Raw genomic sequence first — 115,343 nt, forward strand, 5'->3', positions numbered from 1 at the left:
GCATAGTCTCCGAATATGTCAGCTACGAACATCAGATCACCCCAACAAGTATGTCGACATAGGGGTCGATGAAGCTAAGTGCGGCATCGGGCCAGACTCCGAAGGCTGCGACGAGGATCGCCAGGATGGCGAGCGCCGCGAACTCAGGCTTGCTGATGTCGTGCACGTGCTCGAGGTCGATCTTGGTGGTCTCGGGCCCGAAGAGAGTCCTCTGCATGGACCACAGGTAGTATCCTGCGGTGAGCATGAGGGTCAGCAGGCAGAAGATCAGCAGCCAGAGGACGCCGTTGGCCTGGACGAACTCGTAGAATCCGTAGACGAGAGGGAACTCTCCCCAGAATCCGACAAGTCCGGGCAGTCCGAGGGACGCCATGAACGAGATCATCATGAAGGTCGCGAAGATCGGCATCTTCCCGGCAAGTCCTCCCAGCAGGGGGATCTCCCTGGTTCCGAGGGCGTGACCGGTGAATCCGCACACCATGAACAGCATTGCACTGATCAGTCCGTGGGCGAACATCTGGAAGATTGCGAAGGTTATTCCGATGTCGGACAGGCATCCGATTCCGAGCATGACCATTCCCATGTGGCTGATGGACGAGAATGCGACCATCTTCTTGAGATCGGTCTGCGCGATGCAGGCGTAGGCGCCGTAGACCATGGACAGGATACCGATGGCGATGATCACCCACTGCCAGTAGGCGGCCCCCTCGGGGAAGCACTGCAGGCAGATCCTGATGATACCGTAGGATCCCATCTTGAGCATGACACCGGCCAGGATGACGGATCCTGCGGTGGGCGCCTCGACGTGTGCGTCGGGAAGCCATGTGTGGAAGGGCACGGAAGGCATCTTGACCATGAATCCGAAGAACAGCAGTGCGAACACTGCGACCTGGAACACCTGGGACGTCTGAGGCATGAGGATGGCCATCGAGGAGAAGCTGAAGTCAGCGACTCCGACCATGTCCATGGCCTGCCAGCCCATCGCGAAGATTCCGATGAGCATGACGAGGGATGCCACGTGGGTGTAGATGAAGAACTTGATGGCGGCATAGTGCCTCCTGGGTCCTCCATACCAGCTGATCAGGAAGTACATGGGGATCAGTGTGATCTCCCACATGACGTAGAACAGGAAGTAGTCCGCCGCCATGAAGACTCCCATGAGTCCGACCTCCATCGCGAGGAGGAGGGTGTGGAAGTAGTTCGCCCTGTCGCTCTCCGCTGCGGAGAACAGGATGACCAGAGGTGTCAGCAGAGCGCTGAGGAACACCATCAGGATGCTGAGTCCGTCCACTGCAAGGGCGAACTGGATCTGGATGGAGTCCGTCACGATCCAGTCGAAGCTGAAGTCGTACGCGGACCAGTCGCCGCTTCCGGCGAACATCAGGTAGAGCGTCACGATCAGGGTTATTCCGGAGAAGACTCCGGCCACGATTTTTGCGAATTTCTGCCTCTCGCCGCCCATGAAGAGGGTAGCGACCGCTCCGATGAGCGGGAGGATGACCAGCAGAGGCAGGATCATTGAGTTGAAATCCATTTCAGATGCCTCCAAGGATCACTGCGATCACGACGAAGAACACGGACAGGATCGCAACACCCAGCAGGACCACGGACGTGTAGTCGTGGACGTTACCGGTCTGCATCTTGCTGATGGAGTCTCCACTGCCAACTACGGCCGCGGAAAGTCCGTTGACGGTGCCGTCGATGATCTGTCTGTCAACATAGTTGACCCCCTTCGCGACTCCGTATCCGAGCTTCCAGGAGATCTTGTTGTACAGGTCGGGGAACCACCATCTCTTGGTGAGAGCCTTGTAGAGCCAGGACTCTCCGTTCTTGTTGAACTTGCCGGGGCAGATCGACTTCTTGACGTACATGAGGTACGCGATGCCGATACCCACGAGGGCGAGGACGATGGTCAGATAGGTGTAGGGGTTGGTGAACAGCTCTCCGAAGTATGCGAAGCCCTCCTTGTGACCGCCGCCCACGACGAACGTGTTGGGGTCGAACGAGATCATTCCGTCGAGTCCGAACATGAGGAAGAATCCGCTCACGACGGCGAACACGGACAGGATGACGAGGGGCATGGTCATGGTCTTCGGGGACTCGCCGTGGCAGTGCTGGGTGGCGTGACCCTCCTCGCCCATGAACGTCATGAACCACATGCGGAACATGTAGAACGCGGTCATGAACGCGGTGATGACTGCGAGGAGCCAGAGGACAGTGAACCAGACGGTTCCGTCGTGTCCGGCCTCCAGGGCGATCTCGAGCACGAGATCCTTGGACCAGAATCCGCTGAACAGCGGGAATCCTGCGATGGACAGGGATCCGAGAAGCATTGTGATCGAGGTGATCTTCATGTGCTTTCCGAGTCCGCCCATCTCGCGCATATCTTCGGTTCCGACCGCATGGATGACGGATCCGGAACACATGAACAGCAGGGCCTTGAAGAACGCGTGGTTCATCATGTGGAAGCATCCGGCGGTGAATCCGGCGGCTCCCGCAAGGGCGAGCGTGGTGCTTCCGGTCTCGAGACCGAGCGCGACGAGGTATCCTCCGGCTCCGAGAGCGAGGATCATGTATCCGAGCTGGGAGATGGTGGAGTACGCCAGGACCTTCTTGATGTTCATGTTGTTGAGAGCCATCGTGGCCGCGAGGAACGCGGTTACACCACCGATGATTCCGACGAAGAGCATGACCTCGGCGTTCTGGACGAACAGGGGCCAGGCCCTCGCAGTGAGGTAGACTCCAGCCTTGACCATGGTCGCGGCGTGGATAAGCGAGGACACGGTGGTGGGACCGGCCATCGCATCGGGAAGCCAGTCGTGCAGGGGGAACTGAGCGGACTTACCGATCACTCCTCCGAAGACGAGCAGCATTCCGAGCATGAGCATGTTGGAATCGACCGCGGCGATGGCCTCGGGATCGAGCAGCGTGCCGTAGTCGAGGGTCTGGAACTCCCCGAGGAGGACGAACAGACCTGCCATGAGACAGACGTCTCCCATCCTCGTGACGAGGAAGGCCTTCTTGGCGGCGGATGCGGCGTTGGCAGAGGCCTCGTCGCCGTTGTCGTGCCTGAAGGACCAGAATCCGATGAGCAGGTAGGAACAAAGTCCCATGACCTCCCAGAAGATGAACATCTCGAGGAAGTTGCTGGAGACGATGAGTCCGAGCATTCCGGTGAGGAACAGGGAGACCTCGGCGTAGTACCTGGTCTTCCTGGGTCCCTGATCTCCCATGTACCCGATGGAGTAGATGAAGATCAGCGTGGATATGAACGACGAGAACAGCATCATCATGCAGGTGAGGCCGTCCACGTAGTATCCGAGGTGCATCTCGATGGATCCGATGTGGAACCAGGCGATCTCCTCGGAGACAGCTGCGGGATACACATCGCCGGTCAGATACTCGTAGGAGATCAGGACCGCGATGATGAACGAGAGCAGCGCTCCCGCTACAGCGATGTAGCCGCCCTTCTCGGGGGTCTTCCTTCCAACGAGACCGATGATAAGGAAGCACAGCATCGGGATGAGGGGCACGAGCCAAGTGTACTCTATGAACATGCTTACCACCTCATGGATGTGAGACCGGCATCATCGAGCTCGGTCGTCTTCCTCATCTTGTATGCGTTGAGCAGGATAGCGATACCGACCGCGACCTCGGCCGCGGCGATAGTGATCGTCACGATGACGAATGCCTGCCCCATTATGTCGGGGTGGAACGCTCCGAACGCGACGAAGTTGATGTTGGCCGCATTGAGCATGAGCTCGATGCACATCAGGACGATGATCGCATTGCTCTTGGTAACGACCCCGTACGCTCCGATGGCGAACAGGATGGCCGCCAGGATCAGGAAGTATTCAATCGGTATCATCGATCTCAGCCTCCTCTCTCGAAATGACGACTCCTCCGACCATTGCACCGAACATGAGCAGTGCCAAGGGGATCATGATCAGGCCGTACTTCTCGAAGATGGTGTAGGCCAGGCTGTTCTCCTTGAGGTCCCCGTTCTCGTCCCAGATGCTGTCTTCGTCATCGGTGGGGAACGTGGGCTGCTCCTGAGGGGTGTCGGTTCCCATGTAGTTGTCCCAGTTCGTGGAAACGATGCCTGCGACAAGAACGGCGAGCAGAGCGATACCGACCGTCAGTCCGACGATCTTCTTCTTACCGGGGCTGCTCATTCGTCTCCCTCCTTTTTCATAATATACCTTCTAGTCAGCATGATGCTGAACGCGAACAGGATGGTGATGGCTCCGACGTAAACGAGGATCTGGATGACGCCTACAAACTCCGCTTCGAGGAAGAAGTAGACGAATCCGACGCACAGGAATACCAGGGCCAGATAGAAGGCGCTGTGAACGACCTCTTTGTCCGAGACGACGAAGAGCGCCGCCAAGACCATGATGGCTGCCAGGATCAGGAATGCGACCAGGTCCAGGTTGCCCAAGAGGTAGTTGGTGAAGTCGCCCACGCCTCCGCAGAACGCGTTCCAAATGTCTCCAATGAATCCCATCAGAGCACCTCCTTCATTTCAAGCGCATCCTTGGGACAGTCGTCCACGCAGTTGTTGCAGCAGATGCACTTGGATTCATCGATGACCGGACGAAGGATAGGCTTGCCGGTCTTCTCGTTGGTTCCCTTCTCGACCATCTCGACCGCGTTGACAGGGCAGACCTTCGCACATTTCTTGCATCCGATGCACTTGGCATCGAGCAGTACGGGCCTGTCCAGACTGGCCAGCGAGACGCGCCTCTCGGAGTTTCCGTTGTCGATGTCGGACTGAAGGGTGACCTCCAGCTTGACCTTCATGCCCTCGGTGGTCTTGTCGTAGGCAAGCCTGCGGGGGCCGTAGATCAGATCGAATCTGGTGTACTCGGCGAGCTCGTACTCGGGCGTGACGGTCATGGCGTCGACGGGACAGTATTCGGCGCAGTATCCGCACATGGCGCATCTGCCCATGTTGACCTGCGGCCTCTTCACGGTCTGGCCGTTGTCATCCTCCACGTCGACGAGCTTTATGCACGCGGTGGGGCACATGCGGACGCACATGCCGCAACCTACGCACTCGTCGAAGATGAGTCCGGGACGTCCGCGATAGTTGTCAGGGATCCATTCCTTCTCATAGGGATAGAGGATGGTCATGGGCCTGTGGACGACGGTCTTGCAGAACAGTTTGAAGACGGTCCACATGGGCTTTCCGACCCACAGTCCCCTTGCAGGATTCCTGGGGTATTTCTCGAGATATTTCATCGTCATCAGAAGAACCCTCCGGTCTTAAGCAGAAGCACAACTGCCAGGTTCAGGACGGACAGGGGCATGAAGACCTTCCATCCGATATTGACGATCTGGTCGGGCCTGACACGTCCGAGAGCCGCCCTGATGAGAATCATCAGGAAGAACACGAACCAGGCCTTGAGCAGGAACACGATCTCAGGCACAGGGCCGTCTCCGATGAACGGAAGAGCCCATCCGCCGAGGTACATGATGGCGACCATTGCACAGGCGACGTATCCCCTGAAGTAATCGGCCAGCATGATGAGACCCCATTTCATTCCAGCGTACTCGGTCTGCCATCCCTCGACCAGCTCGGCCTCTGCCTCCGCGATATCGAAGGGCACACGCTCGGACTCCGCGGTTGCGCAGAACAGGAACGTGATGAATCCGATGGCCTGGGGAATGATGTACCAGACGCCCTCGAACTGGGCGTTGACGATGTCGCCGATGTTGAAGCTGCCGGCCATGAGCGCGGTGGTGGCGATCATGATGAGCATAGGGACCTCGTATGAGATCATGAGCTCGGCGGCACGCATTCCTCCGATCATGGCGTACTTGTTGTTCTGGGACCATCCGGACACAAGGATGAAGAACGGCGCCAGAGCGAAGAATGCCATGATGATCAGGAGTCCGGAGTCGTAGTTGACGACGAACCATCTTCCCGACAGGGGGATCATGCAGGCGAGGAGAACGGAGACACCGATCACAAGGGACACGGTCCACATGTAGGTCATGTTGTCGACCTTCTTGGGGATGGTGTTCTCCTTCATGAAGGTCTTCAGACCGTCGGCGACGCACTGAAGGAATCCCTTCATTCCGATCATGGTTCCCCTTCTGTCCATCATCCTACCGAGGACCTTACGCTCCATCCACAACGATATGAGCGTACAGACGAAGACCACGATGAAGATGATCAGCATGAACACGATGAGCGAGAACAGCACGCAGACGGGCTCGCTCATCAGCCATGTGGAGACGCAGTTGCCGGGGAAGATCAGGTTGATGAGCCAGGCTATGGTCCCGCCGATGATCTCCCACAGCTTGTAGGAGATGTCGAACGGCAGGTTGTAGATCCCCTCGAACGGATAGTACGAGTTGGCCATCGGGTCGGCGAAGAAGTCGACCCAGTTCAGTAGTCCATTGTACTCAACTACCATCGGGATCACCTGTCTGTCTCACCAAGGCACATGTCGATCTGTGCCAGAACGGCAGGGACATCTGCGATCCTGGCGCCAACGCACTGCAGCTTGGCGGATGATACGTTCGTAAAGATCGGACTGCGCACCTTGAGCCTGTAGGGCTTGTCGGACCCGTCGGACACCAGATACATGAGGGACTCCCCACGGGGGTCCTCCATCCTGGTGAAGTGGGTGCCTGCGGGAACCCTGGAGGGTACCTTGAGCCTGTACGGGGCGTTCTTGCCCAGTGCCTGGATCTTCTGCACCGCCTGCCTGATGATGTTGCAGGACTGGAACATCTCCTCGGTACGGATCATGTACCTCGCGTAGGAGTCTCCCTCGGTGAGGACGGGCACCTCGAAGTCGACCTGGTCGTAGGCGTCGTAGGGGTCGTCCCTGCGTATGTCGAAGTCGACGCCGCATCCCCTCATTGCGGGACCGGTGAGACCGACATTGGCCGCCTGCTCCCTGGTGATGTAGCTGACCCCTTTCATCCTGGAGACGATGATGGAGCTGTCATCCATGAGGGCGATGATCTCCCAGAGTGCCTTCTCGAACCTGTCGATGGTGCGGATGATGTCCCTGTCGAAGAGCTCGGTGGTGTCGTTGCGGACCCCTCCGATCCTCGGGTAGTTGGTGGTCATCCTGGCTCCGCACAGCTTGACGTTGAGGTCGAGGAAGAACTCCCTCTCCCTCATGCACCAGAGGAACACGGTCAGGTTACCGAGGTCGGTACCGACGGCCGCGAGCCACATGAGGTGGGACTGGATGCGGCAAACCTCGTCAGCCACGATCCTGATGTACTTCGCCTTCTCGGGAATGTCTATCCCAAGGGCCTTCTCCACCGTCATGCAGTAGAGGTGGGTGTACGTCATGGAGGCCGCGTAGCAGAGACGGTCGGCCATGGGGATGATCTTGGGGTAGGTCCTGTTCTCGGTCTCCTTCTCCCATCCCCTGTGGAGGTATCCCACGATGGGCTCCGCATCGACACAGATCTCTCCGTCGACCTTGACCTTGAGGGTCCAGAGTCCGTGAGAGAACGGGTGCTGCGGACCCATGATGATCCACATCTTGTCTGTATCCATCTTCTCGGCCTGTTTCTGGAGGTTCTCCTCCGCCGCGACGATGGGCGCTATTGAGTCTGCCATCACTCCTGCCCCCTAAGCTTGTACGATTTTCTGAACGGGAAGAACTCATAGGTCTGCGGGGTGAGCAGCCTCTCGAGCTTGGGGTGGTTGTCGAAGACGATTCCGAACAGCTCCCAGGTCTCCCTCTCGTGCCAGTTCGCTCCCTCCCAGATGGGTGTGACGGAATCCACATGGGGATCCTCGCTGGGGAGGTCGGCGGAGAGCTCGATCATGGCTCCGGTCCAGTAGTTGGTCAGATGATAGACGACGGTGAGGTGGTCCACGTAGTCGACACCGATGACGGTCGAGCAGTGCTCGAACGAGAGGTTGTCGTGGATGTACGTGCAGACCTCGAAGACCTTCTCGCTGGGGATCTTGGCGTAGACCCTGCGGGCCTCGCAACCGGTGATCTCCACTTCGGAGAATTTCTCGGTGAGGAGAGCTTTGATCTCGTCCTCGGAGGATTTCTGATAGACGGCGTTGGTATCCATCTTCAGTCCTCCATGAACACGCCTCTCTTGAAGTAGTTCTCAATCTTCTTCTGGAGGAGCATGAATCCGTCGATCATCGCGTCGGGACGGGCAGGGCATCCGGGGATGTAGATATCCACGGGGACGATCTGGTCGAGTCCCTGAACAGTGTTGTACGAGTCGTACCAGGGTCCGCCGGAAATGGCGCACTCTCCCATGGCGACGACCCATTTGGGATTGGGTATCTGCTCGTACAGACGCCTGAGGTCGGGACGGATCTTCTTGGAGATCCATCCGTTGACGAGCAGGATGTCGGTCTGCCTGGGCGAGGAACGGTAGATCATTCCGTAACGCTCGGCATCGTATCTGGGAGCGGACGAGGCCGCCATCTCCAGGGCGCAGCATGCGAGACCCCAGTGCAGCGGGTGCATGGAGTTCTTCATCGCCCAGGACCAGATAGGACCGGTCAGGTTGTCTATGGTCTTCTTGGTACCAGAGCTCAGGAGGTCATTGATCATTGCATCAGACCACGACATGAACTCATCGGCACTCATGGCCACAGCATGGGGGTAAAGGCTCATATCCATACGCTTTCCTCCTTTTTGAGGGAATAGCAGACCCCAAGAATCAGAATCGCGAAGAAGCCGATCATCATGAACTGTGCCGTAGCAGACAGTCCCGAAAACGCGACTGCCCAGATCATGAGGAACGTTGCGACCAGGTCGAATACCACAAAGATCAGTGCGAACGTGTAGTACTGGAACCTGAACTGAACGTGTGCCTCTCCGATAGGTTCTGAACCGCACTCATAGGTTGTTTCCATCCACTGAGTGGGTTTCTTGGGCCTCAGGAACCTCGATGCCCACCATGCCAGCGGGGCGAAGCCGAGCGCAATGACTGCGACAATCGCCAATGGCATGTAAAATGCTACTAGAGACATTGGACGCGCGCACGGTTTGGAAGTATAATAAGCTAAGGGGTGGCCCGCCCTTACCATATATATAATAGGCACAACGATACCACGCGACAAACCGAAACGGTATGCCAGGTGTCACACTTTTTGAATGAAACCGCCATATGCCCACGCATGGAAGAACACAGCATCGGATTCATCGGAGCGGGCAAGATGGCGGAGGCTCTGATCGCCGGGCTCATCGCCAAGGACGTCTTCTCGAAGGACGAGATCATCGCCTGCGCACCGAGCGAATCCACCAGAAAACACATGTCCGAGACCTACGGGATCAAGATGTGTCAGACTGCCGCGGAGGTGACTGCCGAAACATCAATGGTCGTTGTTGCGGTCAAACCCAAGCAGGTACCTGCGGTGTTCGTCGACGAGGGCACGGTCACGAAACGTGGGTCCATCGTCCTCAGCGTGGTCGCTGGACTCACCGTGGAGAAGATGAAATCATATGTGCCAGACAGCAAAGTTGTCAGGGTTATGCCCAACCATTGCGTCACCGTCCTGGAAGGGGCCATGGGATACACGACAGACGGTTCGCTCACACCCGCAGAGATGACAGAGGTCAGATCCATCCTGGAGGCCGTCGGACTGGCCGTCGAGGTCTCCGAGGATCAGATGGATGCCATAACCGGTCTGTCGGGAAGCTCCCCCGCGTTCCTGTACATGGTCATCGATGCCATGGCCGACGCGGGAGTCCTGAACGGTATCCCCCGCAAGGATGCGATCCGCCTTGCTGCGCAGTCCATGCTCGGCTCGGCGAAGATGGTGCTCGAGACCGGAAGGCACCCGGACCAGCTCAAGGATGAGGTCTGTTCCCCTGCGGGGACCACCATAGAGGGCGTGCGCACAGCGGAGGACATGGGTCTGCGTTCCGCCATGATCGCCGCGGTGGACGCGACCATCGCCAAATCTAGAAGCATGACGAAGTGAGCTCATTTCCTGATGAACGACCTGACCAGGCCGCAGACCACCCTGGGACCGTTGGACCATATGGATCCGGCGTCCCAGTCCAGGTCCTTCTTGTTGGCGATGGTAGAATTCATCATCCTCATGCCCTCGTCCTTCGTCTCCCAGAGCTTCGATTCGCGCTCCTCCGGGTCCTCGATGAGCATGATCTCGTCCACCCTGTGCATGAGGTCGCGGGCGAACTCCGTGCGCTCGACCCTCTGATCGAACGTCTCCTTGGATATCCTGCCGGCACCGTGCTCGCAGGATGCCAGCTCTATCGCCGCATCGTACGATATCTCGGCAACGTCGTCGCGCGTCATCCATTTGGTCTCGTAGGAGAGGACATGCTTCCAGGACGGGTTGTCCAAAAGCCTCCTGTGGTCCTCGAGGGTGCGGGCCCTGAGCGTGTAGCCCCATTCCTCGGGATTCTCGAATATCCTGCTGCCTGGGTCCACGAAGGGGGCGAAGGGCGCGTTATAGATGAAGAGACCATCGTCCCTCTTCACGGACGCCCAGAGCTTCTTAGCCGCTCTGGCACTGTTCATCGCGGACTCGCGGTCCTGGAACGGGAGACCGTTCATGTAGAACAGGTCGAACCGACTGCACCCGCATTCGAAGGCCGTCGGGATCGTACGTTCGATGGCCTCGTTCGTATATCCCTTCCCCAATGCGGAACGGACGCTCTCGTCGTGCGAGTCGGGGGAGAACTCTATCGACCAGCCGCCCTCGATGGAGCGGTCGATCTCGGTGAAGTAGTCCGGCCCCGCCCCATTGAACAGTTCCACGACCACATGGTTCTTTATGCGCCTCTCGCGACATTCCTTGAGGAACCTCTGGGCGTAGCCGTTGCCCGCCTGCCTCAGGTCCCCGACTATGAATATCGGGGTGTCCAGATAGGATTGGATGATGTCCACGTCCTCGGCGAGCTTCTCCGGACTGCGGAACGCGGGCCTCTTCCTGCAGACCACGGAACCGTTGGCATGATGCGACCCTCCGCATTCGGCGCAGTTGATCGAGCATCCGCGCACCGTGAACACGGAGGTCAGGGGAAGCTTGTCCCATCCGTACCACGGAAGGGCCCCCTTGATGTCCATGTTCCTGAGAACGTTCTTGATCATGCTGCCGTAATCGAATCTGATCGAATCGAGCGACTCCAGCGAGTATGTGAGACCGTTGTCGTGGACCTTCCCCTCCGAGTCCTTCCACACGAGGTTCGGGACCTGTGAGAGGTCTCCTCCCCTCTGAAGGGCCTCCATCATCCGGACGGTGGGCTCCTCAGTCGTGTCCCCGCGCATGACCAGGTCTATCTCGGGACGGCGTATCAGCTCGTCATAGAAGTAAGAGGATGTCAGCCCCCCGAACTCCACCTTCGCGTCGGGATGGTGTTTCTTGACTATCTTCGCCAGCTCTATCGCACCATGGGCATGGGGCATCCAATGCAGGTCTATGGCATAGACGTCCGAGTCCAGTTTCCTGATGAGCTCCTCCGCGTCGAACCTGTCGCTCTGGAGCATCCTGACCGCGACGTTCACGATGCGGGTGCGGAACCCGGCCGCGTTCAGATGGGACGAGATGGTCATGAACCCCACGGGGTACATCTCGAACACCGGGGACGAGGGTATGACATCGGATACCGGCCCGTAGAAGATCGGCTTCTTTCTGAAATCGTATACACTGGGTGCGTGCAGGAAGACGATGTCTGTTCTCATTGGTCTCACTTCCCGAAGCGCCTTATGCGCTGCTGGTACGTGCGTATCGCACGAAGGAAATCTATGTGCCTGAACCCTGGCCAGTACACGTCAGTGAAGTACAGCTCGGAGTAGGCCAGCTGCCACAGGAGGAAATTGGACACCCTCACCTCGCCGGAGGTCCTCAGCACCAGGTCCGGGTCGGGCATTCCTGTGGTGGATATGTATCTCGACACTGTGTCCTCGTCGATGAAGTTCACGTCCACCTTCCCGTCCAGCACATCCTGGGCTATCGCACGGACCGCGCAGGCTATGTCCTGACGGCCGCCGTACGCTATCGCCATGTTCAGGACATGGTCGGAGTAGTCCCCGGTCCTCTCGTACGCATACTCCATGGCCTTGACGACCCTGTCCGGAAGGACCGACCTCTCCCCGATCACCTTTATGGCCACCTTCCTCTCGTGGACATCGGGGTCGTCCGCGAACTCGTAGAGGGACTGCTCGAGGAGGTCCATGAGATAGTCCACCTCGTCGGTGTCGCGGTTGAAGTTCTCCATCGAGAACGCGTAGACCGTGAGGATCTTGATATCGAGGTCCAGGCACCAGTGGAGCACTTCCTCCAGCTTCTTGCGGCCCAGGCGATGGCCCTCGACGGGTGCCTCGCCGAGGACCTCCTCGGCATAGCGGCGGTTGCCATCCATTATGATGGCTATGTGTCCGGGCATGTCGCCGGACCTCACCTCCTTCTCCAGCTGGGACTCGTACGTGGAGTACGCACGGTCCGTGATCATGCCCTTTATGTCCATGGGATTCACTCGAAATCCTCGGGAATGCCCGCGGACCTTTCCCCGAGGTCGAAGCACCCTATGGCTGCGACGGCCCCGATGACACCCTTCATCCCGGTGACGCTGATTATCTCCACACCGGTCTCCTCCGCGACCTTGACGGCATCGTCGGTCGTGTAGAGCACGGATTTGCAGGACCATCCGTAGTCCCTGAGCTTCTGGGGGATCTCCAGTCCCTGGAACACGGTGAGCACCGCATCCTCGGAGTAGCTCTCCTTCCGGACGAAGTCCACGGCGTATTCGATGAGTGCCGGGATCTCCTCCTCGCGGACCGCGAACGAGACCGCAGTGGAGCAGCAGTTGGTGGTCTTGTTCGGGACCTTCGGGTTGAGCTGGATGATCTTATGGTCGAGGAACTTCCCGATAGGGCACGTGGTCCCCAGCTTCAGGGACACGACCCAGGACGCTCCCGCCTCCTTGGTGTCTGTGTCGTCTATGCCGATGATGACCCTGACCATCTTCGGCGTGATTATGTCCACATGGGTGCGGTGGGCGCCCCCCATCCTGAAATCGTCGGGATACTCGGTGCGGATGACATCGGGACACTGCGGTATGCATGCCCCGATCCCGACCGTGGCACCGGCGATGCCGTACCAGGTCGTGCGGACCTCGTCCCCCTCGACCTTCAATGCGCTGAGGCCCTGGCCCCCGACGTCCGCGGACACAGGACCGAAGCTGAGCTCCTTCTCCCCGATCCCGACGTCCATTATGATGCAGTCCGCCTCCTGACGGATGGTGTCGATGACACCCCCGGTGCGACGCCTGTTGACTATGTCCCACTCACCGGGACCTTTGGACACGCATTTCTCGACGATCACCGCCCTTCCGGCCTTCTCGTCGACCATCGTGTAGAACCCGCGACAGAACATGGGGCCGTAGCGCTCCCTGACCTGGTCGGGCCTGAGGACCTCCATCAGTCCGCCTCCTCTTCATCATCGGCACCGGTGTCCCAGTCCTCGGGGTCCGCGATGGTTATCGCGTCCGAGGGGACGTGCCTGCAAAGGAACACGGTCTTCGCCGCCTTACCTATGTCCGAACCCATCTCGACGCACATGCCGGTGTCGATGACGACCACCAGAGGGTCGTCCATCCTGACGGACCCGGCCCTGAGCGCGTCCCTGTACGTCAGGGACAGGTGCACCATGTTGCGGTCCGTCGGCGATATGCCGTCGCACAGTATGTCCTCGGCCTCCTCCGGGGAGACCGGATAGAACAGCTCGGGAGGGACGTCGCTGTTGTCGAGACGCAGGTCCAGCGGGATGGTGTGCCCGTACGTGGCGCGGACCTTCCCGTTGGAGAACTGGTAGCGCCCCTTGGGGTCCGTCTCGGCCAGCGCCTCGATGTGCCTCGGCCTCAGCCAGTTCATGTATGTGTGCCTCGCCCTGATCAGTGAGACGACCTCCTGGATCGGAACGAATCCCTGGTCGTCCATGTCGGGCTCGAACTTCCCGTGCCTGAGGATGGCGGCGAGCGTGCGTCCGATCCTCTCTATCTCCTTGTCGGACACTATGAACTTGCCCTCCTCCCCGCAGATCGGGCAGATGTCAGCACGGAAGTATCCGTGGTCCTCGCATTCCCTTATCATTGTGAATCCCCCGCAGACCTCTCGGCCGCGCGGACGGCGTTCGCCATCAGCATGCATATCGTCATCGGCCCCACGCCTCCCGGGACGGGGGTTATGGCCGATGCCTTCTCCTTGACCGCGTCGAAGTCCACATCCCCGACGAGCCTGCTGCCCTTGGGATGCGTCGGGTCGTCCACCCTGTTGGTGCCGACATCGATCACGACGGCCCCGTCCTTGACCATGTCCGCAGTGATGAAGCGCGGCCTCCCCATGGCCACCACGAGTATGTCCGCCTGCCTGGTGATCGAGGGCAGGTCCCTGGTCCTGGAGTGGACGACGGTGACTGTGGCGTCCGCACCCGGACCCTTCTGCATCATCAGCGCGGCCATGGGCTTACCGACGATGTTGCTCCTTCCCACGACGACGACGTGCTTCCCGCTGGTCTCGACACCGGAACGGACGATCATCTGCTGGACGCCCGCGGGGGTGGCGGGCATGAAGTCCGGGTCCCCGGTCAGGAGCCTCCCCACATTGGCGGGATGGAAGCAGTCCACGTCCTTCTCCGGGGCTATCGCGTTGATCACCGCGGTCTCATCCATCTGTGGAGGCAACGGAAGCTGGACCAGGAACCCGTTGATCCTCGGGTCCGCGTTCAGCTCTGCGATCTTGGACATCAGCTGATCCTGCGTGGAATCGCCGGACATACGGATGATCTCCGAGTGCATTCCGAGCTGCTCGCACATCTCGCCCTTCTTGCGGACGTAGACCTGCGATGCGGGGTCGTCCCCCACGAGAATGACCGCGAGACCAGGTGTGATGCCCCTGGCCTTCAGAGAGTCTATCCTCTGACGAAGCTCAGAGTAGATTTCCTCGGAAACGTCCTTGCCCAGTATCAGCTTGGCTGTCATGATGCCCCCTCTATTGCAACGACCAACGCGCACGCAATATTAAACGTACGTGCCACACACGATACCGCGGAGCGAAACATACCGAGCATCTTGAATAAATACTGGCACGTATCAGTCCCTATGCGCGCGACGCATGGACTACGACCCGTTGGCCGTGTGACGTGACATTGCAGCCATAGGAGACAGATGATGAGGAGCATCAGCCTGACGAAGACCGAAAAATCCTGGATCATGTACGACATAGGGAACTCGGCATTCATCCTGATGCTGTCCACCATCATACCCATCTACTTCAATTCCCTGGCAGGGGAGGACCTCTCGTCCGTGGACTATCTGGCATATTGGGGATATGCCGCATCCATCGCGACCGTCGCATGTGCGGTGCTGGGGCCGATCCTGGGGACCTACTCCGACAGGAAGGGCATGAAGATCAAGATGTTCGTCGGTGTCCTGGGAGTCGGCATCATCGGATGCGCCGCACTGGGATTCGTGAACGCGTGGGTGTCGTTCCTAGCCGTGCTGATCGTAACCAGGCTGGCCTATTCCCTGAGCCTCATCTTCTACGATTCGATGATCGTCGACGTGACCAAGGCGGAGAGGGCGGACAATATCTCATCGGCGGGATACGCCTGGGGATACATCGGCAGCTGCATCCCCTTCGTCGTGTGCCTGGTCCTGATACTGTGGTGCGACTCCTTCGGGCTGACGATGGGGGAAGCGACCACGATCTCCATGATCATCATCGCGGCATGGTGGCTGATGGCGAGCATACCTCTGATCAGGGTCTACAAGCAGTCGCACTACATCTCCAAGGAGGAGTCCGAGGGAGCCCTCCGCGTACTGGCCAAGACCATAGGCAACGCCAGGTCAGAGAGGAAGGCGTTCCTCTTCCTCATCGCGTTCTTCTTCTTCATCGATGGGGTGTACACCATCATCGAGATGGCAACCGCCTACGGAGAGGCCATAGGCCTGGATTCCACGATGCTGCTGATCGCCCTCCTCATCACCCAGATCGTGGCATTCCCGTGCACGATAGCGTTCGGGAGGTTCTCGTCCAGATTCGACGCCTCGCACCTCATATGCGCATGCATCATCGCATACATCGGGATCACGCTCTATGCGGTGTTCCTGGACAACATAACGGAGTTCTTCATCCTGGCGTGCCTGGTCGGGATGTTCCAGGGAGGGATACAGGCCCTGTCGAGGTCATACTTCGCGAAGATCATCCCGCCGGACAGGTCTGGGGAATTCTTCGGGCTCATGGACATATTCGGGAAGGGAGCGTCCTTCATGGGGACCATGATGGTCTCATTCGTGAGTCAGGCGACCGGGCACATGTCCCTGGGCATAATGTCGATCGTCGTGCTGTTCGTGGTCGGGCTCGTACTGTTCATCAAGGCGGCCTCCATCCCGTCCAACGAAGAAAGGGATCCTGTGACAGACGCGTCATGAGGGTCGCAACGGTCCTGAAGGTGAGTAGATGCCATCCACATACGCACATCTAAGATTCGGAAACGATGTCTACGAAAGGCTCGAAGGCAGAGCGAAGGGGATCTGCGACAGGTTCAGAGGTCTCTACTCGATAGGGCTCCACGGACCCGACATCCTGTTCTATTACGATGCCTTGCACAGGAATCCCGTCAACCAGGCAGGATTGGATATCCATGGCAGGCCAGGGAGGGACTTCTTCGGCCCCGTCAAGGAGCTGCTGAAGGAGGACACGGAGCGTGCGACCGCGTACATGTACGGGTTCGCGTGCCATTTCGCCCTCGACAGCGAGGCACACCCGTACATAGAGGAGTACATCCACAGCAAAGGCGTCGCACACACCGCCATAGAGGGGGATTTCGACCGCGAACTCCTGCAGAGGGATGGGAAGAGTCCCAGAAGGACGTACCTTGCAGGCCATATCGAGGCCGATGACGGGGACATCGGGATCATGTCCCGTTTCTTCCCGGGGATAACCGCGGAGCAGATCAGGAGATCGCTGGAGGAGATGAGGGCCTACAACAGGCTTCTCGTCGCGCCCGGGCCGATCAAGAGGATGGCCATAACCCGCATCCTGAAGAGGACCGGGAACTACGAGAGCATGATAGGGCTCGTACTCAAAAACTCCCCGGACCGCAGGTGCCTCGAGAGCAACAGGGAGCTCATGCGCATCTATTCGGACTCGGTGGAACTCGCGGTGAGGCTCATCGGAGACCTGGAGATGTATGTGGACGGGACCCTCCGCGAACTTCCGTCCAGGTTCGACAGGACGTTCTCCGTCGTCCGATGACGCAAGGCTCGTACCCCAGGTCCAGTATCCCCTGGATGATGTCCAGGGTGTCACGGGCGTTCTCCCTGATCCTGTCCTCGGACATCATGCCCTGGGCCCGGGACTCCACGAAGTGCCAGGAATGGTCCGCGAGGACCAGGGGGCCGTCCATGCCTGCGGCCATGTCCATGTAATCGGCCGGGTCGCGCTTGCCCTCGTGCATCGGCCAGAGATATGCCGCGATGGTCCTTCCACCTGGATCCCTCGCCTTTGGGACGGGGTACTCCCTGATGGTCCCGATTGAATACTCCGCCGTGGGACCGCCCACATCCGTGTAGAACGAGGAATCCGCACGTATCCCGACCCTCTCGAACGCCGCGAGGACCCTGCGGTCCGCGGACATGTACGGGGCGCGGGAACATGTGGGGCCGCCCACATTGTCGGACACGGCCTCGAACGAGGCCCTGACGACATCGTCGAGACATCCGTCCGCGAGTTGGGTCAGGTCCTCGTGGTCATACCCGTGGATTCCTATGCGATGGCCTTCTGCACGGGCGCAGTCCAGGACCTCTGCGGTCCTCCCCTCGAAGAACAGCGTCCCGCGGATGCCCGCCTCGTCCAGTATGTCCAGGACTATGCCGAGCCCCCTGTCCGAGGAGGAGAAGCGCGGGGCGGTCCCGGCCCCCCTGTCGAGGGAGCCGGCCGCGGACCCGCCGGGGACCTGGACGTTGACGTCCCGGTCCACGTCCACCGTGAAGTAGAACCTTCTCATTTCCGCACGTTCACGGCGGAGACCCTCTTGATCAGCATGCCCTCGATGTCCACGGGAGGATACTTTATGGCCGTCTCCCTGGCGCGTCTGAGCTTCGCCTCGTTGTCGGCATAGATGGTGAACAGGACCTCTCCCGCCTCGACCCTCTGGCCCTTCTTCTTGTTGATCATGAGTCCGGCGCCCTTGTCGTTGGGCGCCCCGGACGCCTTGGCGATGGCGACGATGTCCTTGTTGTGGATCGTGTGGACGTATCCGGACTTGGATGCGACGATGTCCTCGCTGAACTTCCCGGGCACGAGGTCCGTGGACTTCAGGTCGGGCCTTCCGCCCTGGGCGACCACGATCTCCATGAACTTCCTGTACGCGGCCCCGGACTCCAGGATCTCCTTGGCCTTGGCGGTGCCTCCGGGGATGCCGGCCATGTCGAGGATGATCCCCGCGCAGTCGCAGGCCTTCTCGATGACGCTGGACGGGTGCTTGGAGCCTTCCAGGATGGATATGCACTCCCTCGCCTCCAGGATCGGTCCCACGGCCGACCCGACAGGCTGGTCCGCATACGTGATCGCACATTCGATGTGCATGTCCAGCCTCTCGCCCAGGTCCATGAGGTCACGGGCGTACGACCTGGCGACCTCTATCGTCGGGACCTTGGTCCCGGTCCCCGTCGGGATGTCGACCAGCAGGTAGTTCGCACCGATCGCGACCTTCTTGCTCATTATGGACGCGAGCATCTGGGCCCTCGGGTTTATCCCCAGGGGGTGCTCGATCTTGATCACCAGGTCGTCCACCGGGGCGATGTTCATCCCTCCGCCCCATGCGAACAGCCCTCCCGTCTCCTCCGAGATGCGCTTGACGGAGTCCGCGTCGATCTCCACGTCGCAGAACGTCTCCACGAAGTCCGACGTCCCGCACGCGCTGCTGATGGCACGGGAGGACATCTTGGGGATCATGACCCCCGCCGCCGCGACTATGGAGACGACGATCGGCGTGATCTTGTTGCCCGGTACGCCCCCGAAGCTGTGGAAATCGAACACGGGCTGCCTGTCGAACTTGATTATGTCCCCTGTGTGGGCCATCGCCTTCGTGAAATCGGCGATCTCGTCGATGTCCATCCCGTTTATGTACAGAGCGGTCAGCCATGCGGATATCTCGATCTTGGACAGCTTGTTGTCCAATATATCGACGACCACGGACTCGATCTCCTCGCGGGCCAGCCTCTCGCCGTCCATCTTCCTCCTTATGGAGCGGACGGAGTCGGGCTTGTTGGAGTAGATCACATCGACCTCCTCGCCCTCCCTGGCACCGGCACGCTCCAGCACGGGCGCGGGCATCAGGATTATTCCCTTGTCCACGAGGGTGTCCGACTGCGTGACCAGGGCCACGGTGCTCTTCATCCCCGAGATGGAGACGCGGTCGTTCTCCTTCACGCCGATGGCGGCGCAGTCGTCCTCGTGCATGAGGACGACGAACTCCGAGGCGTCGAGGTCGTAGTACTTGACAGTCAGCTTCATCTGGATCCCCACCTCTCGAGAGCGGCCGCGAGTTCCGCATGCGTCTTGGCGTACTCCTCCGCAGGGATGCCCTTGTATGCGGCCTCGACCGCCTGGCTCATGGCCATTCCACCAGCGCGTATCCCGCCTGGATGTCCGGCGACGCCCCCTCCCGCCTGGATCTGCACGTCCATTCCCGAGCGGGCGATGATGTCGCCGACGATCCCGGGATAGACCCCTCCGGAACAGACCGGCATGACCCTCTTGTAGGGGAGCTCGTCCCCGAGGCAGGCCGCGAGGTTCTTGTCGTCATGGGCGTCAGCGGCCATCTTGCCCACGCCCAGGGTCCCGATGTGCAGCGCGTCCCCTCCGACCATGCGGACGAGCTTGGTCAGCGGGAGCATGTTGATCCCGTGGAACGGGTCCTTCGTGAATGCGCCGTGCATGGTCCTGTGGACGTGTATGGGGACCTTGATCGAAGGGTCCTCCGCCAGCGCCTGGAGGCATCCGAACCCGCACGTGATCACGTCAATCATGATCTCCCTGGCACCCCATCCCTGCACCTTCTCCGCCAGTTCGACGATCCTGTCCGCCCTGGTGCTGACGTTGATGGCGTGCATCATGTAATGGCCCTCCTCCTCGAGACGGTCCAGCGCCTCTGAGACGCGGATGGTCCTGTCCTCGATGGGACAGAACCTCTGGTCCACCAGGGTCTCGTCGTCCTTCGAGTTGGTAAGCCCTCCGGCCCCGGCCTCGTAGACGTACTCCGCGGTCTTCTCCGGGGACAGCCCGATCTTGGGCTTCACGATGGTCCCGACCAGAGGCTCCTCCGGCCTGTGGAGCGCCTTGCGGATCCCGTCGGCCCCGAACTTGGGACCCTTGAACTGCTCGAGGATGCTCTTGGGGAACGTCACGTCCTCCAGCCTGACCGCCTTGAGCGCGCCCAGTCCGAAGAGGTTGCCCGCGATCACACTGAGTATCTGGGGGACGGAGCCCGTCTCGATGCTGAAGTCGGCCGCGGGGAACTCGCATGTCACCATGTCCCCCTCGATGGACGTTATCCTTGCTCCGAGGTCGTCGAATATGGAGTGGTCAAGCGTCGAGATGCCCGTCCATGTCCCGGTGGACTGCTCCGCCGCGATCGCCTCGGCGGCCTTCTCCATCGGGAGGTCCGTGGTGACCCGGTATTTGCACACGACGTTCCTGTCGGGGTCCTCAGGCTCCCCGAGATGCAGATAAGAATAGTTCTCCATTTGATTCACTCCCTGTTGAAGATGCCGTCTCCCAGCTGTTTTACCATCACACCGTAGACCGCCCCGGGGCCCATCATGCCCAGCTCGGTCACTATCGCATCGATGTACGCCGCAGGCGTACTGTCGAAGACGGGATTGAAGATCTTGACGTTGTCGCGGACCTCCCCCGGCCTGACGACCTCCGAGATCTCGCGCTCCTCTATCGTCACCGTGTCGCCGAAGAGCGTCATCGGCGAGAACTTGTAGGTCTCCGCACAGACGTAGAAGTTCACGCGGGCCTCATGGGCGGCGAGTGCCAGATGGGACGTCCCCACCTTGTTGACCAGCGCACCCTGCGATGTTATCGTGTCGGCACCGACGAACACCTTGTCCGTCCTCTTCATGACCGAACGCACCGCGCTGTCTATGATCAGGGTTATGTCGACGCCCGCGTCGGCGAGGTCGTTGACGGTGAGGATGCCCTGCCTCCAGGGACGGGACTCGGTGGCGTACACCTTGATGTCCTTCCCCTGCCTATGGGCCTCTTTTATCACCCCGAGCGCCGCACTGCTGTTGCAGTGGGTCATTATGACATCCCCGTCCTGGATCCTGCGTGCCCCGATCCTGGCGATCTCTTCCACCGCCATCTCTGACCTGGTGCAGAAATCCTTCGCATTGCCCGAGACGAGGGCCCTGGCCTCCTCGAACGATGAGGCGCCGTCCACCCCGCGCATGGTCGCATGCACCCCGTTCCACAGCGACACCGCGGTGGGGCGGGATGCCAGAAGCACGTCGGCCGCCTCGGACAGGTCCCTGACGAAGTCCTCGAGGGATGCCCCTGTGTACGAATCTGCGAAATCCCCCATGGCGGAGGCTCCGGCCCTTGCAATCCTTCCTGCTCCGCGTATCTCCATGCTGCGGATCTTCTGTGCGGTGTCTTCGACGGGTGTCACGCATCCCGTATCTCCGAGCTACCCTATAAGTGAGCGCTCCGAACCGCTGCCGTCGTGCGAAGAATCGCCCGTCGGCCGCCGGGTCCACGTGACGGTCGGAGAGGATGACCTCCGACGCGATCCTGCGTGCCTCCTCCATCCCGCGGGTGAGGTACACGGCCGCGAGGAGCGCCTCGAAGCAGTCCGCCCTCATGCCCTCGCTGATGACATGCCTGCCGGACTGGTCCATGTGGCCGCCTCCCACCCTCAGGGTGTCGTCTATCGCGATCCCGTACGCCAGGACCCTCTCGGAGATCCTGTGGTTGGCGACCCAGTCCTGCTTGACCGCGGTCATGCCCCCTTCCGTCAGGGTCTCATCGCGGAAGGCCTCCTCACATGCCAGGAGCTCCAGGACGGCGTCCCCCAAAAACTCGAGACGCTCGTATGAGTCCACAGGCTGCCCGTCGCCCGCGCTGTCATGGGTCAGAGCGGCGCAGAAGACCTTCAGGTCCTCCGGGGAGACCGACCTCAGGCCGAACGGAGGACGTGCGAGGAACACGCGGACGGACATCTCGAACTGGGACTCCATATGATGGGCGGGATGCATCACACGTATAATGCTGTTACAACGGCCTGTCCCGCACACATCCTGAAAAGCCCCTGCAAATGTATTACTAAGGCGATGGCAATCGCCAAGGCATGGCACAGAAGAAGCGCATAAGGATGAGAGGCGTCAAGCACACATCCAAGAGGCTCGAGGACGACCTGCTCGAGAAATCTAGGGCCCTTGCCGCGAATCCGGGCATCCTGAGGCCCCAATGCGCCGGGAACTGCAGGAAATGCGCGTTCGACAAGCCGTTCAAACAGATCGACGCCCTCCAGAAGATCAGGGACAACCCCGATGCGCTGGTCAAGGAGGCGTCCAAGTTCGGTGGCGACGACATCGTCAAGGCGTACGCGGGGACCATATCCCTGGCGGCGTCAGGGACCGTCCCGCTCCTCGCATCGGGGAAGCTGGGCGGGGAGACGGTGTCCTATGCTGTCCGCGGGACCGTCAATGCTACGAAGATCATCGGCTGCCAGTACTACGACGACCCCAAGAAGAGGCTCCTGCTGTACACCGACCCTGTCAAGAAGAACAAGCTCCACCTGTACTCGTTCGGGGAGGACCTGGTATGCTCCGACATCCCGAACATGCCCGAGGACTACCTCTACGACACGTTCTGGGAGACCCCCTACGAGTTCGCCGATGACGGACTGAGATGCGGTCACGACACGTCCGCCGTCCTGGAGATCCATGTCAAGTCCCTGGACGAGACGATCTCGATATGCGAGAACTGTGCCAAGGACGTTTCCACCCTCATGTACATCGTCTCAAGGCTGGGCGCGGTCGATCCCGCCGACGACATAGAGGTCCGCGTGAGGCACAAGTACCACTCCGCGGGCGAGAGCGATGCCGAAACGATCACAGGGGACAGGCTCAAGGAGTACATGGTCGGGAAGGTCACGGACGCCAACATAATATCCGCCGTCAAGAGGTCCAAGCTCGGAAGCCTGAAGGAGGGTGACTCGTCGGCATACATCATCGGGACCAAGAACTACGGAGGTTCCCTCGATGCCTTCCTCGCGGACATCGACGGGAACGAGAGGGAGAAGGAGACCCTGAGAAGGTTCCTGTCGGAGAACAACAGGGCCGTGGTCCTTAAATCCGGCAAGATCACCGAAGCCCTCGCAGCGTTATGGGACTCCGATTGGAAGACCATAGTCACGATGCACACGGACGCCAAGACCGCGGACATCCTCGGTGATGTCTCCAAGGGGCAGCCCCTGCAGGTCCTCGCGAACGCCCATAACATCTACATATCCGCGGACGTCGTCGCATCCCTCCCGGTGTTCAGGAAACCCGGTCCGATCACGCAGCTCGCGGACTCGTTCGCGAAGGCGGCCAAGGTCGGGGGGGCACCGATGGTGTCCGAGGCGGTCGAGAGGTCGTCCCTGAAGGACAACAGGTCCCGCTCCATCGCCGCCGCATTCCTGATGGCCGCCGGAGGGGATGTTCATATCAAGCTGTCCAAGGAGGAGAAGGAGATCGCGGATTACCTCGTGCCGTTCGCCAAGAGCGTGATAGCCGCCGACGGCAAGAGATATGCGGACTCCATGGGAACGCTTCTCACCGCCTGCGGGGCGAGCGAGAAACTATCCTGATGTCGGCCACGTAATGGGATACCGAGGGTGCGAACGACTTCACCTCGCGTATCCCCAAAACCTCATACTCGCAGAGAGGTCCGAAGAACTCGTCGACCTTCCTCTCCTGCTCCCCGACGTAGAATGTGTCGTGATAGTGGATCGTGCCCCCTTCGCGTATCATCCTGAGCGCGACGGGGATGAACTCCGACGTAGTCTGGACGTATCCCATCAGGATCCGGTCCGCGAAGTTGCTCCCGGGGATCGAACGGTTGTCGCCGAGCATCGGCAGGACCACGTCCCCGACACCGTTGTCCCGTACGTTCCTCACCAGATAGTGATAGGACTCCGGGTTCTTCTCGCAGGCGAACACCCTGCGGGCACCGGAGAACTTCGCCAGTGGAAGCGTGAAGTAGCCGATCCCGGCGAACATGTCGACCACCGTCTCCCCGGCACAGTCCAGACGGCGCATCCTCATCCGCTCGTCGGTGTTGCCGGACGCGAACATCACCTTGGTCACGTCGAACCTGTAGCGGATCCCGTTCTCCAACCTCACCGATTCCGTCTCGGAACCGTGGATAACCCTCATGCTGGGTCTTCTGAACTCGCCGGACACCCCGTGGACGTCCGCGCACACCGTCCTTGCACCCAGGACCTTGGCGTACGCCTCGCCGATCTCATCCAGGTACCGCTCGCAGGATGCATCGAGCTTCAGTATCACGATGTCCCCGACGAACTCCCAGCGGTCCGGCAGCGACCCCTCCAGCTCAGGGATGTGCGACAGTGCGTGGGCTATCCTCTCCTGGGGGCTCCTGCGGTCCAGGGTGTGGGCGTCCCCCTCTCCGACCTCGTATCCCATCGAGCGGACCTCGTCGACGAAATCTGGAAGGATCGGGACGTAGCGGAACTCCCGATCCCTGGATATCTTCGCATGGACGTCCACGCGCCCGAGGTCCATCAGGCGACATATGACCGGACCCGCCTCATCGGCGGGAACCTTGGCTATCGGAACCCTCCTCAGATCAAACACCTCAGCAACGTCCAAAGGCCCTTCGCGGCCACCACCGGATGCCTCATGAGCCTGGAGATCACCTCTGTGGGGCGGTCTATCTCCAGCTCGTTGACTATCGACATGACCCTCTCATCCCTGGCATATCTCCCCGCACGATCCAGGTCCGCATCGTCCATGCCCTGGTACACCTTCCTGAGGCGGTAGCCTCTCAACAGCTCCCGTCCCATCGCGCTGTAGAAGCGCGCCTCGTACTCGGACAGACGCTTCGACGAGAGGTCGTCCTCCCCCAGCGCCGCTCTGGCCACGCCAGCGAGCATGGGCGCCGCGACCATGGACGGGTATATGCCCCCTCCGGAGACCGGCTTCACCTGCGAGGCCGCATCGCCTATGAGCATCACCCTGTCGCCGACCAGCGTGCGGACCCTTCCGATCGGGATCTTCCCGCAGTGCATCCCGGCGACCTTGCCCTCATACCCGAGATCGGATATCAGGCGCTTCAGGTATTGGTGCGGAGGTCCGGCGGACCATTCGGTGCACAGTCCAACGCGCGTGAAATCGCCGCACGGGATCTCCCAGGTGAAGAACCCGGGGGCGTACCTGGAACCGAGATGCATCCTGAACAGGTCCTGATGCTCCATCCTGACGCCGACGTCCGCCTGGATTCCGCGGAGGAACTGCGGCGCACCGTTGTTCCCTATGCACCCGGACACCGCCGAGGTATGGCCGTCCGCTCCGACCAGCAGGCGGAAGCCGTGATCCCCCTTAGATGTCCTGACCGTGACGCCATCCCCGACCGAGAAGGAGTCCACATGCTCGCACATCCGATACTCCGCACCGGCCGCCAGGGCGCGGTCGGCCAGCTTGGAATCGAAGTCCGAACGGTCCACTGAACGGGCCTTCTCCCGTTTGGAGCGGATCGTGAGGGAGGTGCCGTCGGGGAACACCACCTCGGCACCGTAGAATACGGATAACACGTCCGGGGATACCCCGGACAGTTTGATGGCCTCATCCGAGATGAGACCGGCGCACTGCATCGGTCTCCCGATGCAGGCGTGCTCTTCGAACACCGTCACGTCATGATCACGGGCGAGGAGGGCGGCGCATGCGCTTCCCGCGGGGCCGCCCCCCGCTATCGCGATGTCACGCATGATCAGTTCTTCTTGGACTTCTCGTAGTCCGCGACGAACTTGGCGATGCCCTCGTCCGTCTTCGGGTGTCCGATCATCTTCTTGAGCGTGTCGTAGGGGATGGTGGCGATGTCGCATCCGCACAGCGTGGCGTCCAGGACGTGGTTGGGTCCGCGGATCGAGGCTGCGATGACCTCGGTCCCGATGCCGTAGTTGTTGAAGATCGCCATGATCTCCTCCACGAGGTCGGATCCGTACTGCCCGATGTCGTCCAGGCGTCCCACGAACGGGGAGACGAACGCCGCTCCCGCCTTTGCCGCGAGAAGCGCCTGCAGGGGCGAGAAGATCAGGGTGACGTTGACCTTGATGCCCTCGGAGGACAGGATCTTCGTCGCCTTCAGGGTCTCGACGCACATGGGCAGCTTGACGTTGATGTTGGGGTGGATGGAGGCGAGCTCCCTTCCCTCCTTCACCATCTCCTCGGCGGTAGTGGACATGGCCTCGGCCGAGATGGGCCCGTCCACAATCTCCGCGATCTCCCTGACCCTGGTCCTGACGTCGACGCCCTCCTTGGCGATGAGGCTGGGATTGGTGGTGACCCCGTCGAGGATTCCCCAGCTGTTGATCTCCTTGATCATGTCCAGATTTGCGGTGTCTATGAAAATCTTCATTTCCTCACTTCCTTGCGATTGCCTTGCGGGCCGCATCGACTATGTGCTCGGTGGTGAGCCCGTATTTGACCATGAGTTCGTCCGGCTTCCCGGACTCGCCGAAGGTGTCCATCGTGCCGACCCTCTCGAGGGGCACTGGGCAAGATTCCGCGAGGGCCTCGGCCACTGCGGACCCGAGCCCTCCGACGATACTGTGCTCTTCGGCGGTGACACAGCACCCGGTCTTGGATGCCGAACCCGTCAGGGTCTCGGAGTCCAACGGCTTGATGGTGGACATGTTGACCACCTCGGCGGATATGCCGTCCTTGGCGAGGACCTCGGCGGCCTCGATGCAGAACGCGGTCATCTGACCGCATCCGACGAGGGTCACGTCGCATCCCTCCCTGAGGACCTTGGCCTTCCCGATCTGGAACGGCTCGTCCTGGTCCGTTATCACGGGGAAGTCGGCACGGCCCATGCGCATGTATGCGGGACCGTCGTACTCCGCGAGGGCCTTCGTGGCCTGGAACACCTCGTACGCGTCGGCCGGGCAGAGGACCACCATGTTCGGCAGGGTGCGCATTATGGCGATGTCCTCCAACGCCTGATGGGACGCCCCGTCCTCTCCCACGGTTATGCCGCAGTGGGTGGCGCATATCTTCACGTTGAGCCTCGGATATGCGACGGCGAGCCTGATCTGCTCCCAGCACCTGCCGGTCGCGAATATGCCGAATGTGGATGCGAAGACGACCTTGCCGGACGCTGCCAGACCGGACGCGATGCCGATCATGTTCTGTTCCGCTATGCCGACCTCGACGAACCTCTCAGGACATGCCTTCTGGAAGTCGGAGGTCTTCGTCGAACCTGCGAGGTCCGCATCCATGACGACCACGCGCGGGTCGTCCCTGGCGAGCTCCGCCAGTGCCTTTCCGTAGTAGTTGCGCTGTGGGATCCTGTCGGTCATTCCATCCCCTCCTGGAGCTCCCTGACGGCCTGCTCGTGCTCGTCGCGGTTGGCGGCCTTCCCGTGGAAGGACGCGTTGTTCTCCATGAAGGAGACGCCCTTCCCCTTGACCGTGTTCATGATTATGGCCGTGGGCCTCTCGGATGACTCGGAAGCCTTCGAGACCGCCTCCAGGATCATCGGGATGTCGTGACCGTCTATGACGATGACGTTCCATCCGAAGGACTGCCACTTCTCGGGCAACGGGTCCAGTCCGACCGCGTCCTCGGTGTCCCCCGTGATCTGGAGACGGTTCCTGTCCACGATGGCGATGAGCCTGGAGAGTCCGTACTGGCGCGCGAACATCGCGGCCTCCCAGTTCTGGCCCTCCTGCAGCTCCCCGTCCCCTAGGAGACAGAACGTACGGTAATCCTTGCAGTCCATCTTCCCGGCGAGGGCGATGCCGCACGCCATGCTCAGCCCCTGGCCGAGCGACCCGGTGGACATCTCCACCCCGGGGACCTTCCCGCGGACAGGATGGCCCTGGAGCCTCGTCCCGAGCTTGCGCAGGGACAGGAGCTCCTCGCGGGGGAAGTACCCCGACTCCGCGAGCGCGGCGTACAGGATGGGTGCGACGTGCCCCTTGGAGAGCACGAAGCGGTCCCTGTCCTCCCACGCGGGGTTCGAGGGGTCGTGGTTCATCCCGCCCCCGAAGTACAGCGCCGCCATGAGGTCTGCGGACGACAGGGAGCCTCCGGGGTGTCCGGATCCTGCGGCCGAGGTCATGTCGATGACGTCGAGCCTTAGGTGGTTGGCTATGCGCCTGAGTTCGTTCACGTCGGTGACGGTCATGTTCAATCGCTCTCTATCCTGGGTGCGAGGAGGTAATTGACCTTCGCCTTGCCGTCGGCAAGGGCGAAGACGAGCTTCACGGGATAATCGCTGTCCAGCTCGACCCTCACGACGGTCCCGGATGGGATGGCCTTGGTGATGTTCGAGAAGTAGTCCAGAGGGAACATGCTCTGGACCTCCGCGTCCGCATTGATCGAGACGATGGACTCGCCCTCGAGCCTGAGGGACACGGAGTCCGTGTCCCCCTCGCAGGACAGCTCGAAATAGTCGGATCCCGCCCTTAGCGTGATGTGGTCTGATATGGACTCCGCGGCGCGGATCCCTTTCTGCAGCTCGTCCACCATGAGGCTGATGTCGGTGGCCAGAGAGAGCTGCGGTACCTTGGGGTCGTTCATGCTCGCGGTGTCGACCAGGTTCATGCGCCTGGTGATGTTTCCGACCTTGAACACGAGCCTGCCGTGGGTGTCGTCCTGCTCCATCCTGATGATGTCGCCGGAGGATGCGAGCTTCAGGACGCTCTTGACCTTGTCCAGGTCGAGGCCGATCTCGCAGGCCTCCGCCTCATATGACTCGAAGGCATCCTTGCCGATCTCCATCTCGATCATCGCCACGTGAGCGGCGTCCACGGCCTTGAGGGTCATCCCCTCGGGCGTGATCGTGAACTTCACTTCGTCGATCAGGGTGGAGATGATGTTGACGAGACCCTTCAGGGTGTCGGATTTGAGGTCCGCCTTGAACATCCTCAGTACTCCCTCCAGGTGTGGTTGCACTTGCAGCAGCGGTAGATCCTGGTCTCAGGTTCATCCGCGGCCCTGGTCTGTCTGATGACGAAGAAAGCCTCGGTGTGTCCGCACTCGGAGCAGAGGACGCGGGTCTTGGGCAGGGTGGCGGTGTCCTCCTCTATCACCGTGGTGATCTTGTCCTTCGAATCGGTCTTTATGACCTCGGCCTTCTTTCCCAGCTCCTTCTCGGAGCCGCACTTGTCGCAGACGTACTTGCCCCCGCGGGGGAACATCATCGAACCACATGACGGGCAAAACATATTTTCAGCCTCTATGGCACAGGCATCGAATGGCGGTATTAAAGTTGTCCGCCCTTCGCTTATAAGGACGCGTTAGTAAAATGGCCGAAGGGTGTTTGGAAAAGGGTTGGGACGGGGTCGTGCCCCGTCCTTTTCACTTCTTGGACTTCTTCTTGGTGGTCTTGGTCCTGGGCTTGACGACCGCGCAGATCTTCTCGCACTCGTCCTTCCCGTCCGTGACGTCCGCGGCGTTGAACCTGAGGACCTCCCATCCCTCCGCACGAAGCTCTTCGTCGACGGACGTGTCCGCTCCGGGCTCGTCCACGTAGACGGCGACCTTCGCCTTGACGAAGGCGACGGGGATGTTGTGGGGGCCGTAGCCCCTCCTGCACCTGAGGTTCTTGTTCCACGCAGCCCTCCTGACACGGGCCTCGGGGGAGTTGTCCGTGTAGAGATCGTCCTCTCCCTCCTCGGGATCGGAGGATGCCATGGAGTCCTCGGTGACCTTTCCCCAGTCGGGCTCTGGCTCTGCGGGCTTCTCCTCATCGTCCCTGGTCTGGATCTGCTCGGAGATCACGGACTCGTAGGGCTCGTCGGGCACCGACACGGGGGTCGCGACGGGTGCCACGGGGACATCCTCTGCGACCGGCTCCTCGACCTTGGGCTCCTCTGCGGGAGCCTCGGCAGGTTCCTCCACGGGGGCCTTGGGCTCCTCTGCGGGGGTCTCCTCCTTCTTGGGCTCCTCTGCCTTCTCGACCAGCGCATCCTTGCGGGCCTCCTTCGGGGAGACGGAGGAGTCCTTCGACACCAGGCCCCAGTCGGGCTCGGCCGTGTGGAACTCGCTGATCTCCTTCTTGGGCTCGACGGGTGCCGCGATCACGGACTCGTAGGGCTCGTCCGGAACGGTGACCTCGGGGACCTCGGGAACGTCCTCTGCGGGAGCCTCGGCAGGTTCCTCCACGGGGGCCTTGGGCTCCTCTGCGGGGGTCTCCTCCTTCTTGGGCTCCTCTGCCTTCTCGACCAGCGCATCCTTGCGGGCCTCCTTCGGGGAGACGGAGGAGTCCTTCGACACCAGGCCCCAGTCGGGCTCGGCCGTGTGGAACTCGCTGATCTCCTTCTTGGGCTCGACGGGTGCCGCGATCACGGACTCGTAGGGCTCGTCCGGAACGGTGACCTCGGGGACCTCGGGAACGTCCTCTGCGGGAGCCTCGGCAGGTTCCTCCACGGGGGCCTTGGGCTCCTCTGCGGGGGTATCCTCCTTCTTGGGCTCCTCGACCTTCACCACGGGGGTCTCGACCTGCTTTGGCGAATCGGTCTGCTTGGTCACCTCGTTGGCATCCTTGGAGTTCATGAGTTTGCTCATGAAGTCTCCCATCGCCTTGGAGGGGGCCTTCTGCTCCTGCTTGGGCGCAGACTCCTCCCTCTTGGGCTCCTGGGTCTTCTGGATGGCCTCCTGGGTCTTGGGGGTCTTCGGGAGCTCGACGGTCCTGACCTTCTTGGGCTCCTCCTTCATCTCCTCCACGGGGGCCTTGGGCTCCTCTGCGGGGGTATCCTCCTTCTTGGGCTCGACCTTCTTCGCCTTGGGAGTGGCCTTCTTGTTCTGGGCCTGGGGCTTCTCCTTCTTGCTGGAGGTGGCAGCCTCGATGACCTCGCGGGTCTTGGGCGCGGAATCGGTCTTCACGAAGAGTGCGATCCAGGTGCCGATGGCGAGCCACGCGGCGAACGCCACGAGGAGTCCGAGGACGAACGTGCCGTCGTATCCCTTGATGAGACACATGACGCCCATGACGAGGTCGACGGCCGCAAGGATGGCGGAGACATACATGGCCCCGTAGATGCGACTGACCCAGAGGGCCAGCATGTCCGCGACCAGCGCGAGACCGGCCACGATGCCTGCAGCTGCAATCACAGTGGGAGCGCTGCTGCCGGAGAACGCGGTTGCTATGAAAAGGACGCCGGTGATGGCGACAAGTATGCTCGAGATCTTCCTGACGAAGCTCTCGCCATTTATGATGGTGGGTGCGGAATAGACGATAGCCAGTATTCCTGCGACAGTCAAAATGTACAATGCGGTGGAATTGTCATCGGCGGTCAGCTCTGCGTCGCTGATGAAGAGCATGACGGCCGACACGACGAACAGCAGCGCGGCTACGATAGCCACACCGCTGAATATTCTTTTGTCGAGCGCTCCCATGAGTCAGGGAACGTAAGCTTTCCATTTAATGGTGTTGGCACTTCCGAAATGACACAATAGCCAGCCTCCGAAGCACTGGCTACCCCGAAAGGCCTCAGAAATGCAGTTCAGACAATTTATTGTCGTATGACCATCTGTCTCTGCCACGGTTTTAAAGCTCACGTTAAAATAATAGCGCGTGTTATTCCCTTCTTATCCTTATAATACGGGACGTGAGGTCCTGTGTCACATCACGGTCGACGGGGGCGTGCCCCCTTCACATATCGGCCTTCCCGACCAGGGAAGGCAGCACGAAAAGGAGCCTAAGCAATGAAAATGAAATTCAAGTTTCTGGGCGGCGCTGACATGGTCGGCCGCATGGGAATGACCATGGAAGGGGACGGGATGAGGATACTCGTCGAGTATGGACTCAGCCCCACCAAACCTCCTGAGTTCCCCCTGCCTGCACCCAAGATCGATCACCTGTTCCTCACCCACTGCCACCTGGACCACTGCGGGATGGTCCCCCAGGTCGTCGGGAGGGACAGATGCGAGGTGTTCACCACCCCCCTCTCCGCCGAGGTCGCGGAGCTGATGATGAAGGACACCCTCAAGATCGCGAAGGCCGAGGACTACGTCCAGCCGTACTCCGGTGACGACATCGAGAGGACCATGCAGTGCGTGGTCCCCATGACCTACGGCGACGAGATCACCATCAACCACGTGGACGTCGGGATGCTCGATGCGGGACATGTCCCCGGAGCGGCGATGTTCGAATTCAGCCGCGACGTCAACACGATCTACTCCGGAGACATCCACACGGAGGCCCAGAGGCTGGTCAAGGGCGCCAAGCCCAAGGACTGCCACAACCTCTTCATCGAGGGGACGTACTGCGACCGCAACCACCCTCCTAGGAAGAACACCGAGAGGGATTTCCTCGCGAAGGTGGAGGAGGTCATCGACCGCGGAGGCACCGTGCTCGTCCCCTGTTTCGCGGTCGGAAGGACCCAGGAGATCATGATGCTCCTGAAGGACCTGGACTACGAGATGTGGGTCGACGGCATGGGAAGGTCCGTCACCCGCCTGTTCCTCGACTACCCCGAGTACCTCAGGGACGAGAGGCAGCTCAGGAGCGCCAGGAAGAAGTTCAACGAGGTCAGGAGACCCGGCAGCAGAGAGGCGGCCATGAAGGGCCAGATCATCGTGACCACCGGCGGCATGCTCGACGGAGGCCCCGTGATCAGGTACCTCAACAAGATAAAGAACGACCCCAAGAGCGCGATCCTCCTCGTGGGATACCAGGCAGAGGACACCAACGGCAGGATGCTCATGGACCAGGGCTGCGTCACCATCGACGGCGAGGTCTGCAAGGTCGCATGCGAGCTCCAGAAGTACGACTTCTCCGCCCACGCCGACCACGACCAGATCCTCGACTTCATCAAGGCCTGCGACCCCGACAACGTCATCTTCATGCACTCGGACGGCAGGGAGAAGTTCCTCCCCGACCTGACGGACTACAACGTCATCCTCCCGATGACCGGCGAGGAGTTCGAGCTGGACGTGTGACCATGAGGGCCGACGGATTCCTGAAGGCCGACATCGGGCGCGGTGACATCACCACCGAGCTGACCGTCCCGGACACCGACGGCTCCGCGTACATCACGTGCGAGCAGGACACGGTGATCGCCGGGATCTCGGTCATAGACGACCTGTTGGACTCCGTCGGCATATCCATGACCGCCCTGGTGAAGGACGGCGACCGCGCGAGGGCGGGGACGAGGGTGGCCTCGATATCCGGGCCCCTCCCCGCGATAATCTCCTCCGAACGCACCGTGCTGAACATACTCATGAGGATGAGCGGCATAGCCACGCTCACCGCGGAGGCGATCGAGAGGGTCGGCGGGAGGATCACGGTGGCCGCCACCAGGAAGACGACCCCGGGGTTCGGGGACTTCGAGAAGGAGGCCGTGAGGATAGCCGGCGGCGACACCCACCGCATGGCGCTGGACTCCATGATAATGATCAAGGACAACCACATCAAGGCCTGCGGAGGGGTCCGTCCGGCAATGGAGAAGGTCAGGAAGGCCTCGTTCTCCGTGAAGGTGGAGATCGAGGTCGAGAACATGGAAGATGCGGTCCTGGCGGCGGAGATGGGCGCGGACATAATCATGGCCGACAACTGCGGACCGCAGCTCACGGGGGAGATCCGGGACGCCGTCAAGAGGATAAACGACAGGACCCTCGTCGAGGCATCCGGCGGAGTCACGGTGGACACCATCGCGGACTACGTCGGAAAGGCGGACATCGTATCCCTGGGAAGCCTCACGCATTCTGCGAAGGCGTCCATGTTCAGCATGGACGTGAACTGACCCGCCTGAGAGAGCGGCAACAACACGTGACCGGCAGTCCGAGGAGGGATCGATGGTCAGACAAAGACCATCGTCTGATTCAAAGTTCCTTTCCTATTCTTGACTATATGTACGATTTGGTAAACTGACAGGTGTCCAAGCCATCACTGAGGATCTTTCTTCGCAGCATAAACCCTGCGAACATCGTCTGCTGGGACCGATATTCCTGCCTACCACTATGCTCCAATATAGCACCCCTCTGTGCGAACGTTTCTAGATCAGCAATAGCTTCGGGCGTGCCTATGACCAGATCCTCAAAGAATGACTCTGTTGCCATCATCTTCACCTTCGAAAGAGAAGCCGCACAACCGTTGATAAGGATTCCATGAAGTGCTATCAGACATGATACCTTGAACCATTATTGGATTTATCGACACCTATTGTTAAATTGAAGTTCTGATGGATCATGGTATTGCATCGCAGTCAAACTGTACTCCCCGTCCAATAGTCGGATCCTGCATCGCATCCCTGTCAGAGAAAACAAAGTTCAGCTCGATATCAAGATCCCCTGTGTAAGCAGGATATGGTGCTAATGTTCTGACTCTCCCGAGATTATTGACTTTGGTACATCGTTACAATCCATATTATTGCTATAGGACCCTAACTCTAAAATCAGATAAACGGGATTTCGGACTCATGGCATTGAACATGGAGGACTACACCTGCGAGTTCTGCGGCAAGCCCTGCAAGAACATCGTCTACGCCGCATTCGTATGCGACGACATCGAGTGCCTCGAAAAGGCCCGTGTCGCACGCGGAGGCCCCGGAGGCCACATGACCAGAAAGGCCGCAGGACAGCCCATCATCCCCGTCGAGCTCGAAGAGACCGCGAAAGAGCTCAACAAGGAATGAAACACTGATCGTGCCGATATGAGGCTGTATATCGGCACGACTCGTAAACCAATCAGACATCTTTGATTTCGTAAAAGTCATTCAGATTGGCACTCGATTGTAATCTTCTCGAAGACAGGACGATCACCGTATCCGAAGTTGGAGGATGGTCCGCAATCATACAGAGATCCCCAACCATACGGATTGAATCGATAATCTATAAACAATCATAACTCCATATAACATTTTATAATGACTATGAACTGTATATATGAAGGTCTTTATAACCATCATTCGTTTATGTATGATATTATAGGACAATTCACTGTACCCAGCATAGCCGACAGCGGACCGTCGGAACAGTTAAGTCGGAATTTTATTATCGACTATCATGAAGGGCGACCTCCACACACTGAAGAAGGTATGCTTCTACGCCTCCAAGGTCATGCTCGTGGGCGAGATCGTACTCGCTGCCATGATACTCGTGAGCGTGGCGTTCGGGATCGGGTCGTTCCTCTCAGACAGCGTCCAGGATCAGCTGAACGTATGGACCGAGACGATCACCGGCGACCCTGCGATGACCGCCCCGCTGTTCATCCAGCTCATGGTCCTCCTGGTGCTCGGATTCCTGACCGTCGCGATCGTAAGAAGGTTGATGAACTCGATCCAGAAGGAGCACAGCCCCTTCGTGGACTCCAACGTCCAGCTCCTGAAGGCCATGTCCTGGTGCTACCTCGCAGGAGCCGTCGTCATGCCCGCCATACAGATCGTCTCAGGAGGGGAGATCTCAGCGGTCCTGTTCCTTTTCTTCGGATCGCTGCTGATAAGCGTCGTGATGTACTGCCTCGCACTGGTGTTCCGCTACGGTGCGATCCTTCAGACGGATGCGGACCATACGCTGTGAGGTAACATGACGATCATCCTTCGTTTGGACAGGGTAATGGCCGACCGCAAGATGAAGCTCAACGAGCTCGCGGAGAAGGTCGGCATATCCAACGTGAACCTGTCCAACATCAAGACGGGGAAGATCGCCGCCATAAGGTTCTCCACCCTGAACGGGATCTGCAAGGCGCTGGACTGCCAGCCCGGGGACATCCTCGAGTACATCGAGGATGATGAAAGATCGGAAGAGGTTTGATGCGGGGCATCCCCCGCAAAGGATTCACTGCCGTTCCGCGGACAGCTCGCGCTCCATCCTCTTCCTGCTGAACAGGACGGAGTCCATGAACGCCACCCAGCTGATCTCCACGATGATGGATGTGGCTATCGCGACCATCGCCAGAGGGGCGAGCCCCGTGGGCCCGAGGACGGCCATGCATGTCGCGATGGCGATGCCCTTGTTCTTGTACGAGGTCATCAGGATGTCGGTGACCCTCTGGGACCAGTGGATCTCCGCCTTCTTCTCGACGACCTCCAGAACGTTCCCGAGGAAGAACGAGCGCAGTGCCGCGATGATGAGGAACGCCACGAAGATCCAGACATCCCCTGCGAAATTGGTCGACCCCACGGAGAGCCAGACGAGTATGAAGATGCAGCAGTTCAGGAAGATCGCCATCATGTCCTTGTCGAACTTGAAGCGGGTCAGGAGCCTGGAGAGCACCAGCGGGATCCCGATGATCTCGATCACGGTGATGAAGACGGACTTCATGTCCACGATCTCGCCGAGAGTGAGCCAGACGATGAACGGGATCCATGCGAGGGACAGGACGTAGACCAGGATGGTCCCCCTGGCAGCGTGCTCCATGTCCCCGTTCAGGACGTACGAGAGAGGCACGACGGACGCGGCGAACGGCGTGGCGGCTATGAAGATGAGCCCCATGGCCTGGGCCCCGAACTCCGTGTCCTTGAGCAGATAGTACCCGATCAGCGGGATCAGCGACGAGATCACCATGCCGAGGAACACCGCCCTGAGGACGGACCTCCAGTTGGTGACGGGGTTGAGGTTCTTGAAGGGCACCCGGGACAGGGAGACCGTCAGCATTATCGCGAGGAACAGCACCGTGAGGTTGGAGCGGGCATCGGCATCCAGGACCTCGCCGGGAAACGCCCCGGCGAAGTTCGTGATGAGCGCGACGACCAGTGCCATCATCATCATGAAGGCGCTGCTCTTCAGCAGGTCTTTCGCATTCATATGAGGGGTGTCAGACCCGGGACTGTTATAAAATTATCGACTATCAATAAATTGTTAATCTTTATCAAGGTATAGAGGGCCCCGAAGGGCCCTCTTGGAGTTTCATCCGTGCCTGAACACGCGGCATCCGGTGAAGACCATCGCCATGCCGTGCTCGTTGGCCGAATCGATGACCTCCTGGTCCCTTATGCTTCCTCCGGGCTGTATGATGGCGGTCACTCCGGCCTTGGCGGCCTCGTCGACCCCATCCCTGAACGGGAAGAACGCATCGGAGGCCATGACGCAGCCCTCGGTGGGCTCGTTGGCCTTCATCGTGGCGATCTTTGCGGAGTCCACGCGGCTCATCTGCCCTGCCCCGATACCGACGGCGCGCTCGCCCCTCACGTACACGACGGCATTGGATGTCACGTGCTTCGCGAGCTTCCATGCGAACAGGAGCGAGTGGATCTCGTCCTCCGTCGGCGCACGCTCGGTGACGACCTTGAGGTTCTTGGGGTCTATGGGAACGTCCTCGTCGGTCTGGACGAGCATTCCGCCCTGGACCTTCTTGACCTTCATCTCCCTGACCCTATTGGAGGGTCCGATGGGGCAGTTGGTCCTCAGGAGACGGATGTTCTTCTTGACCTCCATGATCTCCACGGCGCCTTCCTCGTAGTCGGGGCAGATGACCGCCTCGACGAAGTGCTGGGATATCTCCGTCGCGGTGGCGACGGTGCACGGCCTGTTGAGGCAGATGACGCATCCGAACGCGGATAGCGGGTCCACGTTGTACGCGGTCAGGAAAGCCTCGTCGATGGTGTCGGCGGACGCGAGACCGCAGGGGTTGGTGTGCTTCATGACGACCGCGGTGGGCCTCTCGAAGTCCATGCAGATGTCCATGGCCTTGTCCAGGTCCAGGATGTTGTTGTAGGACAGCTGCTTCCCGTGCTGGAGGAGCTCCGCACGAGCGACGGTGACGCCGGGGGTGAACGGGTCCCTGTAGAACGCGGCCTTCTGGTTGGGGTTCTCCCCGTACCTGAGGTCCTCGACCTTCTCGGAGGGGATGGGGAACGAATCGGGGAATCCGTCGACGAAGCGCTCGCTCATCTGGGCGGCGATCATGCTGTCATAGTTGGCGGTGAGTACGAACGCCTCCGCCATGAGCCTCTGGTGCGTCTCCAGGGAGAGCTCGCCGCCCTCCTGGAGCTGCCTCACGATGTCCTCGTACTGGCAGGGCTTGGTGACGACCGCGACGTCCTTGTAGTTCTTGGCGGCGGCGCGGATCATGCTGGGCCCACCGATGTCTATGTTCTCCACGATCTCATCGAAGGAGACGCCCTCCTTGAGGACGGTCTGCTTGAACGGATAGAGGTTGATGACGACCATGTCGATGGTCTGGATGCCCTTGTCCGCGATTGCGTCCATGTGCTCCTTGACGTCCCTGCGAGCGAGGATGCCCGCATGGATCTTCGGATGGAGGGTCTTCACGCGCCCCTCGAGCATCTCGGGGAATCCGGTGACCTCGGACACCTCCGTGACGGGGATCCCCGCCTCTTTCAGGACCTTGAACGTGCCACCCGTGGAGATCAGCTCCACGCCCATAGAAGACAGCGCCTTCGCAAAATCGACGATTCCGGTCTTGTCGGAGACGCTCATGATTGCTCTTTTGATCTTGGCCAAAGTATACCCCCTCTCGCGAGGTGCATACCCATGTATGCGTGCCATCAATCCGATGCCTCTAGTTAAATTATCCCTGGTTCCGCTGTGATATTCGTTGATATTCTACGGAAATCGTAGCAGGTTTCAGACGTGTGCATTCCCCGGCACAGGACCCTATGCTGTTGACATGCGCGCCAGATAATGCCATCCTGAACGACCTGTTCCAAACCCGGTCTGTTCTCTGCCAATTTAGGCTATTGATTAAATAAAATGAAATGCTATATCGTAACATCCTGATAAGGCCCGCAAGTTTGGTTGCCATCGGGTGGCCATCACGGCTTGCGGGCAACGGATGCTCTCGAGGGGATCCCCGACATGCGGATCGGACGGTGACGAACGCGTGTGATAAATCCAAGGGTGCCCTTACGGTGGACGATGAGAAAGAGGGAGCTAGAGATGCGCCTCCAGTCGGTGCTTCCGTTCAGCGATCCGGACGCCTCGATGGAACAGTACATGACCCCGGCGGTCATGGCCGCGGACATACTGTTCGAGGCGTACCGCAACGGCGACATCGAGGGGTTGAAGGTCATGGACCTCGGATGCGGCACGGGGATGCTCTCGATAGGCGCCTGGCTCATGGATGCGGGGATGGTCGTCGGATACGATGTGTCCGAGAAGGCGCTGGCCATCGCACGGGTCAACGCGGAGGCGCAGGGCGCGGACATCTCGTTCAACCTGTCGGACATACGCGACGTCGACGAGGGCGCCGACACCGTGGTCATGAACCCCCCGTTCGGATGTCAGAAAGGCCACGCGGACCGCCCCTTCCTCGAGAAGGCCCTGACGCTGTCGGACTGTGTCTACTCCATACACATGGCCAACACCCTCGGCTTCGTGGAGGACTTCTGCAACAAGCACGGAAGGTCCGTGTTCTGGCATAGAACCTATAAGTACGAAATCCCGCATCTATTCTCGTTCCATACCAAGATGAAACAGACCGTCGAAGTCGTGGCGGTCGGCATCAGGTGATTCCCAATGACTTCATCGATATTCGTTATGCCCGGCGACGAGGTCGCCATAGAGGAGGAGTATGCCGCAGGCGAGGGGACTTTTGCCGAGAACGGCACCGTCTACGCGTCCCAGGTCGGATACCTGACCCTGGACGACAACGACTGCACCGCATCCGTGCAGTCCCCCAACCCCCCCAACATCCTGAAGAAAGGGGATGTCGTGTACGCTGTGGTGGCCGACATCAGGAAGACCATGGCCACCGCGGACGTCATCGCCAAGGAAGGGTCCGACAAGACCGTCGGCGGGGAGACGTATGCGACCATACACGTCTCCAAGATATCCCCCAAGTACACCGACGACGTGGACAGGGAGCTCCGCAAGGGAGACTTCATACGCGCGGTCGTCACCGAGACCAAGCCCTCGCTCCAGCTGACCACCAAGGACCAGCACCTCGGATGCATCAGGGCGCTGTGCTCGAAGTGCAAGACCGAGATGGTCGTCTCCAAGAACGGCGACGGGCTGTTCTGCCCCGAGTGCAGGTACGCCATGCCCAGGAAGCTGGCGGACGACTACGGCGACGTGAAGCTCCAATGAAGCTGATCGCACTGCTGTCCGGCGGGATAGACTCCCCCGTTGCGGCGTATCGCATGTGCCAGGCAGGCGCGGAGGTGGTCCTTCTCCACATGGACAACACGCCCTATTCCGACGAGGTCCAGAGGAAGGACGTCATGGAGATAGCCAGGATCCTTCGTGAAGCGACCGGGCAGGAGCTGCCCCTCTGGTTCGCCCCCCATGGGGACTCGCAGACCGCCATACACGACAGGTGCGATTACAACTACCAGTGCGTCATGTGCAAACGCGTCATGCAGAGGACCGCGAGGGAGCTCGGGAAGAAACTGGGCTGCTCCGGGATCGTCATGGGAGACTCCCTCGGACAGGTGGCGTCCCAGACGCTCAGGAACATCCGCTCCGAGAACATAGGCCTGGACTTCCCCGTGGCCAGACCCCTGATCGGGTATGACAAGATCGAGATCGAGGCCATAGCGAAGGAGATCGAGACGTACGATGTCTCGATCCGCCCCGGCCACGGCTGTTCAATCGTCCCCGTGAGGCCCATAACGGAGGCCAAGCCGGAGAAGGTCGTCTCCATGTCGGAGACGGTGGACATCGACGCTCTCGCGAGAGCCTCCGCCGACGCCGCCTATCTGGTTCAGTAACGGCGTCTGACGTAGAATGCAGGACAGGCGTCTATCTCGTCGCTGTCGTACAGCATGTCCATGGTCACACGGCCTATGTACGGTGCCTGGACGCGGGATATGTAGAGCGTGTTATCGCCTACAGGAATCTTTATGTCCGACTGTTTCGGCCCTTTTATCGTGATCGGAACGAGCGCGGGTCCGGCGCACGCGGTGCAGACCCTGTAATCACGTCCCTGGGATGTGATCATCTGCCTGACATCCTCGTCGACCTGAATTTCCATGAGCGACGGATTCTGAGTCATCGTTATAATGGTTGAGGTCGGAATCGACGGTCCGTCGGATCGTCCAGGAGCCAATCCACGATGTTCCTATGGTTCAATCCGTTACCGAGAGGCCTGACGAACGGGTCGAGGGAGAGGATCGTCTTCGGGAAGTTGTCCCCCATCTCCAGGAGAGAGCGGGTCTCGCGTTCGTACGTCTCCTCCGACAGCATCGTCTGCGTGACCTGGAAGTACTCCACGCTGCCATCCCTCCATGCGGTGAAATCCACCTCGCGATCCCTGTAGCATCCTATGTCCACCCTATAGCCCCTCCGCTTCAGCTCCAGATACACTAGGTTCTCGATCTGGCGGCTCAGATCATCACCAGCGGCGGACCCCAGGACGGTGTTCCTGATGCCCGTGTCAGTGACGTAGTACTTCTCCTGGGTCTTCATGAGCCTCTTGCCACGGATGTCGTAACGGTACACCTTGTGTATCAGGAACGCATCCTCCAGTCCCCTGAGGTATCTCCTGACCGTGGCAGTGGATGTCCCCGTCGCCTTCGATATGCTGTTGCTGCTGGTGGTGTTCCCTATGTTGGACATCACGAACCGGACTATGCTCTCGAAGCGTACCTGGTCCTTCACGTTGAGATGCGTCTGGAGGTCCTTGTTCACAACGGTGGAATACACCCCGAACAGGAGATCGGTCGTATATTCCGAATCACGGTCCAGATCAACCATCGGAAGGGAACCCGTCCAGATGTACTGGATCAGCCTCCCGTAACGGTCCGTGTCCTCGTCCGCCGGATTCAGTTCGAGGAACTCGCGGAAGGAGAGCGGGAGCATCGGGACCTCCACATAACGTCCGGACAGGTATGTCGACAAGTCAGAGGAGAGCAGGTATGCATTGGAGCCTGTGATGTATATGTCCACGTCCCTGTCCACAAGGAGCGCATTGATCGAGCGTTCCCAGCCTCTCACGGCCTGGATCTCGTCCAGAAGGACATACGTCCTTCCGACCCGAGGGATGATATCGGAGAGCCAGCTGTCCAGGTCATCGCTGTCTTCGATGCTCCTGAATGCTGCGGACTCGAAGTTCGCGTAGACGATGTTCTCGTCCGGAACACCATCATTGTGAAGGACGTCCATATACTGCCTCATAAGGGTCGACTTACCGCAACGGCGCATACCGGTCACAATCTTCACCACATCGGTATCGTCCCTGCCCATGGCCAGCCTTCTGAGATAGCCCCTGCGTATGACCTCCCTTCTCTCCATGACCCCTAAATAGAATGAAGATATAAAATTGTAAGTTAACTTACAAAACTTTTAGAAATCAATAGTTTTGTAAGTTTGATTACAAAATATTTACAAATTCTCACATATCTCGTCGTATGCGACATGATTCCAGCGTTTGAATCGAACATGCTTCAATGACGATTACTCAAAGACGGCATCCATCCTGGCGATATTCACTGCCATCATAGTTGCGCTTTCCGGAGGCATGGACATGCTGAGAGGATGCGCCCACCGGTATCGGACAGAATGAGATGCGGAATCTGGCTCATGGTGATCCTGTACGAAATGATACCGTTCAACACGGTAACGTTCCTGATGCATATGGTGTTCTGGACAATACACAGAATGCGTTATTCGGAAAACGAAACAGATCGGCCGGATCGCTCCGCGATATCGAAGAACGCCCTGACCGCCGCAGGGATGTCGTAGCACAGCATCGCACCCAGCCTCAGGTTGGACACCCTGCGGTCCAGGAGAACCGCCACCCCGCGGTCGGTCTCCGAACGTATGAGGCGCCCTATCGACTGCCTCATCTTCCTCGTGGCGGGGATGGTCGCGACGTACGCCCTCCCGTCCCCGAACCTCATGTCGTAGTAGCGGGTCATCGCCCTCAGCTTCGCGGTGGGCTTCGGATACGGGATCCCGATGAGGACAGCCATCTCGAGGGCCTTGTCGGGGAAGTCCAGCCCCTCGGATATCCTCCCGCCGGTGACGCAGAACAGGACGCTGCCCTCGGACGTCTTGAAACGGTCGAAGGTCTCCATGAGCTCGCTCTGGGGCATGTCCCTGCGCTCGTGGTAGACATCGCGTCCCAGACGGGACTCCAGGCCGTCACCTATCATCCGGTCCATCACGTCGAACGACGGGAAGAATACCGCCGTGTTCACCCTGACGGCGTTCACCGAGTCGCATACCAGTGACATTAGGCTCCGGTAATTCTCCTCCAGGAACCTCTCCTCGTACCTCATGGACACCCTGTCCGAGTAAAGCGTGAGGAGGTTGTCCGGCGGGAACCCGCCGTCGAAGTGCCTCGGGACCGCCCTCTCCAGGCCGAGCTCCTTGACGAACGCGTCGATCGGGTCGAGCGTCCCGGACATGAGGACGGACGAATAGCACTCGTTCAGCGGCGTCGCGGCCGGTGCGGGATCCATGCAGTACGACTGGAAGCACGGGTTGTCGCCCCCGAGTACAAGGGACACCGAGCAGTTCTCCGACCCGGAGCTCCACAGCTCCAGGAACCTTCCCATGGAGCCTATGTACGAGCGGGGGAGCTTCCTCCTCTGCTTCCTCCTCTCCTCTATGATGTCGCCCAGGTCCTGAAGGCCCCTGGCCATCCTGTCGATGGCCACGGACGTCACCCCCAGGCGGGACATCAGCTCCTCCTCCACGAAGTGCGGGGGGAGGATGCCGTCATCGTCGATCAGGTACTCCTTCACGGCGTATGTCAGGACCTCCTTCAGGACGGCGGATATGTCGGTGACCGTGAGGCCCTCGTGTATCTCGTGGTCGCCCTGCTCCTTGGCCTCCCTGTCCACGAGCTCCATCGCCCTGAGCGAGTACTCGTAGGTCTGGGTGTCGCGGAGGTAGTCGGACAGGTTGTGGGCCTCGTCCGCGATGAGGATCATCCTGTCCCTCGTGATGCCGAGCCACTCCTCCATCCTGGAGAGTATCGGGGGGATGAACGCGAACGGGTACGAGGCGGCTATGACGTCCGCATGGGGGAGGAGCTGCTTCATCAGCTCGTAGGGGCAGACGGTCGCCTCCTCGCATATCTCCGCGAAGGACGCGGGGTCCGGATGATCCCTCAGGACGGAGAGCCAGTGCTCCTTGTCGGCGCCCTCCAGGTTGGCGTAGTACGGACAGTGGCACCCGGTCTCGGTCTTCCTCTTGAACTCCGAACAGAGCTTGGAGATCTCCTCCGGGGTGCCGGACCTGAGGTCAGGGTCGTCGCGCATCATCGGGCACGATGACGCGGACCTGCCCTGGAGGGCTATGCAGATCACGTCGCCTATCGCCCCGCACTCGCGGATGACCTGGGCCTGCTGGGACTTGGTCCTCGTGAGGTAGAGTATCCTGAGGTCCCTCGCCCTGGCCGTTGGGATCGTCCCCGCCAGGGCGGATATGGTTTTGCCCATCCCGGTGCCCGCCTCGACGACGGGGCACATCCCGTCCGCAGTGGCATCCGACATGAAGGAGACGAGCTCCCTCTGCCCGGGACGGTACTCGTACGGGAATACGTCCATCAGTTCTCTGATCCGCGCTGCCAGATGTCATCGGGCAGCTCGTCGTAGTTGAACTCGGCGGTGGTGACCGCCTCGGCCGTCCTCGGGCCCTGGAGCAGGAGCTCATTGATCCTCTCCCTGCGGAACAGCCAGTAGTGGATCCTCCACTCCCTCCCGTCGTACAGGGTGGTCTCCTCCCTCTCGGTGGTCAGGATGCCGGCGTCCTCCAGCATGTAGAACGCGTCCCTGTCCTCGGGCTCCAGGATGTTGTCGATGATCCTGTCCGCGTACCCGAAGAAGTTCAGGACCCTGTGGGCGAGGTCGTACGCCTCCTCCTCCTCCATCGCGCGGGAGCTGCTGTCGATGCTGTTCTTTATCGCCATCGTCAGGTTGTGGATGGTGATCACCGTCATGGTATCACTCCGCCAGGTCCAGGAACTTAACGTCCTCGGTGCCGACCGCCTCGGCGACCTTGGCGACGACGTCCTCGGGGATGTTGCTGTCCACGGTGAGGAACATCATGGCGCACTTCCCGCTCCTCCCGACGGTCATCTGGGCGATGTTGACGCCGGCGTCGCCGATGATGTTGCCGACGATGCCGATGACCCCGGGCTCGTCCTTGTAGCGGACGTACATCATGTCCCCGCTCATGGGTATGTCGAAGGAGAATGCGTCCACCCCGACCAGCCTGGGTATGCCCCCGATGACGGTACCGCGGATCGCACGGGTCTTCCCGGCGTAGGTGAACTTGACCTCGATGATGCTGGAGTAGTCCTTTGCGGTGTCGTTGCTGGTCTCGGCGATCTCGATGCCCTTCTGCTTCGCGACGGGGAGGGCGTTGATGATGTTGGCGGACCCGATTATGTTCCTGAGGTACCCAATGATCGTGGTGACGGTCAGGAGCTTGGTCTGCTTGCCCGCGAGGCCTCCGCAGTACGCGATCTCGATCTTGTCCAGGGGGTTGTTGCCAACCATCTGCTGGACGAGCGACCCCATCCTCTCGGCCAGGGGCATGAACGGCTCGGTCTGTGCGTCCAGCTTGCCGCGGGGCGCGTTGATGGCGTTGGAGACCACGTCGTCCTTCAGGTACATCGCCACGTGCTCGGCGATCTCGATGGCGACCCTCTCCTGGGCCTCCACGGTGGACGCCCCGAGGTGGGGCGTGGTGACCAGGTTCTCGAGCTCGAGGAGCTTCTTCTCGTCGTCGTTCAGGGGCTCGTCGCACCAAACGTCGAACGCGGCGCCCGCGATGATCTTCTCCTTCAGCGCGGTGTAGAGGTCGTCCTCATTGACGATGCCGCCGCGCGCCACGTTGGCGATGCGCGCGTTGGGCCTCATCATCTTGAACTGCGGGAGGGAGATCATGTTCCTGGTCTCCGGCAGCAGCGGGGTGTGGATGGTCATGAAGTCGGACTTGGAGATCACTTCCTCCAGCGTGGTGAGCCTCACCCCGAGGGAGTCCGCGACGTCCTTCGGGAGGAACGGGTCGTACCCGATCATGGTCATGTTGAACGCCTTCATGCGCTTGGCGACCTCGCCTCCGACGCGCCCGACGCCGATGATCCCCAGGACCTTCCCGTTGAGCTCGACGCCGGTGTACTTGGACCTCTTCCACTCGCCCCTGTGCATGGACTCGTGGGCGAAGGGGATGTTCCTGGCAAGTGCCAGCAGCATCGCGCAGGAGTGCTCGGCGGCGGACAGGATGTTCGCCGACGGCGTGTTCATGACGAGTATGCCCTTGTCCGTAGCGTAGGGCACGTCGATGTTGTCCACGCCGACCCCTGCGCGTCCGATGACCCTCAGGTTCTTCCCGGCGTCGATGACCTTCTTCGTGGCCTTCGTGCCAGACCTGATAATGAGGCAGTCGTAATCGCCGATGATGCCGCAGAGCTCGTCCTCGGAGAGCCCGGGCCTCTCATCAACCTGGAATCCTGCGTCCTTGAGGATCCTGACCCCGTCCTCGGAGAGCGGGTCTGAAATCAGTACTTTTGCAACCATGTTCACTCCTCCAAAATCTCATCGAAAGCGGCCAGGAGCTCCCTGATGCCCGCAGGCGTCACGTCTCCCATGTGGCCGATCCTGAACGTCTTCTCCTTGACCTCCCCGTATCCGTTGGAGATCTCGTAGCCCTTGGCCTTCAGCTTCTTGTGGAACGCATCGAAGTCGAGCTCCCCCCTGTTGAGGACGGAGAGCGCCTTGGAACGGTACCCCTCCTCGGGGAACACGCCTGCCAGCCTCCTGTCGGCCCAGTCCTCGATGAGGGCGGCCATCTCGGCGTGCCTGGCATAGCGGTTGGACATGCCCTCCTTGAGCATCTTGTCCAGCTGGTAGTCCAGCCCGTACATGAGGGACACGGGCGGCGTGGTCAGGGCGTAGTTGGTGTCGCTCTGCTTCTTGATCTTGAGCAGGTCGGTGTAGAAACCGCGGTTCTTCACGGTCTTGGCCTTCTCGAGCATCCTCTCGCCGCAGAGCATGATGGCGAGTCCCGGGGGCAGCCCCAGGTCCTTCTGCGTGCCGAATATGATGGCGTCGGCATCCATGTCCCTGACCTTCATGTCCATGGCGAACGCGGCCGTGACGGCGTCGACGATCTTCAGGGCGTCGGGGTTCTGCTCGGACACCGCCTTGGAGAGTGCCACGCTGTCGCTGAACACCCCCGTGGAGGACTCGTTGGCCGCCCAGTGGACCGCCTCTATGTCCTTGCCGACCTTCCCGGCTATGTCCTCGGGCTTCATGGCCTTGCCCCAGGGGACCTGGACCTTGTCCACGGCCTTCCCGTTGAGCTCGGCGATCTCGATGAGCCTGTTGCCGAAGGAACCGTTGGTGATCCCGAGGCACCTCTCGTTCACGGCGTTCCTGATGGCACCCTCGTTGAACACGGTGGCGGACCCGGCGACCAGGAAGACGTCCATGTCGGTGTCGAGGGCCTTGCGGATCTTCTCCACGATGTTCGCGTGGAGCTCCTTGTACTCGCCGGAGCGATGCGTAATCATAGGCTTGGTCATCGATTCGAGAGTGTCGGGCGCGACGTGAACGGGGCCCACTGTGTACAGCATTCTGCTCAAGATAATCCCTCATGCCCTGAGGCTGATGCATTGTGTATCGGAGCCTCCTAATTAAAGGTCACGCGTGTGCGAGAGGGGTGAAAGAAGGAACGTGTGAGGATAGATGATGTATTTTGTTCATAATTGTATAAAAACATGAAAATTTAGATCATGTGTGATGGTGAAAAATGGATGTTCCGAATGTTCTGGTGAAAAAACAATATCATCTTGATTTTGGACCATTTTTCATGAGTGTAGTCTATTCAGCAAATTCTTTAAATTGAATTTGCTATTTAGACTACATGTATTCTGCAGGCGAGCTGAGGTTCGTCCATGCCGTCGGAACGGGCCGCGACACCGTCGGGAAGGTCGCATCGGAGCTCGGGATGACCGGGAACGGGGCGTACAGGATCGCCAGGTCCCTCAGGGAGAAGGGCGTGGTGTCCGTGTCCCGCGGGAGGGTGTCGCTCGAGAGGAGGGCACATGTCGGGAAGCTCGCGGAGGTCCTGACCGGTGACGCGGGGCTCGTGGACCTGCTGTCGGGGTGCGGCATACCGGTCCTGATGGGATTCCTCGCGCCATCCACGGTGACGGACGTCGCGAGGGCGCTGGAGCTCAACCGCGTGACGGTGTCACGGAAGGCGTCCGAGGCATCCGGACGGGGGATCCTCGTCCGCACGGACGGCGGACTGACCGTGAACCGCAGGGCATGGGCCGACCTGGCGGTGTTCCTGGAGGAGCAGCAGAGGTACGACTCGGTGACCGTGGACGGGATAGACCATCCGGTGACCGTCTACCGCCGCGGGAGGGACTTCGTCGTGTACTCGTCCCCTACGGACGAGGGCGACCCGAGGACGGGGTTCTCGGTTTACGGGGACCATGGGGTGGAGCTCGTCACCCGCAGGACGTACTACTGCAGGACGGACAGGGAGCTCACCATGGCGGACGCGTTCGTCCATTCCCTATATATCATAGAAATAGAGGAGGATTGGAACGACAGGCTCCTCGCGGTGATATTCTATCTGAAGCACAGGGACGTCCTGAGGAGGTTCGACCACCCGCTGATAAGGAGGATGGAGTCGGTCATCGCGGGAAGGTCCCCCAAGGGATGGCCGCTGAGGTCCGAGGTCAGGGACGTGATGGAGGCGTACGGAGTGGAGATGCCAGGGGAGGACCGAGGGATAATCTCTGGAGGATGTCAGAGAGGTCTGTATCCCCCGGTCATCGGTTCAGAGGATTGACACGAACCCGTCGAACGACGCGTTCGAACCCAACATGACGTTGCCCTCGAGATCCACGATCTTCGTCACCTGCACCTCCCTGAACAGGTCCCCCTCCCTGGCGAACACCTGCACCGTGCCGGGAGAGGCGATCCCGTGCTTCCTGCGCGGTATCGTGAGGACATAACCGGAACCGTCGACGGCCCAATCCCCTATGGTGAAGTTCCGTCTATACGGGCCGATGACGACGTCCGTCAGCACATCCTGTCCGCCGATGGCCTCAATACCGCAGTACGTCGGTATCATCACGGAACAGTACAACGGCACCAGACGATATGCGTCCCCTCCTCCGCGCCTCATGGACACCACGAACGCACGGTCGGGATTGTAATCGGAGATGTACCTCATCAGGCTCTTGGCATCGATCTTGATCTCGGCCTTCACCTCCACCGGGACCGGTCCATCCCTTCCGTCGATCAGGAAGTCCACCTCCAATTCGTTCTTCTTCCAGTAGAATGCCCTCTCGGCACCCCCGGACAACATCTGGCACAGGACATGGTTCTCCGCCAGCGCACCCCTGAACAGATGGTCGTCCCCGGTGCCTCCTGACATGACCTCCCCTCCCTTCCCGGACATGACCCTGAGGATGCCCACATCGGCCATGTACAGTTTGAAGTTCGTCGGCATGCACACGCCGCTCAACGGGACCGCGGGGGACTGCACACGACACACCTTGTAGACCAGGCCAGCGTCAATCAGCCATGTCAGTGCCTTCTCCAGGTCCTTTGCCCTGGCCCCCGGCTTCGCGTGGCCGAAGACGAACTTCTTGCTCTCGCTGGCTATCTGCGAGGGTATGGAGTCCCAGATGTGGGTCACGTTCTGGAGTTCGTCACCCGCATGCTTGGAGAAGTCATCCCTGTAGTCCATGACGATGTTCTTCAGGATCCTGGTCACGGCGGAGATATTGTGGTTTTTGACCCACGACGATACCGCGCCAGGCATGCCCCCTACCAGATAATACTCCCGGAAGTACGGCTCCAACCGGTCATGGATCGGCTGGGGGACGATGTCGTCCTCCCCCTTGTCCATGATGTATCTCGCAAGGTCCCCCTCGCCGTTGGCATGGAGGAACTCTGGGAAGTCCATTGGGTACAGGCGTATGCGGTCCACCTTCCCGACCGGGAACGAGTCGGGTTTCGATGTTATCAGCCCGAGGAGGGACCCGGCACATGCCACGTGCAGCTCCGGCATCTCCTCGGCGAAATACTTCAGCGAGGTCAGCGCGGACGGGACGCTCTGGATCTCGTCCAGGATCAGCAGGGTCCTCCCCGGCACTATCCTCCTGCCCTGGACGATCTCCAGGTTGCGCACGATCGCCTCGGGATCCAGGTCACCCTCAAACAGGGCTCCGACGGAGCCGGTCCTCTCGAAGTTCACGTACACCATGGAATCGAACTCCTTCCTGCCGAACTCCTTCAGCAGGAACGTCTTCCCGCACTGACGGACACCCTCCAACAGGAGAGGCTTCCTGTCAGGACTGGCCTTCCATCCCATGAGCTCCCCGTACGCTCTTCTGTACATATGCCTCAGAGTGTGATTCGGTTATAAAATAACATGCTGAATTTATGCATTTTTACATAAAAATATGGTCTGAATCTTGCATTTTCATAGAAATTTTTAACGCCGTTTATCATTCAGAAAGTCTGCTAATGGTGTGTTTTATGCATAGAAATATACGTGAAAATCCACGATTTCGATGATTATCCACGGAATATGTGATGATTCTACGATGATTGTAGGCATATCCTCCGAATTCAAAGACACTCCATAGGATGCTAATGGCAATATGTGATGATAATATCTTAATCGGTAGGTGTGATCGGTCACCGGAGGGCCGCATGCCACAGCTGTCACAGGACCCTAGGGCAGAGTCGTCCCTGCATGATGGCACGCTGTTGCTTCTGCATGCAGACATGTGTATGCATGGAGACATCGCAAACATGCAGTCCCTTCCTTTGACGGAGGCATCCGCAGGAGGCCTTACGAAGTGTGCGATCCCGCTATGGCGGAAGTCCCCCGACGTGAGAACAGGGTGTTTTCCTGATACGCGCACCGAGGAACCGCCACGCAAGGGTTTATATCGATGGACCGTTGGGCGGTGACAGGCATTGTGTATACCTGAGTACGGAGAGGATGAGAGTTCAGGTGCCTGACCGGAGAAATCCGGAGGAATACACATGAAAACAACCAAATTGGAAGTCACGGGGGGGGGCTATGCCGCTCAAAACTCCTCGCGGCTATCGCCGTTCTGGCGATCGCGTTCGCGGTCTTCGCAGCTGTACCTGCAGTTGCCGATGACAGCGATGCGAATACAACACCAGTTGATGTCGATACTGCGTCAGATATCACTGATGGTGCCAGCAATGGAATTCTCAAACTGACTGCTAACACAACTTGGAATCTGAAAGCAGATGTATCTGTCACAACACTGAAACAGATTAATCTTGCTGGATACACACTCACGATTCAGAGCGATCCTGACGCCAAGGCCAACTACACGCTCACGCTGACCTCGGCCGCCACCGACGTCTCGTTCATCATCAACTCTGGCAACACTCAGTCCAGTGTTATTGTTGATAAAGCCGATGTCGAGCTTACTGGCAACACCACCACTGCCACATTCATCAACATGAATGCCGAAAGCCCCCAAGGGGTAGTCTTCGACATCAAGAATGCCTCCAACGTCACCGTCGAAGCGAACGGTGCACACTCCGCAGTCCAGACCGCGAACAACACTGTGTTCAAGGTTTCTGGAGCCTCCGCACTCGACTTCATCGGGAACAGTGGGGTACAGTGCGCATACTTCGATATCAGCGGAAAATCCGTTGTCAATGCGGATATCGGGAACGCTTCCGTCGCTGGATACTTCAACATGAACGATGCCAATGTTAACGTCGAGAACATCAACATCTATGGAGCGAAACTTGTCGCTTCCGACATCAACGCCACCGGCTTTGTCGGAGTATATGCAAAACAGAGTACTACTTCCAACATCGCTGGGCAGACTGCCGCCATCAATGCTTCGGAGATCACACTCTTCACCGACTCGGAAATCGTTTCTCCTGAGCTGTACAACGGACTCTACAATGCAGTCAGTGGGACCTCTACTGCAAATGGGACTGCTGCCAAGTTCACCGACGGAACCGTCGAGTTCCAGAACATCAATGCTGACAGTAAGGCCGCTACCGGATGGACCTTCAACGGGACCACCGTTCGCGGTGCGACCACTGTCGAGGCCGCAAAGGACGCGAATGTTACCATCACCGGTGGAGACAACGGCCTTATTCTCGGAGAGAATGCCTCTCTCACACTCGTCGAAGGTAACAAGTTCGTCGGAAAGATCGGATACATCGCAGACGATGGGAAGGCGAAGCTGACCACTGTTTCTGAGAACGGCCTCGTTGCCGGGACTGACGGACTGACCTTCTCCGAGGGATCCGTTGTTCTCTCCGGTACTATCAACGCTACTACCGCGGTCACCATCACTGCGAATGGGGATGTCGAGATCGACGGTGCGACTATCACCGGGACCACGACCACTGCTGGAGGCCTCACCGTTACCATCGACAACGGCGCTGGGAACAGTGTTTCTGTAGTTGGAAAACTCACTGTTGCTGAGGGTGGATCTCTGACGGTCACTCAAGGTAGCAAGCTCACTGTCGATCCTAAGGCCACCCTCGCAGTCGGAGGAACCGTCTCCGGAGCCATCGACAACAAGGGAACCATCGCATTGATCAGTCAGAAGGCAAACGTCGCTGATGCGGACGTCACCGGGACTGGGACCGTCGACTCCTCCGCCATCGCATCCGAGGGTACCATCAGCGGATCCTTCGACACCACTACAACATTCACCAAGAACCAGGTGATCACTGCGACAGGGGACGTCACCCTCGTCAAGGGGACCGTGTTCACATTCGAGGGAACCCTGATCATCCCCGAGGGGATAAAGTTCGTCGTCGAGGACGGAGCCCAACTCATCGTCAGCGGGATCGCCGGGAAGATCGAGAACAACGGGGCCATAATCATCGAGTCCAAATCCCAGTCCAGCATCACTCCTACTGGAGCTTCTGAGGCTGTCGATCGCAACGGCGGATTCGTCATCATGGGAGGATCCGAGGTCACCAACAACGGAACCATCACCCTCGACTACACCCTCCCTGAGGTCCCGAGCACATACTACTCCATGAACATCGCTTCGAAATTCACCAACAACGGGAACGTCGTCGTTGGAGAGGATTCCGAACTCGTCATTTCTGCAACCAATGCAGTCAACGGTGTCGACGGAACCTTCAGCATCGCAGGGGCCTTCAGCATCGACGCACTCGCCAACGCGGGTCTCGTCACTATCAACGGAGAGGTCACCAAAGCCTCTAACATCTCCCTCACATCTGTGGATGCGAAGGTAGACATCGTCTCCATCGCTGGATCATTCCTGCTCTCTGTCAACAACACCGGATTCAACTCCGATGAGAAGCTCAACATCGTCAATGATGAGGCGCAGAAAATCAATATCAAAGCTGGAACCGGAACAGACGCCAGCAGTAGCAAGCAGGTCATTGAGGGAATCTCGATTACCCTGAAGACCGAGAAGACCGAGGACTATACACAGAGCGACGAGAAGCCCCTCTACCAGCAGTTCGTCGTGAGCGGTAAAATCACCACCTCGTTCGTCGATACCACTGTTGACTCTGAGAAACTCGGAATCTCATATGTCTCCGCCTACGGACGTGCCGTGGTCTCTGAAGCAGTATCCGTTGGAGAGAAGATCACTTTCACCGTGAAGAATGACTCCGACCTCATCGTCAGGGGAACCTTCGATGTGGTCAAGGGTGGAGTTTTCAACATCGGTGCAGCTGACTCGAACATAACCGGTTCCGCTGCAGGAGAGGTCACCGTCACTGGGAAACTGACCCTCATCGCAGCGGATCTCGATGCGACCGAGAAAAGTCGCATCAACGCCGCATCATACACCGTCGCGAGTACCACCGAGACCGACAAGAAGTACGTCTACACCGCTTTCGCAACAGCCGTTGCGGATGGTGCGAAAGTCATCAACATCCTCGGAGAGAATGATGTCGATGTCGATGTGACAATTCCTGCAGATGTCTCTGTCATATTCAGCAACACCGGCGACATGGCGATCGATGAGGATGCGGAAGTCTCCTTCGAGACCGGCTCCATCCTGAAGAACGCTGGAAGCGGAATCGATGTCGACGGAGTCCTCTACATCGCGGATGTCAAGGGAACCCTGAAATCCGGTGCGGACAAGATCGTCAGCGATGTCACCATAAACGGCGAGAAGGACAGGACCTACTGCGGACTCGCATACGCCCTCGGTAACGCTAAGGAAGGCGACGTCGTGAAGCTCAGCAATGACCTGACCGGTGACAACGCCATCTCGAAGAACCTCATCATCCCCGCCGGAGTCACCCTCGACACCAACGGATACGATGTAGTGGTCGAGAAGAACGTGACCGTCACTGTGAACGGGACCCTCTTCATCGACAACGACCGCGAGAACTCCATCATCACCCTCAACCCTGGAACCTCTGCAGCCGACAAGGATGCGAAGATCGTCGCCAACGGAGTCGTCAAGTCCGACAACAGGTCCATCCTCGAGATGGGCCTCGACATCACCGGTGCATACTACGTGATCGAGACCAACACCGACGACACGTACTACGTGGAACCTGTCGAGAACGCCGTCGGGAAGATCGCCGATGCTGGTGCGCTCTCCTATGGAGCCGACTCTGTGAACATGGTCGTGATGAACTATGATGCTGACGCGGCCCTGAAGGTCTCGGACATCACCGTCACCGGGAAGTCCGCCGACGAGCCCGCGGTCATCCTCTTCGCCCTGAACGATGTGGAGATCAAGAGCATCACCCTCGACAACGCGGCAGCGGCATTCGCTGACATCGATGTCAACGCCGTCATCACCAACAGTGTCGGAACCGTCACTGTGAACGGAAACTCCTCGATTTTCACCGTGGGATCGACGAACATCGATGATGTGAAGACTCTCGTCATCGCCGGTGGATTCGAGGAGTTCGCCGACACCGACGACAGGACCTACGCGTTCACCGTCGCCGGAGTCGCATCCCTCAGCACCTGCGACATCGACAAGATCGTTGTCGATGGAACCCTCAACGTCCTGGCTGACTCTGATGCAGACAAAGCCGTCATCGGAACGCTCGTCGTCAACGGAACCTTCAACGTTCCCAGCGACACCTACGCCTCCATAACCGAAGCCGAGGTCTACGGAACGTTCTCCGTCGCCGAACTGACAACCGAGCAGAATGCAGGCACCGCCACTGTGGATGAGATGTACGTCGGCATCTCTATGAAGGACGCCGAGAATGACACCTCTGGAGCCGCAGGAACCGTCACCGGACCTGTCGATGTCACCAAGTACGTCGTCGTTGCACCCGGATCTACCGTCCCCGAGGCTATCACCGAGGAGAACTCCACCCAGTTCTATGTCGAGGACACCCTGTACATCACAGTCTACACTGTCGATGGAAATGCGAAGATCGGAGAATTCAAGACCAAGGTCGAGAACGCCGACTTCCAGTACTGGTCGAAGGGAACTGAGAATGCAAACGACAAGAAGGTCGGAGATGTTGGATACGAGAAGGTCACTGCAAAGATCGTCTACGAGGTATACAACGTCGTTATCCTCGCCGATGTCGGAGTCAACGATGTCTCCATCGATGGAAACCTCATGCTTGCCAACGGAGCCAACAGCTACTATGCCATCGTCGCTGCTGGAAAGCACACGATCACCTACAACCTCGCCAATGGATACACCGGAGAGGCCAAGCTGGCTGTCAATGGATCCGTATTCGATGGTGCGACCTGCACCCTCGACGGAATGAACTTCGACATCTCCGGAAAGTTCAACGAGACCACCAATGGATACGACACTGTCGTCACCCTCCAGCTCACCGGCATCGAGAAGTCCGGGTTCGTCCCCGACGCACCCGACTCCAGCGACAACGGCGGAATGACCATCACAGACTACCTGCTGATCATCCTCGTCGTCCTCATCGTCGTCATGGCCATCATCGTCGCCATGAGGCTCATGAGAAGCTGATCATAAACGCACGGATGAGCGAAGGCTATCGACCAATCACCTGAAGAGCAAACACAGGGGCCCGGAAGGGCCCCGAGACCCACATAGATCCTGAAGAGCAAACACCTTCCCCGTGCCCTCCGGGGCACGGGACGTCACCATCACGCTCACACCTCACATGCTCGCGCAATGACGCTAAACCGGACTGCGGTTTCAAAAATGCGTATTCCTCCGCAGACCTCCTTACGCCCTGCAAAAAACAGGGCGGTCAACACGACGGCATGTGAGGTCTCATGCGAAAGTACCGCGTTTCCCGCACACGGCGCTCGAATCAACGGGGATCCGGGGTTTATATCCGACGGGACTTAGGCGGGATTAGGCATTGTGTATACCTGAGAACGGAGATGGATGAGACATCAGGTGCCTGAAACCGGAGAGATCCGGAGGAATACACATGAAAACAACCAAAATGGATGCTGTGGGGGGGGGGGCTATCCCGCTCGAAACTCCTCGCGGCCGTCGCCGTTCTGGCGATCGCGTTCGCTGTGTTCGCGGCTGTACCTGCAGTCGCCGAGGACAGCGACGCTGCGCCCGCATACAGTACCGACGAGAAAACGGCGTCTGTCGCGAACGCTGAAGATTTTACCACAGCAATAAGCAATACCAAAGTTGAGACGATCAACATCACGGCTGATTTTAAAACGAGTAGTGCGATAAGCATCAACCGTGCCGTGACGATTAACGGAGGCAACCATACAATTACAGCCACCGGATCGGAGTGGGCCAACAGCCAAGGAAGCGGCTATGTCCTCAACATCACTGCCGCTGCCGATATCAACGACCTCAACATCGACAGCAATGAAATCGCTGGCGGAGTCAACGTCTCTTACGCAGATACGACAGTTCTCACAATCGACCTGAACGATGTCGATGTCACCAACTACATCAGAGCAGGGTTCGCTGTCGGCCAGCACACGGTCAACATGACCGCATGTAGCGCGACCAACCCTGCCGAAAAGGCATGGGGAGGACTCAATGTCGGAAACGAGACCGTTGCAGGGTCTGTCACTCTGGACACCCTGGACGGGATAGGGTCCGCGTACACCGAGAACACTAGTGCAACGATCGGAATAACGGATAACGATGGTGTGATCGAGGTCACCGTGAACCAGTGCAAGGTCTACGGAACCTCCTCCAACAGTGCATGGGTCGCAAAATCCATCTCTAGTGCCACCGACATCACGGTCCACTCCGGAGCCGTGTTCACTGTTCCCTCCGGCGTCAATGCCGACGTCAGTAAGTGCAATATAATCATCGAGAACGGTGCGACCTTCAGCGGAAATGTCATCAACGATGCTGCGGGAGCGTACGTCTCCGTCACCGCGGACTCGAAGACCAATTCCAAAGTGAAGATCTCGAACGAGACCGTGCAGACTGCAAGGGCCCTCACCACTGGAGCGACACCTGCGACACCCGTCGTGATCACCGGAGAGATGTCTGCCGGTGAGATCAAAGGGAAGATCGAAGGTGCCGATAACATCGTCCTGAAGGATGTCACGATCACCGATGGAAAGCTCGAGATCGGAGAAGACGTAAAAGTCTCCATAGCAGAAGGTAGCACCGTCAAAATCGAAGAGGGTGCCGCACTGTCCATCGCCAGTGCCAGCGACCTGAGCAAAGGAACGATCGAGAACGACGGAACCCTGTTCGTCAACAACAAGGACATCGTTCTCCCCAGCATCACCGGAACCGGATCCGTGGACACCTCCGGGATCGCATCCGACGGAACGATCAGCGGAGACTGGAAGACGTCCACCAAATACGGAGCATACCAGACCATCACCCTCACTGGCGACACCACTCTTGTTGAGGGGACCCTCATCATCATCGAAGGAAAGATGATCATTCCCGAAGGAGTGACCCTGACCATCGAGGACGGAGCGAGGCTCGTCCTCTACAACGGGACCGCGGAACTCGAGAACGATGGGACCATCATCGTGGAATCGAAGATGGCTAAGGTCGCTGCAGATAAGATCGACAGCGACTATTTCGGGATCGAAGCTCTGAAAGAGAAATCTGGAGGGTTCATCATCCTTGCAGGAGCATCCGCCGTGAACGACGGATCGATCATCCTGGACTACACCGCTGTCGAGGGTGATGGGAAGACCGAGTTTACATCCATGAACCTGGATGGGGCCAACTTCGAGAACAACGGGACCATCACCGTTGGAGAGGACTCCTACTTCGCCAACTATCAGAAGTCTGCCTTCAAGAACACCGCTGACGGAGTCGTCGACATCAACGGGATGTTCGCGTTCGGCTCCAGCGGAAAGTTCCAAAATGCCGGAACTGTCACCATCAACGGAGCCCTGATGGATAACACCACGATCTCCCTCACATCCGCCGATGCAAAGGTCGATGTCGTGAGCATCAGCGGAAACGGAAAGAAACTGACGATCAACGACACCGGTTTCAATCCCGCGAAGACCGTTCTGAGCAACGATACTGACACACTTAGCGTCGTCTTCGCGCCCGCTCAGAATAGGACAATCGAGGGAATGACCGTCACCCTCGCCCTCGAGAAGAACACCGAGGTAACCACAGGCACAGAGTACTACAAGCAGTTCTCTGTCGCTGGTGCGGTTGCATCCTCGTACATTGGAGTTGCAGATGAGCCTCCGAAAGATACACTTACTGGAACGATCAACCTTTCCGGAAGGACCGCTGTCGCAGATGCCCTCTCCATCGGAGAGTTCGTCGAGGTCAATAACGCCAGCAGCATGTACGTCTCCGGAACCATCACCGTCGTGTCCGATGCCAAGATGACGACCACCGGCGCCATATACGTCACCGGAAAGATCACCGTTGCCAAGATCGATCTGACCGTCAGCACTGATGGAAGCATCAATGCCGCGAAATACGAGGTCGCGAAGACCACCACTACCGAGAAGCAGACCATCTACACCTCCTTCGAGACCGCGGTCGCCGACGGAGCCAAGAAGATCACTCTGCTCAACAAGAACACCGTCACCAAGGACATCACCGTCCCAACCGGCGTTGCAGTGACCAACAGCGGCGAGCTCGTCGTCAAGACGGACGCGAAGGTCACGTTCGATGCTGGATCGACCTTCAAGAACGCGAAGACTACCGCCGATGGAGTCGTATACATCGCGGATGTCAAGGGCACCCTCAAGACCACCGGAGATTTCGTCAGCGACGTCATCATGAACGGTGAGAAGGACAGGACCTACTGCGGAGTGGCCTATGCGCTCGGCAATGCAAACCCCGGCGACACCGTGAAACTGTCCAAGGACACTGTGACCATCAAGAACAGCGTCGAGATCCCCGCCGAGGTCACACTCGATACCGACGACAAGGCCGTCGTCATAGGGAACAATGTGACCCTGACCGTGAACGGAGTGTTCTACATCAACAAATCAGATGTCAGCTATGCACCCGTGGAAGGCGTGAAGGAGAAGGGAGAGATCGTCCTCAACGGGATGATCAAGTCCGACGACGATGTGTTCGTGAATGCTCTCAAAGTCTCTGCGGCATACTACTACAAGACCGAGAAGGGAATCACCTACACCTATGCCGAGCCCGTATCTGCTGCGGCCCTGAAGATCGCCGAGGTCGACGATCAGAGTCTGGGCATCCACAACTTCGATTCCGAGGCGGCCCTGAAGATCGATGATGTCACGTTCGCGGGAAAGCCCGACATGAATGTTGATTGCGCTACGATCGTTGTCTACGGAGATGTGGTCGCATCCAGCATCACCCTGTCCGACGCAGGAATCATATTCACTGGAAGCGAGTTCACTGGAACCATCACCGATGGTACCGGCACTCTGGACCTGGCAGGTGTGGCAGGATACTACACCAGTGTAGATGCATACATCCTGTTCAGTGTCGTTTCCACTGTAGATGACGATGAGAAGAAGATCTTCGAAGTGGCAGGGGGATTCTACTCCTTCAACGACAAGGACAAGAAGGACGTGTTCACTGTTTCCGGAGAGGCCGCCCTCGGACCTTCGGACATCGATGCGATCACCGTCGATGGAATCCTGAACATAGATAACGAGAACGCGCGTTCCGTGATCGACAAGCTTGTCATCAACGGAACTGTCAACGTTCTGAACAACTCCACACTCGATTCCGATGTTATCGAGGTCTATGGAACGCTCGCCGTGTCCGAGGCCACCGCTACCGAAGGAAAGGGTGTATTCGATGTCGATGAGCTGTATCTCGGTGTGTCCGAGAAGACCATCGAAGGAAATACTGGAGCTGTCGCGACAGTGACCGGCCCCGTCATCCCCGAGTTCATCAACATCCTTGCAGTCGTAGCTGCGGGATCCAGCATCCCCGAGAGCGCTGTCAAGAACATCGACCCCACCGAGTTCTTCGTCGAGGACGAACTGTACGTCACCGCGTATGACTTCGATGGCACCAAGACGTCCGTCCAGGATATCAAGACCACCATCTCCAATGCGGAGTTCAAGTACTGGCTGAATGACAAGGGCGAGGAGGCGACCGAGAACATCGGAGACATCGACAAGGTCACCGCCAAGATCGACTACGAGGTCTATGAGGTCGTCATCGTCGGAGCCGAAGGCGTCATCGACATCAGCATCGACGGAAACCTCGTCTCTGAGGACACCCCCATAAAGCTCACTGCAGGAGAGCACAAGATCACCTATAATGTGGCCATAGGATACTCTGGCGAGGCCAAGCTGGCATTCAACGGAGCTGTCAACGATGGAACCGTCTGTACGATCGACGGCATGTCATTCAACATCTCCGGCGACCACAGCCCCGAAACTGGAAAGGACAGGCTTGTCACATTCCAGCTCACCGGCATCGAGAAGACCGGATACGTCCCCGACGCACCCGACAACAACGACTCCGGAATGACCATCACCGACTACCTGCTGATCATCCTCGTCGTCCTCATCGTCGTCATGGCCATCATCGTCGCCATGAGGCTCATGAGGAGCTGATCGCGAACACACGGATGAGCGAAGGCTATCCCCACTGACCTGAAGAGCAAACACAGGGGCCCGTAAGGGCCCCGGCACCAGCCCAATCCTGAACAGCAAACACCCTTCCCCGTGCCTCTCTGGGCACGGGACGTCACACATCACGCTCACAACATCACAGCATCACTAAATGCCGCTAAACCGGTCCCCGGTGTCGGAAAAATGCGTATTCCTCCGTCGGACCTACTTACGCCCTGCGAAAAACAGGGCGGTCAATTCTGATGATCGAAAAAAAGAAGTCGCGGCCCGCCCCCCGATCACGGAGGGACGGGACCGCATCGATAAGTCGGACTCAGAGTCCGGACAGGGTCTTCCTGATCCTGTCGAACCCCTCGCGGATCTGGTCCTCGGACGTCGCGTAGGACACCCTGAAGAATCCCTCCCCTCCGGGCCCGAACGCGGTACCGGGGGTGACGGCGACGTGCCCCTCCTTCAGGAGGATCTCCGCGAGCTTCGCGGACGGCATGTCCACCGAGTACCTCGGGAACACGTAGAACGCCCCCTTGGGGACGTTGCATTCGAGCTGGGGGATCTCCGCGATCAGGTCCAGCGCGAGGTCGCGCCTCTTCCTGAACTCCCTGACCATGTCGTCCTTCGCACCCTGGGGGCCCCTGATGGCCTCCACGGCCGCCTTCTGTGCGAAGGAGACCGCACAGGATATGGAATGGGACTGCAGCTTGTTGATCGCCTTTATGTTCTCCTCGGACGCGATCGCCCATCCGAGCCTCCACCCGGTCATCGCGTACGTCTTGGAGAGACCCGACACCAGCAGGGTGCGGTCGAACATCCCCGGGAGGGACGCCATGGACACGTGCTTCCCCTCGTAGATGATGCTCTCGTAGATCTCGTCGGACATCACCAGGATGTCGTGCGCGATCGCGATGTCGGCGATCTGTCTCAGCACGTCCCCGGGTATGACGCACCCGGTCGGGTTGGACGGGGTGTTGAGGATGATCATCCTCGTCCTAGGGGTGATCGCCGCCTCGATGAGCGCGGGGTCCACGACGAACTCGTCCTCGAACCTCGTCGGAACGTACACGGGGACACCGCCGCACAGGCGGATGCACGCCTCGTAGGAGACCCACGAGGGGTCCGGGAGGATGACCTCGTCCCCGGGGTCGATGAACGCCAGGGCGATCATGAATATCGCCTGCTTGGTGGGGGTGACCAGAACGTTGGACGCCTGGCAGGGAACGTTGTCCACGGTCCTCTCCATGTCGGCGACCGCCTGCCTGAGCTCCGGTATGCCCATCGACGGGGTGTAGTGGGTGAAGCCGTCCTGGAGAGCCTCGCAGCACGAGTCTATTATGTTCGCAGGAGTGGTGAAGTCGGGCTCACCCATGGAGAAGGACACTACGTCCACCCCATCCGCCCTCATCTGGCTAACCAGATTCGAGATGGCGATCGTCCCCGACGCGGGGATCTCCTGAAGTCTCTTGGAAACCATGGTCGTTCCTCTTGATGCGCGTGCATGAGAGTAGCTCATTAAAAGCCTTCCATGGGAGCGCTCCCCGGAGGGGTGCGGACGGTGCGCCCGACGCATCGCCGCCTGTCATGACAGGGACGGAGGTTCCCTCATGATTGTTGCAATAAGCACCTCAAGTTCCCTCATAAAAGATGCATATTTATCTTACCAGGCATATCCGAGATCATGGAGCGCAAGGCGTACGCCATGATGATGTCCTGGAAGGAGGACCCCAACAGGAAGGCCCTGCTCGTCAGGGGATGCCGTCAGACCGGTAAGACCCATCTCGTGAGGGAGTTCGCCGAAGCCAATTACGAAAGCCACATCTACATAGACCTGGAGGACCGCGCCGATATCCGCGCAGTGTTCGAGACAGAGGACATATCCGCATCCGCGATCATCGACCGCATCTCATTCGACGAGCCTGTCCGGCTCGTACCCGGGAGATCGGCCATAATCCTGGATGAGATCCAGTCCTGCATATCGGCATACTCGTCGCTGAAATCCCTTGTGATCGACGGCAGGTACGACATCATAGCATCCGGGTCGCTCCTCGGCGTCAAGATCGACGACCTCCAGCGCAGGACCCCGATGGGATACGTCAACATCCTGGATATGGGGCCTATGGACTTCGAGGAGTTCCTCTGGGCCATGGGCGTGAAGAAGAGCGGTACGGACATGCTCCACAGGTGCATAGATAACAAGGAGCACATCGACGACTACATATGCAAGAGGACCAACGACCTGTTCAGGAGATACATGGTCGTAGGCGGGATGCCGGCGGCCGTACTCGAATACTCTGTCAAGCAGAACTACGCAGCGGTACGTAAGATCCTGAACGACATCCTGGAGGTCGTCGGAGAGGATGCGGAGAGATACTCCAAGGGCTCACAGAGACTGAGGATCGAATCCTGCCTCAGGTCCATCCCGGAGCAGCTCGCCGACGAGAACGACAAGTTCGAGTACTTCCGCATAGAGAAGCGGAAGGGAGGGGCGCGCCTGTACGGCACCGCCCTGCTCTGGTTGAAGAGGGCGGGGCTCATAGAGTACTGCTACAACCTCGAGGAGCCTGTCGCCCCTCTGACGGGAAGGACGAGGAGATCGTCGTTCAAACTCTACATGGCGGACACAGGGATGCTGACGGCCATGATGGAGGATGGGGCCGCAGGGAACATAGTCAATCGCGACCCGTACTCGAACAACGGTGCGGTGATGAGGAACGCGATAGGCTGTGCGCTCAGGAGCAACGGATACGAACTGAGGTTCTATGGGAAGAGGGACAGCACCCTGGAGGTCGATTTCGTGATAAGCATAGGGGGCAAGGTCTCTGCCATAGAGGTCAAATCCGGCAGGGACAAGAGGGCGAAGTCCCTGCGCTCGCTGTCCAGGACCCGTTCCGTGTCACGTCTGATCAAGGTCTCGGACGGGAACGTCTTCGTCGACGAGAACGGTATCGAGAACTATCCGTTGTTCGGGCCATCGTTCTTCCCGAGGTCCGACGGATCGGACATAGAGGAGATGGGAAGCATGGACGACCTGAACGCCAGGTTCGATGAGGTCCGCGGGGATGATGCGCCCTCGGATCGTTGTCATGAGGACAAGGTCGCTGGCGCTTGACGTCCCGTCCATGTCAGATCGGCAGGTCCTCATTGTATTATCCGCAGACTTCAAGAACGGTACCATCTGAATCGAAGAGGCCGTAGACATGACCTGTTATCCGGGAACGATCGAACACACCATGGCTATCGCCAGAAATGACCGATGAACGGCCCGAAGACTGTCACGAGTGATAGTGGATCGGCTTTCGATAGCTTCCCGGTGTTGTCCTGCACGCCTTCAAATGGATACAGAAAAAGTATGATGCAGATGATAACGGGTTTGAACACTTCATACTAAATTATTAGTTGGTTTATGTTATTTTAGAGAATTAACCAGTTAAAAGTCTGAAATTACAGAGTTTTAACTAGTTAAAAATCTATTAATACTTAATAATAAGTACTTATCCTCAGGACCCACATGCTGAGAAGAAAATTGATGGACAAACTGGTGGAATGGAAAGACGACCCGAACAAGAAGGGATTGATCGTCACAGGGGCCAGACAGGTGGGGAAGTCATACCTTGTGGAACACTTCGGAAAGGAGCATTACGACAACTACCTCTGCATAAACTTCTCAGACGAAAACACCACGGACATATTCAAAGACAACACGGATGCTGCCACGATCGTTCGTGAGATCCGGTTGCGTTACAAGGATTTCATCATCGAGAAGAACAAGTCCCTCCTATTCCTCGACGAAATCCAACTCTGCCCAAACGCCAGATCTGCGATCAAAGCCCTGGTGAACAACAGCGACCTGGACATCATAGCCTCAGGGTCGCTCCTGGGTACCATGGGCCTGAAGCGTACGGACGGGAAGGGATCATATTGGGACCCTCTGGAATGGCTGTCGGTCACAGTGAAGAAAATGGATGATGTCGGTGAACCGGACGAGTTTGAAGTGAGCGCGAAAGACCCTACGGAATACGTCAAGAAGTCCCTGACCGAAGGTTCCGTAAAGCTCAAACCGGTCGGTTACGAGCAAGTCATCGAGATGTACCCCATGGATTTCGAGGAATATCTGTGGGCGATCAACGTGAGCGAGGAGGATACGGATCGCATCCGTGAGAACATAAGGAACAAAAAAGGATTCACGGAAGCCACATTGAACACTCTTAACCGCTATTTCGACCAATACCTGACCGTTGGCGGTATGCCCCTCGCTGTGTTGGACAGCATATCATCACCACGGTCAGGAGCGTCGCTTATCGACATTCAAACGAACATCATGAACTGGTACAGGTCGGACGTCATCGACTATGCACCCATCGAGATCAAGGAAAAAGTACGCATGTGCCTCCTATCCATCCCCAAACAACTGGGGAAGAGAAGGAAGAAATTCTCATACACGGACGTGGACGGACAACCGAACAACGGATGGCGCGACTACCTCGAACCCATATCCTGGCTCGAATCGATGGGTATTGCCCAGGTCTGCGAATGTCTTTCAGAGCCCGTCATGCCGCTGAAGAATCACATAAACAGACACTTCAAGATCTACCTGTCAGACACAGGACTGCTCATGTGCGGAATGGAGGTCGGCGTCAGAGTCGCGATATCCGGGGGCGATTATTCCATCAACAAGGGTGGAATAATCGAGAACGCTGTGGCCAACATGATCGAACGCTGTGGCCTGGAACTGTTCTACTTTGAGAGGAACAAACGCTACGAGAAAAAGGACGGATCGATGGCCGTAGACCGCATAGAGATCGATTTCATCGCAAACTTCGACGGGAGGATTGCAGCGATCGAAGTGAAATCCGGAAACAACAGGAGGGCCAGCTCCCTTAGGAAACTCATGACCGATGAGAGGTATTCGATGTACAGGATCTCCAGATTCATAAAATTAGAGAAATCCAACATCTTTGTCGATGAGAATGGGGTGGAACACTATCCGATATTTGCAGCCGCATTCATGGATTCCATGTTCGAGAAGAACACCATAGCATACGTGAAATCCGAAGGACCGCTTGAATTCTGAGTTCGGAAGTGGCTATCGTTTCCGAACGGTAACTATTCAGGACGTGCGACATGAAGCAGTTAAGGAAAAAGCGCGGATCGGCACGTTTCCCCTCCACAACGAAGAGTGTCTTCCTGTCACTCATTGAACTCCCCGCCACGATACAGCTTCTCGAGATTGTGTCCCTCCCTGAGCTCCCTCTCGGTCAGATCCGAGAATGCCCCGATCCTGTTGCCCTCCATCAGGAAATAGCAGTCCGGCCTGAGTATGTCGTTCGGCCCACGCACCGTCCACGGACTCGGATAAGAGATCGGCCGCCTCCGACGGGAGACGGCCGTTAAAATGTGCCTCAGGACATTATGTCCTTGAGATGGCCCTGCTGGATGGAATCCCTGATCTCCATCGCGAGCCTGGCACCGGTGCTCAGGCCGGGATAGATCAGGTCCGCATACGGTGAACCGGATATGAACGGGTTCGTCCCAGCCACGATCCTCGTGGAGATCTCGAACACCTTGAAGTCCAGCTTGTCGGAGACGACCGTCTCGAGACAGAACGGGCCCCACATGCCGCCGAACAGCTCATAGGACTTGTTGACGATGGCCTCCGCCATCTCGAACGCCTTGGGAAGGAGCGACTCCCTGATGACCACGGACGTGTTCCCGGTCACGACGAAGGACGGGTACAGACCGTGTCTCCTGGACTCCTCGATCGATCCGAGCTTGTACATCTCGTCGATGTTGGACTCGTCGCGCCTGTCTATGGACATGAGCTCCAGGGACCCTCCCTGCTCGCACCTGTACCCGTCGGTCTTGTACGGGTCGTAGAAGAAGTGCAGATAGTACCTGGTCCCGAGGCAGTACTCCTGGATGGTGTACGGCTGGCTCTGGTCGATGGCCATCTTGAAGTCCGGGTAGTCCATGGCGATGAAGTATCCCCTCCCGCCCTTCGCCCCGTGGTACTTGACCATGACCGGCTCGTTGATCTCCCTGGCATCGGTGATGAGCTTCGGCATCGGGACGCCGGACGAGGTGATCCACTGCCTCTGCCTGTCCCTGTCGGACTCCCACCCGAGGACCGCGCGGTTCCCGTACGAGGGGATGGGGAGCTCCGCGAACCTGCGGGGCCCCATGTACTCGACGAACGAGCCGTGGGGGATGATTATGGTGTTCCTGTCCTGAAGCTCTCCGATGCGCTCCTCGAAATCGTCGAAGTCCTTGTAGCGGAAGATCTCGTCGGGCTTCGCCAGGGGGAACGCGTCGTAGTACTTGGTACTGTGAGAGATGGTGAGTCCTAGAGTCTTGAAGCCCATCTTCCTAGCACCGTGGAAGATCTGGAGCGATGAATGGGAGCAGAGCGTCGCGATCGTTATGTCGCTCGTATCGTACCCGTCCAGAATCTCATCGATCTTACTCTTGGGAACCATATTGGTCAATTGCGTTCAATGATAAAAATATCTCCATACATACTGTCTGGGATACCGTTCCGGGATCGGCGTAAACCCCTGTCCCTCCCTCGGACGTGCCGGCCGGTGCGTCGGTTGTTACGGTGAATGGTGTCCGTGCGATTGTCACGATCGGGGCTTCACGGTGAGTCGTGTCCCGCGCCCTGGGACGTGCAATATGGCAGACGCCATGGGTCGCACCCGCTCCGGCAGGTCCTACCTGCCGACCCTCAGACGAGGTCCGTGGTCCAGTTGAGCTCCTGTATCCTCACGTCGATGGAGCGGGCCTCCTCCGCCACCGAGTCCACGACCTTGCGGAGGTCCCTCACGTTCACGGTGCTCTGGACCCTGATCTCGGTCGAGCTGTACCTGTTGACCAGCGATCCGGCCTCGTTCAGGAACGCCCTGAGGATCTCCGACTTCCTGATCAGGATGTCGCGCCTGGCTATGAGCTCCGTGAGGGTCCTGCCGTCATCCGCCCTGGTGACGCTGTTGGTCAGGTTTATCCTGGTGATGAGGTCCTGCATCTGATCCGACACCGAATCGAGTTCCGCCAGGAGGTCCCCGGGGTCCTCCGCGGGGCTCTCGCCCTCCTGCACCTTGGCGTTGCTGTTGAGCCTCCCGCCAAGTTCCAAGAGCCTGGTGTTCAGGTCCGCCCTGAGCTTCAATGCCTCGGCCAATCTCATGCACCGGACATCCGCGACCCGCGATTTAAACAGCGCGAGAACATCGTCCTTCGGACCCGATTATGAGCGGGGGACGCTTCTCTAAATACCGCCTCGTGCTCTACCGATTATCCCCGCACGGGGAGGGAGTCGATCCCATGAACAACACAGAACTGACGCCTCACTTTGAAGAACTAAAAAAGGCGCTTGAAGGAAGTATCGACGACGATGAGCTCATGGCCGAGCTCAACAAGTACCTCAACGACTACCACGTGGACATAGCGGCCGCCAAGCGCGGGATCCTCAGGAAGTACGGGAAGAGCGACAGCTCGTTCGCCACCTCGTCCACGCCCGTGAAGAAGGTCGCGGACCTCAACGGCACGGAACCGAACGTGGACATCGTCGCCAAGATCGTCTACGTGGAGACGAAGAACATCACCGTCAAGGGCCTCAACAAGACCATCGTCTCCGGCATCCTGGGGGATGACACTGGAACGGCATCGTTCACCGTCTGGGAACCTGGAGCGGTCCAGATGGAGAAGGGCTCGGTGTACAACTTCAGGAACTGCTACTGCAAGCTCTGGAACGAGCGCGTGCAGATCAACATCGGGAACCGCGGGAAGGTCGAGCCCGCCGTCGGGATCGAGTTCGAGGTCCCCAACAGCACCGCGTCCCTCGCATCCACCGATGTGAAGATCGGGGACATCCGCGAGGGGATGGGCAACGTGTCCGTGGAGGGACGCATCATGTCCGTGGAATCCAGGAAGATCGTCAGCCGCGGCGAGGAGAAGATCGTCTACTCCGGCATAATCGCGGACGAGACCGGGAAGATACAGTACTCCGCATGGCACGACTTCGACCTCAAGGCCGGGGAGTCCATCTCCGTCAAGAACTGCTACATACGCGCATGGAAGGGCATACCCCAGCTGAACATCGGCGACCGCGCCGTCGTGGACAGGCTCGGCACGCCCATCGAGGTCGAGGCCGGGGATTCCCTGAAGACCGTCTGCGAGATCAACAGGATCGGCGGCGGGCTCGACATCACCGTCGAGGGCGTCGTCGTGGACATGAAGAACGGGAGCGGCCTGATCAAGAGGTGCCCCCAGTGCAACCGCTCCGTCATGAACGGCATGTGCACCGCCCACGGCTCCGTGGACGGCATACCCGACATGAGGATGAAGCTCGTCGTGGACGACGGCACCGGTGCGATCGGCGCCATCGTGAACCGCGTCGATACCGAGAGGCTCACCGGGGTGACGATGAGCATGGCCACCCAGCTCGCCAACATCCAGGGCGAGGGCGTGATCGTGAGGGAGCTCATGGGGAGGATACTGCTCAAGAAGGTCCGCCTCACCGGCAACGTCATGAGCGACGACTACGGACCCAGCATGATCGTGAGGTCCGCGGAGGCCGTGGAGACCGACATCCAGGAGGAGGCCGAGAAACTCCTTTCCGAAGTGGAGGCGGCGATATGAACCCCAACGGAAAGATCAGCCCCAGGGAGACCGCCTGGAGGATCTTCGCCAACGAGCTGAACAGCTCCGTCCTGGAGATCAAGGCCACCGAGGAGAAGATGCCCTCGTACATCGTCACCCCCCTGGGCGCCAAGGTCAACAGGATCCTCATCGCGGGGACCATCACGGAGAAGGCCAACAGCGGCACCGAGGACGAGCCCATGTGGAGGGCCCGCGTCCAGGACGTCAACGGCGTCTACTACCTGAGCATCGGAAGGTTCCAGCCGGATGCCCTCGCGGCCATGGCGGACCTCGAGGTGCCCTGCCATGTCGCAGCGGTCGGAAGGGTCCGCACGTACAACAACGGCGACGGCAGGACGTTCATATCGGTCAGGCCGGAGAGGATAGTCAGGATCGAGGAGGACACGCTCAACGAGTGGCTCCTCGACACCGCCAAGTCCACATGGGCCAGGCTCAAGTGGATGAAGGAGGTCGTCTCCATGCCGGACGCCAAGGTGCCGGACCTCGTCAAGATGGGCATGACGCCCGTCGAGGCCGAGGGCATGCTCTACGCACTGGACAACGGCGAGATGCCCGATTCGTCCGCATACCTCAAGACCATACAGAACGCGCTCCGCAGGCTCCTTCCCGAGAAGGAGGTCGACTTCGGGTTCCCCGAGGGCCTGGACGACGGCCCCGACGAGATCGACATCGACGAGGGAGGGTCCGAGAAGAGCAACCACGGGCAGATGGAGGACATCATCCTGAACCTGCTGGACGAGCTGGACGTCGACGGCAAGGGCGCCCCTCGCGACGAGCTCGAGAGAAGGGCCGAAGCTGAAGGCATAGGGGGGATAGAGCTCGAGGAGATCTCCAACACCCTCATGGACAAGGGACTCGTGTACGAGCCCAACCTCAGATACCTGAAACGCATCTGATCAAAGTGTTTTGGGGCGGTCCGAAAGGACCGCCCGGTTTATCCTCACCTCATCTGAGCCAGTTCTTCATCCAGCTTGTCGGAGTACTCGGAGAATCCAAGCCTTCCCGCCAGGATCATCCAGAACGCGAACAGTCCCATGAACAGCGCGAGGAATCCCGCGGCCCCGGTGAACACCGAGAAGATGCAGAGGATGAGCGCGACCCAGTAGTGCATCCTCTTCCAGCAGAGGACCGCGGACGCGATACCGCAGATGGAGGATGCGAGGTACGCGAAGACTGCGTAGTTGAAGTACTGGGTGACCTCCTCCCTGGAGAATCCGTACATCTCGACGAAGTTGGGGTCGGCCATGAGGATGTCCACGATGGAGTTGAGGTCGATCAGGAGATACAGGCCGAAGATCAGGAACGGCACGGAGTAGACCAGCATCAGGACCGCGGCCCAGTTCAGCTGGTTCCCGAGCGAGTCCTTGATCTTCGCTTTCTCGGCCTCGGCGACCGCAGGGTCGTCCGATGGCACCTTGGTACCGCATGAGGGACAGAAGCGGGCGTTCCCCGAGAGGTTCTGCCCGCAGTAGGTGCAAAAACGTTGCTCCTCAGTTAGCATGTGACATCAATTCACTTTCTTCTAATTATATCTGATTCAATCGACGAACGTCGCCGAACCGTATCCCACCACGGAATCGGGATCGATACCGAGCGAATCGTTGGAATCCGTATGCAGGACCCCCTCCGGGATACAGCCGCTGCAGAGCCTCATCACGGTCATCACCGGTCCGTACCCGCACATGGAGATGCGGTTGTCCGCTACGGTGCGGTACAGCCCGTCCGGGTCCATCGCGCGCACCCTGTCCAGGACCATCGAGTCGAGCCTTCCGGCATCACCCTTCGGGATGTAGTGGGACAGGTCGGTGGACGCGATGAAGACCACGTCGAACCCCTCGCACGCCTCCCTGAGACACGATGCGAGACGTTCGGCGGCGGCAGGTGACTGGTCGCCCATGAGGATCGGGACGATCCTCGCCTCCGGGTCGATGTACTGGATGAACGGCACCTGGACCTCGACGGAATGCTCGAACGCGTGCGCGTCCGGCGAGTCGGGGATCGACCCTGCCAGACGACCGCATATGCCCTCGTGCGTCCCGCACACCCCGAGCGGGGTGACGAACGGGTCCGAGCACAGGACGCTCCCCGCACATGTGCCATGATGGTCCGGTCCGATGATCACGTAGGCGTCGGGACCCCCGTCCTCGGCCAGCCTGCGGTAGACGTGTGCGGCATTGGCCCCGGAGGCCATGTACCCCGCATGCGGGACCATGGCGCCACGGACCCTTCTGGAGGACCCGCGGCCCTCCGGGAGTCCCGGACCGAGGCCGTCCATGAAGCAGGATTCGATTGCGTCTCTGAGTCCCTCCGGACTCGCAGGGTAGAAGCGACCGGCGACTGCGGGCTGTCTCATGGATGGGGTATAGAAGTATGGTAAAAGGTTTTGAGGGTCTTAAAAGACCCTCAGATGACCAGCTTGGCCTCAAAGTCCTCGATCTCGAGCTTGAAGTCTTCGGGGTCCTTGAGGTCTCCCCTCTCGACAAGGGTCTGCCTGGAGAGCAGCCAGAAGATGCATGCCAGGGCACGCCTTCCCTTGTTGTTGGTGGGGATGACGATATCGACGTTACGGGTCTCGTTGTTGGCATCGCAGAGGGCCACGATGGGGATTCCGAGGTTGAGGGCCTCGTTGAGGGCCTGCTTGTCCGCAGAGGGGTCGGTGATGACGAGCACTTCGGGCTCGATGAAGTTGGGGTTGGCGGGGTTGGTCAGGGTCCCGGGAACGAACCTGCCGGCGAAGGCGGGTGCGTTGATGGCCTTGGAGAACTCCCTGGCGGGCTTCTGTCCGTACTGCCTTGCGCAGACGACGAGGACCCTGTTGGGGTTGAAGCGGGCAAGGAAAGAGGCTGCCGCCCTGATCCTGTCGTCGGTCTTCTTGATGTCAAGGACGTACAGTCCGTCGGTCCTGACCTTGTAGATGAAGTCCTTCATGTCAGCAGACTTCTGCTGGGTTCCGATGTGGACTCCGGATGTGAGGTAGGTTTCTTCGGGGACCAGGAGCTCGTTGCTGTCTATGGGCTGAATGTCATCGTCTGCCATTGAAATTCCTCTTAGTTCTTCACGACGGTGATGGGGATCATGTCGGCCTTGTACTCCAGCATCGCAATGTCGATGGGGTCGAGCATGGTCTCAGGGTAATCCACAAGCACAGGGGCCCCGTAGGAGATCTGCAGCGACCTTGCGCCGATGATCCTGGCCTTCTCGAATCTGGTGTATTTGCTCTCCATGATATCACCAAGTGGGATACGGCTCGTATTCGCAGGTCGCATATAAGCGTTTGCCTCCCTGTTAGTAGGGATAACAAACAACGCGCGCGTAATATATAGTGTGCGCACACAGCGTACATAATGGTTCACGCGGAGATAGTAACGGTTATTTCGGCGGACGGGATGCGGGCGACCATGGCAGACGAGCTTGAGCTTTGCACCGCGGCATTCTTCCGCACGATCGGCAAGGACGTGGCCACGACGGACGAATTCGTGATGGAGGTGTCGCTGGGCCAGAAGTGGATGACACCGTCCGAGGCCAAGGCCCTGCTGTCAGCCCTGGTCAGGAGCGGCAAGATCGAACAGAAGGACGGGTACATACGCCCGAAGGGGGACATAGCCCAGATCGACGTGCCGCTGGCATATCGTCCGTCGAAGGACGTGCTGCAGCATGAGGCCCCGAAACAGGCCCCGCCCGTGCCGAAGACGTCCGATGGTAAGAGCCAGGATGTGTTCCCGGAGCTCATGGAGATAGCCGTGGGCGCAGGGATCCCCCGCCGTGAGTTCATACAGGAATGCAACCGCATCCAAAAGAATCTGGACATCGACATCTGCGTCGCCGCACTCGTCGTGCTGCGCGACGCAGGCGTCGACATCGCCCCGCTGACGGGGAAGGTCCGCGACTGGGTCGCGGGCCCGGTCACTCCTTCTTGATGAAGTTACCGAGGGTCATGCCGCCGCCGCGGTTGCCTCCGACGGTCCCGCCGGACTGGACGGCCTCGGTCAGCTTGACATCGAGGGCCTTCTCGATCTTCTTGGCGAGCCTGTCGTCCGGGACCAGGTTGTTGGCCTCGATCTTGGCGAGCGTCCCCTGCTTCTCCTGGATCTGGTTGGCGAAGGTCTTGAGGTCCATCCCCCTGGCCTCGCGTGCCCTCCTGATGACTCCTCCGTAATCGTCCACGATCTCGATGGTCGTGGTCCCGGCATAGATGTCCTTGGATTGCATCCTCCTCTCGCGACGCTCCAGCCTCTGGTCTATGACCGACTGGGACACGGGAGCGCCCGGTCTGGATGTGGCCGAGGAACCCGACATCTCTCCGAACTTGGAGCAGTTGGGGCAAACGCTGAGTCTAGCGCCGTCCAGGATGATCTCGCGGGTCACCGGGACGTCCTTTCCGCACATCTCGCATAACATGCCCACTTCATCGTCGCCGCCGATATTATCTTTTGGTTCCGCCCCTCGGGACAGGACGCACGATACGGAAACCGCGACCTCGGCCGGAGAGTCCACCGTGCCTACGCTCCCATGCGAACGCGGGAAACGGTTATAACCGACCTCCTCTGTAACCCGAGGGAGGATATATGACCGCGGGCGAGAACGAGGACGTGGCCGAACTCAAGGCCAAGATTGTCACCCTCGAGGAGAGGAACGTCAGGCTGATGGAGGACCTCCAGAACGCCGAGACCGAGAAGCGCTACTCCGAGAGCGAGCTCTTCAGGCTTCAGAAGGACCTTTCTAGGCTCAGGAACGAGCTCGAGAGGCTCAAGAGCCCGCCGCTCATAGTGGCGTCCCTCAGGGACGTGCTTCCGAACAACCGCGTGGTCGTCAAGAGCTCCACCGGCCCCGACTTCGTCGTGACCGTGTCCGAGTACGTACCCCCGGACGACCTCATAGTCGGGTCGAGGGTGTCGCTGAACAAGCAGACCCTCTCCCTGATGGAGGTCCTGCCCACACCGGTCGACCCGGTGGTGTCCGGAGCGGAGATCATCGGGAAGCCCGATGTGACCTACGACGACATCGGAGGCCTCAAGACACAGATGATGGAGCTCAGGGAGGCCGTGGAGGACCCGCTGCTCAGGCCCGAGCTCTACAAGAAGGTCGGGATAGAGCCCCCCAAGGGCGTCCTCCTGGTCGGTCCGCCCGGGACCGGTAAGACCCTGATGGCCAAGGCCGTCGCGAACGCGACCCAGGCGACATTCATAAGACTGGTCGGGTCCGAGCTCGTCCAGAAGTACATCGGAGAGGGTGCCAGGCTGGTGCGCGAGCTGTTCCAGCTCGCCAAGGACAAGGCGCCCAGCATCATATTCATCGACGAGCTGGACTCCGTCGGCGCCAGGCGTCTCGACGTCGCGACATCCGGGGACCGCGAGGTCCAGAGGACGCTCATGCAGCTCCTCTCGGAGCTGGACGGCTTCACGCCCACCAGCGATGTCAAGATCATCGGTGCCACCAACAGGCCGGACATCCTGGACGATGCACTGCTCAGGCCCGGGAGGTTCGACAGGATCATCGACGTCGGGCTCCCCGACACCGAGGGCAGGACGCAGATCTTCAAGATCAACCTCCAGCACATGAACGTGGACAAGAAGGTGTCCGCGAAGAAGCTGGCGGAGGCCACCGAAGGGCTGTCCGGAGCGGAGATCAAGAGCATCTGCACAGAGGCCGGAATGCTTGCCATCCGCCACGACAGGGACCACATCACCGAGCGCGACTTCATGGACGCCAAGGAGAAGGTCGTCGAGGCCGGCAGGAACAAGGCGAAGCCCGCACCCGCATACCTGTACGGGTGAGAAACTCCAATCCATCCCCGGGATCGGACCTTCCGGTCCCGGGACACTTCTCATAGGTCCTCGGACCGCTCGCTCTCATCGGTCGTCGAGAACTCCCCCTCGCGGACCATCTTGGCAAGGTTGTTCCCGCGACGTATGTTCTTCCCTGTGAGGCTCGAGAGCGACGAGAGGCAACCATGGCCCATTATGAAACAGCAGTCCGGACGCATGTGGTCGCACGACACCAGCTCCACGTTGTGGGTCACGAAGACGCACTGCGCATCACTGCCGCGTATGATGTAGTCCATCACGTTCTCCGCGGTCCTATAGTCGAACAGGTCGTCGAAATCATCGAAGAAGATCAGGGAATCCCTGTCCCTGCAACGCATGATCCAGACATAGAGGCGCGACAGGATGGCGGTCCCGCGCGACACCCCCTGGTAGAACGGGATCTCCTTCGTTCCCGTTGCCACCGTTATCCCGCCACCTGAGCATCCGACCGATATATCCACTCCGCCCACCCCTCTGAGGAACTGCTCGAACTCGTCGATGAGGCCGTTCTCCATGATGAACACGGACGGGTCGACATCGTGGTCCATCATCCCGATATGGTCGTCCATGCGCCACATCGCACGGTAATACAGGGAGTGCTCCGCGAAGTCGAACACCGCACACATCGGCGAATCATCGCGACGGGGCATGTCGTGCAAGACCTTCATCAGCGCCTTGGACCCGTCCAGACAGGACGCGTCCGAACCGACGACCTCTGCCAGCAACGGTTCGAAGAAGGATGCGTCCGGATCGTCGAGGTCGTACGAGAACACGGACCTACGGTCCACGGTCAATGATTCCGAGACCACCCTGAACGGCGATGTCTTCTCGTACTCGTAGACGACGGATGTCCCGTGCCAGGAGAACTCATAGCGGAAGGTCGCCCGGTCCGATCCCGAATCCCCGTTGATGAAGCATGCCTCCGTGTGCTGCCCTATGTCCTTGGTGAAGCCCGTGACCGTGGTGACTATATCCATTATGGCATAGCCGAAGCTCGTCTTCCCGGAACCGTTCCCGCCGAGTATCACGACCTTCTCCAGGAAGTCCCCGCGGACGCACTCCTTGCCGAAATCGTAGTTCCTCTTGTCAGTGAAGTCGATCTCGACCTGTTCCCTGAAGCACCAGTAGTTCCTCACCGAAAATCTGACCAGCATCCGATCCCCGCCTTCGCGTACGTACCGGGCCCCGGCACATGAGGTAAATCTTTTACATCAGAATCCTGTATTATATATTTGGATGTATCCTCCAACTATGGTGATTTGAATAGACAGGAAAATGCTCGTCGCCATCATCGCCGTCATAGCGGTCGCCGTCGCCGCGGTGGCCGTGATGTCGACCCAACAGCAGGAATCCGATCAAGGGATCGATGATCCGGTGTCCTTGGAGGACACGAGACTGAAAATCTACGGGAACGCCGACGGAAGCGACAGGCTGGATGAGACAGACCTCAAGGTCATCGAACATATCATCGCCGTCAATGGCGACTCGGATAAGACCAACGACGTCGACTGGGAGAAGGAGTACCCCCTGGCCGATGCGAACTACGACGGGACCGTGGACCAGAAGGACGCAGACACCGTCCAGACATTCCTGGACAAGGGATCCTCCATGATGTACTATCAGAACTTCTACGGCAACGTCACGTACGTGAACTACCCAATCGGACAGAAGGTCGGGTCCGAATACCTCAACCTCACCCTGCTCTCCGCGATAGGATGCTACGACATGCTGAAGGCCATCGACGCCACTACGCCCGGGATGTACGCGAACCTCTATCCCGGAGTGGACAAGATGCCGATACTCGGGACCTGGCACGAACTCACGATAGAGGGCATCAACGCACTCTACATGGACGGGACGATCGATACCCTCCTCCAGTGGACCGGCGGTCAGAACACGGACTACATCTGGGACAAGGCCGAGAGGTCCGGACTCGCGGACAAGGTCTCCATAGTCATCGTCCCCTGCCAGGGCCCCAGGGTCATCGAGGGCGTCCTGGAACTCGCGTGCATGCTGGGGGACCAGACACTCTCGGACAAGTACAGGGCATGGTACGACGAGGCGATGGTCCTGATGGACTCTATCGCCGAGAAGGCTGAGAAGAAGACCGTGACCGTGATCAGGTGCTACAACACCAAGGCAAGCACTATCGCGGCGTTCGGCTCCGCCCAGGGCCCTGCACTGTGGTTCAACGAGATCGTGAACTTCCAGGAACCGTACGTCGGGAAGACGAACTTCGTGACGCTGGGGTCCGTCGAGAGCTTCGTGGACTCCGCCACCGACGAGGTCATCGTGATGTTCCAGAAGAGCTGCGCCCATGACGAGTTCAACGACCTGGTCGAGGAGTACCTGGGAGCGCTGTACAAGGAGACGACCCAGTTCAAGGAAGGGAAGATGTACGTCGTAGACTTCGAGCTCATGCCCTACTCCGGAGGCCCTGCTGGATGCTACATCCTCGCGGCACACCTGTATCCCGAGCTCTTCGACATGGACGATGCGATGGACTACCTGCAGGAGTACCTCGACAACTTCGCCGTCAGGGAGGGCGCGGATGCGAACGAGGGGTACACCTACACCGGCCCCGGGTACAACCTCTGAGGTACGACAATGAGCCCCGACGGACAGAACATCGATGTCGTGAGGAAGGCCGCGACCCTGTGGACCTCCGAGGACGACCTGGGCTCGGAGGAGTCCAGGGAGACCGTGTCCAGGTACCGGTCGTCCGAGCTCCGCAAGCTCGCCTTCACCTTCGCATGCGTCGCGATCGCGGCGGTCGTCGCGTGGCTGTCCGTCGGATACGGCTCCCTGGACATAGGGTTCCTGGACTGCTACCGGATCCTGTGGGAGCACATCACCGGGAACATCGCCGACACGACCCTGGACTACGTCGTCGTGAGCGAGCGCATGCCGAGGGTGGCGGCCGCACTGGTGGCGGGAGCGGGACTTGCGATAGCGGGTTGCGTCATGCAGAGCGTCCTGAAGAACCCCTTGGCGGACCCATATACCACGGGGATATCCTCGGGAGCCGGGTTCGGGGCGACGTTGGCCATAACCATGGGGCTCTCCTTCGTCGGAGGGGACTATTCGGTGGTGATCAATGCGTTCCTGTTCTCGCTCGTTCCCATGGCGATCATCATCACGGTGTCCAAGCTGAAAGGGACATCCCCGACCATGATGGTCATGGCCGGGATAGCCGTGATGTTCATCTTCAACTCGTTCACCACGGTGATGAAGCTGAACGCGAACCCGGATGCGCTGGCCCTGCTCTACCAGTGGAGCGTGGGCACCGTCACCGACTGCACCTGGCCGCAGATAGCCCTGATGGCGGTCGTCGTTGGGATCGGGATAGTACTGACCCAGCTGATGTCGCGCAAGCTGAACATACTGGCCACCGGGGACGACTCCGCGAAGGCGATGGGACTGGACGTGGAGAACCTCCGCGTGATCCTCCTGCTGCTGATATCGCTGGTCGTCGCGACGGTCGTCAGCTTCACGGGACTCATCGGGTTCGTTGGTCTCGTCGCACCTCACGTCTGCAGGATGTTCGTGGGCGCGGACAACAGGTACCTCATCATCTCCTCGGCGATGTTCGGGGCGGTCCTGCTCGAGATCGCAGACCTCGTCGGACGCACCGTCATAGCCCCGGCCACGCTGCAGGTCGGAGTCGTCACGGCGTTCATCGGCGGACCGATGTTCCTGTACCTCATAATGAGACAGAGGAGATCCAGCTGGTGATCCGATGAAGATAGAGATACACGGACTATGCGCAGGATACGGGGACAGGACCATCCTCCACGACATAGACCTCGTCCTGGACAGACCAGGCCTCACGTGCATAATCGGACCTAACGGGGTGGGAAAGTCCACTCTGATCAAGTGCATGAACAAGCTCCTGGAGCCCACGTCCGGCACCGTGACCATAAATGACAGGGACGTGTCGGAAATGACGAGGAAGGACATCGCCGAGATCGTGTCCTATGTACCCGTTCAGACTGAGGACCTGTTCGCCATGCCGGTGTTCGACACCGTCCTCGTAGGGAGGTCCAACAAATCCAGATGGAAGACCTCCGCCGAGGATGTCGTCAAGACGAGGAAGGCCCTGGAGGTCATGGGCCTGTCCGACTATGCGGACCGCATGTTCGACGAGCTGTCTGCCGGATAGCATCAGACGGCCGCGATAGCCAGGGGCCTGGTGCAGGAGACCGAGATACTGATCCTGGACGAGCCAACTTCGAACCTCGACGTCCGGCACCAGATATTCACGACCTCCCTCATGCACGAGATCGCGGTCGCCAAGGGGATCATAGTCATAATGATCAGCCACAACCTGAACATCGCATCGATGTTCGCGGACCAGGTGGTGCTCATGGAGAAGCCCGGTAGGATCAGACAGGTCGGCACCGCGGAGGAGGTGATCACCTCCAAGAACATCTCCGAGGTGTACAACGTGGGATGCGACATCGTGATGCACAAGGGCCGTCCGGCTATGCTCCTCGACGATGTCCTGCACCGAGGTGGGTGAGACCCCCTCGGTCACGGATATCAATGCCCGTCCGCGTCGTCCCCGCCGTAGAACACGAGCTGGGATGCGGCGTATATCTCCTCGAGCCCCACGCCATCCTGTGCGGACACGGCGCGGATCTCCCCGAACACCCCCGCGTTCTCGACGGCCTTGAACAGCTCCATGCCGATCACGGTCTCGGGCTGGGAATCGGAGTCCAGAAGGTCCCCGTACAGCGCGTCCGAGACCTGGTACCAGTCGAGCATCCTCTGCTGGTCATCGTCCGAGAGCGTGTCGCACTTGGACAGCAGGTTCAGCGTGGGGAGCTGGAGCCTGAACTCCACGAGGGCCCCCAGGACCATTGCGGAGATGAACCCGTTGGGCGTGCGGCAGAGGGACGGGTCCGAAAGGTAGACGATCATCGAGTCCTGCGCCCCGAACGCCCTCACGATGAGCTGGGACGACTCCCTGAACGCGAAGAGCTCGAGCTGTCCCGGGGTGTCGACCAGGATGTAGTCCGCACCGTAGGTGCCTATGATGTCCGTCATCTTCGAGATGTTCGCGACCATCAGGTCCGCGGCCACAATCTGCGCCCCGTTGGGTCCGAGACCGTAGGCCTGCATGGTCTCCTCGAGATTGATCCACTCCCTGATGTCCACCTCCGCCTCATAGGGGAGCGCGTCCGCACCAGGGTCCATGTTCACCACGACGGCATCGACGCCGTTGTCGTCCAGCCACTGCTTGTACGCTCCGACCAGCGTGCTCTTTCCGCTCCCGGCGGTCCCCACGAAGAAAACGAACTTCATTTTCGCAGCCTCGACATATATGCCACGCACATCAGACGCAATCAATATTAAATTGCGCACGACATTCACGACCCCATGAAAGCGTTCAAACGCAACACTGCGCCCTTCGCGGTCGTCGGTATCGTTGCAGCGATCCTGTTCGCCATGGTGTGGCTCATCGCCGCCGTGAACGACCCCAACTGGGTCCTCGGCGTGAGCACACTGTCCGACATGGGCGTCTCCGATGTCCAGCTCACCGCGGACCTCTTCATGTACGGATGCATCATCACCGGACTCCTCGTCTTCGTCTTCGGACTCGGGAAGGCGAGCAACGAGTACGGATCCAGTCGCGCAAGCGGGATCATGACCGCGATCGCAGGGGTCTTCCTGGTCCTGGTCGGACTCTACAACAAGGACTTCGGGAACGGCAACATCCACAACACCGTCGCCATCCTGTTCTTCCTGTTCCTCGCACTCGCGGCGATGGCCTCCGTCCACGGGGACTGGACCGAGGGCAAGAGGATCAACGGTGCCATCGGCGCGATCCTCATCATGATCGTCATCGGTGTCGCCGTCGGGAAGCCCCTCGCATTCGTCGAGACTGTGGCAGTCCTCTGCGGACTCATATGGATCATATCCGAGAGCGTGAAGATGATCCTGAACATCAGGGCTGCCGAATCGGCAGTGTCCAACTGATCGGAGAGATAGATATGGCAATGCCCAACAAAATGAAGATCGGCGCCATTCTCGGTGTCTTCGGAGGCATCGTCGCACTCGCGGCGATGGCCTACGCCTGGAATGGAAGCATCGACAGCATGTACACCGTAGGTCTGAACATGCTCGCGGCAGTGATGTTCTTCGCGGCCGCAGGAACGTTCACCAAATACAGCCCCGTCTGCGGCAACACCGTCCTGGCGATCTCCGCCGTGACCATGGCCGTCATCGTCATAGGAGCCCTCTACGAGGCGACCTTCCTCGCTGTCAGCATCCTCATGGCGATCATCGCCGTATGCTGCATCCTGGTCGCAGCCTGCCCCAACGTGTGCAAGTGGGTGGACTCCAACAGGGTCATCTGATCCATATCAGGGGTGCCTGCGGGCACCCCCAACCCTTTTCACGTTCTCACAGCGCCGTCCGGGCCTGATACCTATCTATTTAACCGGTGAAGCTATCCACCGCGCATGGATGAAAAGTACTCCTTCGCACTGCGCAAGCTCGCCCTGCTGGGAGCTATGGACGACTACATCGCGATCTCCTCTAGGGAGCTCGGCGATGCGCTCGAGATGAGCCAGCAGTCCGCATCCAAGAGGATTCTGGAGCTCCTGGACGAGAAGTACATCGTCAGAGACCTCGGGGCCCGCAAGCAGCGCATAAAGCTGACCACCAAGGGGATCGAGGACCTCAAGAAGGAGTACAACGAGTATCGCAGGATATTCGAGATCACCGACCATGTCACCATCCACGGCACGATCCAGTCGGGCATGGGAGAGGGCGGGTACTACATCTGTCAGGACCAGTACATGAAGCAGTTCAAGGAGAAGCTCGGGTTCCTGCCGTTCGAAGGTACCCTCAACATCCAGGTGGACTCCGAGGACATAGGCAAGCTCGATGTCATCAGGAGCATAGCCGGGGTCTCCATCAACGGGTTCTCGAACAACGGGAGGAGCTTCGGAGACGTCGTCGCCTACAAGGCGAAGATCCGCAACATCGACTGCGCCATCGTCGTTCCCGAGAGGTCCCATTACGCGGACATCATCGAGATCATCTGCCAGTACCACCTCAGGAGGACCCTGAGCCTCGAGGATGGGGACCACGTCGACGTCAAGGTCGAGCTGTAACCTCAGTCCCTTATGTCCAATCCCAGCGAGCGGAGCTTGTCGGCCGTCAGCGAGTAGATCTCCTGATGGAAGTTTGTGGGTTCCAATGTGTTCAGGTCGTAGCAGTCCTGGAAGCGGTACCCATCGGGAATGGTCTGATTGCCCTCGTACAGGCCGACTATCGAATCCAGGAGATAGTTCGCGTCCTCGACCCTCATCCCGGATGCGGCCTGCAGCGTCTTTCCCGCGAAGCGGGCCTCCATGCCGGTGGTCTTGTCCAGGGCGGAGCCCTTCGCGGATGCGCTCATCGCGGAGAACTCGCGTCCGGACGCCGCATCGCAGATCGCCTGCGCCGCATTCTCCAGGAAGCACATCTCCGTGCACGGTCCCGCACCCACGTAGTACATGCTTCCCAGGAGAAGGTCCGTGTTCCGGTCGATGGCCGTCCCCACATGCGCGAGGACCTGAAGGGTCCCCCTGGTCGTCGAGGTCCCGTGCTTCAGATGGATCGGTCCGTCCACATGTATGTGCGCACCGCATGCCACGAATGCCGCGATGGAAACAGCGACATCGCATATCGCGGTCTCCTCCGGACCCCCTGCATATCCTCCGAAGATCGGGAGCGCCTCGGTCATGATCACGCTGCCGCTTATCTCGCAGGCCGCCTGCATCATCATACCGGTGCGGTTTATCTTCATCTCGTTCATCAGCGGGATGTCATGGCCGTCCGTGGGCGACATCCCCATGTTCGGGAGGTTCACCGAGATCCTGCTCGTGGTGGAGATCGCGGACTCCGGACCGAACACGGCCATCCCCGGACGTCCCACGTTCGCCTTGGCGACCTCTATGGCCTTCATCTCGGACATGATGTTGTACATCTCCGACGGCCCGCCAGGCTGAACGGTGACGCCCTTGTATGTGTTGGAGACGCCGCAGTACAACGTGTCTATGATAGATTCCTGCGCGTAACTCTCCATCATCTTGGAGTAGTTCTTCTCGCTGACCGTCGCCGCCGTGGGGCCGCCGTTGACCACGGGGCGCTTGCGTGCATTCCCGTGACGTGCGCTCACTGTGACCGCATCCACGCCCCGGCCCACCGTGATGGACTTCGGGGAGCATTCTATGGCATCCCAGATCTCATCCTCCGTGACCTTCATGACGGTCCCGGTGTCCATGCAGTAGATGCCGACGGTCTGCAACATCTCCACGCCCGCGTCGAAGAGCCTGTCCGCAAGGTCCAGGTCCTCGGGGAGGATGGAGTCTCCGAACTCTATGCCGTACTTCTCCTTCATCGCGGTGGCCGTGCCGGGGATTATCGTGTAATCCCAATCCACCTCTGCGACCTTGCTACCGGCATTGATCCTTCTCTGGACCTCCAGAGAACTGAGTCTCCCACCTACGCGCATCACATATCCCTTGCCGATTTCCAAACGCTACTCAGAAAGTTCCACTGAGACTGTTTTGGTACTTCATTATTTGTTATCTTTATAAAATATTTCTTCAAATTTTATTGAATGCTCAATATTTTTCATAAATTATATTTAAATTTTACTTAACAATGTTAGAAAATCTTGGTTTATTTATATAGACTTGAAACCTTAATTTTTAAAAATCAATTTTTCAAACATACAATATATAAATATTTTGTATAAAAGAGAAATCATTAAATAATGTATCGTACGATTGACGATCCAACGGGGAAACCCGGGAGGCAAAACATGTCAACAGATGCAGACAAAAAGGCACTTTTCGACGCTATGGTCGCATACAAGGTCGACGGGATCAAGGCCGCCGTCACTGCAGCCAGCGCCAACGGGATGAAGGCCACCGAGATCATCGACGCCCTCGCCGAGGGGATGACCGAGGTCGGAGTCAAATTCGAGAAAGGGAAACTGTTCCTTCCCCACGTCCTGTCCGCCGCTGCCGGAATGAACGCAGCAATGGACATGCTCGACGAGGAGCTCCGCGCAGGCGGGGATGCCGCCGCGACATCCAAGGGAAAGGCTGTCATGGGAACCGTCGAGGGGGATGTCCACGACATCGGAAAGTCGATCTGCTCCACCATGCTCCAGTGCAACGGCTTCGAGCTCGTCGACCTCGGACGCGACGTGCCCAAGCAGAAATTCATAGACGAGGTCAAGGGCGGATGCAACTTCTGTGGGATGTCCGCACTCATGACCACCACGATGACCGTCATGAAGGAGATCATCGACATCATGTCCGCAGAGGGCATCCGCGACAAATGTACCGTCATGGTCGGCGGAGCACCCATCACCCAGGCCTACGCCGACAAGATCGGGGCGGACATCTACGGCGAGTCCGCGTCTGAGACCACCAGGAAGGCGAAGGCCGTCGCATCCGACTGAGGAGGCATCGCATATGACCGACTACTACACCAGGATGGGAGATGGCAGCAGGGTCAGGATGACCAAGGAGGCCATCCTGAACGACATCCAGGCCGGAATGGCGGATGCCTGCGACATGGGGGAGATCCCCGACCTGAACGCGAACGAGATCGAGCACCTGGCCGAGATCATCATGTGCCAGGACCGCGTCGTCGGAGTCGCCCCCGGGAACGAGATCATCCTCTCCTACGACATCGGACAGCTGGACTTCACCGGCGACAACGGTAACTCCGGGAACGGGGTCGACATGGGAAGGCTCGAGGCCGCTCTCCTCCACGAGAGGGCCCTGGGAGCCGACACCTTCGAGCTCGCCCACGCGGACTACTCCATCAAGCCCGTTAAGCCCGTCATCGCCAACGAGATGCAGACCATGGAGGAGATCCAGAACGAGATCATCGCCCCCTTCTTCTACGGAGCGATGCCCAACATGGGACTCTACTACTCCCCCGACGGACCCTACCCGAACCCCGCCGACCTCATGAGGGAGTTCAAGATCGACGAGTCGATGGCAGCGTCCGAGGCCGCGGCCGAGCACCTGACCCGTGACATCGAGTACGTCACCACCAGGCTCCAGGCCGCCGGATCCGACGGATTCAACTTCGACACCACCGCCTCCGCGGGAGATGCGGACTGCGTCGGCACCCTGAACGGGGTCAAGCTCCTGAGGGAGCAGTGCCCCGAGGCATACATCCAGGTCGGCTTCGCCGGAGAGTCCATCATGGGGATCCACGGAGCCATCGAGTTCAACGGGAAGCCCGTCGCCGGGATGTACCCCCACCAGTACGTGAAGATCGCGGAGGAGGCGGGAGCCAACGTCTGCGGTACAGTGGTCAACACCAACACCTCCAAGAGCCTCGCATGGAACCTCGCCCGTGCGGTCACCTTCATCAAGGAGGCCGTGAAGCAGTCCAACATCCCCGTCCACGCGGACATGGGAATGGGAGTCGGCGGGATCCCCATGCTGGAGACCCCTCCCATAGACGCGGTCTCCAGGGCCAACAAGGCGATGGTCGAGATCGCGCACGTCGACGGCATTTAGATCGGAGTGGGAGACCCCGCAGGAATGGATCTCCCCCACTTCATGACCTCCGGAATGGGAGGGATCAGGACCGCTGGGGACCTTGTCGCCAGGATGCAGTTCGGAAAGAACATGAGGATCGACGAGGCGAAGGAGTACGTCGCCAAGAAGCTCGGCATCACCACCGTCGACCTCGCCGACGAGTACATCATGAGGGAGCTCAGGGAGGAGCAGAAGCTGGGTGTCGTCACCGGAGTCCCGGGAGCGCCCAGAGGGATCGCGGCCAAGATGAACATCGAGGACGTCCTCGGCATCAAGATCAACAGCTGCGACAAGTTCCGCGAGAAATGGAGAAGATGAGCCTCAGGCTCTGAACAACCCGGAGGCTGCGGCCTCCGGGACCAACAACCTTCGGTCCTGGACAGCATTCGATTTTCCTCCGTAGGGGCCTGCATCCCCACGCATCGCCAGGACCTCCACCCGATCCATCAGGGCCTCAGGGCCGTGATCGGGACGACGAAGACGCCGTCATCACGACGGTACACCGCCTGTGACAGACCACAGACGACGCACAATACCGATGGGACCTTCGCACCCCTGTCCGCCATATAGTCCCTTATCCTGATGAGATTCGCGGCAGCACCGTCGATCTGCTGGGCGCCCAGCTTTATCTCAAAGGCCCCCCAACGCCCATCGGGCAGTTCCACGACGGCATCGATCTCACGGTCCTTGTCATCGCGATACTGCAGAAGCCTTCCCCCGAGTCTGGACGCATACACGTCCAGGTCCCTCGCGCACATGGACTCGAATATGAAGCCGAATGTCCTGAGGTCCTCGATCAACTTCGACGAGTTCAGGTCCAATGCCGCCACTGCGAGGGATGGGTCCGCGAGGTGACGTTTCTGAGTGGAACCGACACGTACGCTGGACCTGTAGTTCGGATCGAACGGCAACTGGTCATTTATGAGATACATGCGATCCAGGAGGTCCAGGTAGTTGGTTATCGATGTGTCCGAAACATCCTCGTTCTCGTACTCTCTGATATCCTTGGCTATGCTCGCTTTGGATGCATAAGTGGACTCGTTCCTGGCCAAAGACCTCAAAAGCATCTCGATCTTCCTGGAATTACGATTCTTCCCATCCAATCTCGCAGCATCCTCCACTATAGTCCTAAGATACCCCCTATTCGCAATGAGTGCTTCGGATTCGTCGAATTCGATGTTGCGGGGCCACCCCCCGCGAACTGCAAGGCGTACCAGCTCAGACAGCTCGGTCCTGCACACGGCGGCTTTGACCTTGTCATCGAAGAGCCCCTCCAAGGACACCTGTCCAGATGAGTCCCCGGATTCGTACAGCGACATCGTACGTATGCGCATCCTGCCGAGACGCCCTGCGCCGGAATGCTTCTTGGACGAGGGAAGTGGGGTCGATGAACCGGACAGGATGAACCTTCCATTCCTCGTACTGGAGTCTACAACATCCTTCGTGGCACTCCAGATGGCCGGGACCTCCTGCCATTCGTCGATGAGCCGAGGCTCCTCCCCATCATAAGCTGACATGATGTCCATTTCCACCATGCGCCTCATGGCATACTGTCCTGCGGGGTCGTTGAGTGATATCTCACTATTGGCCCTCGTGCGCGAGAGCCATGTCTTTCCACAGAACTTCGGACCCTCGATAGACACCGCACCGAATGCTCTCATCATGAGATCCAATTCGGATTCTGCCAGTCTTGGACGGTAGCCTTCCGGTGTGAGCGTCATAGGAGAAGGTATGGTACGACGATATATAATGTGTTTTTCACGAAATATCTTTCGTGTTTTTCACGAAATTGCCATTATGCAATGTAGATTCATCCGTGAAAAGCATCCCGAAAACAGAAAAATGATGGTTTTGCCCCCGAAGGGGCATTGGAGTTTCAGCGCCTCTCGAGGCTTGCGATCACCGAGCGGAACACGGGCATGCCGTCCCCCTCCTCGGCCGAGTATCCCCTGGTCCAGTCCGCATGGGTAAACCTGGAGATCGCACGCTCCGGATGGGGCATCATGCCCATGACGTTCCCGGCAGGGTTGCAGATGCCTGCGATGTCGGACGGGGAACCGTTGGGGTTCCACGGATACCTGGCGTCGGACCCGTCGGGACAGACGTACCTGAACACGACCTGGTCGTTGTCCTCGAGCCTCTGGACGAAGTCGGGATCGCTGCTCATCAGCTTCCCCTCGGCATGTGCGGACGGGATCGTCAGCATGCGCCTCCTCTCGATCCGGGACGTGAACACGCACTTCCCGTTGTTGTCGTTCCTGAGGACCGTGGGCCTGCACTCGAACCTTCCGGAGTCGTTGGTGTACAGCGCGGCCGTGGGGCTGTCGGACATCGTCCCCTCGAACGCGGGGAGCAGTCCCAGCTCCACCAGGATCTGGAACCCGTTGCACACTCCCAGGACGGGCTTCTCCGCCTCGACGAAGCGCCTTATGTCCGTGCCAAGGGATGCCTTGATCCTCGCCGCGAACAGTGCCCCGGCGCGGACGTAGTCCCCTGCGGAGAACCCTCCGGCGAAGACCAGCACGTCGTAGTCCTCGAGGCTCCTGCGCCTCATCTCGGACGACTGCCCGTTCAACTGCTTGAGGTGCACCAGCTCGGCCTGTGCGCCGACCGCCCTGAAGGCGTCGGCCATCTCCTCCTCCGCATTGGTCCCCTCGATGCGCATGACACATACTCTGACGTCTTCCGGCCTCATGCGGATCCCCCCATAATGGTCCAGACTGGATCGTTCCATGCCCTCCTGAGCTCCTCCACCGGGATCTCGGTGCCGTTGTCCTTGATCTTCAGGGAATCGCCCTTGGTGATTCCCAGGAGATGGGCGTCGTCACCCATGATGTCGGTGAACCTGGTCACGTCGGCACCATCGATCTCGACGATCCAACGGCTGTTGCTCTCGGAGTACAGCTTCACCCTGAAGTCCTCCCCGTTCAGCGCGGAGGTGTCGATCTCGGCACCGACGTGTCCGGAGATGCACATCTCCGCGACGGCCACCGCGATGCCTCCGTCGGAACAGTCGTGGCAGCTCACCACGAGACCCTCGTCCATGGCCTTCAGCAGCTTGTCCATGAGCCTCTTGAGCCTCTCGATGTCCACTGCGGGGACCTCTCCCTTCTCCCCTCCGAACTTCCTGTAGAGGAGCGACGCGCCCATCTCGTCCCTGGTCTCGCCGACCACGAAGATGCAGCTCCCGACCTTCTTGAAGTCGGCGGTGATGCTCTTGCGGACGTCGTCTATGAACCCGCATCCCAGGATCATCGGAGTTGGGAGTATGTGGTGTCCTCCGGGGGCCTCGTTGTAGAGGCTCACGTTCCCGGAGGGTATCGGGATGTTCAGCGCGCGTGCGGCCTCCCCTATCCCTCTGACGGCCTCCCTGAACTCCCCGAGCCTCTCGGGCTTCTCCGGGTTGCCGAAGTTGAGGCAGTCCGTGAAAGCGTTGGGCCTGGCTCCGACGGCGACGATGTTCCTGCAGGTCTCGTCGATGCAGGACATCCCTCCGCGGTACGGGTCGGCCTCCGTGAACCACGGGTTGCAGCCGATCGCCGCGGCGAGTCCCTTCATCCTGTCGGGGACGGGCCTCAGGACACTGGCGTCCCCGGGTCCGGTCTCGTTGAGTGGCCCTACCATCGGGTGGACCACGGTGGCCGCGCGGACCTCATGGTCGTACTGCCTGATCGCCCACTCCTTGGATGCCACATTGGGGTCCGAGAGCATGGCGAGGATCGCATCCCTGTCGCTGTCGATCTTGGGGAAGACCTCTCCGTCCTTGGTGGGCGGTGTGGGAAGCTCATAGGGCCTCTCGTACACAGGTCCCCCAGTGAGGAACTCGATGTCCATGTCGAATATGTTCTCGCCGTTCCAGTAGAGGCGGGTGTGCATGGTGTCGGTGGTCCTCCCTATGGGCGTGGCGGGGACGTCCCAGAGGTCGAAGACCTCGAGGACGGCATCGACGTTCTCCGGTCTGCAGGTGCACATCATGCGCTCCTGGGACTCGGACACCCAGATCTCCCACGGGGCGAGCCCAGGCTCCTTCAGGGGGACCTTCTCCAGGTCCACGTCGGCCCCGCATCCCCCGTCGAGGGCCATCTCGCCCACGACGCAGCTGAGTCCGCCCCCGCCCAGGTCCTTCATGCCGGTGATCAGATGCCTGGCATTGATCTCGAAGCATGCATGCATGACAGGCTCCTTCATGATCGGGTCACCCAGCTGGACGGCCCCTCTGGAATCCTCGTCGGAGGTGGACGTCAGGTCCGCGGAGGCGAAGTTGACGCCGTGGATCCCGTCCCTTCCGGTCAGTCCACCGATCAGGATCATGACGTCCCCGGGGCCTCCCGCGTAGTTCTTGGCGAGGTCCGCCCTCTTGACGATTCCGAGGCACGCGACATTGACGAGGCAGTTCCCGGTGTACTTGTCGTCGAAGAAGAATCCGCCGGTGATGGTCGGTATCCCGACACGGTTCCCGTAGTCGCGGATCCCCGAGACCACGCCGCTCATCAGGTACCTGGGGCTCTTGACCCCCGCGGGAAGGTCCACATCCCTGTCGATGGGTCCGAAGCACAGGGGATCGGCCAGCCCTATCGGCTGGGCCCCCATGCACACCACGTCCCTGAGGATGCCGCCGATTCCTGTAGCGGCCCCTCCGTAGGGCTCGATCGCGGAGGGATGGTTGTGACTCTCGATCCTCAGAGCGTAGCCGTAGTCGTCATCGAAGACCATGACCCCGGCGTCGCCCTTGGAGAGGACGTCGTCCCTGTCGATCCCGAACACGAACTCCTTCAGGATCGGTTTGGAGCTCTTGTAGCAGCAGTGCTCGCTCCATGCCTGTCCGAGCGCCTGGAGCTCCACGTCCGTGGGGTTCCTGCCCTCCTTCTCGAAATAGGACCTGACGGTGCGCATCTCGTCCATGGAGAGCCCGAGGCTCAGGTCCTTGGAGAGCTGGACCAGGTCATCGTCCGAGGCGGCGAGTATGTCGACGTCGTACAGCTCGTACGACGCGTCGCGCCTGCTCATCCCACAAGCCATGTTCATCTCACCGATACCCTGAAGTTCTGGATGACCGGGTTGGCGAGCAGTTTCCTGCACATCTCCTCGGCCTGGGCCTTGGCCTCGTCTGCGGGAAGGTCCATGTCGACCTCGAACAGCTTCACGGTCTTCACGTCGTTGACTCCCTTGAAGCCCAGGGACTCCAGGGTCTTCCTGGTGTTCTTCCCCTCGGGGTCTGCGACCCCTTTCTTGAGCTCGATTCTGATCTCGACGACTGTCATCGAGCGTGAGCTATGGCACGCGCGCTATTAACCTTGCGCACGCGCGAGACCCGGGCACGGCACATGTTCCAGCACCCGGGACCTGTGGAACGCGTCAGATGCACGTTCCGAGGGCATACCAGAGGTCCGATCCATGTGGTACTTGTATAAACCACGAACAGATTGGCGTGGTAACATGGCAGAAGAGCAAAAGCGCGAGTCCTTCTCGGGCAAGATCGGGTTCATCCTGGCGGCAGCGGGATCGGCGGTCGGCCTCGGGAACATCTGGCGCTTCCCCTACCTGGCGGAACAGTACGGCGGAGGGATATTCCTCCTCACGTACATCCTGCTCGTGGTCACGTTCGGATTCGCCCTCATGCTGACCGAGATAGCCCTCGGAAGGCGCACGGGGAAGTCCTGCGTGGACGCGTTCGGGGACCTGAGCAGGAAGCACTCGTTCATCGGCTGGCTCGCCATACTGGTCCCGGTCATCGTCGTCCCGTACTACTGCGTGATCGGCGGCTGGGTGACCAAGTACTTCGCGGAGTTCGCGATCGGGGCGGGAACCTCGCCGCGACGGACGGCTTCTTCAATTCGTTCATAAGCTGCGGACTCTCCGGGATCTTCGACAGCCCGGTCACATGGTTCGTCATCTTCGCGGCGATAAGCGTCCTGGTCGTGGCGTTCGGTGTCGAGAAGGGCATCGAGAGGATGAGCAAGATCCTCATGCCCGTCCTCCTGTTCCTGATGATCTTCGTCTCGATCTACGCCCTCATGATGCCGGGCGCCCTGAAGGGACTCGAGTACTACCTCATGCCCGACCTCTCCGAGTTCTCCATGGGCACCGTCCTGGGGGCCGTCGGCCAGCTGTTCTACTCGATGTCCCTGGCCATGGGGATCATGATCACGTACGGCTCGTACATGAAGAAGGACATCAGCATAGAGAGGTCCGTCCGCCAGATCAGCATGCTGGACACCGGCGTGGCGTTCCTGGCCGGGCTCATGATCGTCCCCTCGGTCGTCGCATTGGGCATGGACACCGGGGAGGGCGGGACCGGACTGATGTTCGTGACCCTGCCGAAGGTGTTCGAATCGATGCCCGCCGGAGACATCATCGGTGCCGCGTTCTTCTTCCTCGTGATAATCGCGGCCATGACGTCCGCGATCTCGCTCTCCGAGGTCATCGTGTCCGCCATCAAGGACCGTCTCAGGTGGAGCAGGAAGAAGGCGTCCGCACTCGTCATCACCCTGATCTTCGCGCTCGGCACCCTGTCCTGTCTCGGATACGGACCGCTCAGCGTGACATCCCTGCCCGGAGGGTCGTTCCTGGACTTCTTCGACTTCATCACCAACTCCGTGATAATGCCCATAGTCGCCATACTGACATGCGTCTTCATCGGATGTGTGGTCAAGCCGAAGTTCATAATCGAGGAGATCGAGAGCTCCGGGGAGTTCAGGTTCAAACGGCCGTACGTGTGCCTCGTGAAGTACGTCTGCCCGATACTGTTGGCGTTCATACTGGTCACCGGCCTCCTGGACATGCTCGGGATCTATTCCATCTGATGCCGGGACGGATGCCCCGCCGCTTCCGACGCGGGGCATCCCCCATTCTCCCACCCCCTACCTATATCACATCCCAGGGGTATCCCGACGCGATGAGTGACTCGATAGCCCTGAAGGTCGCAATGGCGAGGTCCCAGTCCGAGGCAGGATACGGGCGGGCGCGCATGGACAGCGAATCCAGGAGGATGCTCGGCCTTGAGCTGGGGGACACCATCGAGATAGTCGGGAAGAAGACGGTCGTTGCCAAGGTCTTCAAGGGGAACCCGGAGGACGAGGGCAAGGGCCTCCTCCTCATAGACGGACTGACCAGGACCAACGCCGGTGTGAGCGTCGACGAGAACGTCATGGTGAGAAGATGCGACCCCATGCCTGCGAAAAGGGTCGTACTGGCACCCAACATCCCGGATGGCAAGAGGATAAAGTTCGAGGACGGCATCGAGAACGTGTTCCTGAAGGGGCTCCTGAACAGACCGCTCATAGACGACACTGACATCGTGGTCCCCAACATAGCCCTCATGGGGAACCGCTCCACGTTCTCCGTCGTGTCCACGGTCCCGGAAGGGCCGGTCATAGTCAACGACCGCACCGAGGTGGTTGTCAAGGACGTCGCCAGGAAACAGCCCGCCACGACCAAGGTCAAGAAGACAGGCCACCAGATCACGTACGACGACGTCGGAGGCCTCGACGACGAGCTCAAGCGCATAAGGGAGATGATCGAGCTCCCTCTGAAGCATCCCGAACTGTTCGAGAGGCTGGGCATAAGCGCCCCCAGAGGGGTGCTGCTGTTCGGACCCCCTGGCACCGGCAAGACCCTCATGGCCGAGGCCGTGGCGAACGAGTCCGGGGCGTCCCTATTCTCGGTCCGCGGACCGGAGATAATCGGGCAGTACTACGGACAGAGCGAGGAGCGCCTGAGGGACATATTCAAGGAGGCCGAGGAGAACGCCCCCAGCATCGTGTTCCTGGACGAGATAGACTCGATCGCCCCCAACAGGGACGATGTGTCGGGGGAGGTCGAGAGGAGGGTGGTGGCACAGCTGCTGACACTCATGGACGGGCTCGGGGACCGCGGGAACGTCATAGTCATCGGGGCCACCAACAGGGAGGACTCCATAGACCCAGCCCTCAGGAGACCGGGGAGGTTCGACCGCGAGATCGAGATCGGCGTTCCCGGCCGCAAGGCCAGGGCGGACATCCTGGCGGTGCATCTGAGGGACATGCCCCTCACGGATGACGTCACGCCGGACGCGCTCGCATCCATGACCCAGGGCTTCGTGGGCGCGGACCTGGCGGCCCTGTGCAGGGAGGCGGCGATGAACTGCCTCAGCTCGCGCATCGGGGAGTTCGACCTGGACAGACCGGTCCCGTCCGAGCTCCTGGAGTCCATGAAGGTCAGGATGGATGATTTCTCGGCGGCCCTGGGAGAGGTGGAGCCCAGCGGTATGAGGGAGGTCCTCGTGGAGATCCCCAAGGTCACATGGGAGGACGTTGGCGGGCTGGACGACGTCCGCAGGCAGATCCAGGAGGTCTTCGTCCCGGAGGAGGGCAACCGCGCCTATGAGAGACTGGGGGTGGAACCCGGCAAGGGGATACTCCTGTACGGCCCTCCCGGGACCGGCAAGACGCTCATAGCCAAGGCCCTGGCGAACGAGTCGGGGACCAACTTCATATCCGTGAACGGTCCCGAGGTGGCGAGCAAATGGATGGGCGAGAGCGAGCGCGCCATACGGCAGATATTCAAGAGGGCGAAGCAGATGGCGCCCTGCATAATATTCTTCGACGAGCTGGACTCCATCGCACCGATCCGCGGCATGGGGGACGGCTCCGCATGGGAGAGGGTGGTGGCACAGCTGTTGACGTCGATGGACGGTGTCGAAAGCCTCCGCAACGTCACCGTGATGGGGGCCACCAACCGCCCCGACATGATAGACCCCGCGCTCCTGAGGCCCGGGAGGTTCGACCGCCTGGTGCTTGTGGGAAAGCCCGATGCGGACTCCAGGCTGGGGATATTGAGGGTGCATACCCGCAGGATGCCACTGAAGGACGTCGACCTGTCCCAGATAGCCTCTGCGACGGACGGGTACGTCGGAGCGGACCTCGCTGCCCTGTGCAGGGAGGCGGGACTCGCCGCGTATCGCGAGGACCCCTGTGCGGAATCCGTATGCCAGCATCATTTCGAAACGGCTATGAGGATGGTCGGACCATCCGTCACGGAACAGATGGTCGACGATTATCTAGCCGTCGGCAGGAGCATAAAGAAGCGCAGGACGACATGGGACAACATCCCGTTCTACGGGTGAGGCCGGGCGTCACCGCCCGACATGGCCCGGGTCAGTGCTTCCCGCAGGTGCACTGGTGATCCTCGCCGTGATGGTTGCAGGTGGGACCGGTCACATCGTCGAGCCCGCCCCTCAGGAACGCGTTCACGACATCGTCGGTGTTGCCGGAGCATCCCGGGCATACCCTTATCCCCGAGGCCCTCAGGCCGTCGATCGCACCGCCGCCTATGCCACCGCACAGCAGCACCGCGACGCCCATGTCCTTCAGGACCCCTATGAGCGCCCCGTGCCCCTTCCCATCGTTACCGCAAACCTGCGAGGACCTTATGTTGAGGCCGTCCACATCGTAGACCTTGAACTCGGCGGTCCTGCCGAAATGCTGGAAGACGTTCCCGTTCTCGTGTGTCACTGCTATCTTCATCCCGCTCATCCTCCGAGATCCGAGACAGCGGCCGCAGCCGCGATGGCATGCGCCGCTCCCGCATTGCATGCGGGGGCATTCCCCGTTGCCGTCCGCCGTCGGACATTTCACGTTCCCCTTGGCGGTGCATCCCTCGAAATCGGGATCGCACGGGTGCCTGCGGGCGACCGCCATGTCCGACAGCATCTGCGACAGTCCCAGGAGCATGGACCTGTCCACGGCGTAATGCGTGGAGTATCCGTGCTTCTCCGCCGAGACCATGCCGGCCTCGCGAAGGACCTTCATGTGCTGGGACACGGCCGCCTCAGATATGCCCAGCCTGCGGGCGACCGCCGCGGAGCAGAGATCGTGGTTCAGCAGTATGTTCACTATCGCGAACCTCGTCCCATCGGACAACAGCCTCAGACATTCCACTGGGTCGCTCATCCTCGAACCTCAATTAAGTAGATGCTTAATCAAATAGGTCGGATATAAATCCTGTCAAAGGTCACGGGCCATGTATGGGAGGTCCTCGGAGTATCCGAGGGAGCGGTAGTACTCCCTGACCCCGACGCCGCTGGTGACGCGTATCCTGGAGCGCCCCTCCCGGGATGCCACGCGCTCCGCCTCAGACACGAGCCTGCGACCGAATCCGCGATGCTGCCAATCCCCGTCATCCTCGCCTATGGACGCGGGATGCCCGAAGACCTTGAGCTCCCTTATCGTCGCCATCGGATTGGAGTCGAGCCTCAGACGGACGTAGCCGATTATCGAATCGTCGCATTCCAGGGTGATGAAGTGCTCCACTCCCCCGCACGCCTCGTAGACCTGGTCCCTGAGGACCACGTCGTCGGGGTCCAGGTCGGCATCGGTGCGTCCGGCCTCACGGCAGCGGATGCACCTGCATGACATCCCGTGGTCCCCCATGTACGAGGCCACGAGCTGCCTGATGTTGCTCTTGGTTATGCCTGCGGCAATCTCCGTTGCGGGGATGTCCCTCTGGATCCTCTGTATGCGGACGTACTCCGGCACGATGGCCTTCATCTCCGAGATCAGACGGACCGCCGTGTCCTCATCGTACGGGACGTAGGAGCCTGCCCTCCAGAGGTCGTAGACGCCGGTCCCCTGGACCACCAGGAGGGTGTAGAACTTCAGCATGTCGGGACGGTACGACGGGTCGTCGAAGACCTTCCTGAAGCATTCCAGGTCATGCTCCGGGTCCGAGCCGGGCAGGCCGGGCATGATGTGGTAGCAGACCTTCAGCCCATGGTCCCTGCAGTCCTTCGTGCAGCGACGGACCTCCTCCGTGCCGTGACCGCGCTGGACCGCGGAGAGTATCGCGTCGTCCAGGATCTGCACCCCGAGCTCCACGCGGGTGGCCCCCAGGCGCATGGCCTGCTCGATCTGCTCCGGGGTGAACACGTCCGGACGGGTCTCGACGGTCATCCCGACGCATCTGCTGGGTGCCGTGCGGTTGATGCTCTGGGCCTCCTCCAGAGTGTCCGAATCGACGCCGTTCATGGCATCGAAGCATCTCCTGACGAACCACTCCTGGTACCCGGGGTCGCGGCTGGTGAACGTACCTCCCATTATGATAAGGTCGATCTTGTCGGTGTTGTGACCGATCTCGTTCAGCTGCTTTATCCGGTCAGTCACCTGACGCCAGGGGTCGAACTCGTTCCTCGCCGCCCTTCTGGCGGCGGGTTCCTTCCCGGTGTACGACTGTGCGGAGTTGTTGGACACCCCTCCCGGGCAGTACGAGCATTTGCCGTGGGGGCAGTCATGAGGGGACGTCATGACCGCGACGGCCGCGACGCCGCTGACCGTGCGGGACGGCTTCTTTATGAGAAATGGGAGCAGGAGGTCCCTGTCCTCCGCGCTGACGTTCGCCAATATGACGGAGTTCGGAGGGACCGTGTCCAGAGAATAGTGCTTGCAGAGCTTCAGCTTGAGGTTCTGGAGGGCATCCCTGTCCCTGACACGACCGGACCTCACGGCCTCGATCAGGTCCCGCGAGAGAAGGGCCGTCGGATCAGCCATAGAGAGCCCTGTCCTCGCCGGGGCCTTTCCTGGGCTCCTCGGGTGCGGCCTCGATCTGGTTCATGGCGACGATCGCGTTGGAGTTGATGAACGATATCCCGCCCTCGGTCTCGAAGACGAGCGCCGTCTCCGTGCCCATGGCCGCCATGCCGCCGTAGACGCCTTCGATGACGGCCTCCTTGGTGACGTTGACCCTGTACACGACCGAGAACCTGGCGCCCTTGACGATGGAATGCTCCTCTGCCATGGTCATCTCTCCTCCATCAGTTCCTGGAAATGGGCGATGGTCTTACGGTAGTTCTCCATAGCCATGCTCACGTTCGCCTCGGTGAAGCTCCATGCCTTGGAGAGGTCGCCGAACCTTATGCGGTATCCCTTGCGGACCTGTCCGTCGTACTCCACGTCCATGGCCTCCAGGAGGTCCATGGACTTCAGCTTGTTGATGTGACGGTACACGGTGGGCTTGGTGGTCCCCAGGAGGGATGCCAGCTCCTCGACCGCCCACGCCTTGGACGGATATTTCATGAGATAGTCCATGAACAGTCTGTACGGGACGCTGTCGCGGACGGTGATGGCTCCGGTCTTGGGGTCGTAACCCTTCGGCAGATAGCCTATCTGGACAAGAAGGGTCTCGGCGACGACGTGCACGTCGTCCACGCCCGACATCGGCGTGTTGCTAACCACCTGGAGCTCGAACAGTTGATCCGCCTCGAAGGAGCGTTAGAGTTTAGCTACCATTTAAACTATTTCGAGGGTCGACGGGAATGCGGCGCATCCCCGGGGCGACCCTCAGATGAAATCCTTCAGACGGTCTATCGCCTTCAGGACGCTGGTGGACGGTATCGCTCTCGACACGGGGATCGAGAGGATCTTCTCGACCGTCGGCGCGACGATGGGTGCGCATACGACGCCCAACGCGCCGTCGCGCTCCGCGCGCACCGCGGCGATGATGGCATCCTCCACGGTGGACACGGGATACTCGCGGACGGAGACAGTCAGACCGTCCATGTCTATGGTCTTGGGAAGGTTGTCGACGACCATCGTGTTGGCCACGACCGCTATGAAATGGGACTCCTCCGGGCCCATCACGATCTTCAGGGACTTTATCACCTGGCGGACGGTGCGGAGATTGGGCTCCCTCTTATCCTCCAGGATCTTGTACATGGTGCTCTGGGAGATGCCGGATATCTGACAGAACTCGTTCAGGGACATCTTCAGCTCATCCTCGAGGATGTTGCGGAACGCCTTCTGGAACCCGCCCTCCTCCCTGAGCATCCCGTTGATGAGGTCGGACACCGTCATTCTATCCCTCTGGCATAATCGGCGGCCGACATGCCGGCGATGCATCCCTGCCCCACTGCCTTGGCGACCTGCCATGGCTTCCCAGTCACGTCCCCGCACGCGAACAGGCCAGGGACGCCGACGCAGCAGCAGGAGCCGTCGACCTTTATCGTATCGTCCAGCTCCGGCATCGCGCCGAGGTCCAGCGCGAGGTCCGCGGCGGACTTCGCCCCGAGCTCGATGAACACGCCGTCCGTCTGGATGGACGTGCCGTCCTCGAGGCTTATCGATGTCACCCTGTCCCCGCCCTCGATGGCCGACGGGCGGGACTCGTGGAACGTCACGCCGGCCGCCCGGGCCTTCGAGACCAGGGCATCGTTCGCCTTCAGGTCCCAGAACACCCAGTGGGTCTCGGACGCGTATCCCGTCATCAGCTCGGCGGACACCGCCGCCTCCGAATCGTTGCCCACGATCACGGCGCGCTTGCCGCGGTAGAAGTTGCAGTCGCAGACCGCACAGTAGCTGACGCCCTTTCCGAAGAGCTCCTTCTCGCCGGGGACGTTCAGCTTCATGCGGGATATCCCGGTGGCGAGGATGACCGCCTTGGCGTTAACGGTCTCGCCGCTCTCCAGCCCGAGGACGAACGACCCGTCCCCGGCCATGGCCGAGATCACGTTCTCCTCCACGAACCTCGCCCCGGTGGACTCGGCCTGGGCCCTGCCGTGTGCCAGCATGTCCTCTCCGGGGACCTCCCCGGTCCCGAAGTAGTTCCCGATGCGGGTGCCTGTCACAGCGCTGCCGGAGGCCTTCCCTATGACGATCGTGGCCGCCTTCTTCCTGGAGGAGTGTATGGCGGCCTGGATGCCGGCCGGGCCGGCACCTATGACTGCTACATCGCAGTCCATCAGAGCTTTCCCACGAGGTCGACGAGGTCTTCCTTCGGCCTGAGCCCGACGAGTGCCTGGACCATGACGTTGTCCTTGAACACCAGAAGGGTCGGGATGGCGTTGATGTTGAACCTCACGGCGATGCCCTGGTTCTCGTCCGTGTTGAGCTTCGCGAACGCGGCCTTGCCCTCGAGCTCGGCGGCCGCCTCGTCCACGATGGGTCCCATGCGCCTGCAAGGTCCGCACCAGGGTGCCCAGCAGTCGACGATCGCGATGTGGTTGGACTCCACGAAGGAGTCGAAATTGGATTCGTTGAGTTCCGTTACCATTGCACTCACTGTGACCCGATAGCGCAGATGGACTATTTAGGGGGATGTGTCACCCAGATAGGCGAACCGCACCCCCTTTCGAAACTCACAGAAGACCCATGCGCCTGACGAGTTCCAGGTCGGGGATCTCCCCGATCTTCGACTGTATGACGTCCAGGTCCTCCCCGTAGAGGTCCGACAGCTCCCTGTGGAGGGCGACGATCCTGTCCGCTCCGCGGTACGCCCCCTTGGAACGGAGCTTGTTCACGGAATGCATATGGTCGACGACGCGGTTGTCGCTGACCAGGTTGTCGGCATGGGCGACGATCTTCTCCTCGATGGTCGCAGGCATGTAGTCCGCAGGCGGGAGCCCCATCTCCTCGGCATCCTCCGCATCGAGACCTGCGCCCGTGTGCTTGCGTATTATGTCCACGATCTCCTTCGGCAGACCGTACGCGGACGCTATCTGCGACCCTATGTACGCATGCATGATCGAGTGGTCCACGGACCTCCCGATGTCGTGCAGGAGGGCGCCGGCGGTCACCAGGTCCCTGTCCGCCTCCCCGATGTGGGACACGATCTCCTGCGCGACGGCATTGACGGTACAACAGTGGATTATGACCCTGCGCTTGCAGCCGGCCTCCTCCAGGTACTCGATGCAACGGGTGTCACTCGGGATCGTGCTCGACAACGGTCTTCCCCCTCTCATTGGGAACCACTTCGAGATGTCCGCCACGATCGGCGTACAGCGCCTTGCCCTCGGTGAACCTGTCCAGGAATATCGCCAGTGCGGCAATCTCGGAGTGCGGCTGATTGCCGACGGAGATGTTGAAGTCCGCACGCTGGTAGACCTCTGCAGGCACCTTCTCCGCTCCGACGACGATGAGTATGTCCTCATCGCGCGGGATCTTCGGAAGCGCCTCGTCGACCCTCTGACCGTACATCGTGAGATGGACGACCTTTCCGGGGAAGTCCTTGATCTCCTGTCTCCAGGGAACACCCGTCCTGATGGTGTAGTCGCCGCCGAACCTGTCGACGACACTGCGGATGTTCTCCTCCAGCACAGGGTCCTCAGTGTCCACGAAGATGCCTTTGGCACCCAGTGCGCGTGAGGAAAGCGCCACGTGGGTGGTCACCCTCTTATCCCTCTCGGGACGGTGGCCGATCCTCATTATCCAGATTCCTGCCATTGGTCACTCTTCACGGATGAGTTCTATTCTGTGACCACGGTAGTCCATCTTGACAGACCTGCGGACAAGGCTCTTCAGCATGGTCGAGGAGAGCCCGAGGGACTCGGCGATGTCTCCCGAGAACCTTCCCTCCGATCCCACCTCTTCCAGGATCTTGGATTCTATCCCTGCGTACTCGTCGTCGCTCATCATGGCCGCGGTCAGCACATCGCTGATCTCATAGACCGGCCACTGGGCGTTGATGCTGAAAGACGTGTAGTAGGTATGGTAGGACTTCTCCGGATACCCTCCGTTCTTGGAGAGCCAGCGGGTCTCGACCAACTTCATCTTCTCGAAGAAGATGATGGCGTCCCTGCCCTCGGGGCCGAACTTCTGTTCGATCTCGTCGGCAGTCCTCCATTCCAAGGTCACCTCTTTCAGGACATCCCTTTTCACGGGAGTATCAACGGACCTCAGCATCGGGACCAGCTCCGATGGCTCGTTGATGACCTTGATTCTGTTCATGAACTATCTGGATGCTGTTGTCCCTATATAATGATTAAATTCTAATCGTTGTTTGGCTATATATACCAGATGAAAAGTTGTTGATGTTTGACTACAATTTCTGAACAGACCTACCCATCCATCGGCATGTTCCCAGCCTCTGACCTCCCACAACATTTAATACGTACTCGCCCAATCCGCAGACCAATGAAGGAGAAACAGCCCGAACTCGTCTGGCAGTGCCTCAACTGCTACAGATCATACAAGGGCGCTGATGCCGAGCAGAAGGCACTCGACTGCTGCGGCTCCGTCACCCAGGGATGGTGGGCCAACTACAACAAGTGGGGCAAACAGAAGTGGTACGGTCGCTGATCGGACCCTTCCAACCCTTTTACCCTTTTCTGACATCCTACTCGGAGGTTTCGAGCATTGAGCGAGTCCAAGGATCCCGTCGACACAGTGAACGAGGACCTAGAACTGCTAGAGCGCCACATCTCGATCCTTCGCACCGTCAAGGCGAATCAGCCGATCGGACTCATACGCCTCTCGGAGATGAGCGGCGTCCCGAAGCACAGGGTGAGATACTCCCTGAAGATAATGGAACAGCAGGGCATAATCATCGCGACCTCGGAAGGGGCCGTCGTATCGGATGATTACGACGAGTTCATGGCCAGTGTGGCAGAGTCCGTCGAGAACCTCGCCGACAAGGTGAATGCTCTGAGGAACAGTCTTCTCGAATGACCTCCGCACGCATGGATGGAGTACGGTGGGCCGAGGACGCATCCGGATGCACCGATTCCACCGAAGACCGTGGATGACTATGGAAGGAAGCGTGCCTGATTGATCGTGCGAGGCACATGACGACTGTCGATCGATGCCGTGGATCCGAGGCATGGCGATATTCCATCAGAGCATCCAGGACCGAGCAGACGGGTATCGTCAGCAACAGCAGACCCAGCATTGTTACGTCCAACTCCATCCCTATGGTACCGATGGTGATGCCGGACGACTCGTCCACAAGGATGTCATGGATCTCGTAGGAGAGGTCCCCCGTGATCGTGAGGGTGACCGTCATCAATCCCAGATTCAGGAGGATCCGCATGATGAGACGATGCATGGTCCCCGGCTCGAAGCATCCGACGAGGAAGGCCGGTATCAACAACGGGAGGAACATCATGAAACGGACGAGGGCCTCCGTCGCCAGGGCGCTGCCGTCCGCATCCCAGACGGCATCCGGGAATACGCTGTAGACGCTGTACAGAAGATACAGTGCCAGAACCCCTATCGCGAGGAGTGTGGCCAGCAGCTTCACGAGATAGATCGACGCATAGCGGGCCCCGCCCCTGATGTCGAGCGTCAACCTGCCAATCCCTCCAGGATCCCGATGATGGAACGGACCGTCCCCATCTGGTCCGCGGACACCCCGGATGTCCTCCCGGACTCGTCGGACATGACGACCAGCCCCTCGGCCGCATCACGCGACAGGATGTCCAATGTGTCGGACAACCCCCTGTCCGAGACGATGTCGACGGACACGGCCCCTTCTGAGGGGACGACGGCGATCGAGAGGGACGCGTTGGGGGATCTGAAGAGGGACTCGCCCGGATCCGGCACGAGCCAATCTGCGAGTCCTGTCACATCGACAGATACCCTCGTGCCATCGGTCGTGGAGTTCCAGACGATCCTCTCGCCCTGTGCGGCGACAGGGACCTTCACGGATGCCACGACCTCGGCAAACATGAGCCCTCCGAGGTATCTGCCCGAGACATGGACGTCTAGGTCCAACGCCGCCCCTTCCCTCGAGACCAGCTCGGACACCAACAGGTACAGGGTCGGCACGAAGACCTTCGAATCCAGATGGATGACGGCGGGGGTCCCCGAAGGCAACCTGATGCCGCCCTCCTTCAGTATCCCCACGTTGGAACCCATCTCCAGATCGACGAGATCGACGGACACGGAGACATCCTCCAGGTCGAAGACCAGACTGGATTGGACGGTCACATCCCCCTGGATGGTGAGGAACGACCCCTCCGTGTCGGCATCCAGTCCATCGGTGTCCGTTATGGAGATCCCCTGTCCCTGGGTGACGACGGCCATGATTATCAGGAACATCACGGGTATGATGACGACCAGGGGCACCAGGGCCAGAAGTGCCCTTGCTAACGAGACCCGACGGCCGCCCGTTTCCCTGCGGTCGCTTCCTTCGACACCTGCCAATTGCAGACCTTCCGTTGAGATGAAGATGGCCGCCCGTGCAACGGGCGGCCTGTTTGTTCACCCTCAGGATGACCTTCTGTACGCCACGACGGCGATGACCGCGATCACGGCGATGGCGGCAACAGCGACATACACCAGGGTGTTGTCGCCCTCCTTCTCGTCCGACTGTATGTCGAGCGAGTCCGATGCTGCGATCATGTAGTAGGAGAAGTGGTCCGTGAGGAACGTGACGGTATGGGTCAGCGGATCGTACGAGGTCACCTTCTTGGAGAGCTTCCCCTCATCGTTGACATAGTACACCGTGATCATGTCCGGATTGTCCCCGGGCTTCAGGGTGTAGGGGACCGTGACGGTCACGACGCCTCCGAGCTGGTGGACGGACTCCTCTCCCGCCAAGGCCTTGAGCTCATACACATCGGCATCGCCGACGGTATCGTGTATGTCCGGACTGAATGCCGTGCGGTCTGCCACGGAGATCGACACCGTGACGTTCTCGCCCTTGGATGCGAGGTTCGACGATACGTTGCCATCCATGGTGAGCGTTCCGACCTCTCCGGACAGCTTGACGTTCGCGTTGGAGTCGGCGGCCGCCTTGAGTGCATCGGACGGCATCTCCATGACCGCCTTGACATCGTCGTAGGTGTCGGTCTTGATCTCGACGGTTACAGGAACTGGATCGGATGCTCCGGGGTTGACCGCGTCTGCCGCTTCCGACGCCTGTTCGATCGCCTTCTGCATGGATTCCACATCCACGGCCATGGCGTCCCCCGACCCGGTGGGAACGGTTATGGTGGTCGTGACCTCTGTGGAGGTGGAGCCGGATCCCTTGTCGTCGACGTACTTTGCGGATGTCGAGACCTCCGCGTTGGACGTCGACTCGGACATGCTGACGTTGACCTCCTGCCTCACCACATCGCCGTTGTGGTCCTTGGACTCGGTCTGCGTGACCTCCTTGGACACCGAGTCCGTCTCGGTCTTGGTCGTGGTCGTCGATGTGGACCCCGCCTCGTTGCCGGAGGCGTCGTAGACGGTCTCGGTCTTGGAGGTCTCGGTCTGCTTGACGCCGTCCTGCTCCTTGACCACGGTCTCGGTGCTCGACTCGACCCTGGAACCGTCCTCGTACTCCGTCTTGGAGTCGACGGTGGTCACGGTGTTGCCTTCGGAATCCTTGGACTCCGTGGTCGTTTCCGTGGTGGTCGAACCATCGGGGTTCTCGGTCACCTCCGAATCGCCCGGTTCCGGATCGGGAGTGGGGCCGGGATCGGGAGTGGGGTCCACCGGCGGTGTCACCTGGTTGACCCTCCACTTCGCGTAGACGGTCGTGTCCCCGTAGATCGGTCCGTCGAAATCGAAGGGGACGGTGAGCGCGGAATCGCCGTACCATCCCTGGAAGGTGAACCCGCTGCGGTACGGATCGCTGGGAACGTCCGCATAGTGGCGGTAGTAGACCTCCTGCGAAGCCACCGTGGGGCCTCCGTTGGTGTTGAACGCGACAGTGTACTTGGCTGGCTGATAGGTGGCACGAATATTCGATATAGTCCTCAAATCACCAGCGGAGATCGTGACGGTTTCGGATTGGTGAGGATTGTCGTCGATCAATATTTCACTGGACTCGAAGGCATCTCTGAATATTGGCTCGTATATGAGTGCCCCCTCGCTGACCCAGAAGGAGTTATGATAGGCCCAACTCGGATGATATGCCACGGTATGGTACTCATCCTTGTAGCCATTTATCCCTTCGATCCATGCATTGGAATCGATGCTCATCACCAACACATCCATATCCAATCCATAGAGATACAGATAATCCATGGATTCCGGAAGAACCAATATCTTTGCTGAACTGCCATTGAACGCGGATCCCGATATGTTTCTCGCCCAATCGGGGATAATGAATATCTCCGAGTTCCCGATGTACCTTATCAGGTCATTCCCGCTATACAATGCCTCGTCACTGATGTAGACATAGTCATTGTTCACTTTGAGCTCCACGCTATTGAGATTTGCACATTCGTCGAATGCACCGATAGATATGGAACGGAGATCGTCTCCTTTGATGATGATGGTCGTCAGGTTATTGCAACCACTGAAAGCCCCTGGCCCTATGCCGGTGACTCCGTCAACGATGGTGTATTCCGAGCCCTCCTTCCCCGCGGGATATGTTATGAGAACGCCGTTCTTATCGAAGAGGACTCCGCCTGTACTGTAGTAGTTTCTGTTGCCCTCTTTTACCTCTATGTTCGTGAGGTTGCTTCCAGAGAGTCCCCCGACATACTCGACATTGGGCCCTATTGTCAGATTCTTGATGCTAGAATCCCACAGGGCATGCCCCCAGATGTCGATTCCGTCGATGGTAAGGTCCACAAGTTTCGGGCTGAAAGCGAATGCCCCACCACTAATCTCTTTGAAATAATCAGATCCGCTTAATTCCAAAGCTGTTCCCTGACCGATAACCGCGGAGATACAACCCTCGTTGTCCACTAGGACCTGGAAACCTGAAACATTCTTCACCTTATATGTGCAATCCTTATTGTTTATCTGGATATTCTCTAGTCCAGAAGGAATGTAACCGATGTACGTGAGCGGTGCATCGATTATGATCGTCTTCACCCAATAGGATGTCCATTCATATCCTCCCATCGATACGATACTGCCTTTATAGTACGGGTCCGTACCATCGGTTACGCATTCATATGATTTCGAGAACCCAACAGTTGCAGGAATCACCAAACAATTGATGTTATCCTCAACACCTGTGACATCCAATAGAATCTGTCCATTCTCCTTCCATGCCGTATACTGAACTCCGCCCACAATGATTGCTTCACTGCCGACTGCCACATCAATGTAGTCGGATTCAAACGCTAACCGCCCAATGTTGGGAGCATCCAGGAGTGATGTACTGCCAGGTCCATCGCCATCTGGGTTGTTTGGATTGAATTTGTATCCATGGAAGGCAAACGCCCCTATGGAAAGATTGCTAACGTCATTCAGACCCTTGATGACATCGATCGGTGCATCGTAGAATGCATATTCTCCAATACTGTTCAGAACACCTTCGAACGTCACCTCATTCAATGAAGTGCAACCATAGAAAGCATGGGACGGTATTTCAGATATGGAACTACCGATGATTACTGACTCCAGACCCTCGCATCTCTCGAAAGCGGAGACACCTATCGACTTAACAGAGTCCGGTATGATGACGGACTTTAGATCTGTAACGAAATCGAATCCGTCCACACTTACAATTGGATACTCGTTACCATCTACAATGACTTTATCGGGTATCACGAGATTGAATTCGCTAAGAGTCTCGTGATTTCTCAAGCCCGAGATTTCAGCGCTGTATTCTCCGTTGACAAGTGACAGATAACAAATAAGATCAGCATTCGACACTCCGTCACTGACTGAATAATAACATATGCCCCCAGGCCCCGTATAATTGTACCCCGTGATGGCGCCGGGTTCCACAGTCTTCAGATTCCCCCCGAAAGTAAGATTCAGAATACCGGATCCACTGAAGGAACCTGATCCTATTGTGGTCACGGCCATACCGTTCAGAGTTTCGGGAATGTTAACGTTCCCGCCACCTCCCGAATAGGATGTTATTTCGGATTCCACGTTTCTGAAATCATATGTGTATGTGTTGCCCTCGCCTATGTTCTCGTGTTCAGGCGCATTGCCGGCAACATCTGTAAGAAGCCCATCTACCTCCGCCCTGTCCTCGGGATTGATGTTGTCCGAGCCATAGGCCATGTAGTATGCGGAGAAGTCGTACTCAGAAGCGTAGTCCCATACCTCGCCCAGTACCCCCATTGCCTGCTCCAGCATCGGTTGCAGGAACACGGAGATGGTATCGTAATCGTCATCCGATACTCCCGCGTGATCGAGGATCCACTTCACATCGGAATAATCGGGCATGATACCCTTGCCTATATCCCCGACGATGTCGGACACATCGCCGACCCCTCCATCCGGCAGCATCTCGGAGATCTGCGAATAAAGCGAATTAAGTCCGAAATCCGACAGGTCCAAGGAGATGTCGGTGACGATTCCTGAACCTGTTCCGGAACCGTCGGAGACCACCAGGGACGCATAGACCTTCTTTACCAATGGATTGTCACCGTTGACCAGGGAGTTTATATCATCTGCAGTCAGACTGTCGTCATCCAGACCTCCGGTGATCGACAGGGTCGTGCTTGTTTCGGCGGATTCGGTGACATTTTCTCCCTTTAGCGTGTCGCCCTCTGCTACGAAATTCATTCCGATCTCCATCAAACTGCCCAAGGACAGGTCCGCATGGATCCACTGCGGTATCTTCTCATCGGAGAGCGTTATCTCGGCATACAGCGTCGCTGGCACATTCAACGAGAGATCGACCTTAGGATTCTGGAAACCCTGGTATTCGTCGAGGGATGCCGTGGCACTCGCAACGATGCTGCCCATGGCCTTCAGTATCAGCTTATTGCTTTCCGACACCGTCAGAGAGAACGCACCCTTGGCGGTAAGGCTCACATCGGCCGCCGGGTTGCCGGTCAGACCGTTCTCCTTGAGGAACCATTCCGAGAACAACTTCGCCATGTCGTCTATGTTCTCGGATTTCCCAATAAGGTCGAGAAGCCACCTCACCTCATCGGAGGAGTCTGAGGCAGCCTCCTCGGAGTATGACTCCGCGTATAATTTCATAATCTCGAATGCATCATCCTCATCCAGGGATACGGATGCACCCAGAGAATCTCCATCTCTCAACTCGGGGATGTAGTTGAGGTAATTCTTGATGTCAAAATTTCCCCCCCCCCTTCCGCTTCGACCTGGTCGGAGACGGCCACGCCTGTGAGGATCGCCCCCAGTGCGACCATTGTAGCCATCGCAACGACCAGTTTCCTCGTTCCGGATTGCATGAGAAACGATGACGATATACATACTTAAAAGCCTAGTATATGTCGATTTAGAAAATCCCACGACAACCTGACAAATCAGGCCCATTGATATTATATTAATAATTTATTGAACAAAATGATAAACGCTTAGATTCCCGATCCAGCTTGTACAATATCGCCGGCATTCTGGGAACGGATCGTTCGAAGAAGGGCGCACGGGACAGTACTCGGGAAAATATGTGCGGTCTCGTATGCCGATCGTCATGATGTACGCCCGGCCCTTCAGACACTCGTTCGGGTCGGTGTCATGATGCATCTCCACACCGGTTCCATCCATTAATCAAAGGATCCGATGTCCGTCGGGACAAAAGGCAGTACGCATTGCCACAACGAATGCCAGGACCGGATTTTCCAAACATCGAGAGATGTCATCATGTACGGTCAGAACGATGAATGCCAGTCGATGTGGACAGCGGCCCCCTAAAAACAACAGAATCCTGCATTCTCGCGGACAGAAGACAAGATGAGTGGGCCCGTCCGGATTTGAACCGGAGTTACGTACACCCCAAGCACGAAGGATACCAAGCTACCCCACGGGCCCACAAAAGGGCGAATTATGTTCTGGTTAAAAAGGTTATGCCCCGGGAACATGTCCCGGGGTCTGGAAATCATCCGAGAGGAGCGATCTCCTTGATGAGATCGGCATGGGATACGATCATTCTGCGGCAGCAGTATCTCTCGAAGCCGAGGCTGTCGAGAACCGCCTTGGGATCCTCTCCCATAGCAACACGCTCCGTGTACTGGGGGTAGGCGGAACCTACGACCTTTCCACATGTGAAACATCTGACCGGTATTATCATGCCAACATCTCCTCAACGGTAGGACTTCTGCTTCTTGGCGCGAGCGCCGGGACCCATGGGGTTCTTCGGCAGCTTTCTCCTGTCATCGTTGATCAGGAGAGACCTGTCGTAGGACCTGAAGACGGCCTCGAGCTCCTCATCCTTGTAGAAGTCGACGAGTCCTCTTGCGATGGCGGTCCTGGCCGCGGCGGCCTGGCCCATGACTCCGCCGCCGTTGACGATAACGGCGATGTCGACGTTCTGGGCCTTCTCGGGCACGAGACCGAGGGGCTCCTCGATCTTGAGCCTGGCCAGCTCGGGTGTGAAAACCTCGATGGGGACCTTGTTGATGGTCACCCTTCCGGTTCCCTCTTTGACGACGGCCCTAGCGATAGCGGTCTTTCTCTTTCCGCTTGTGTTCACGCAGTCAACCATAGGATCATCTCACATTGGAACCCAGGAATTTGGAAACGGCTCCCAGGGTGGTGTATTTGCCGGTGATCTTCCTGCAGGCCTCGGCGGGCTTCTCCTTCTCGCAGTCCTGGAACTGCTTGGGGGTGCCGACGAAGACGTGAAGCCTCCTGTAGGCCTCCCTGCCGGATGTGCTGGTCCAGGGGATCATTCCCCTGACGCACCTCTTGAAGAGAAGATCTGCCCTGCGGGGGTAGAAGGGTCCCTTCCTCTTGGTGGTGTCTCCGCGGTCGACCTTCTGCTTGAAGGCGGCGAAGACCTTGTCCTTGGTGCCGGTGATGATGATGGCCTCGGCGTTGAGGACGACGATCTCCTCGCCATCCATGATCCTCTCGGCGATGACGCTTGCGAGCCTTCCGTGGATCAGATTCCTTCCGTCGATTACTGTAACCATTTCATCACCTCATGATCCTGACGCCGGTTCCCTTGGGGTTGGCCTCTGCCAGCTCCTCGATGGTGAGCGTCTTTCCGCCTGCGGCCACGATAGCCTTGGCTGCTGCATCCGAGAAATCGTATGCGGCGACGGTGATCTTCTTGCTGATTGTGCCTGCGGCGAGAACTTTGCCGGGGACGACGATCGTGTCTCCGTCCTTGGCATACCTCTCAAGTTTGCTGAGGTTCGCTTCGGCCCAGTTCCTCTTGGGCTTCTCAAGCCGAAGCGCAACATCTCGCCAGATGGCAGCTGTCGTGTCCCTCGATTTCGCCTTGAGGTTGTCGATCAGGGCGATGAGCTGAGGGTTAGTCTTGCAGCTCCTCATATTACTGACTCTCCCGACATTGCGGTAATTCGCGCGTATACAGGTAGCGCTTATAAAGATAACTGTTAGGGAAGGCTCCGTCGGGATCGCGATACGGACCTCCGACCTTAAATGCAGGGAATCGACCGCGCATCGGGAGTATGTGATACCCTGCGACGTGGCTGCGCGAACCCGGACGTTCGGGCCTACAGGAACATGCTCATGTAGATCGGTATGTACGTTATGCTGCCATCGACGCGAAGGTCCTTGGAATGGACGACGTACGCCGTATCGACGAACCTCCCGTACTTCCCCATCAGACGATCGAGGGATTTGTGGCGGGACGACATGTTCCCCGACTTGCACTCGACGGGTACGATCATCCTGCCATCCGATATCAGGAAGTCGACCTCCTGGATGTTGTCGGTGTCCTTCACGGTGAACTTTGTATAGACGAGCCTGTGCCCGGCGGCCACGAGTTCCTGCGAGACCATGTTCTCGAAGAACATCCCCTCATTGACCTGCAGCTTTCCCCTCAGCATGGCCTCGTACAGCTCCTCGGCATCCCTGCTGTCTGCCATCATCGCGGATGTCACCAGGAGCCCTGTGTCCAGCATGTACATCTTGAACCTGTTCTCGTCCAGGTTCAGGGAGAGGGCAGGGCTGGGATCGTAGTTGTCCACACAGACGTTGATGATCATCGATTCCTTCAGCCAACCGACGCTTTTGAGATAGTCCCTGGTGCGGCCGTCCTGCTTGATCTCGCCGGGACTGAACGATTTGTCATGGTTGGACAGATACGAGGGGACCAGTTCCAGGATCCTTCCGGCTTTTTCACCGCCGCCGTACTCGATCTTTACCGAATCGTTCCGATAGAGGTTCAGGATCGACCTCTTTGCTTTCTCGACCTCGGACAGATTGTTCGTCCCGAGATACGCGCTTATCGCCTGAGGCATTCCTCCCATCAGCATGTACAGGCGGTACTCCGCCATGATGCGTTCATGCATCGTCCTCCCGAGAGGTTCCCTGTCGATGAAACACCGTCTGATCAGAGGGATGGTCTGCTCGTCTCCGATCGCCCACAGATATTCCTCGAAGTCCATGGGGTGCAACCTTATCGATTCCTCTTCGGAGGGTATCAGGATGCCCCTGACATTCTGCTTGATCGACAGCAGGGAACCCGTCTCGATGTAGTCGTATCTCCCGTCTGCGACCAAGTGTTTTATCATCTGCCTTGCGGGAGGGAACAGCTGGACCTCGTCGAAGACTATCGCGCTCTCCCTCCTGTAAAGGGTCGTCCTGAACATCTGCTGGAGGAACAGGAAGAACCTGTCCAGATCCCTCGGGTTCCTGAAGACGTTCCTCAGACCCTCGTCCATGTTGGAGAAGTCTATGAGGATGTGACTGCGATATTCGTTCCTGACAAAGGCCTCCACCAGAGTGGATTTCCCAACTCTCCGGGCCCCTTCCACCAGGATCGCGCTTCTACCTTGGGAAGTGTCCTTCCATCTGAGGAGTTCGTCGTAAACCTTTCTTTTGAAGAGGTCCATGATAGTATATAAATATGCACGTATATTAAAATTTTTAATAGATGATATTACACGTACAGTAAAATTTTCAATGCGTAAAAATACACGTACAGTGTAATTGGAACTGCATGATCCTTAGAGGGATCCAACACGGAGCAGACGCGGATGTCCCGCATCATGCATTTCAGAATCTCGCTCCCTGATGGCTGCGCGAACGGTCGTTGACCATCCCACGCGTTCGATGACCACGGCCGCTACCGATATCGTCGGACAGGGCGGCAAACAGAACACGGTGACCGAGCGTATCGACGTCGGGTGTGGACGGCATCATATAATTGATGGTCGTTGCTCCACCCAAGGAGATGAACCCGATGAACCCCACACCTCAGATTGATGCATACTTCGCCGAGCTAGCGGAAGCCTGTTCGAAGATAGACAGGACCGATCTCTCAAAGATGATTCATGCGATAGAGCAGGCGTACGAGCGCGAATCCACGATCTACATCTGCGGCAACGGAGGCAGCGCGGCGACCGCATCCCACATCTGTTGCGACTTCAACAAAGGCATCTCGATGTATCAGGAGAAGAAGTTCAACTTCGTCTCCCTGAACGACAACATGGCCACCATGATGGCGATCGCGAATGACGTCTCCTATGACGACGTCTTCCTGATCCAGTCCGAGGGGCGCGTCCGCGAGGGGGATGTCCTGATCGCGATATCCGGGAGCGGGAACTCCAAGAACGTCATCAAGGCCGTGGAGTACTTCAAGGGCCTCGGGAACACCGTCATCGGACTGTCCGGATACTCCGGAGGGAAGCTGAAGGACCTCTCCGACATATCGGTCCATGTCCCCGTGGACGACATGCAGAAGGCCGAGGACGCCCACATGTCGATCCTGCACCTCTGTGCACAGATCATCGCGAGGGAGCTCGGGCACCCCCTCTGCTGAGAAAAATCCTAGGGTTTGTCATCGGGGCCCCGTCCTCACGGGACCCCGACGTTTTCAGAATTCAGTTGACGTAGTACAGCCAGGACTCGTACTTGGGGTCCTTACCCCTGACGATGTCGGAGAACTTCTCGTGGATCTTGGTGGCGACCTCTCCGATCTTACCGTCTCCGACGGGGTGTCCGTCGATCATGGTGACGGGTGCGATCTCCGCCGCGGTACCGGTCATCCAGACCTCATCGGAGGATGCGAGCATGAACCTGGAGACCTCGATCTCCTCGACAGGGTATCCCATGTCCCTGGCGACGGTGATGATGGAGTCCCTGGTGATCCCCTCGAGGATGCACTCGGCGACCGCAGGGGTGATGATCTTCCCGTGGCGGTACATGAAGATGTTCTCCCCTGTGCACTCAGCGACATGTCCGACGGAGTTCAGCATGACGGCCTCGTTCGCGCCCTGCCTGACCGCCTCCCTCTTGGCGAGGGTGGATGCGACGTAGGCGCCGTTGACCTTGGCCCCAGCGGGTCCGCACAGGTTGTCGGGCCTCTGCCAGGAGGAGGTGATCAGCTTGGCACCGCTGTTGTCGGCACCGAGATAGTTCCCCATGTGGATGCAGGTGATGGCGAACGCGGGAGTGACCCCGATGGGATTCAATCCGACCTCCTCCCCGCTCAGGAAGACGCAGGGCTTGACGTAGTCGACGGCCTCCCCGTTGGCCCTGACGGCCTCCTTGATGGCCTCCATGGTCTCCTTCAGTCCGTACTCCTTGCCGTCGAAGACCATGTCGATGCCCATGATCTTGCATCCGTCCAGAAGCCTCTGGGCGTGTTCCTTGAGCCTGAATATGGCCATGCCCTTTGAGGTGTGGTAGACCCTGATCCCCTCGAACACACCGGTTCCATAGTTGAGAGCGTGGGCAAGGACGTGAACCTTTGCGTCCTCCCAGTCGACGAGCTTACCGTTCAGCCAGATCTTTTCGGTCTTGTCCATGGTATTTCACCTCGAAAGTCACGTACGCGCGTGCGTGTCGCAATACGCGCACAAGGTTAGCCGTATTTACACATTGTGTGAAGCGACCGACACTCAGGAATCGGAGCCCAGGATGAAATCCACCGCATCGGAGAACGTCTTCCCGTCCCCGACCTTGAACGTCCTGCACCCGAGCCTGCGCCCGAACTCCATGTCCTTGTCGTGGTCCCCGACCATCCATGAGCGGGAGGCGTCGATGTGGTGCTTGGCGATGGCGTCCAGGCCCATGCCGATCTCCGGCTTCCTGCAGGAGCAGTGCTCGTCAGGGGTGTGCGGGCAGTAGAATATGTCGTCCACGTGGCCTCCGGCGGACGAGGCCTGGGCCCTGAGCTTGCCGTGGATCCTGTCCAGTGTCCCCTCGTCGAAGTATCCGCGATGGAGTCCGGACTGGTTGGTTATGACTATGACCAGATATCCGGCGTCATTGAGCCTGGATATCGCCGACGGGACGTCAGGATACAGGTTGAACTTGTCCGGGTCGCTGCAATAGGGGACATCCTTGGCGATGGTGTCGTCCCTATCGATGAAGACCGCTCGATTGCCGAAGAGGATCTGCTCGACCATGCCGGCGATGATGTGGCAGGCGCAGATGTACCCCTCCTGGACGTGGGGGGTGTCCGTGGACGGTATGACGACCGCGTGGTCCGCGATGTCCTTCATCCTCCCGCAGTCTCCCGTGAACGAGATGCTCTTCCCGCCGCGGGCGGCCATCTCCTCCATGGCCAGGATGACGTTCTTGGAGTTCCCGGACGTGGACATGCCCACGAGGATGTCGCCCTTCCTGGCGAGACCCTCCACCTGCCTCTTGAAGACGAGGTCGTAGCTGTAGTCGTTCCCGATGGCGGTGACAGGGGCGATGTTGGACAGGCATACGCCGGGAAGGGCGGGACGCTCCATCTTGTACCTCCCGGAGAACTCGGCGGCGATGTGCTGGGCATCGGCGGACGAACCACCGTTCCCGCAGAAGATGACCTGGTTCCCG

General features: G+C 59.2%; 107 protein-coding genes, 1 tRNA gene and 3 pseudogenes (2 of these 111 cut by a window edge). 36 read left to right on the forward strand and 75 right to left on the reverse strand.

Annotated elements, in window-relative coordinates:
• The 12 genes in view from V5D86_RS03950 to V5D86_RS04005 are tightly spaced (at most 5 nt apart) and all read right to left on the reverse strand, a layout consistent with a single transcriptional unit that may run on beyond the window.
• Positions 1-32 carry the 5' portion of an NADH-quinone oxidoreductase subunit N gene (locus tag V5D86_RS03950; protein ID WP_414595402.1) on the reverse strand. Its footprint begins 1,450 nt before the window's first position, so 32 of the gene's 1,482 nt are visible here — the first part of the coding sequence; its start codon is at positions 30-32; the stop codon falls past the left edge of the window.
• Positions 32-1,534 carry a complex I subunit 4 family protein gene (locus tag V5D86_RS03955; protein WP_414595403.1) on the reverse strand — a complete coding sequence of 501 codons (1,503 nt, stop codon included), beginning with the start codon at positions 1,532-1,534 and terminating at the stop codon, positions 32-34. The genes V5D86_RS03950 and V5D86_RS03955 overlap by 1 nt, the downstream gene beginning before the upstream one ends.
• Before the next feature lies 1 nt (position 1,535).
• Entirely contained in the window at positions 1,536-3,557 is a 2,022-nt protein-coding gene (locus tag V5D86_RS03960; protein WP_414595404.1) for an NADH-quinone oxidoreductase subunit L, read from the reverse strand.
• A gap of 2 nt (positions 3,558-3,559) precedes the next feature.
• A complete protein-coding gene (nuoK, locus tag V5D86_RS03965) occupies positions 3,560-3,868 on the reverse strand; it encodes an NADH-quinone oxidoreductase subunit NuoK (RefSeq protein WP_414595405.1) in 309 nt (102 codons plus the stop codon).
• Positions 3,855-4,175 carry a hypothetical protein gene (locus V5D86_RS03970; protein ID WP_414595406.1) on the reverse strand — a complete coding sequence of 107 codons (321 nt, stop codon included), beginning with the start codon at positions 4,173-4,175 and terminating at the stop codon, positions 3,855-3,857. The genes nuoK and V5D86_RS03970 overlap by 14 nt, the downstream gene beginning before the upstream one ends.
• Entirely contained in the window at positions 4,172-4,507 is a 336-nt protein-coding gene (locus V5D86_RS03975) for an NADH-quinone oxidoreductase subunit J (RefSeq protein ID WP_414595407.1), read from the reverse strand. Before V5D86_RS03975 ends, V5D86_RS03970 begins: the two co-directional genes overlap by 4 nt.
• Complete coding sequence (locus V5D86_RS03980) at positions 4,507-5,250, reverse strand: 4Fe-4S binding protein (protein WP_414595408.1); 744 nt, start codon at positions 5,248-5,250, stop codon at positions 4,507-4,509. Before V5D86_RS03980 ends, V5D86_RS03975 begins: the two co-directional genes overlap by 1 nt.
• On the reverse strand, positions 5,250-6,425 hold the full coding sequence (locus tag V5D86_RS03985; RefSeq protein ID WP_414595409.1) for a complex I subunit 1/NuoH family protein: 1,176 nt from the start codon (positions 6,423-6,425) through the stop codon (positions 5,250-5,252). Before V5D86_RS03985 ends, V5D86_RS03980 begins: the two co-directional genes overlap by 1 nt.
• Positions 6,426-6,430: 5 nt before the next feature.
• On the reverse strand, positions 6,431-7,594 hold the full coding sequence (locus V5D86_RS03990; RefSeq protein WP_414595410.1) for an NADH-quinone oxidoreductase subunit D: 1,164 nt from the start codon (positions 7,592-7,594) through the stop codon (positions 6,431-6,433).
• Complete coding sequence (locus V5D86_RS03995; RefSeq protein WP_414595411.1) at positions 7,594-8,064, reverse strand: NADH-quinone oxidoreductase subunit C; 471 nt, start codon at positions 8,062-8,064, stop codon at positions 7,594-7,596. Before V5D86_RS03995 ends, V5D86_RS03990 begins: the two co-directional genes overlap by 1 nt.
• Positions 8,065-8,066: 2 nt before the next feature.
• Positions 8,067-8,630, reverse strand: coding sequence for an NADH-quinone oxidoreductase subunit B (locus tag V5D86_RS04000; protein ID WP_414595412.1), 564 nt, complete (start codon positions 8,628-8,630; stop codon positions 8,067-8,069).
• Positions 8,621-8,983, reverse strand: a complete 363-nt coding sequence (locus tag V5D86_RS04005) for an NADH-quinone oxidoreductase subunit A (protein WP_414595413.1) — start codon at positions 8,981-8,983, stop codon at positions 8,621-8,623. The genes V5D86_RS04000 and V5D86_RS04005 overlap by 10 nt, the downstream gene beginning before the upstream one ends.
• A gap of 147 nt (positions 8,984-9,130) precedes the next feature.
• On the opposite strand from V5D86_RS04005, the gene proC reads away from it, so the two are divergent.
• On the forward strand, positions 9,131-9,937 hold the full coding sequence (gene proC, locus V5D86_RS04010) for a pyrroline-5-carboxylate reductase (RefSeq protein ID WP_414595414.1): 807 nt from the start codon (positions 9,131-9,133) through the stop codon (positions 9,935-9,937).
• Between the two features lie 2 nt (positions 9,938-9,939).
• Here the strand turns inward: proC and V5D86_RS04015 are convergent, their stop codons facing one another.
• Genes V5D86_RS04015 through folD form a run of 5 tightly spaced genes read right to left on the reverse strand, consistent with a single transcriptional unit; the run spans position 9,940 to position 14,960 of the window.
• Complete coding sequence (locus V5D86_RS04015) at positions 9,940-11,664, reverse strand: TIGR04190 family B12-binding domain/radical SAM domain protein (protein WP_414595415.1); 1,725 nt, start codon at positions 11,662-11,664, stop codon at positions 9,940-9,942.
• A 5-nt stretch (positions 11,665-11,669) separates the two neighbouring features.
• The gene (gene uppS, locus V5D86_RS04020) at positions 11,670-12,449 is read right to left on the reverse strand and encodes a polyprenyl diphosphate synthase (protein ID WP_414595416.1); all 780 of its coding nucleotides are present in this window, start codon (positions 12,447-12,449) and stop codon (positions 11,670-11,672) included.
• Between the two features lie 5 nt (positions 12,450-12,454).
• Positions 12,455-13,402 (reverse strand): hypothetical protein, encoded by a 948-nt coding sequence (locus V5D86_RS04025; RefSeq protein ID WP_414595417.1) that lies wholly within the window; start codon positions 13,400-13,402, stop codon positions 12,455-12,457.
• Positions 13,402-14,073 carry an RNA 2'-phosphotransferase gene (locus V5D86_RS04030; RefSeq protein WP_414595418.1) on the reverse strand — a complete coding sequence of 224 codons (672 nt, stop codon included), beginning with the start codon at positions 14,071-14,073 and terminating at the stop codon, positions 13,402-13,404. The genes V5D86_RS04025 and V5D86_RS04030 overlap by 1 nt, the downstream gene beginning before the upstream one ends.
• Positions 14,070-14,960: a bifunctional methylenetetrahydrofolate dehydrogenase/methenyltetrahydrofolate cyclohydrolase FolD gene (folD, locus tag V5D86_RS04035; RefSeq protein ID WP_414595419.1), complete on the reverse strand. Its 891-nt coding sequence runs from the start codon at positions 14,958-14,960 to the stop codon at positions 14,070-14,072. The genes V5D86_RS04030 and folD overlap by 4 nt, the downstream gene beginning before the upstream one ends.
• 189 nt (positions 14,961-15,149) lie before the next feature.
• On the opposite strand from folD, the gene V5D86_RS04040 reads away from it, so the two are divergent.
• Positions 15,150-16,412 carry an MFS transporter gene (locus tag V5D86_RS04040; protein WP_414595420.1) on the forward strand — a complete coding sequence of 421 codons (1,263 nt, stop codon included), beginning with the start codon at positions 15,150-15,152 and terminating at the stop codon, positions 16,410-16,412.
• A 28-nt stretch (positions 16,413-16,440) separates the two neighbouring features.
• Positions 16,441-17,238, forward strand: a complete 798-nt coding sequence (locus V5D86_RS04045; RefSeq protein ID WP_414595421.1) for a hypothetical protein — start codon at positions 16,441-16,443, stop codon at positions 17,236-17,238.
• Here the strand turns inward: V5D86_RS04045 and V5D86_RS04050 are convergent.
• The 5 genes and pseudogenes from V5D86_RS04050 to V5D86_RS04070 form a co-directional block, all read right to left on the reverse strand.
• The gene (locus tag V5D86_RS04050) at positions 17,153-17,989 is read right to left on the reverse strand and encodes a polysaccharide deacetylase family protein (protein ID WP_414595422.1); all 837 of its coding nucleotides are present in this window, start codon (positions 17,987-17,989) and stop codon (positions 17,153-17,155) included. The two genes, V5D86_RS04045 and V5D86_RS04050, sit on opposite strands and share 86 nt — an antisense overlap.
• Positions 17,986-19,500 (reverse strand): AMP phosphorylase, encoded by a 1,515-nt coding sequence (locus tag V5D86_RS04055; RefSeq protein ID WP_414595423.1) that lies wholly within the window; start codon positions 19,498-19,500, stop codon positions 17,986-17,988. Before V5D86_RS04055 ends, V5D86_RS04050 begins: the two co-directional genes overlap by 4 nt.
• Positions 19,497-20,732 carry a RuBisCO large subunit C-terminal-like domain-containing protein gene (locus V5D86_RS04060; RefSeq protein WP_414595424.1) on the reverse strand — a complete coding sequence of 412 codons (1,236 nt, stop codon included), beginning with the start codon at positions 20,730-20,732 and terminating at the stop codon, positions 19,497-19,499. The genes V5D86_RS04055 and V5D86_RS04060 overlap by 4 nt, the downstream gene beginning before the upstream one ends.
• A 5-nt stretch (positions 20,733-20,737) precedes the next feature.
• Entirely contained in the window at positions 20,738-21,664 is a 927-nt protein-coding gene (locus tag V5D86_RS04065; RefSeq protein ID WP_414595425.1) for a ribose 1,5-bisphosphate isomerase, read from the reverse strand.
• Positions 21,665-21,821: 157 nt separating this feature from the next.
• Positions 21,822-22,250 (reverse strand): annotated as a pseudogene (locus V5D86_RS04070) (ribonuclease III domain-containing protein); the annotation flags it as partial.
• A gap of 92 nt (positions 22,251-22,342) precedes the next feature.
• Here V5D86_RS04070 and V5D86_RS04075 point away from each other — a divergent pair.
• On the forward strand, positions 22,343-23,848 hold the full coding sequence (locus tag V5D86_RS04075; RefSeq protein ID WP_414595426.1) for a hypothetical protein: 1,506 nt from the start codon (positions 22,343-22,345) through the stop codon (positions 23,846-23,848).
• Here V5D86_RS04075 and V5D86_RS04080 read toward each other — a convergent pair.
• From V5D86_RS04080 to V5D86_RS04115, 8 genes are all read right to left on the reverse strand, one after another.
• Complete coding sequence (locus V5D86_RS04080) at positions 23,814-24,857, reverse strand: class I SAM-dependent methyltransferase (protein WP_414595427.1); 1,044 nt, start codon at positions 24,855-24,857, stop codon at positions 23,814-23,816. The genes V5D86_RS04075 and V5D86_RS04080 overlap by 35 nt on opposite strands.
• The gene (locus V5D86_RS04085) at positions 24,845-25,987 is read right to left on the reverse strand and encodes a geranylgeranyl reductase family protein (RefSeq protein ID WP_414595428.1); all 1,143 of its coding nucleotides are present in this window, start codon (positions 25,985-25,987) and stop codon (positions 24,845-24,847) included. Before V5D86_RS04085 ends, V5D86_RS04080 begins: the two co-directional genes overlap by 13 nt.
• 2 nt (positions 25,988-25,989) lie before the next feature.
• Positions 25,990-26,637, reverse strand: coding sequence for a fructose-6-phosphate aldolase (gene fsa / locus V5D86_RS04090; protein ID WP_414595429.1), 648 nt, complete (start codon positions 26,635-26,637; stop codon positions 25,990-25,992).
• A gap of 4 nt (positions 26,638-26,641) precedes the next feature.
• On the reverse strand, positions 26,642-27,580 hold the full coding sequence (locus tag V5D86_RS04095) for a transketolase family protein (RefSeq protein WP_414595430.1): 939 nt from the start codon (positions 27,578-27,580) through the stop codon (positions 26,642-26,644).
• Positions 27,577-28,410: a transketolase gene (locus V5D86_RS04100; RefSeq protein ID WP_414595431.1), complete on the reverse strand. Its 834-nt coding sequence runs from the start codon at positions 28,408-28,410 to the stop codon at positions 27,577-27,579. Before V5D86_RS04100 ends, V5D86_RS04095 begins: the two co-directional genes overlap by 4 nt.
• A 2-nt stretch (positions 28,411-28,412) precedes the next feature.
• A complete protein-coding gene (pcn, locus tag V5D86_RS04105) occupies positions 28,413-29,150 on the reverse strand; it encodes a proliferating cell nuclear antigen (pcna) (RefSeq protein ID WP_414595432.1) in 738 nt (245 codons plus the stop codon).
• Positions 29,151-29,152: 2 nt separating this feature from the next.
• The gene (locus tag V5D86_RS04110; RefSeq protein WP_414595433.1) at positions 29,153-29,452 is read right to left on the reverse strand and encodes a transcription factor S; all 300 of its coding nucleotides are present in this window, start codon (positions 29,450-29,452) and stop codon (positions 29,153-29,155) included.
• 133 nt (positions 29,453-29,585) lie between these two features.
• Positions 29,586-31,625, reverse strand: a complete 2,040-nt coding sequence (locus tag V5D86_RS04115) for a hypothetical protein (protein WP_414595434.1) — start codon at positions 31,623-31,625, stop codon at positions 29,586-29,588.
• 315 nt (positions 31,626-31,940) lie between these two features.
• Between V5D86_RS04115 and V5D86_RS04120 the strand changes: the two genes are divergently transcribed.
• The 5 genes from V5D86_RS04120 (at position 31,941) to V5D86_RS04140 (ending at position 35,981) form a co-directional block, all read left to right on the forward strand.
• Entirely contained in the window at positions 31,941-33,170 is a 1,230-nt protein-coding gene (locus V5D86_RS04120) for an MBL fold metallo-hydrolase (protein ID WP_414595435.1), read from the forward strand.
• Positions 33,171-33,172: 2 nt separating this feature from the next.
• Complete coding sequence (nadC, locus tag V5D86_RS04125; protein ID WP_414595436.1) at positions 33,173-33,973, forward strand: carboxylating nicotinate-nucleotide diphosphorylase; 801 nt, start codon at positions 33,173-33,175, stop codon at positions 33,971-33,973.
• A 675-nt stretch (positions 33,974-34,648) separates the two neighbouring features.
• Positions 34,649-34,864 carry a hypothetical protein gene (locus tag V5D86_RS04130; protein WP_414595437.1) on the forward strand — a complete coding sequence of 72 codons (216 nt, stop codon included), beginning with the start codon at positions 34,649-34,651 and terminating at the stop codon, positions 34,862-34,864.
• A gap of 370 nt (positions 34,865-35,234) precedes the next feature.
• Positions 35,235-35,747, forward strand: coding sequence for a DUF2975 domain-containing protein (locus V5D86_RS04135; RefSeq protein WP_414595438.1), 513 nt, complete (start codon positions 35,235-35,237; stop codon positions 35,745-35,747).
• Positions 35,748-35,753: 6 nt separating this feature from the next.
• Entirely contained in the window at positions 35,754-35,981 is a 228-nt protein-coding gene (locus tag V5D86_RS04140) for a helix-turn-helix domain-containing protein (RefSeq protein WP_414595439.1), read from the forward strand.
• A gap of 24 nt (positions 35,982-36,005) precedes the next feature.
• On the opposite strand, the gene V5D86_RS04145 is transcribed toward V5D86_RS04140, so the two are convergent.
• Positions 36,006-36,974 carry a Na+-dependent transporter gene (locus V5D86_RS04145; protein WP_414595440.1) on the reverse strand — a complete coding sequence of 323 codons (969 nt, stop codon included), beginning with the start codon at positions 36,972-36,974 and terminating at the stop codon, positions 36,006-36,008.
• A 102-nt stretch (positions 36,975-37,076) separates the two neighbouring features.
• Entirely contained in the window at positions 37,077-38,678 is a 1,602-nt protein-coding gene (purH, locus tag V5D86_RS04150; protein WP_414595441.1) for a bifunctional phosphoribosylaminoimidazolecarboxamide formyltransferase/IMP cyclohydrolase, read from the reverse strand.
• A 369-nt stretch (positions 38,679-39,047) separates the two neighbouring features.
• Between purH and V5D86_RS04155 the strand changes: the two genes are divergently transcribed.
• From V5D86_RS04155 to V5D86_RS04165, 3 genes are read left to right on the forward strand one after another with little or no spacing between them, the layout of a single operon-like run.
• Positions 39,048-39,641, forward strand: a complete 594-nt coding sequence (locus tag V5D86_RS04155) for an METTL5 family protein (protein WP_414595442.1) — start codon at positions 39,048-39,050, stop codon at positions 39,639-39,641.
• Between the two features lie 6 nt (positions 39,642-39,647).
• Positions 39,648-40,217 carry an exosome complex RNA-binding protein Csl4 gene (locus V5D86_RS04160; protein ID WP_414595443.1) on the forward strand — a complete coding sequence of 190 codons (570 nt, stop codon included), beginning with the start codon at positions 39,648-39,650 and terminating at the stop codon, positions 40,215-40,217.
• On the forward strand, positions 40,214-40,840 hold the full coding sequence (locus V5D86_RS04165; RefSeq protein WP_414595444.1) for a tRNA 4-thiouridine(8) synthase ThiI: 627 nt from the start codon (positions 40,214-40,216) through the stop codon (positions 40,838-40,840). Before V5D86_RS04160 ends, V5D86_RS04165 begins: the two co-directional genes overlap by 4 nt.
• Here V5D86_RS04165 and V5D86_RS04170 read toward each other — a convergent pair.
• From V5D86_RS04170 to V5D86_RS04195, 6 genes are all read right to left on the reverse strand, one after another.
• Complete coding sequence (locus tag V5D86_RS04170; RefSeq protein ID WP_414595445.1) at positions 40,834-41,103, reverse strand: hypothetical protein; 270 nt, start codon at positions 41,101-41,103, stop codon at positions 40,834-40,836. The genes V5D86_RS04165 and V5D86_RS04170 overlap by 7 nt on opposite strands.
• Before the next feature lie 23 nt (positions 41,104-41,126).
• Entirely contained in the window at positions 41,127-42,362 is a 1,236-nt protein-coding gene (locus tag V5D86_RS04175; protein ID WP_414595446.1) for an ATP-binding protein, read from the reverse strand.
• A 371-nt stretch (positions 42,363-42,733) separates the two neighbouring features.
• On the reverse strand, positions 42,734-44,626 hold the full coding sequence (locus V5D86_RS04180) for an ATP-dependent DNA helicase (RefSeq protein WP_414595447.1): 1,893 nt from the start codon (positions 44,624-44,626) through the stop codon (positions 42,734-42,736).
• Positions 44,626-45,018 (reverse strand): DUF6015 family protein, encoded by a 393-nt coding sequence (locus V5D86_RS04185; RefSeq protein WP_414595448.1) that lies wholly within the window; start codon positions 45,016-45,018, stop codon positions 44,626-44,628. Before V5D86_RS04185 ends, V5D86_RS04180 begins: the two co-directional genes overlap by 1 nt.
• Before the next feature lie 4 nt (positions 45,019-45,022).
• Entirely contained in the window at positions 45,023-46,603 is a 1,581-nt protein-coding gene (gene serA, locus V5D86_RS04190; RefSeq protein WP_414595449.1) for a phosphoglycerate dehydrogenase, read from the reverse strand.
• Between the two features lie 2 nt (positions 46,604-46,605).
• Positions 46,606-47,661 (reverse strand): pyridoxal-phosphate-dependent aminotransferase family protein, encoded by a 1,056-nt coding sequence (locus V5D86_RS04195; RefSeq protein WP_414595559.1) that lies wholly within the window; start codon positions 47,659-47,661, stop codon positions 46,606-46,608.
• A gap of 290 nt (positions 47,662-47,951) precedes the next feature.
• Here V5D86_RS04195 and V5D86_RS04200 point away from each other — a divergent pair, with 290 nt between their 5' ends.
• Entirely contained in the window at positions 47,952-48,890 is a 939-nt protein-coding gene (locus V5D86_RS04200) for a hypothetical protein (protein WP_414595450.1), read from the forward strand.
• On the opposite strand, the gene V5D86_RS04205 is transcribed toward V5D86_RS04200, so the two are convergent.
• The gene (locus V5D86_RS04205; RefSeq protein ID WP_414595451.1) at positions 48,879-50,450 is read right to left on the reverse strand and encodes an ATP-binding protein; all 1,572 of its coding nucleotides are present in this window, start codon (positions 50,448-50,450) and stop codon (positions 48,879-48,881) included. The two genes, V5D86_RS04200 and V5D86_RS04205, sit on opposite strands and share 12 nt — an antisense overlap.
• A gap of 1,108 nt (positions 50,451-51,558) precedes the next feature.
• Here V5D86_RS04205 and V5D86_RS04210 point away from each other — a divergent pair.
• Both V5D86_RS04210 and V5D86_RS04215 read left to right on the forward strand, forming a co-directional pair.
• Entirely contained in the window at positions 51,559-56,025 is a 4,467-nt protein-coding gene (locus V5D86_RS04210) for a beta strand repeat-containing protein (protein WP_414595452.1), read from the forward strand.
• 452 nt (positions 56,026-56,477) lie between these two features.
• The gene (locus V5D86_RS04215) at positions 56,478-61,001 is read left to right on the forward strand and encodes a beta strand repeat-containing protein (RefSeq protein WP_414595453.1); all 4,524 of its coding nucleotides are present in this window, start codon (positions 56,478-56,480) and stop codon (positions 60,999-61,001) included.
• 331 nt (positions 61,002-61,332) lie between these two features.
• Here the strand turns inward: V5D86_RS04215 and V5D86_RS04220 are convergent, their stop codons facing one another.
• Complete coding sequence (locus V5D86_RS04220) at positions 61,333-62,487, reverse strand: pyridoxal phosphate-dependent aminotransferase (protein ID WP_414595454.1); 1,155 nt, start codon at positions 62,485-62,487, stop codon at positions 61,333-61,335.
• Between the two features lie 204 nt (positions 62,488-62,691).
• Here V5D86_RS04220 and V5D86_RS04225 point away from each other — a divergent pair, with 204 nt between their 5' ends.
• Together V5D86_RS04225 and V5D86_RS04230 are read left to right on the forward strand one after the other, a co-directional pair.
• On the forward strand, positions 62,692-64,122 hold the full coding sequence (locus V5D86_RS04225; protein ID WP_414595455.1) for an ATP-binding protein: 1,431 nt from the start codon (positions 62,692-62,694) through the stop codon (positions 64,120-64,122).
• Positions 64,123-64,521: 399 nt separating this feature from the next.
• Positions 64,522-66,084: an ATP-binding protein gene (locus V5D86_RS04230; protein WP_414595456.1), complete on the forward strand. Its 1,563-nt coding sequence runs from the start codon at positions 64,522-64,524 to the stop codon at positions 66,082-66,084.
• Between the two features lie 116 nt (positions 66,085-66,200).
• Here V5D86_RS04230 and V5D86_RS04235 read toward each other — a convergent pair whose 3' ends face one another.
• From V5D86_RS04235 to V5D86_RS04245, 3 genes are all read right to left on the reverse strand, one after another.
• Positions 66,201-66,350 (reverse strand): hypothetical protein, encoded by a 150-nt coding sequence (locus tag V5D86_RS04235; protein ID WP_414595457.1) that lies wholly within the window; start codon positions 66,348-66,350, stop codon positions 66,201-66,203.
• A gap of 62 nt (positions 66,351-66,412) precedes the next feature.
• Positions 66,413-67,486: a formate--phosphoribosylaminoimidazolecarboxamide ligase gene (locus V5D86_RS04240; protein ID WP_414595458.1), complete on the reverse strand. Its 1,074-nt coding sequence runs from the start codon at positions 67,484-67,486 to the stop codon at positions 66,413-66,415.
• Positions 67,487-67,734: 248 nt separating this feature from the next.
• On the reverse strand, positions 67,735-68,190 hold the full coding sequence (locus V5D86_RS04245) for a DIP1984 family protein (RefSeq protein WP_414595459.1): 456 nt from the start codon (positions 68,188-68,190) through the stop codon (positions 67,735-67,737).
• 137 nt (positions 68,191-68,327) lie between these two features.
• On the opposite strand from V5D86_RS04245, the gene V5D86_RS04250 reads away from it, so the two are divergent.
• Positions 68,328-69,644, forward strand: a complete 1,317-nt coding sequence (locus tag V5D86_RS04250) for a single-stranded DNA-binding protein (RefSeq protein WP_414595460.1) — start codon at positions 68,328-68,330, stop codon at positions 69,642-69,644.
• Complete coding sequence (locus tag V5D86_RS04255; protein WP_414595461.1) at positions 69,641-70,561, forward strand: RPA family protein; 921 nt, start codon at positions 69,641-69,643, stop codon at positions 70,559-70,561. The genes V5D86_RS04250 and V5D86_RS04255 overlap by 4 nt, the downstream gene beginning before the upstream one ends.
• 44 nt (positions 70,562-70,605) lie before the next feature.
• Here V5D86_RS04255 and V5D86_RS04260 read toward each other — a convergent pair whose 3' ends face one another.
• The 4 genes from V5D86_RS04260 to V5D86_RS04275 are packed head-to-tail and all read right to left on the reverse strand — an operon-like array spanning position 70,606 to position 72,889.
• On the reverse strand, positions 70,606-71,166 hold the full coding sequence (locus tag V5D86_RS04260; protein ID WP_414595462.1) for a zinc-ribbon domain-containing protein: 561 nt from the start codon (positions 71,164-71,166) through the stop codon (positions 70,606-70,608).
• Positions 71,167-71,202: 36 nt separating this feature from the next.
• Positions 71,203-72,018: an AmmeMemoRadiSam system protein B gene (gene amrB / locus V5D86_RS04265; RefSeq protein ID WP_414595463.1), complete on the reverse strand. Its 816-nt coding sequence runs from the start codon at positions 72,016-72,018 to the stop codon at positions 71,203-71,205.
• 50 nt (positions 72,019-72,068) lie between these two features.
• A complete protein-coding gene (rpsB, locus tag V5D86_RS04270) occupies positions 72,069-72,701 on the reverse strand; it encodes a 30S ribosomal protein S2 (protein ID WP_414595464.1) in 633 nt (210 codons plus the stop codon).
• Positions 72,702-72,712: 11 nt separating this feature from the next.
• A complete protein-coding gene (locus V5D86_RS04275; RefSeq protein WP_414595465.1) occupies positions 72,713-72,889 on the reverse strand; it encodes a DNA-directed RNA polymerase subunit K in 177 nt (58 codons plus the stop codon).
• Positions 72,890-73,063: 174 nt separating this feature from the next.
• Here V5D86_RS04275 and V5D86_RS04280 point away from each other — a divergent pair, with 174 nt between their 5' ends.
• Positions 73,064-73,582 carry a DUF2240 family protein gene (locus V5D86_RS04280; protein WP_414595466.1) on the forward strand — a complete coding sequence of 173 codons (519 nt, stop codon included), beginning with the start codon at positions 73,064-73,066 and terminating at the stop codon, positions 73,580-73,582.
• Here V5D86_RS04280 and V5D86_RS04285 read toward each other — a convergent pair.
• A complete protein-coding gene (locus V5D86_RS04285) occupies positions 73,569-74,063 on the reverse strand; it encodes a multiprotein bridging factor aMBF1 (protein WP_414595467.1) in 495 nt (164 codons plus the stop codon). The genes V5D86_RS04280 and V5D86_RS04285 overlap by 14 nt on opposite strands.
• A gap of 167 nt (positions 74,064-74,230) precedes the next feature.
• Between V5D86_RS04285 and V5D86_RS04290 the strand changes: the two genes are divergently transcribed.
• Positions 74,231-75,439 carry a proteasome-activating nucleotidase gene (locus tag V5D86_RS04290; RefSeq protein ID WP_414595468.1) on the forward strand — a complete coding sequence of 403 codons (1,209 nt, stop codon included), beginning with the start codon at positions 74,231-74,233 and terminating at the stop codon, positions 75,437-75,439.
• Positions 75,440-75,489: 50 nt separating this feature from the next.
• Here the strand turns inward: V5D86_RS04290 and V5D86_RS04295 are convergent, their stop codons facing one another.
• Entirely contained in the window at positions 75,490-76,623 is a 1,134-nt protein-coding gene (locus V5D86_RS04295) for a hypothetical protein (protein WP_414595469.1), read from the reverse strand.
• 121 nt (positions 76,624-76,744) lie between these two features.
• Between V5D86_RS04295 and V5D86_RS04300 the strand changes: the two genes are divergently transcribed.
• Genes V5D86_RS04300 through V5D86_RS04315 form a run of 4 tightly spaced genes read left to right on the forward strand, consistent with a single transcriptional unit; the run spans position 76,745 to position 79,991 of the window.
• Positions 76,745-78,067 carry a hypothetical protein gene (locus tag V5D86_RS04300; protein ID WP_414595470.1) on the forward strand — a complete coding sequence of 441 codons (1,323 nt, stop codon included), beginning with the start codon at positions 76,745-76,747 and terminating at the stop codon, positions 78,065-78,067.
• Positions 78,068-78,076: 9 nt separating this feature from the next.
• Positions 78,077-79,204, forward strand: coding sequence for a FecCD family ABC transporter permease (locus V5D86_RS04305; protein WP_414595471.1), 1,128 nt, complete (start codon positions 78,077-78,079; stop codon positions 79,202-79,204).
• 4 nt (positions 79,205-79,208) lie between these two features.
• Complete coding sequence (locus V5D86_RS04310) at positions 79,209-79,631, forward strand: ABC transporter ATP-binding protein (protein ID WP_414595472.1); 423 nt, start codon at positions 79,209-79,211, stop codon at positions 79,629-79,631.
• Between the two features lie 30 nt (positions 79,632-79,661).
• On the forward strand, positions 79,662-79,991 hold the full coding sequence (locus V5D86_RS04315; protein ID WP_414595473.1) for a hypothetical protein: 330 nt from the start codon (positions 79,662-79,664) through the stop codon (positions 79,989-79,991).
• Positions 79,992-80,011: 20 nt separating this feature from the next.
• Here the strand turns inward: V5D86_RS04315 and V5D86_RS04320 are convergent, their stop codons facing one another.
• Positions 80,012-80,776, reverse strand: a complete 765-nt coding sequence (locus V5D86_RS04320; RefSeq protein WP_414595474.1) for an ATP/GTP-binding protein — start codon at positions 80,774-80,776, stop codon at positions 80,012-80,014.
• A 75-nt stretch (positions 80,777-80,851) separates the two neighbouring features.
• On the opposite strand from V5D86_RS04320, the gene V5D86_RS04325 reads away from it, so the two are divergent.
• From V5D86_RS04325 to V5D86_RS04335, 3 genes are all read left to right on the forward strand, one after another.
• Positions 80,852-81,451: a DUF998 domain-containing protein gene (locus V5D86_RS04325; RefSeq protein ID WP_414595475.1), complete on the forward strand. Its 600-nt coding sequence runs from the start codon at positions 80,852-80,854 to the stop codon at positions 81,449-81,451.
• 14 nt (positions 81,452-81,465) lie between these two features.
• Complete coding sequence (locus V5D86_RS04330) at positions 81,466-81,831, forward strand: hypothetical protein (RefSeq protein ID WP_414595476.1); 366 nt, start codon at positions 81,466-81,468, stop codon at positions 81,829-81,831.
• A 105-nt stretch (positions 81,832-81,936) separates the two neighbouring features.
• Positions 81,937-82,593 (forward strand): DUF120 domain-containing protein, encoded by a 657-nt coding sequence (locus V5D86_RS04335; RefSeq protein ID WP_414595477.1) that lies wholly within the window; start codon positions 81,937-81,939, stop codon positions 82,591-82,593.
• Between the two features lie 2 nt (positions 82,594-82,595).
• Here the strand turns inward: V5D86_RS04335 and V5D86_RS04340 are convergent, their stop codons facing one another.
• Positions 82,596-83,978: a monomethylamine:corrinoid methyltransferase gene (locus V5D86_RS04340; protein ID WP_414595478.1), complete on the reverse strand. Its 1,383-nt coding sequence runs from the start codon at positions 83,976-83,978 to the stop codon at positions 82,596-82,598.
• A gap of 312 nt (positions 83,979-84,290) precedes the next feature.
• Between V5D86_RS04340 and V5D86_RS04345 the strand changes: the two genes are divergently transcribed.
• Both V5D86_RS04345 and mtbB read left to right on the forward strand, forming a co-directional pair.
• On the forward strand, positions 84,291-84,938 hold the full coding sequence (locus V5D86_RS04345) for a cobalamin-dependent protein (RefSeq protein ID WP_414595479.1): 648 nt from the start codon (positions 84,291-84,293) through the stop codon (positions 84,936-84,938).
• 13 nt (positions 84,939-84,951) lie between these two features.
• Positions 84,952-86,355 (forward strand): annotated as a pseudogene (gene mtbB / locus V5D86_RS04350) ([dimethylamine--corrinoid protein] Co-methyltransferase).
• A gap of 128 nt (positions 86,356-86,483) precedes the next feature.
• On the opposite strand, the gene V5D86_RS04355 reads toward mtbB, so the two are convergent.
• The 4 genes from V5D86_RS04355 to purS all read right to left on the reverse strand — a co-directional run bounded on the left by V5D86_RS04355 (position 86,484) and on the right by purS (position 91,298).
• Entirely contained in the window at positions 86,484-87,758 is a 1,275-nt protein-coding gene (locus V5D86_RS04355) for an ATP-binding protein (protein WP_414595480.1), read from the reverse strand.
• A gap of 155 nt (positions 87,759-87,913) precedes the next feature.
• Complete coding sequence (purQ, locus tag V5D86_RS04360; RefSeq protein WP_414595481.1) at positions 87,914-88,732, reverse strand: phosphoribosylformylglycinamidine synthase subunit PurQ; 819 nt, start codon at positions 88,730-88,732, stop codon at positions 87,914-87,916.
• Positions 88,729-91,062, reverse strand: a complete 2,334-nt coding sequence (gene purL, locus V5D86_RS04365) for a phosphoribosylformylglycinamidine synthase subunit PurL (RefSeq protein WP_414595482.1) — start codon at positions 91,060-91,062, stop codon at positions 88,729-88,731. Before purL ends, purQ begins: the two co-directional genes overlap by 4 nt.
• Complete coding sequence (purS, locus tag V5D86_RS04370) at positions 91,059-91,298, reverse strand: phosphoribosylformylglycinamidine synthase subunit PurS (RefSeq protein WP_414595483.1); 240 nt, start codon at positions 91,296-91,298, stop codon at positions 91,059-91,061. The genes purL and purS overlap by 4 nt, the downstream gene beginning before the upstream one ends.
• Positions 91,299-91,473: 175 nt before the next feature.
• Here purS and V5D86_RS04375 point away from each other — a divergent pair.
• Positions 91,474-92,840 (forward strand): annotated as a pseudogene (locus V5D86_RS04375) (sodium-dependent transporter).
• A gap of 92 nt (positions 92,841-92,932) precedes the next feature.
• Positions 92,933-95,140 carry a CDC48 family AAA ATPase gene (locus V5D86_RS04380; RefSeq protein WP_414595484.1) on the forward strand — a complete coding sequence of 736 codons (2,208 nt, stop codon included), beginning with the start codon at positions 92,933-92,935 and terminating at the stop codon, positions 95,138-95,140.
• 31 nt (positions 95,141-95,171) lie between these two features.
• Here the strand turns inward: V5D86_RS04380 and V5D86_RS04385 are convergent, their stop codons facing one another.
• The 10 genes from V5D86_RS04385 to V5D86_RS04430 form a co-directional block, all read right to left on the reverse strand.
• A complete protein-coding gene (locus V5D86_RS04385) occupies positions 95,172-95,966 on the reverse strand; it encodes a metalloregulator ArsR/SmtB family transcription factor (protein WP_414595485.1) in 795 nt (264 codons plus the stop codon).
• 54 nt (positions 95,967-96,020) lie between these two features.
• On the reverse strand, positions 96,021-97,559 hold the full coding sequence (locus V5D86_RS04390) for a tRNA uridine(34) 5-carboxymethylaminomethyl modification radical SAM/GNAT enzyme Elp3 (RefSeq protein ID WP_414595486.1): 1,539 nt from the start codon (positions 97,557-97,559) through the stop codon (positions 96,021-96,023).
• The gene (locus tag V5D86_RS04395; protein ID WP_414595487.1) at positions 97,552-97,812 is read right to left on the reverse strand and encodes a hypothetical protein; all 261 of its coding nucleotides are present in this window, start codon (positions 97,810-97,812) and stop codon (positions 97,552-97,554) included. The genes V5D86_RS04390 and V5D86_RS04395 overlap by 8 nt, the downstream gene beginning before the upstream one ends.
• Positions 97,809-98,225 carry an ArsR family transcriptional regulator gene (locus V5D86_RS04400; RefSeq protein WP_414595488.1) on the reverse strand — a complete coding sequence of 139 codons (417 nt, stop codon included), beginning with the start codon at positions 98,223-98,225 and terminating at the stop codon, positions 97,809-97,811. The genes V5D86_RS04395 and V5D86_RS04400 overlap by 4 nt, the downstream gene beginning before the upstream one ends.
• A gap of 123 nt (positions 98,226-98,348) precedes the next feature.
• The gene (locus tag V5D86_RS04405) at positions 98,349-98,861 is read right to left on the reverse strand and encodes a helix-turn-helix domain-containing protein (RefSeq protein WP_414595489.1); all 513 of its coding nucleotides are present in this window, start codon (positions 98,859-98,861) and stop codon (positions 98,349-98,351) included.
• Positions 98,858-99,745, reverse strand: coding sequence for an NAD(P)/FAD-dependent oxidoreductase (locus V5D86_RS04410; protein WP_414595490.1), 888 nt, complete (start codon positions 99,743-99,745; stop codon positions 98,858-98,860). Before V5D86_RS04410 ends, V5D86_RS04405 begins: the two co-directional genes overlap by 4 nt.
• Positions 99,745-100,056 carry a thioredoxin gene (trxA, locus tag V5D86_RS04415; protein WP_414595560.1) on the reverse strand — a complete coding sequence of 104 codons (312 nt, stop codon included), beginning with the start codon at positions 100,054-100,056 and terminating at the stop codon, positions 99,745-99,747. The genes V5D86_RS04410 and trxA overlap by 1 nt, the downstream gene beginning before the upstream one ends.
• Positions 100,057-100,141: 85 nt before the next feature.
• Positions 100,142-100,726 carry an HDIG domain-containing metalloprotein gene (locus tag V5D86_RS04420; protein WP_414595491.1) on the reverse strand — a complete coding sequence of 195 codons (585 nt, stop codon included), beginning with the start codon at positions 100,724-100,726 and terminating at the stop codon, positions 100,142-100,144.
• A complete protein-coding gene (locus tag V5D86_RS04425) occupies positions 100,704-101,225 on the reverse strand; it encodes a tRNA (cytidine(56)-2'-O)-methyltransferase (protein ID WP_414595492.1) in 522 nt (173 codons plus the stop codon). The genes V5D86_RS04420 and V5D86_RS04425 overlap by 23 nt, the downstream gene beginning before the upstream one ends.
• A 3-nt stretch (positions 101,226-101,228) precedes the next feature.
• The gene (locus V5D86_RS04430; RefSeq protein ID WP_414595493.1) at positions 101,229-101,729 is read right to left on the reverse strand and encodes an ArsR family transcriptional regulator; all 501 of its coding nucleotides are present in this window, start codon (positions 101,727-101,729) and stop codon (positions 101,229-101,231) included.
• A gap of 186 nt (positions 101,730-101,915) precedes the next feature.
• Between V5D86_RS04430 and V5D86_RS04435 the strand changes: the two genes are divergently transcribed.
• From V5D86_RS04435 to V5D86_RS04445, 3 genes are all read left to right on the forward strand, one after another.
• Positions 101,916-102,080: a hypothetical protein gene (locus V5D86_RS04435; RefSeq protein WP_414595494.1), complete on the forward strand. Its 165-nt coding sequence runs from the start codon at positions 101,916-101,918 to the stop codon at positions 102,078-102,080.
• A gap of 57 nt (positions 102,081-102,137) precedes the next feature.
• Complete coding sequence (locus V5D86_RS04440; RefSeq protein ID WP_414595495.1) at positions 102,138-102,449, forward strand: hypothetical protein; 312 nt, start codon at positions 102,138-102,140, stop codon at positions 102,447-102,449.
• Between the two features lie 311 nt (positions 102,450-102,760).
• The gene (locus V5D86_RS04445) at positions 102,761-102,958 is read left to right on the forward strand and encodes a hypothetical protein (protein WP_414595496.1); all 198 of its coding nucleotides are present in this window, start codon (positions 102,761-102,763) and stop codon (positions 102,956-102,958) included.
• Positions 102,959-103,064: 106 nt separating this feature from the next.
• Here the strand turns inward: V5D86_RS04445 and V5D86_RS04450 are convergent, their stop codons facing one another.
• From V5D86_RS04450 to V5D86_RS04485, 8 genes are all read right to left on the reverse strand, one after another.
• The gene (locus V5D86_RS04450) at positions 103,065-103,925 is read right to left on the reverse strand and encodes a hypothetical protein (protein WP_414595497.1); all 861 of its coding nucleotides are present in this window, start codon (positions 103,923-103,925) and stop codon (positions 103,065-103,067) included.
• Positions 103,926-103,988: 63 nt separating this feature from the next.
• On the reverse strand, positions 103,989-108,614 hold the full coding sequence (locus tag V5D86_RS04455; RefSeq protein WP_414595498.1) for a leucine-rich repeat protein: 4,626 nt from the start codon (positions 108,612-108,614) through the stop codon (positions 103,989-103,991).
• A 722-nt stretch (positions 108,615-109,336) separates the two neighbouring features.
• Positions 109,337-109,409: transfer RNA gene (locus V5D86_RS04460), tRNA-Pro, on the reverse strand.
• Positions 109,410-109,476: 67 nt separating this feature from the next.
• A complete protein-coding gene (locus V5D86_RS04465) occupies positions 109,477-109,668 on the reverse strand; it encodes a DNA-directed RNA polymerase subunit N (protein WP_414595499.1) in 192 nt (63 codons plus the stop codon).
• A gap of 12 nt (positions 109,669-109,680) precedes the next feature.
• Entirely contained in the window at positions 109,681-110,082 is a 402-nt protein-coding gene (locus V5D86_RS04470) for a 30S ribosomal protein S9 (protein ID WP_414595500.1), read from the reverse strand.
• A gap of 4 nt (positions 110,083-110,086) precedes the next feature.
• Positions 110,087-110,512: a 50S ribosomal protein L13 gene (locus tag V5D86_RS04475; protein ID WP_414595501.1), complete on the reverse strand. Its 426-nt coding sequence runs from the start codon at positions 110,510-110,512 to the stop codon at positions 110,087-110,089.
• 4 nt (positions 110,513-110,516) lie between these two features.
• Positions 110,517-110,876 carry a 50S ribosomal protein L18e gene (locus V5D86_RS04480; protein ID WP_414595502.1) on the reverse strand — a complete coding sequence of 120 codons (360 nt, stop codon included), beginning with the start codon at positions 110,874-110,876 and terminating at the stop codon, positions 110,517-110,519.
• A 185-nt stretch (positions 110,877-111,061) separates the two neighbouring features.
• The gene (locus V5D86_RS04485; RefSeq protein WP_414595503.1) at positions 111,062-112,405 is read right to left on the reverse strand and encodes an ATP-binding protein; all 1,344 of its coding nucleotides are present in this window, start codon (positions 112,403-112,405) and stop codon (positions 111,062-111,064) included.
• Positions 112,406-112,755: 350 nt separating this feature from the next.
• Between V5D86_RS04485 and V5D86_RS04490 the strand changes: the two genes are divergently transcribed.
• Positions 112,756-113,334 carry an SIS domain-containing protein gene (locus tag V5D86_RS04490; RefSeq protein ID WP_414595504.1) on the forward strand — a complete coding sequence of 193 codons (579 nt, stop codon included), beginning with the start codon at positions 112,756-112,758 and terminating at the stop codon, positions 113,332-113,334.
• A 61-nt stretch (positions 113,335-113,395) separates the two neighbouring features.
• Here V5D86_RS04490 and V5D86_RS04495 read toward each other — a convergent pair whose 3' ends face one another.
• Positions 113,396-114,322 carry a branched-chain amino acid transaminase gene (locus V5D86_RS04495; protein ID WP_414595505.1) on the reverse strand — a complete coding sequence of 309 codons (927 nt, stop codon included), beginning with the start codon at positions 114,320-114,322 and terminating at the stop codon, positions 113,396-113,398.
• 93 nt (positions 114,323-114,415) lie between these two features.
• On the reverse strand, positions 114,416-115,343 hold the 3' portion of the coding sequence (locus tag V5D86_RS04500) for an HAD-IIIA family hydrolase (RefSeq protein ID WP_414595506.1). The gene runs 110 nt beyond the window's last position; the window shows 928 of its 1,038 coding nt (coding positions 111-1,038); the start codon falls outside the window, past its right edge; the stop codon is at positions 114,416-114,418.

It is taken from the genome of Candidatus Methanoprimaticola sp. MG2 (assembly GCF_047501175.1).
Lineage (GTDB): Archaea > Thermoplasmatota > Thermoplasmata > Methanomassiliicoccales > Methanomethylophilaceae > Methanoprimaticola.

Excerpts from the sequence above, each read along its gene's own strand:
- V5D86_RS03955 (WP_414595403.1), bottom strand. The coding sequence starts at position 1,534 with ATGGATTTCAACTCAATGATCCTGCCTCTGCTGGTCATCCTCCCGCTC.
- V5D86_RS03960 (WP_414595404.1), bottom strand. The coding sequence starts at position 3,557 with ATGTTCATAGAGTACACTTGGCTCGTGCCCCTCATCCCGATGCTGTGC.
- nuoK (WP_414595405.1), bottom strand. The coding sequence starts at position 3,868 with ATGATACCGATTGAATACTTCCTGATCCTGGCGGCCATCCTGTTCGCC.
- V5D86_RS03970 (WP_414595406.1), bottom strand. The coding sequence starts at position 4,175 with ATGAGCAGCCCCGGTAAGAAGAAGATCGTCGGACTGACGGTCGGTATC.
- V5D86_RS03975 (WP_414595407.1), bottom strand. The coding sequence starts at position 4,507 with ATGGGATTCATTGGAGACATTTGGAACGCGTTCTGCGGAGGCGTGGGC.
- V5D86_RS03980 (WP_414595408.1), bottom strand. The coding sequence starts at position 5,250 with ATGACGATGAAATATCTCGAGAAATACCCCAGGAATCCTGCAAGGGGA.
- V5D86_RS03985 (WP_414595409.1), bottom strand. The coding sequence starts at position 6,425 with ATGGTAGTTGAGTACAATGGACTACTGAACTGGGTCGACTTCTTCGCC.
- V5D86_RS03990 (WP_414595410.1), bottom strand. The coding sequence starts at position 7,594 with ATGGCAGACTCAATAGCGCCCATCGTCGCGGCGGAGGAGAACCTCCAG.
- V5D86_RS03995 (WP_414595411.1), bottom strand. The coding sequence starts at position 8,064 with ATGGATACCAACGCCGTCTATCAGAAATCCTCCGAGGACGAGATCAAA.
- V5D86_RS04000 (WP_414595412.1), bottom strand. The coding sequence starts at position 8,630 with ATGGATATGAGCCTTTACCCCCATGCTGTGGCCATGAGTGCCGATGAG.
- V5D86_RS04005 (WP_414595413.1), bottom strand. The coding sequence starts at position 8,983 with ATGTCTCTAGTAGCATTTTACATGCCATTGGCGATTGTCGCAGTCATT.
- proC (WP_414595414.1), top strand. The coding sequence starts at position 9,131 with ATGGAAGAACACAGCATCGGATTCATCGGAGCGGGCAAGATGGCGGAG.
- V5D86_RS04015 (WP_414595415.1), bottom strand. The coding sequence starts at position 11,664 with ATGAGAACAGACATCGTCTTCCTGCACGCACCCAGTGTATACGATTTC.
- uppS (WP_414595416.1), bottom strand. The coding sequence starts at position 12,449 with ATGGACATAAAGGGCATGATCACGGACCGTGCGTACTCCACGTACGAG.
- V5D86_RS04025 (WP_414595417.1), bottom strand. The coding sequence starts at position 13,402 with ATGGAGGTCCTCAGGCCCGACCAGGTCAGGGAGCGCTACGGCCCCATG.
- V5D86_RS04030 (WP_414595418.1), bottom strand. The coding sequence starts at position 14,073 with ATGATAAGGGAATGCGAGGACCACGGATACTTCCGTGCTGACATCTGC.
- folD (WP_414595419.1), bottom strand. The coding sequence starts at position 14,960 with ATGACAGCCAAGCTGATACTGGGCAAGGACGTTTCCGAGGAAATCTAC.
- V5D86_RS04040 (WP_414595420.1), top strand. The coding sequence starts at position 15,150 with ATGAGGAGCATCAGCCTGACGAAGACCGAAAAATCCTGGATCATGTAC.
- V5D86_RS04045 (WP_414595421.1), top strand. The coding sequence starts at position 16,441 with ATGCCATCCACATACGCACATCTAAGATTCGGAAACGATGTCTACGAA.
- V5D86_RS04050 (WP_414595422.1), bottom strand. The coding sequence starts at position 17,989 with ATGAGAAGGTTCTACTTCACGGTGGACGTGGACCGGGACGTCAACGTC.
- V5D86_RS04055 (WP_414595423.1), bottom strand. The coding sequence starts at position 19,500 with ATGAAGCTGACTGTCAAGTACTACGACCTCGACGCCTCGGAGTTCGTC.
- V5D86_RS04060 (WP_414595424.1), bottom strand. The coding sequence starts at position 20,732 with ATGGAGAACTATTCTTATCTGCATCTCGGGGAGCCTGAGGACCCCGAC.
- V5D86_RS04075 (WP_414595426.1), top strand. The coding sequence starts at position 22,343 with ATGGCACAGAAGAAGCGCATAAGGATGAGAGGCGTCAAGCACACATCC.
- V5D86_RS04085 (WP_414595428.1), bottom strand. The coding sequence starts at position 25,987 with ATGCGTGACATCGCGATAGCGGGGGGCGGCCCCGCGGGAAGCGCATGC.
- fsa (WP_414595429.1), bottom strand. The coding sequence starts at position 26,637 with ATGAAGATTTTCATAGACACCGCAAATCTGGACATGATCAAGGAGATC.
- V5D86_RS04095 (WP_414595430.1), bottom strand. The coding sequence starts at position 27,580 with ATGACCGACAGGATCCCACAGCGCAACTACTACGGAAAGGCACTGGCG.
- V5D86_RS04100 (WP_414595431.1), bottom strand. The coding sequence starts at position 28,410 with ATGACCGTCACCGACGTGAACGAACTCAGGCGCATAGCCAACCACCTA.
- pcn (WP_414595432.1), bottom strand. The coding sequence starts at position 29,150 with ATGTTCAAGGCGGACCTCAAATCCGACACCCTGAAGGGTCTCGTCAAC.
- V5D86_RS04110 (WP_414595433.1), bottom strand. The coding sequence starts at position 29,452 with ATGTTTTGCCCGTCATGTGGTTCGATGATGTTCCCCCGCGGGGGCAAG.
- V5D86_RS04115 (WP_414595434.1), bottom strand. The coding sequence starts at position 31,625 with ATGGGAGCGCTCGACAAAAGAATATTCAGCGGTGTGGCTATCGTAGCC.
- V5D86_RS04120 (WP_414595435.1), top strand. The coding sequence starts at position 31,941 with ATGAAATTCAAGTTTCTGGGCGGCGCTGACATGGTCGGCCGCATGGGA.
- nadC (WP_414595436.1), top strand. The coding sequence starts at position 33,173 with ATGAGGGCCGACGGATTCCTGAAGGCCGACATCGGGCGCGGTGACATC.
- V5D86_RS04130 (WP_414595437.1), top strand. The coding sequence starts at position 34,649 with ATGGCATTGAACATGGAGGACTACACCTGCGAGTTCTGCGGCAAGCCC.
- V5D86_RS04135 (WP_414595438.1), top strand. The coding sequence starts at position 35,235 with ATGAAGGGCGACCTCCACACACTGAAGAAGGTATGCTTCTACGCCTCC.
- V5D86_RS04140 (WP_414595439.1), top strand. The coding sequence starts at position 35,754 with ATGACGATCATCCTTCGTTTGGACAGGGTAATGGCCGACCGCAAGATG.
- V5D86_RS04145 (WP_414595440.1), bottom strand. The coding sequence starts at position 36,974 with ATGAATGCGAAAGACCTGCTGAAGAGCAGCGCCTTCATGATGATGATG.
- purH (WP_414595441.1), bottom strand. The coding sequence starts at position 38,678 with ATGGCACGCATACATGGGTATGCACCTCGCGAGAGGGGGTATACTTTG.
- V5D86_RS04155 (WP_414595442.1), top strand. The coding sequence starts at position 39,048 with ATGAGAAAGAGGGAGCTAGAGATGCGCCTCCAGTCGGTGCTTCCGTTC.
- V5D86_RS04160 (WP_414595443.1), top strand. The coding sequence starts at position 39,648 with ATGACTTCATCGATATTCGTTATGCCCGGCGACGAGGTCGCCATAGAG.
- V5D86_RS04165 (WP_414595444.1), top strand. The coding sequence starts at position 40,214 with ATGAAGCTGATCGCACTGCTGTCCGGCGGGATAGACTCCCCCGTTGCG.
- V5D86_RS04170 (WP_414595445.1), bottom strand. The coding sequence starts at position 41,103 with ATGGAAATTCAGGTCGACGAGGATGTCAGGCAGATGATCACATCCCAG.
- V5D86_RS04175 (WP_414595446.1), bottom strand. The coding sequence starts at position 42,362 with ATGGAGAGAAGGGAGGTCATACGCAGGGGCTATCTCAGAAGGCTGGCC.
- V5D86_RS04180 (WP_414595447.1), bottom strand. The coding sequence starts at position 44,626 with ATGGACGTATTCCCGTACGAGTACCGTCCCGGGCAGAGGGAGCTCGTC.
- V5D86_RS04185 (WP_414595448.1), bottom strand. The coding sequence starts at position 45,018 with ATGACGGTGATCACCATCCACAACCTGACGATGGCGATAAAGAACAGC.
- serA (WP_414595449.1), bottom strand. The coding sequence starts at position 46,603 with ATGGTTGCAAAAGTACTGATTTCAGACCCGCTCTCCGAGGACGGGGTC.
- V5D86_RS04195 (WP_414595559.1), bottom strand. The coding sequence starts at position 47,661 with ATGCTGTACACAGTGGGCCCCGTTCACGTCGCGCCCGACACTCTCGAA.
- V5D86_RS04200 (WP_414595450.1), top strand. The coding sequence starts at position 47,952 with ATGTATTCTGCAGGCGAGCTGAGGTTCGTCCATGCCGTCGGAACGGGC.
- V5D86_RS04205 (WP_414595451.1), bottom strand. The coding sequence starts at position 50,450 with ATGTACAGAAGAGCGTACGGGGAGCTCATGGGATGGAAGGCCAGTCCT.
- V5D86_RS04210 (WP_414595452.1), top strand. The coding sequence starts at position 51,559 with ATGAATGCCGAAAGCCCCCAAGGGGTAGTCTTCGACATCAAGAATGCC.
- V5D86_RS04215 (WP_414595453.1), top strand. The coding sequence starts at position 56,478 with ATGCTGTGGGGGGGGGGGCTATCCCGCTCGAAACTCCTCGCGGCCGTC.
- V5D86_RS04220 (WP_414595454.1), bottom strand. The coding sequence starts at position 62,487 with ATGGTTTCCAAGAGACTTCAGGAGATCCCCGCGTCGGGGACGATCGCC.
- V5D86_RS04225 (WP_414595455.1), top strand. The coding sequence starts at position 62,692 with ATGGAGCGCAAGGCGTACGCCATGATGATGTCCTGGAAGGAGGACCCC.
- V5D86_RS04230 (WP_414595456.1), top strand. The coding sequence starts at position 64,522 with ATGCTGAGAAGAAAATTGATGGACAAACTGGTGGAATGGAAAGACGAC.
- V5D86_RS04240 (WP_414595458.1), bottom strand. The coding sequence starts at position 67,486 with ATGGTTCCCAAGAGTAAGATCGATGAGATTCTGGACGGGTACGATACG.
- V5D86_RS04245 (WP_414595459.1), bottom strand. The coding sequence starts at position 68,190 with ATGAGATTGGCCGAGGCATTGAAGCTCAGGGCGGACCTGAACACCAGG.
- V5D86_RS04250 (WP_414595460.1), top strand. The coding sequence starts at position 68,328 with ATGAACAACACAGAACTGACGCCTCACTTTGAAGAACTAAAAAAGGCG.
- V5D86_RS04255 (WP_414595461.1), top strand. The coding sequence starts at position 69,641 with ATGAACCCCAACGGAAAGATCAGCCCCAGGGAGACCGCCTGGAGGATC.
- V5D86_RS04260 (WP_414595462.1), bottom strand. The coding sequence starts at position 71,166 with ATGCTAACTGAGGAGCAACGTTTTTGCACCTACTGCGGGCAGAACCTC.
- amrB (WP_414595463.1), bottom strand. The coding sequence starts at position 72,018 with ATGAGACAGCCCGCAGTCGCCGGTCGCTTCTACCCTGCGAGTCCGGAG.
- rpsB (WP_414595464.1), bottom strand. The coding sequence starts at position 72,701 with ATGGCAGACGATGACATTCAGCCCATAGACAGCAACGAGCTCCTGGTC.
- V5D86_RS04275 (WP_414595465.1), bottom strand. The coding sequence starts at position 72,889 with ATGGAGAGCAAATACACCAGATTCGAGAAGGCCAGGATCATCGGCGCA.
- V5D86_RS04280 (WP_414595466.1), top strand. The coding sequence starts at position 73,064 with ATGGCAGACGAGCTTGAGCTTTGCACCGCGGCATTCTTCCGCACGATC.
- V5D86_RS04285 (WP_414595467.1), bottom strand. The coding sequence starts at position 74,063 with ATGTTATGCGAGATGTGCGGAAAGGACGTCCCGGTGACCCGCGAGATC.
- V5D86_RS04290 (WP_414595468.1), top strand. The coding sequence starts at position 74,231 with ATGACCGCGGGCGAGAACGAGGACGTGGCCGAACTCAAGGCCAAGATT.
- V5D86_RS04295 (WP_414595469.1), bottom strand. The coding sequence starts at position 76,623 with ATGCTGGTCAGATTTTCGGTGAGGAACTACTGGTGCTTCAGGGAACAG.
- V5D86_RS04300 (WP_414595470.1), top strand. The coding sequence starts at position 76,745 with ATGCTCGTCGCCATCATCGCCGTCATAGCGGTCGCCGTCGCCGCGGTG.
- V5D86_RS04305 (WP_414595471.1), top strand. The coding sequence starts at position 78,077 with ATGAGCCCCGACGGACAGAACATCGATGTCGTGAGGAAGGCCGCGACC.
- V5D86_RS04310 (WP_414595472.1), top strand. The coding sequence starts at position 79,209 with ATGAAGATAGAGATACACGGACTATGCGCAGGATACGGGGACAGGACC.
- V5D86_RS04320 (WP_414595474.1), bottom strand. The coding sequence starts at position 80,776 with ATGAAGTTCGTTTTCTTCGTGGGGACCGCCGGGAGCGGAAAGAGCACG.
- V5D86_RS04325 (WP_414595475.1), top strand. The coding sequence starts at position 80,852 with ATGAAAGCGTTCAAACGCAACACTGCGCCCTTCGCGGTCGTCGGTATC.
- V5D86_RS04330 (WP_414595476.1), top strand. The coding sequence starts at position 81,466 with ATGGCAATGCCCAACAAAATGAAGATCGGCGCCATTCTCGGTGTCTTC.
- V5D86_RS04335 (WP_414595477.1), top strand. The coding sequence starts at position 81,937 with ATGGATGAAAAGTACTCCTTCGCACTGCGCAAGCTCGCCCTGCTGGGA.
- V5D86_RS04340 (WP_414595478.1), bottom strand. The coding sequence starts at position 83,978 with ATGCGCGTAGGTGGGAGACTCAGTTCTCTGGAGGTCCAGAGAAGGATC.
- V5D86_RS04345 (WP_414595479.1), top strand. The coding sequence starts at position 84,291 with ATGTCAACAGATGCAGACAAAAAGGCACTTTTCGACGCTATGGTCGCA.
- V5D86_RS04355 (WP_414595480.1), bottom strand. The coding sequence starts at position 87,758 with ATGACGCTCACACCGGAAGGCTACCGTCCAAGACTGGCAGAATCCGAA.
- purQ (WP_414595481.1), bottom strand. The coding sequence starts at position 88,732 with ATGAGGCCGGAAGACGTCAGAGTATGTGTCATGCGCATCGAGGGGACC.
- purL (WP_414595482.1), bottom strand. The coding sequence starts at position 91,062 with ATGAACATGGCTTGTGGGATGAGCAGGCGCGACGCGTCGTACGAGCTG.
- purS (WP_414595483.1), bottom strand. The coding sequence starts at position 91,298 with ATGACAGTCGTCGAGATCAGAATCGAGCTCAAGAAAGGGGTCGCAGAC.
- V5D86_RS04380 (WP_414595484.1), top strand. The coding sequence starts at position 92,933 with ATGAGTGACTCGATAGCCCTGAAGGTCGCAATGGCGAGGTCCCAGTCC.
- V5D86_RS04385 (WP_414595485.1), bottom strand. The coding sequence starts at position 95,966 with ATGAGCGACCCAGTGGAATGTCTGAGGCTGTTGTCCGATGGGACGAGG.
- V5D86_RS04390 (WP_414595486.1), bottom strand. The coding sequence starts at position 97,559 with ATGGCTGATCCGACGGCCCTTCTCTCGCGGGACCTGATCGAGGCCGTG.
- V5D86_RS04395 (WP_414595487.1), bottom strand. The coding sequence starts at position 97,812 with ATGACCATGGCAGAGGAGCATTCCATCGTCAAGGGCGCCAGGTTCTCG.
- V5D86_RS04400 (WP_414595488.1), bottom strand. The coding sequence starts at position 98,225 with ATGTCGGGCGTGGACGACGTGCACGTCGTCGCCGAGACCCTTCTTGTC.
- V5D86_RS04405 (WP_414595489.1), bottom strand. The coding sequence starts at position 98,861 with ATGACGGTGTCCGACCTCATCAACGGGATGCTCAGGGAGGAGGGCGGG.
- V5D86_RS04410 (WP_414595490.1), bottom strand. The coding sequence starts at position 99,745 with ATGGACTGCGATGTAGCAGTCATAGGTGCCGGCCCGGCCGGCATCCAG.
- trxA (WP_414595560.1), bottom strand. The coding sequence starts at position 100,056 with ATGGTAACGGAACTCAACGAATCCAATTTCGACTCCTTCGTGGAGTCC.
- V5D86_RS04425 (WP_414595492.1), bottom strand. The coding sequence starts at position 101,225 with ATGGCAGGAATCTGGATAATGAGGATCGGCCACCGTCCCGAGAGGGAT.
- V5D86_RS04430 (WP_414595493.1), bottom strand. The coding sequence starts at position 101,729 with ATGAACAGAATCAAGGTCATCAACGAGCCATCGGAGCTGGTCCCGATG.
- V5D86_RS04435 (WP_414595494.1), top strand. The coding sequence starts at position 101,916 with ATGAAGGAGAAACAGCCCGAACTCGTCTGGCAGTGCCTCAACTGCTAC.
- V5D86_RS04455 (WP_414595498.1), bottom strand. The coding sequence starts at position 108,614 with ATGAAATTATACGCGGAGTCATACTCCGAGGAGGCTGCCTCAGACTCC.
- V5D86_RS04465 (WP_414595499.1), bottom strand. The coding sequence starts at position 109,668 with ATGATAATACCGGTCAGATGTTTCACATGTGGAAAGGTCGTAGGTTCC.
- V5D86_RS04470 (WP_414595500.1), bottom strand. The coding sequence starts at position 110,082 with ATGGTTGACTGCGTGAACACAAGCGGAAAGAGAAAGACCGCTATCGCT.
- V5D86_RS04475 (WP_414595501.1), bottom strand. The coding sequence starts at position 110,512 with ATGGTTACAGTAATCGACGGAAGGAATCTGATCCACGGAAGGCTCGCA.
- V5D86_RS04480 (WP_414595502.1), bottom strand. The coding sequence starts at position 110,876 with ATGAGGAGCTGCAAGACTAACCCTCAGCTCATCGCCCTGATCGACAAC.
- V5D86_RS04485 (WP_414595503.1), bottom strand. The coding sequence starts at position 112,405 with ATGGACCTCTTCAAAAGAAAGGTTTACGACGAACTCCTCAGATGGAAG.
- V5D86_RS04490 (WP_414595504.1), top strand. The coding sequence starts at position 112,756 with ATGAACCCCACACCTCAGATTGATGCATACTTCGCCGAGCTAGCGGAA.
- V5D86_RS04495 (WP_414595505.1), bottom strand. The coding sequence starts at position 114,322 with ATGGACAAGACCGAAAAGATCTGGCTGAACGGTAAGCTCGTCGACTGG.